This window comes from Pseudoxanthomonas sp. P4_B2, assembly GCF_056402315.1.
Map to the genome: position 1 here is coordinate 1 of NZ_JBFUHQ010000002.1, position 115343 is coordinate 115343.

The 115343-nt window shown below is 62.2% G+C and carries 91 protein-coding genes, 1 tRNA gene and 1 pseudogene (1 of these 93 running past the window's edge); 42 read left to right on the forward strand and 51 right to left on the reverse strand.

The window, feature by feature from the left end; translation table 11 throughout:
- The 11 genes and pseudogenes from AC1DTQ_RS04615 to AC1DTQ_RS04665 form a co-directional block, all read right to left on the reverse strand.
- Positions 1-405, reverse strand: a pseudogene (locus AC1DTQ_RS04615) (xylose isomerase); the annotation flags it as partial.
- A 33-nt stretch (positions 406-438) separates the two neighbouring features.
- The gene (gene xylB / locus AC1DTQ_RS04620; RefSeq protein ID WP_477848365.1) at positions 439-1932 is read right to left on the reverse strand and encodes a xylulokinase; all 1494 of its coding nucleotides are present in this window, start codon (positions 1930-1932) and stop codon (positions 439-441) included.
- Positions 1929-4301: a glycoside hydrolase family 95 protein gene (locus AC1DTQ_RS04625; protein WP_477848366.1), complete on the reverse strand. Its 2373-nt coding sequence runs from the start codon at positions 4299-4301 to the stop codon at positions 1929-1931. The genes xylB and AC1DTQ_RS04625 overlap by 4 nt, the downstream gene beginning before the upstream one ends.
- A gap of 1 nt (position 4302) precedes the next feature.
- Complete coding sequence (locus tag AC1DTQ_RS04630; RefSeq protein ID WP_477848367.1) at positions 4303-7149, reverse strand: TIM-barrel domain-containing protein; 2847 nt, start codon at positions 7147-7149, stop codon at positions 4303-4305.
- A 117-nt stretch (positions 7150-7266) separates the two neighbouring features.
- A complete protein-coding gene (locus tag AC1DTQ_RS04635; protein WP_477848368.1) occupies positions 7267-8985 on the reverse strand; it encodes a GH35 family beta-galactosidase in 1719 nt (572 codons plus the stop codon).
- A gap of 1 nt (position 8986) precedes the next feature.
- Positions 8987-10918, reverse strand: coding sequence for a sialate O-acetylesterase (locus AC1DTQ_RS04640; RefSeq protein ID WP_477848369.1), 1932 nt, complete (start codon positions 10916-10918; stop codon positions 8987-8989).
- Positions 10915-12807, reverse strand: coding sequence for a glycoside hydrolase family 2 protein (locus tag AC1DTQ_RS04645; RefSeq protein WP_477848370.1), 1893 nt, complete (start codon positions 12805-12807; stop codon positions 10915-10917). Before AC1DTQ_RS04645 ends, AC1DTQ_RS04640 begins: the two co-directional genes overlap by 4 nt.
- The gene (locus AC1DTQ_RS04650) at positions 12791-15055 is read right to left on the reverse strand and encodes a cellulase (protein WP_477848371.1); all 2265 of its coding nucleotides are present in this window, start codon (positions 15053-15055) and stop codon (positions 12791-12793) included. Before AC1DTQ_RS04650 ends, AC1DTQ_RS04645 begins: the two co-directional genes overlap by 17 nt.
- Before the next feature lie 374 nt (positions 15056-15429).
- Positions 15430-16671: a glycoside hydrolase family 27 protein gene (locus AC1DTQ_RS04655; protein WP_477848372.1), complete on the reverse strand. Its 1242-nt coding sequence runs from the start codon at positions 16669-16671 to the stop codon at positions 15430-15432.
- Between the two features lie 159 nt (positions 16672-16830).
- A complete protein-coding gene (locus AC1DTQ_RS04660; protein WP_477848373.1) occupies positions 16831-19779 on the reverse strand; it encodes a TonB-dependent receptor in 2949 nt (982 codons plus the stop codon).
- Between the two features lie 398 nt (positions 19780-20177).
- Positions 20178-21128: a LysR substrate-binding domain-containing protein gene (locus AC1DTQ_RS04665; protein WP_477848374.1), complete on the reverse strand. Its 951-nt coding sequence runs from the start codon at positions 21126-21128 to the stop codon at positions 20178-20180.
- A 315-nt stretch (positions 21129-21443) separates the two neighbouring features.
- Here AC1DTQ_RS04665 and AC1DTQ_RS04670 point away from each other — a divergent pair, with 315 nt between their 5' ends.
- The 6 genes from AC1DTQ_RS04670 to AC1DTQ_RS04695 all read left to right on the forward strand — a co-directional run bounded on the left by AC1DTQ_RS04670 (position 21444) and on the right by AC1DTQ_RS04695 (position 26874).
- Positions 21444-21656 (forward strand): SDR family oxidoreductase, encoded by a 213-nt coding sequence (locus AC1DTQ_RS04670; protein WP_477848375.1) that lies wholly within the window; start codon positions 21444-21446, stop codon positions 21654-21656.
- 33 nt (positions 21657-21689) lie between these two features.
- Positions 21690-22319, forward strand: a complete 630-nt coding sequence (locus AC1DTQ_RS04675) for a 2-dehydro-3-deoxy-6-phosphogalactonate aldolase (RefSeq protein WP_477849124.1) — start codon at positions 21690-21692, stop codon at positions 22317-22319.
- Positions 22316-23464, forward strand: a complete 1149-nt coding sequence (gene dgoD / locus AC1DTQ_RS04680) for a galactonate dehydratase (protein WP_477848376.1) — start codon at positions 22316-22318, stop codon at positions 23462-23464. The genes AC1DTQ_RS04675 and dgoD overlap by 4 nt, the downstream gene beginning before the upstream one ends.
- Positions 23465-23468: 4 nt before the next feature.
- A complete protein-coding gene (locus tag AC1DTQ_RS04685) occupies positions 23469-24392 on the forward strand; it encodes an SMP-30/gluconolactonase/LRE family protein (protein ID WP_477848377.1) in 924 nt (307 codons plus the stop codon).
- Positions 24389-25291: a 2-dehydro-3-deoxygalactonokinase gene (locus AC1DTQ_RS04690; protein WP_477848378.1), complete on the forward strand. Its 903-nt coding sequence runs from the start codon at positions 24389-24391 to the stop codon at positions 25289-25291. The genes AC1DTQ_RS04685 and AC1DTQ_RS04690 overlap by 4 nt, the downstream gene beginning before the upstream one ends.
- 452 nt (positions 25292-25743) lie before the next feature.
- Positions 25744-26874, forward strand: coding sequence for a S1 family peptidase (locus AC1DTQ_RS04695; RefSeq protein ID WP_477848379.1), 1131 nt, complete (start codon positions 25744-25746; stop codon positions 26872-26874).
- A gap of 203 nt (positions 26875-27077) precedes the next feature.
- Here AC1DTQ_RS04695 and AC1DTQ_RS04700 read toward each other — a convergent pair whose 3' ends face one another.
- A complete protein-coding gene (locus tag AC1DTQ_RS04700) occupies positions 27078-27482 on the reverse strand; it encodes a hypothetical protein (protein WP_477848380.1) in 405 nt (134 codons plus the stop codon).
- A gap of 63 nt (positions 27483-27545) precedes the next feature.
- On the opposite strand from AC1DTQ_RS04700, the gene AC1DTQ_RS04705 reads away from it, so the two are divergent.
- Positions 27546-28199 (forward strand): TetR/AcrR family transcriptional regulator, encoded by a 654-nt coding sequence (locus tag AC1DTQ_RS04705; RefSeq protein ID WP_477848381.1) that lies wholly within the window; start codon positions 27546-27548, stop codon positions 28197-28199.
- Between the two features lie 54 nt (positions 28200-28253).
- On the opposite strand, the gene AC1DTQ_RS04710 is transcribed toward AC1DTQ_RS04705, so the two are convergent.
- Both AC1DTQ_RS04710 and AC1DTQ_RS04715 read right to left on the reverse strand, forming a co-directional pair.
- The gene (locus tag AC1DTQ_RS04710; protein WP_477848382.1) at positions 28254-29228 is read right to left on the reverse strand and encodes a hypothetical protein; all 975 of its coding nucleotides are present in this window, start codon (positions 29226-29228) and stop codon (positions 28254-28256) included.
- A 205-nt stretch (positions 29229-29433) separates the two neighbouring features.
- Positions 29434-30417: an alpha/beta fold hydrolase gene (locus AC1DTQ_RS04715; RefSeq protein WP_477848383.1), complete on the reverse strand. Its 984-nt coding sequence runs from the start codon at positions 30415-30417 to the stop codon at positions 29434-29436.
- 141 nt (positions 30418-30558) lie between these two features.
- Between AC1DTQ_RS04715 and AC1DTQ_RS04720 the strand changes: the two genes are divergently transcribed.
- The 6 genes from AC1DTQ_RS04720 (at position 30559) to AC1DTQ_RS04745 (ending at position 39473) form a co-directional block, all read left to right on the forward strand.
- On the forward strand, positions 30559-31431 hold the full coding sequence (locus AC1DTQ_RS04720; protein WP_477848384.1) for a helix-turn-helix domain-containing protein: 873 nt from the start codon (positions 30559-30561) through the stop codon (positions 31429-31431).
- A 166-nt stretch (positions 31432-31597) separates the two neighbouring features.
- A complete protein-coding gene (locus AC1DTQ_RS04725) occupies positions 31598-32209 on the forward strand; it encodes an RNA polymerase sigma factor (RefSeq protein WP_477848385.1) in 612 nt (203 codons plus the stop codon).
- A complete protein-coding gene (locus tag AC1DTQ_RS04730; protein ID WP_477848386.1) occupies positions 32172-33164 on the forward strand; it encodes a FecR family protein in 993 nt (330 codons plus the stop codon). The genes AC1DTQ_RS04725 and AC1DTQ_RS04730 overlap by 38 nt, the downstream gene beginning before the upstream one ends.
- An 87-nt stretch (positions 33165-33251) precedes the next feature.
- Positions 33252-36506, forward strand: coding sequence for a carboxypeptidase regulatory-like domain-containing protein (locus tag AC1DTQ_RS04735; protein WP_477848387.1), 3255 nt, complete (start codon positions 33252-33254; stop codon positions 36504-36506).
- Between the two features lie 46 nt (positions 36507-36552).
- Entirely contained in the window at positions 36553-37833 is a 1281-nt protein-coding gene (locus AC1DTQ_RS04740) for a hypothetical protein (RefSeq protein WP_477848388.1), read from the forward strand.
- On the forward strand, positions 37830-39473 hold the full coding sequence (locus AC1DTQ_RS04745; protein ID WP_477848389.1) for an alkaline phosphatase D family protein: 1644 nt from the start codon (positions 37830-37832) through the stop codon (positions 39471-39473). Before AC1DTQ_RS04740 ends, AC1DTQ_RS04745 begins: the two co-directional genes overlap by 4 nt.
- 36 nt (positions 39474-39509) lie before the next feature.
- Here the strand turns inward: AC1DTQ_RS04745 and AC1DTQ_RS04750 are convergent, their stop codons facing one another.
- From AC1DTQ_RS04750 to AC1DTQ_RS04760, 3 genes are all read right to left on the reverse strand, one after another.
- Complete coding sequence (locus AC1DTQ_RS04750) at positions 39510-40184, reverse strand: M23 family metallopeptidase (RefSeq protein WP_477848390.1); 675 nt, start codon at positions 40182-40184, stop codon at positions 39510-39512.
- A 3-nt stretch (positions 40185-40187) separates the two neighbouring features.
- Complete coding sequence (locus AC1DTQ_RS04755) at positions 40188-41150, reverse strand: L,D-transpeptidase family protein (protein ID WP_477848391.1); 963 nt, start codon at positions 41148-41150, stop codon at positions 40188-40190.
- A 92-nt stretch (positions 41151-41242) separates the two neighbouring features.
- A complete protein-coding gene (locus tag AC1DTQ_RS04760) occupies positions 41243-41860 on the reverse strand; it encodes a glutathione S-transferase family protein (RefSeq protein ID WP_477848392.1) in 618 nt (205 codons plus the stop codon).
- A gap of 200 nt (positions 41861-42060) precedes the next feature.
- Between AC1DTQ_RS04760 and AC1DTQ_RS04765 the strand changes: the two genes are divergently transcribed.
- Together AC1DTQ_RS04765 and AC1DTQ_RS04770 are read left to right on the forward strand one after the other, a co-directional pair.
- Positions 42061-42537: an Lrp/AsnC family transcriptional regulator gene (locus tag AC1DTQ_RS04765; protein WP_477848393.1), complete on the forward strand. Its 477-nt coding sequence runs from the start codon at positions 42061-42063 to the stop codon at positions 42535-42537.
- A 130-nt stretch (positions 42538-42667) separates the two neighbouring features.
- Positions 42668-43711, forward strand: a complete 1044-nt coding sequence (locus tag AC1DTQ_RS04770; protein WP_477848394.1) for a pyridoxal-phosphate dependent enzyme — start codon at positions 42668-42670, stop codon at positions 43709-43711.
- A 109-nt stretch (positions 43712-43820) separates the two neighbouring features.
- Here AC1DTQ_RS04770 and AC1DTQ_RS04775 read toward each other — a convergent pair whose 3' ends face one another.
- The 4 genes from AC1DTQ_RS04775 to AC1DTQ_RS04790 form a co-directional block, all read right to left on the reverse strand.
- Positions 43821-46775: a TonB-dependent receptor plug domain-containing protein gene (locus AC1DTQ_RS04775; protein ID WP_477848395.1), complete on the reverse strand. Its 2955-nt coding sequence runs from the start codon at positions 46773-46775 to the stop codon at positions 43821-43823.
- A gap of 520 nt (positions 46776-47295) precedes the next feature.
- Complete coding sequence (locus tag AC1DTQ_RS04780) at positions 47296-48288, reverse strand: glycosylasparaginase (RefSeq protein ID WP_477848396.1); 993 nt, start codon at positions 48286-48288, stop codon at positions 47296-47298.
- Between the two features lie 194 nt (positions 48289-48482).
- Positions 48483-49526, reverse strand: a complete 1044-nt coding sequence (locus AC1DTQ_RS04785) for a LysR family transcriptional regulator (protein ID WP_477848397.1) — start codon at positions 49524-49526, stop codon at positions 48483-48485.
- A 72-nt stretch (positions 49527-49598) separates the two neighbouring features.
- Positions 49599-49997: a hypothetical protein gene (locus AC1DTQ_RS04790; RefSeq protein ID WP_477848398.1), complete on the reverse strand. Its 399-nt coding sequence runs from the start codon at positions 49995-49997 to the stop codon at positions 49599-49601.
- Between the two features lie 114 nt (positions 49998-50111).
- On the opposite strand from AC1DTQ_RS04790, the gene AC1DTQ_RS04795 reads away from it, so the two are divergent.
- Both AC1DTQ_RS04795 and AC1DTQ_RS04800 read left to right on the forward strand, forming a co-directional pair.
- Positions 50112-53189 carry a ligand-binding sensor domain-containing protein gene (locus AC1DTQ_RS04795; protein WP_477848399.1) on the forward strand — a complete coding sequence of 1026 codons (3078 nt, stop codon included), beginning with the start codon at positions 50112-50114 and terminating at the stop codon, positions 53187-53189.
- A complete protein-coding gene (locus tag AC1DTQ_RS04800) occupies positions 53182-53811 on the forward strand; it encodes a response regulator transcription factor (protein WP_477848400.1) in 630 nt (209 codons plus the stop codon). The genes AC1DTQ_RS04795 and AC1DTQ_RS04800 overlap by 8 nt, the downstream gene beginning before the upstream one ends.
- Before the next feature lie 150 nt (positions 53812-53961).
- Here the strand turns inward: AC1DTQ_RS04800 and AC1DTQ_RS04805 are convergent, their stop codons facing one another.
- The 9 genes from AC1DTQ_RS04805 to AC1DTQ_RS04845 form a co-directional block, all read right to left on the reverse strand.
- A complete protein-coding gene (locus AC1DTQ_RS04805) occupies positions 53962-55026 on the reverse strand; it encodes an alpha/beta fold hydrolase (protein ID WP_477848401.1) in 1065 nt (354 codons plus the stop codon).
- 100 nt (positions 55027-55126) lie between these two features.
- On the reverse strand, positions 55127-55906 hold the full coding sequence (locus AC1DTQ_RS04810; RefSeq protein WP_477848402.1) for an alpha/beta fold hydrolase: 780 nt from the start codon (positions 55904-55906) through the stop codon (positions 55127-55129).
- A 91-nt stretch (positions 55907-55997) separates the two neighbouring features.
- Positions 55998-56954 carry an alpha/beta fold hydrolase gene (locus AC1DTQ_RS04815; protein WP_477848403.1) on the reverse strand — a complete coding sequence of 319 codons (957 nt, stop codon included), beginning with the start codon at positions 56952-56954 and terminating at the stop codon, positions 55998-56000.
- Between the two features lie 42 nt (positions 56955-56996).
- Complete coding sequence (locus AC1DTQ_RS04820) at positions 56997-57800, reverse strand: SDR family oxidoreductase (protein WP_477848404.1); 804 nt, start codon at positions 57798-57800, stop codon at positions 56997-56999.
- 20 nt (positions 57801-57820) lie between these two features.
- Entirely contained in the window at positions 57821-58828 is a 1008-nt protein-coding gene (locus tag AC1DTQ_RS04825) for a bestrophin family protein (protein WP_477848405.1), read from the reverse strand.
- A 59-nt stretch (positions 58829-58887) separates the two neighbouring features.
- Positions 58888-60201: a cytochrome b gene (locus AC1DTQ_RS04830; protein WP_477848406.1), complete on the reverse strand. Its 1314-nt coding sequence runs from the start codon at positions 60199-60201 to the stop codon at positions 58888-58890.
- A gap of 68 nt (positions 60202-60269) precedes the next feature.
- Positions 60270-60887, reverse strand: coding sequence for a glutathione S-transferase family protein (locus AC1DTQ_RS04835; protein ID WP_477848407.1), 618 nt, complete (start codon positions 60885-60887; stop codon positions 60270-60272).
- A 213-nt stretch (positions 60888-61100) separates the two neighbouring features.
- Positions 61101-61511, reverse strand: a complete 411-nt coding sequence (locus AC1DTQ_RS04840; protein WP_477848408.1) for a cupin domain-containing protein — start codon at positions 61509-61511, stop codon at positions 61101-61103.
- A gap of 78 nt (positions 61512-61589) precedes the next feature.
- Complete coding sequence (locus tag AC1DTQ_RS04845) at positions 61590-62069, reverse strand: carboxymuconolactone decarboxylase family protein (RefSeq protein ID WP_477848409.1); 480 nt, start codon at positions 62067-62069, stop codon at positions 61590-61592.
- A 454-nt stretch (positions 62070-62523) separates the two neighbouring features.
- On the opposite strand from AC1DTQ_RS04845, the gene AC1DTQ_RS04850 reads away from it, so the two are divergent.
- Together AC1DTQ_RS04850 and AC1DTQ_RS04855 are read left to right on the forward strand one after the other, a co-directional pair.
- A complete protein-coding gene (locus AC1DTQ_RS04850; RefSeq protein WP_477848410.1) occupies positions 62524-63294 on the forward strand; it encodes an SDR family oxidoreductase in 771 nt (256 codons plus the stop codon).
- Between the two features lie 70 nt (positions 63295-63364).
- The gene (locus AC1DTQ_RS04855; RefSeq protein WP_477848411.1) at positions 63365-63859 is read left to right on the forward strand and encodes an Ohr family peroxiredoxin; all 495 of its coding nucleotides are present in this window, start codon (positions 63365-63367) and stop codon (positions 63857-63859) included.
- 329 nt (positions 63860-64188) lie between these two features.
- Here AC1DTQ_RS04855 and AC1DTQ_RS04860 read toward each other — a convergent pair whose 3' ends face one another.
- Positions 64189-64923, reverse strand: a complete 735-nt coding sequence (locus AC1DTQ_RS04860; RefSeq protein ID WP_477848412.1) for a TerC family protein — start codon at positions 64921-64923, stop codon at positions 64189-64191.
- A gap of 532 nt (positions 64924-65455) precedes the next feature.
- The gene (locus AC1DTQ_RS04865) at positions 65456-66226 is read right to left on the reverse strand and encodes an alpha/beta fold hydrolase (RefSeq protein WP_477848413.1); all 771 of its coding nucleotides are present in this window, start codon (positions 66224-66226) and stop codon (positions 65456-65458) included.
- A gap of 118 nt (positions 66227-66344) precedes the next feature.
- Here AC1DTQ_RS04865 and AC1DTQ_RS04870 point away from each other — a divergent pair, with 118 nt between their 5' ends.
- A complete protein-coding gene (locus AC1DTQ_RS04870; protein ID WP_477848414.1) occupies positions 66345-67178 on the forward strand; it encodes an AraC family transcriptional regulator in 834 nt (277 codons plus the stop codon).
- Between the two features lie 121 nt (positions 67179-67299).
- Here the strand turns inward: AC1DTQ_RS04870 and AC1DTQ_RS04875 are convergent, their stop codons facing one another.
- Entirely contained in the window at positions 67300-69210 is a 1911-nt protein-coding gene (locus AC1DTQ_RS04875; RefSeq protein ID WP_477848415.1) for an amidohydrolase, read from the reverse strand.
- A gap of 242 nt (positions 69211-69452) precedes the next feature.
- On the opposite strand from AC1DTQ_RS04875, the gene AC1DTQ_RS04880 reads away from it, so the two are divergent.
- Both AC1DTQ_RS04880 and AC1DTQ_RS04885 read left to right on the forward strand, forming a co-directional pair.
- Positions 69453-70346 carry a LysR family transcriptional regulator gene (locus tag AC1DTQ_RS04880; protein ID WP_477848416.1) on the forward strand — a complete coding sequence of 298 codons (894 nt, stop codon included), beginning with the start codon at positions 69453-69455 and terminating at the stop codon, positions 70344-70346.
- A gap of 106 nt (positions 70347-70452) precedes the next feature.
- The gene (locus tag AC1DTQ_RS04885; protein ID WP_477848417.1) at positions 70453-70806 is read left to right on the forward strand and encodes a nuclear transport factor 2 family protein; all 354 of its coding nucleotides are present in this window, start codon (positions 70453-70455) and stop codon (positions 70804-70806) included.
- A 126-nt stretch (positions 70807-70932) separates the two neighbouring features.
- Here AC1DTQ_RS04885 and AC1DTQ_RS04890 read toward each other — a convergent pair whose 3' ends face one another.
- The 5 genes from AC1DTQ_RS04890 to AC1DTQ_RS04910 all read right to left on the reverse strand — a co-directional run bounded on the left by AC1DTQ_RS04890 (position 70933) and on the right by AC1DTQ_RS04910 (position 79267).
- The gene (locus tag AC1DTQ_RS04890) at positions 70933-71373 is read right to left on the reverse strand and encodes a YybH family protein (RefSeq protein WP_477848418.1); all 441 of its coding nucleotides are present in this window, start codon (positions 71371-71373) and stop codon (positions 70933-70935) included.
- 235 nt (positions 71374-71608) lie between these two features.
- The gene (locus AC1DTQ_RS04895) at positions 71609-72349 is read right to left on the reverse strand and encodes an SDR family NAD(P)-dependent oxidoreductase (RefSeq protein WP_477848419.1); all 741 of its coding nucleotides are present in this window, start codon (positions 72347-72349) and stop codon (positions 71609-71611) included.
- A 232-nt stretch (positions 72350-72581) separates the two neighbouring features.
- A complete protein-coding gene (locus AC1DTQ_RS04900) occupies positions 72582-74027 on the reverse strand; it encodes an alginate export family protein (protein ID WP_477848420.1) in 1446 nt (481 codons plus the stop codon).
- Between the two features lie 428 nt (positions 74028-74455).
- On the reverse strand, positions 74456-76300 hold the full coding sequence (locus tag AC1DTQ_RS04905; RefSeq protein WP_477848421.1) for an NPCBM/NEW2 domain-containing protein: 1845 nt from the start codon (positions 76298-76300) through the stop codon (positions 74456-74458).
- A gap of 93 nt (positions 76301-76393) precedes the next feature.
- Positions 76394-79267 carry a TonB-dependent receptor gene (locus AC1DTQ_RS04910; protein ID WP_477848422.1) on the reverse strand — a complete coding sequence of 958 codons (2874 nt, stop codon included), beginning with the start codon at positions 79265-79267 and terminating at the stop codon, positions 76394-76396.
- Between the two features lie 133 nt (positions 79268-79400).
- Between AC1DTQ_RS04910 and AC1DTQ_RS04915 the strand changes: the two genes are divergently transcribed.
- A complete protein-coding gene (locus AC1DTQ_RS04915) occupies positions 79401-80180 on the forward strand; it encodes a DeoR/GlpR family DNA-binding transcription regulator (RefSeq protein ID WP_477848423.1) in 780 nt (259 codons plus the stop codon).
- 9 nt (positions 80181-80189) lie between these two features.
- On the opposite strand, the gene AC1DTQ_RS04920 is transcribed toward AC1DTQ_RS04915, so the two are convergent.
- Positions 80190-81311 (reverse strand): amidohydrolase family protein, encoded by a 1122-nt coding sequence (locus AC1DTQ_RS04920; RefSeq protein WP_477848424.1) that lies wholly within the window; start codon positions 81309-81311, stop codon positions 80190-80192.
- Positions 81312-81423: 112 nt separating this feature from the next.
- Here AC1DTQ_RS04920 and AC1DTQ_RS04925 point away from each other — a divergent pair, with 112 nt between their 5' ends.
- Genes AC1DTQ_RS04925 through AC1DTQ_RS04945 form a run of 5 tightly spaced genes read left to right on the forward strand, consistent with a single transcriptional unit; the run spans position 81424 to position 87845 of the window.
- Positions 81424-83523: a glycoside hydrolase family 36 protein gene (locus AC1DTQ_RS04925; RefSeq protein ID WP_477848425.1), complete on the forward strand. Its 2100-nt coding sequence runs from the start codon at positions 81424-81426 to the stop codon at positions 83521-83523.
- Entirely contained in the window at positions 83520-84446 is a 927-nt protein-coding gene (locus tag AC1DTQ_RS04930) for an EamA family transporter (RefSeq protein WP_477848426.1), read from the forward strand. The genes AC1DTQ_RS04925 and AC1DTQ_RS04930 overlap by 4 nt, the downstream gene beginning before the upstream one ends.
- Before the next feature lie 15 nt (positions 84447-84461).
- On the forward strand, positions 84462-85751 hold the full coding sequence (locus AC1DTQ_RS04935) for a D-tagatose-bisphosphate aldolase, class II, non-catalytic subunit (protein WP_477848427.1): 1290 nt from the start codon (positions 84462-84464) through the stop codon (positions 85749-85751).
- The gene (locus tag AC1DTQ_RS04940) at positions 85732-86898 is read left to right on the forward strand and encodes an SIS domain-containing protein (RefSeq protein ID WP_477848428.1); all 1167 of its coding nucleotides are present in this window, start codon (positions 85732-85734) and stop codon (positions 86896-86898) included. The genes AC1DTQ_RS04935 and AC1DTQ_RS04940 overlap by 20 nt, the downstream gene beginning before the upstream one ends.
- Positions 86895-87845: an N-acetylglucosamine kinase gene (locus AC1DTQ_RS04945; RefSeq protein ID WP_477848429.1), complete on the forward strand. Its 951-nt coding sequence runs from the start codon at positions 86895-86897 to the stop codon at positions 87843-87845. The genes AC1DTQ_RS04940 and AC1DTQ_RS04945 overlap by 4 nt, the downstream gene beginning before the upstream one ends.
- A 98-nt stretch (positions 87846-87943) precedes the next feature.
- Here AC1DTQ_RS04945 and AC1DTQ_RS04950 read toward each other — a convergent pair whose 3' ends face one another.
- The 6 genes from AC1DTQ_RS04950 to dtd all read right to left on the reverse strand — a co-directional run bounded on the left by AC1DTQ_RS04950 (position 87944) and on the right by dtd (position 94597).
- Positions 87944-88096: a hypothetical protein gene (locus tag AC1DTQ_RS04950; protein WP_477848430.1), complete on the reverse strand. Its 153-nt coding sequence runs from the start codon at positions 88094-88096 to the stop codon at positions 87944-87946.
- A 264-nt stretch (positions 88097-88360) separates the two neighbouring features.
- Positions 88361-88436: transfer RNA gene (locus tag AC1DTQ_RS04955), tRNA-Ile, on the reverse strand.
- Positions 88437-88513: 77 nt separating this feature from the next.
- Positions 88514-90439 (reverse strand): glucans biosynthesis glucosyltransferase MdoH, encoded by a 1926-nt coding sequence (mdoH, locus tag AC1DTQ_RS04960; RefSeq protein WP_477849125.1) that lies wholly within the window; start codon positions 90437-90439, stop codon positions 88514-88516.
- Between the two features lie 5 nt (positions 90440-90444).
- A complete protein-coding gene (locus AC1DTQ_RS04965) occupies positions 90445-91980 on the reverse strand; it encodes an OpgD/OpgG family glucan biosynthesis protein (RefSeq protein WP_477848431.1) in 1536 nt (511 codons plus the stop codon).
- A 195-nt stretch (positions 91981-92175) separates the two neighbouring features.
- Entirely contained in the window at positions 92176-94026 is a 1851-nt protein-coding gene (gene rpoD / locus AC1DTQ_RS04970) for an RNA polymerase sigma factor RpoD (RefSeq protein ID WP_477848432.1), read from the reverse strand.
- A gap of 130 nt (positions 94027-94156) precedes the next feature.
- Entirely contained in the window at positions 94157-94597 is a 441-nt protein-coding gene (gene dtd, locus AC1DTQ_RS04975; protein WP_477848433.1) for a D-aminoacyl-tRNA deacylase, read from the reverse strand.
- Between the two features lie 135 nt (positions 94598-94732).
- On the opposite strand from dtd, the gene AC1DTQ_RS04980 reads away from it, so the two are divergent.
- The 4 genes from AC1DTQ_RS04980 (at position 94733) to AC1DTQ_RS04995 (ending at position 98262) form a co-directional block, all read left to right on the forward strand.
- Positions 94733-95233 (forward strand): hypothetical protein, encoded by a 501-nt coding sequence (locus AC1DTQ_RS04980; RefSeq protein WP_477848434.1) that lies wholly within the window; start codon positions 94733-94735, stop codon positions 95231-95233.
- Positions 95234-95294: 61 nt separating this feature from the next.
- On the forward strand, positions 95295-96209 hold the full coding sequence (locus AC1DTQ_RS04985; RefSeq protein ID WP_477848435.1) for a lauroyl acyltransferase: 915 nt from the start codon (positions 95295-95297) through the stop codon (positions 96207-96209).
- Positions 96206-96754, forward strand: a complete 549-nt coding sequence (locus AC1DTQ_RS04990) for a PH domain-containing protein (RefSeq protein WP_477848436.1) — start codon at positions 96206-96208, stop codon at positions 96752-96754. The genes AC1DTQ_RS04985 and AC1DTQ_RS04990 overlap by 4 nt, the downstream gene beginning before the upstream one ends.
- Positions 96754-98262, forward strand: coding sequence for a PH domain-containing protein (locus tag AC1DTQ_RS04995; protein ID WP_477848437.1), 1509 nt, complete (start codon positions 96754-96756; stop codon positions 98260-98262). Before AC1DTQ_RS04990 ends, AC1DTQ_RS04995 begins: the two co-directional genes overlap by 1 nt.
- Here the strand turns inward: AC1DTQ_RS04995 and AC1DTQ_RS05000 are convergent.
- On the reverse strand, positions 98209-99207 hold the full coding sequence (locus AC1DTQ_RS05000; RefSeq protein ID WP_477848438.1) for a glycosyltransferase: 999 nt from the start codon (positions 99205-99207) through the stop codon (positions 98209-98211). The two genes, AC1DTQ_RS04995 and AC1DTQ_RS05000, sit on opposite strands and share 54 nt — an antisense overlap.
- A gap of 316 nt (positions 99208-99523) precedes the next feature.
- On the opposite strand from AC1DTQ_RS05000, the gene AC1DTQ_RS05005 reads away from it, so the two are divergent.
- Positions 99524-100645 carry a glycosyltransferase family 9 protein gene (locus tag AC1DTQ_RS05005; protein WP_477848439.1) on the forward strand — a complete coding sequence of 374 codons (1122 nt, stop codon included), beginning with the start codon at positions 99524-99526 and terminating at the stop codon, positions 100643-100645.
- Here AC1DTQ_RS05005 and AC1DTQ_RS05010 read toward each other — a convergent pair.
- A complete protein-coding gene (locus AC1DTQ_RS05010; RefSeq protein WP_477848440.1) occupies positions 100608-101663 on the reverse strand; it encodes a CDP-glycerol glycerophosphotransferase family protein in 1056 nt (351 codons plus the stop codon). The two genes, AC1DTQ_RS05005 and AC1DTQ_RS05010, sit on opposite strands and share 38 nt — an antisense overlap.
- On the opposite strand from AC1DTQ_RS05010, the gene AC1DTQ_RS05015 reads away from it, so the two are divergent.
- Positions 101662-102471, forward strand: coding sequence for a glycosyltransferase family 2 protein (locus AC1DTQ_RS05015; protein WP_477849126.1), 810 nt, complete (start codon positions 101662-101664; stop codon positions 102469-102471). The two genes, AC1DTQ_RS05010 and AC1DTQ_RS05015, sit on opposite strands and share 2 nt — an antisense overlap.
- On the opposite strand, the gene AC1DTQ_RS05020 is transcribed toward AC1DTQ_RS05015, so the two are convergent.
- From AC1DTQ_RS05020 to def, 4 genes are all read right to left on the reverse strand, one after another.
- Positions 102472-103746: an O-antigen ligase family protein gene (locus AC1DTQ_RS05020; RefSeq protein ID WP_477848441.1), complete on the reverse strand. Its 1275-nt coding sequence runs from the start codon at positions 103744-103746 to the stop codon at positions 102472-102474. It abuts the gene before it with no gap.
- Between the two features lie 148 nt (positions 103747-103894).
- Entirely contained in the window at positions 103895-105196 is a 1302-nt protein-coding gene (rsmB, locus tag AC1DTQ_RS05025) for a 16S rRNA (cytosine(967)-C(5))-methyltransferase RsmB (RefSeq protein ID WP_477848442.1), read from the reverse strand.
- Complete coding sequence (fmt, locus tag AC1DTQ_RS05030; RefSeq protein ID WP_477848443.1) at positions 105193-106113, reverse strand: methionyl-tRNA formyltransferase; 921 nt, start codon at positions 106111-106113, stop codon at positions 105193-105195. The genes rsmB and fmt overlap by 4 nt, the downstream gene beginning before the upstream one ends.
- 95 nt (positions 106114-106208) lie before the next feature.
- Positions 106209-106730, reverse strand: coding sequence for a peptide deformylase (gene def, locus AC1DTQ_RS05035; protein ID WP_477848444.1), 522 nt, complete (start codon positions 106728-106730; stop codon positions 106209-106211).
- 158 nt (positions 106731-106888) lie between these two features.
- Between def and AC1DTQ_RS05040 the strand changes: the two genes are divergently transcribed.
- From AC1DTQ_RS05040 to AC1DTQ_RS05075, 8 genes are all read left to right on the forward strand, one after another.
- Entirely contained in the window at positions 106889-108073 is a 1185-nt protein-coding gene (locus tag AC1DTQ_RS05040) for a LysM peptidoglycan-binding domain-containing protein (RefSeq protein ID WP_477848445.1), read from the forward strand.
- A gap of 82 nt (positions 108074-108155) precedes the next feature.
- A complete protein-coding gene (gene dprA, locus AC1DTQ_RS05045; protein ID WP_477848446.1) occupies positions 108156-109283 on the forward strand; it encodes a DNA-processing protein DprA in 1128 nt (375 codons plus the stop codon).
- A 41-nt stretch (positions 109284-109324) separates the two neighbouring features.
- Positions 109325-109798 (forward strand): DUF494 family protein, encoded by a 474-nt coding sequence (locus AC1DTQ_RS05050; RefSeq protein ID WP_163839183.1) that lies wholly within the window; start codon positions 109325-109327, stop codon positions 109796-109798.
- 51 nt (positions 109799-109849) lie between these two features.
- A complete protein-coding gene (locus AC1DTQ_RS05055; protein WP_477848447.1) occupies positions 109850-110542 on the forward strand; it encodes a GYF domain-containing protein in 693 nt (230 codons plus the stop codon).
- Between the two features lie 78 nt (positions 110543-110620).
- Entirely contained in the window at positions 110621-111562 is a 942-nt protein-coding gene (locus AC1DTQ_RS05060; protein WP_477848448.1) for an RDD family protein, read from the forward strand.
- A 156-nt stretch (positions 111563-111718) separates the two neighbouring features.
- Positions 111719-114280 (forward strand): DNA topoisomerase I, encoded by a 2562-nt coding sequence (locus AC1DTQ_RS05065; protein WP_477848449.1) that lies wholly within the window; start codon positions 111719-111721, stop codon positions 114278-114280.
- 60 nt (positions 114281-114340) lie between these two features.
- Positions 114341-114904, forward strand: a complete 564-nt coding sequence (gene tsaC / locus AC1DTQ_RS05070) for an L-threonylcarbamoyladenylate synthase type 1 TsaC (RefSeq protein ID WP_477848450.1) — start codon at positions 114341-114343, stop codon at positions 114902-114904.
- Between the two features lie 127 nt (positions 114905-115031).
- On the forward strand, positions 115032-115343 hold the 5' end (the start) of the coding sequence (locus tag AC1DTQ_RS05075; RefSeq protein ID WP_477848451.1) for a DUF4124 domain-containing protein. It continues 348 nt past the right edge of the window; 312 of the gene's 660 nt are visible here — the first part of the coding sequence; the start codon lies at positions 115032-115034; its stop codon lies beyond the right edge, outside the window.

The window sequence follows — 115343 nt, forward strand, 5'->3', positions numbered from 1 at the left end:
CGCCTTGGCCAGGCCGACCATGTGCTTGAGGTTCTTCTCGTACTCGCCGACGTCTTCGGCATCGGGGGCCAGGTCGATATCGTGGAAGCACCAGTACGGCACCCCCAGTTTGCTGAAGAACTCGAACGCCGCATCGACCTTGGCCTCGGCCGTGGCCATTGGCGAACCCGCTTCCCACGGGAAGCGGCGGGTGCCCGGACCGAAGGGATCGTGGCCGGCGTTGCAGAAGGTATGCCAGTAGCACACCGCAAAGCGCAGGTGCTCGGCCATGGTCTTGCCGCCGATCTTCTTGTTGGCCTCGTAGATCTTGAAAGCCAGCGGGTTGTCCGAATCGCGACCTTCGAAGGGAATCCGGCCGATACCGGGGAAATATTCTTTGCTGCCGATGAAGGGGGTGTTGTTCATGATCTGTATTCCGTTCTGTTGTGCGAGTGTGTGCTACGCCGCGTACAGCGTGCGCACGGCATCGAGGTGTTGCAGGAAACGCGCGTAGTGCATCCGGTATTCGCCGACGCGCGTGGGGTCGGGGCGGGTGGAAAGTGTGGGATCGGTGGTCGCGTGTTGCGCTACCAACGTCGGCAAAGAAATGTCGTCCCCGCTTTCGTGCAGATGGGACCAGAATGCCTGCAGCGCCGCACCGAACGCGGCACCTTCGGCCTGATGAGGAACTTCTACCGGCAAATCGAAGACGTCGGCGATCATCTGCCGCCAGGCCGCGCTCTTGCCGCCGCCGCCAGTCAGCACGATGGCGTCGAAACCCAGACCCGCCGCAGCGAATGCATCGTAGCCGTACTTCAAGGTGTAGGTCGCGCCTTCCATCGCCGCACGATAGCAGTTGCCAGGCGTGGCATTGAGCAGGTCCATGCCCAGCATCGCGGCGCGGGCATCGGGCAAATTCGGCGTGCGTTCGCCATTGAAGAAGGGCAGCAAGGTCAGGCCGCCGGCGCCCGGCCGGGTTTCGTCGATCATGGCTTCACCTTGGCCGACGTTGAAGCCGAACAGGCGGGCGATGGTTTCAGTGGCAACCGTGCAGTTCATGGTGCAGATCAACGGCAGCCAACCGCCGGACGAGGAACAGAACGCCGCCCAGGCCCCCTTGGCATCCACCACCGGCTGATCGGCGTACGCGAACAGGGTTCCGGAAGTGCCCAGGCTCATCGACAGACGGCCCGGCACCACGCAGCCGGTACCTATCGCCGCCATCATGTTGTCGCCGCCGCCGACCGCGATACGCACGCCGTGCGCCAGTCCCAGCGCGTCAGCGATCGCAGGCAGGATCGCGAAGGTGGTGCCCAGTTCGACCAACGGCGGCAAGCACGGCGAAAGATCGCGATCGGGATCGATGGCGGCCAGCATCTCTTTCGACCACTGGCGCGTGCGCACATCGAGCCAGCCGGTGCCCGAGGCATCGCCGACCTCGGTGAATTTCTCGCCGGTCAAGTAGAAGTTGAGATAGTCGTGCGGCAGCAAGATGGTCGCCAGATCGCGATAGACCTCAGGACGATGCACGCGCGTCCACGGCAGCTTTGAAGCGGTATAGCCGGGCAGGATGGGATTGCCTGCGATCTCGATGCAGCGCTGTTCTCCACCGAGCGCCTGCATGATCTGTCCGCACTCGCGCGCGCTGCTGGTGTCGCACCACAATTTGACCGGCGCCAGCACCTCGCCATCGCGGCCCAGCGGCACGAAGCCATGCTGTTGTCCGGAGACGCTAATCGCGACGATGGCAGCGCGGACCGATGCTTCCAGTTGCGCGAAGCACGCATGTACACCTTCAGTCCACCATGATGCCAGCTGCTCACGGCTGCCGTCTTCGCCACTGATGAGTTCGAGCGCTGCGCTGGTAGTCGCGACGACTTGTCGGGACTCCGCGTCGTAGACCAGGAGCTTGATGCTCTGGGTTCCCGCATCGATGCCGGCGTACAGGCTCATGCCGCCACCAACTTGCCGTTTTGCAGATGTATACGTCGCGATTGACCCGCTTCGAGTTCGATATCCAGACTCTGTTCTCCCAATACCACGTTGTAATGACCGCCACGCACGCTGGTGAGCGTTGCGGTGTTCAGACGACCCGCTTTCCACGATAGATCGATGCCGGCCGCACCGCGCACTTTAAGGCCACGCACGGAGCCCGCTTTCCACGCTTCCGGCAGCGCCGGCAGCAGGAAGATCGAGCCGCCCCAACTCTGCAACAGCATTTCGGTGATGCCGGCGGTGCCGCCGAAGTTTCCGTCGATCTGGAACGGCGGATGCGCATCGAACAGGTTCGGATAGGTCCGCTGCGGAGCCAGCAGCATGCGCAGGATCTTCAGCGCGTGTTCGCCATCGCCCAACCGTGCCCATAGATTCAAGCGCCAACCGATGCCCCAGCCGGTCGCGTCGTCGCCGCGAATTTCCAGCGAGCGCCTGGCGGCCGCGGCGAGTTTCGGCGTATCGCGCAGGTTGATCTGCGAACTCGGGTGCAATGCGTAAAGATGCGAGACGTGGCGGTGATGGATCTCAGGCGCCTGCATATCCCAATCTTCGCGCCATTCCTGCAGCTGGCCCGCTTCGCCGATGCGATCCGAAGGCAGCTGCTCACGCAATTGCTTCAGCTGTTGTGCGAAACCGGCATCCACGCCCAACAGGCCGGCGGCCTGGATGCATTGTGCGAACAGATCGCGCAGCAGTTGCGAATCCATCGCTGGCCCAGCGCACAGCGAGGCGCCCTTTGGATGGATGTTCTCGGGCGACATCGATGGGTTGGTGACCCTCTCGCCGGTAGCGGGATCGCGCACCAGCGTGGCGGCGAAAAACTCGGCCGCGCCCTTGAACAGCGGATAGATCTTTCGCAGATAGGCCTCGTCACGGCCGTAGTCCCAGCGATCCCACAATTGCTGTAGCAACCAGGCGCCGCCCATCGGCCATAAGCCCCACTGCGCACCGTCGATGGGTCCGGTTTGCCGCCACAGGTCGGTGTTGTGGTGCACCACCCAGCCGGGGGCTCCGTACATTTCTTTGGCCCGGCGCGCGCCCTTCTCCGCCAGGTCGAACAGCATGGCCTCCAACGGTTCCACGCATTCCGGCAATGCATTGGCCTCGCTAGGCCAGTAGTTCATTTCGGTGTTGATGTTGATCGTGTACTTGCTTTCCCACGGCGGGTCCATCAGATCGTTCCAGATGCCCTGCAGGTTGGCTGGCTGCGAACCCGGACGCGAACTGGAGATCAGCAGATAACGGCCGTACTGGTGATAGAGCGCGGCCAATGCGGGATCGCCGCCATTGGCGAAGTGCTCGACGCGTTCGTCGGTAGGCAACTGTGCGGCATCGGTGCGCCCCAGGTCGATGGCGACACGGCGGAACAGGCGTTGGTGCTCGGTTATGTGGGCTGCGCGCAAATCTTCGAAACCGCGCTGTTGCGCGGCGGCAAGTTGCCGCAATGTGATCGCCTCGGGGTCTCCGCCGACATCGTCGTAGCGACGGTAGCTGGTGGCGGCGGTAATCAGCAGCACCGCCTCGTCCGCGGCTTCGATCTCGATGCGGCCGTCGCGCGTATTCATCGAGCCGCCGCGCGGAATGGCGCGGACCCTCGTAGCGAACTTCAACTTGCCTTCGATGCCATGGCGTGCGGCATTGCGGCCGCGCAACAGCAAAGCGCCCTCTTCGGCCGACACTTCGTTCTGCTGATCGCTGTCCAGCGACACCCGCAGGGTGATGCCGCCGGGACGGTCGGTCGACAGGCGCATCACGATGCACTGATCGACCGGCGAAACGAAGGCTTCGCGCGAGTGCGCCGTCTTCCAGGTTTGGAACTGCGTGCGCGTGATCGCAGTATCCAGGTCCAGCTCGCGACGATAGTCGGAGATATCCGGAATATCGCGGAAATCCAGCACTACATCGGCCAGCGGCTGATAGGGCATCTGCTTGAGCGGCCGCGCCATCATCTTGGCGTTGGCCAGCGCTTCGGCCTGCGCGTATTCGCCGGCGAAGATCAGTCTGCGCACTTCCGGCAATGCTTCCAACGCGCCGGAAGTGTCGGCTTCGTACGGGCCGCCCGCATACAACGTGTCTTCGTTGAGTTGCAGGCGTTCGTGTTCGATACCGCCCCACACCATCGCGCCCAGTCGGCCATTGCCTAGCGGCAACGCTTCCACCCAACGCGTCGCCGGCCGGCGATACCACAGCTTCAACGCATCCTCACCGGCGCTATCCCATGCCGGCGAGGGCGTGTCCGCCCTCACCGCCGATGGCGCCAAGCTGGCGAGCGCGAGTCCCGCGCCCACCGCCTTGAACAATTCACGCCGGGTCGGATCGATGCTCACGTTACTTCTTTTCCGCCTGCTTCACGGTGATCGCTTTGCCGTCGTACTGCACGGTGGCATCGGTGGCGGGTTCCAACGCGCCGGCATCGGCGCGCGGACCACTGATCCAGCGCACGCGGACTTCGCGCTTAGCCTGCATGCTGGGGAACGACCCTTCGCGTGCGCCGATGCTCAGTTCGCCGGTCTTTTCATTCCACTTCAGCGGAATACGGCTGAACTCGCCCTTCTCGTAGCCGTAGCCCTTGCCGTCGTCTTCGTACAGCGAGAACTCGCCGTCGGCGCCCGTATAGACCACCAAGCTCAGCGGCGCGTCCTTCTTCTCATCCACGTACTGCTGCACCGGACCGGTCGGCACGATGGAACCTGCTCGCACGAACAGCGGCATGCGCTCCAGCGGCGCGGCCGCTTGTAAGGTCTGACCGCCATCGTGGCGCTGGCCGGTGTAGAAGTCGTACCAGGCGCTGCCGGCCGGCAGATAGACCGGACGCTGCGTTGCCTTGAACGCGGTCACCGGAGCCACCAGGAACGCCGGCCCGAACAGGTACTGATCGTTGATGTCGCGGACCTTGGCGTCGCCCGGGAAATCCATGGCCAGGCTGCGCATCATGCTGCCGTCGTGATGATAGGTATCGCCGGCCAGCGTGTAGATGTAGGGCAGCAGGGTGTAACGCAGGCGGTTGTAGTAGGCCATGCTGGCGTAGTACGGCGTGCCTTCCGGTGCGATGTTCCAGATCTCGCGGTACGGGAACTGGCCGTGCGAACGGAACAGCGGCACGAATGCGCCGAACTGGTACCAGCGGGTGTTGAGTTCGCGCCATTCCGGCAGGTGCGCCGGATCCTGGTTCTCATAGCGCTTCTCCACCGCGAAACCGCCGATATCGAAGGTCCAGTTCGGCAGGCCCGACATCGACAGGTTGACGCCGGCGGAAATCTGATCGCGCATGTCGTCCCAGCGCGAAGCGATATCGCCGCTCCATACCGACACCGCATTGCGCTGGGTACCGGCGTAGCCTTTGCGCGACAGGATGAACACGCGCTTGTCCGGATCGGCCGCACGGTCACCGCGGTACACACCCTGGGTATGCGGCAGCGGATAGGAATTGAAGAACTCGGTCGAGGGACCCACCGCGGTCGGCGTGGTGCGTGCTTTACGCTCGCCGACGTCGAGGTTGGAATGCAGATCCGGCTCGTCCGCGTCCAGCCACCAGGCGTCGAAGCCCTTGCTGTTGAGCTTCTCGTTGATCTGCCGCCAGTAGATGGCCTGCGCCTTCTCCGAATACGGATCGTAGAACGAGTTCAGGTAGCCCTCGCCGATCCAATCCTTCTCGCCCACCTCCACATTGCGCTTGTACATGAAGCCGGCAGCGTCGAGTTCCTTGTAGTTGGCGGTAGTGGGATAGAACTTGGGCCACACCGAAATCATGATCTGCCCGTGCATGTCATGCACCTGCTTGACCATGCCGTCCGGATCGGGGAAGTGCGTCTTGTCGAAATCGTGCGAACCCCAGGCGTCCTGCGGCCAGTACGACCAGTCGAGCACGATGTTGTCGATGGGCAATTGGCGCTTACGGTATTCGGCCATTGCGCCGACCAGTTCGTCCTGCGTCTTGTAGCGCTCGCGGCTTTGCCAGAATCCGTACGCCCACTTCGGCAGCAGCACCGCTTTGCCGGTCAGCTGGCGATAGCCGGCGATGACCTGATCAGCGGAGGCCCCAGCGACGAAGTAGTAATCGACCATCTGGCCGGCTTCGGACCATAGCGACAGGTCCTTGGCTTCGGCGGCAGGCAACGGATCGCGGTGCAGCAGCGCGATGTAGCTGGGATCGATCAACTTCCACTCGATCTTCAGCTTGTGGCGCGCGCCCGGTTGAAGATCCAGTGCGAACTCGTGGTGCCACGGATTCCAGTTCTGGCGCCAGCGGTCGATCACCAGCTTGCCATCGATCCACAGCTTGGCGTATTCACTGGAATACAGAGAGAACGTATGCCGGCCCGGGCTGAGCGCTTCGATCTCGCCCTCCCAGGTCACCTGCATCGGTTGGGTCTTGCTCTTGGCTTCGGCCGGGAAGTTGGCCAGATCCTTGATGTACTGGTAGTTCACCTCGGCTTCGCGGCGCTCCACCTTCTGCGCGCCGCCGACCGAATAGCGCGCGGTCAGCGCGCCTGCTTCGCCCTTGGCGTCGTACAGCTTCAGGCTTTTCGGCAGCGGCTGCAGGCCGCGCGGATCGCCCATGCGGGTGATGGCGTTGTTGTCCCACAGCAACCCGTAGTTGCGGCTGGACACCAGGAACGGCACCGCCATGTCCACGTTGTGCTGCAGCAGTTCGACATCATGGCCCTTCTGGTTCATCCAGCCTTGCTGATGTTGGCCGAAGCCATAGATGGCTTCATCCTCGGGCGATTCGAAACGCTGGCGGACGCTGAGATAAGGCTTGCCTTCCACTTCCAGCGGAGAAAAACTCCTGCCGCCTTCGACCTCGCTCAGGATCGGCTTGCCCTGCTTGTCCAAGAAGCTGACCCGCCCGCTCTGCAGCGAAACCTCGGCGGTCACCTTGTCGGTGGTCAGGCGCAGTTTGCCGTCGGCGCTAGCGACATCGAACGTGGCGACCGGTGTAGTGCCGGCCTCCACCCGCATCAGGCTGGGACTGCGTTTGAAATCGCCATCGGGATCGGCACTGACCCGGATGATGCCGGCATCCACCACCTGCAGGCGCACTGCAGCGGCGCCTTTATCCGAGGGATGTACGATGACGCCGTTGTCGGTCTTCTCATAAGCCTGTCCGGCTTTGCCGCCGCAAGCGGCCAGCAAAGCCAGCAACGGCAGGGTCAGCCCCATTAAATTACGCATCTTCCGCTCCTCTCTTTCGATTCGTGTGGGACGGGCCCAAGCCCGCCGCTACGGATTCGGCAACGATCGTCGAACGCCGTCAGTACCTTTCACCTATTCAATTCAATACGTCTCAATTCAATACGTCGCCAGCTTGACCTTCAACAACTGATCGGCGCTGGAAAAATTCAATCCGTAATCGGTCTGGTCGCCGTTCCAGACGCGCTGGAACTTCCATTGGTCGTTTTCGTAGGTGCCTTCCTCGACACGGTCGTAGATCTGCCGCGCGGCGACCGCAGGATCGACGGCGACGATGTTGACGCGCGCGTGGTAACCGGTGACCAGGAATTCATCGGTGCCTGTTTCCGCGATCAACGCCGCACCCGTCGGCTCCGGATTGCCGGGCGCTTCGCCCTGGAACCAGAATTGCGGCACGCCATAGGTAACCACGGCATTCCAGCGGTCGTTGAGCTTGATCGTCTGTACCGGCTGTCCGGCCTGCTCGGCGGTGCCATGCACTTTGCCTTCGAAGCTCAGCTTGGCCAGCACTCGCGCGGCCGGCCGCACCAGACGATAGTTCAGCGCGAACGGCTCCAGCGATTCGGGCGACATCTTCTTGGCCCCCAACGGCCAGTTGGAATAGCGCGTGTAGTCGATGCCGAACGGCGACCAGCCGATGGCCTGCTGGTCCAATGCCGCGAAGAAATAACGCGCGAACATCGTATCGTTGCCGGTTTCGGCCACCAGCAAGGCGTTGTCGGGGCGCGAGTAACGGTCCAGCACGGTGGTGTACTTGTCGTACTCGCGCATGTAGATGTCTGGCGCCAGCAGGTCGATGTTGGGTGCGGCTGCCTTGTAGACCTCCAGCACGTTGTCGGTGGGACCGCCGCTCTCATACTGTCCGGGCAGGCCGGGCGTGAACGGATCGCGCAACGCCGCATTCACGTACATCGGCAACGGATACTCGGCCTTGCCAGCAGCGGCGACCTGATCGATGTAGTGCGCCACATGCCAAGCGTGGAAGAACTCATCGGCGTCGTTGCCGAATACCTGCTTCCAGCCGCCGGGCTGTTTGCCCGTCTTCTTGATCAGCGCTTCCGGCACCGGCCCATCGAACGCCTTCTGCGCCAGCGGCGAGAAATCGCGCGGCGCGCCATAGGTGCCGGGTTCGTTCTCCGGCTGAATCATGATGACAGTGCGCTGCGGATCGGCCTGCTTCAGATGGCGCATCAGCTGCACAAAGGCCTTTTTATCGGCTTCCAGCGTTTCCGCAGCCAAGGGCGACAGGGAGTTCAGTGTCTTGCCGTCGGCGGTAATGAGGCGCGGAAAACGCTTGTTGTCCAGCTTGACCCAGGCGGGCGCGTAGTTGGGCCCATTGTTCTTCCAGGTGGCGAACCACAACAGCACCAGCCGCACCTCGTGCTCGCGCGCCTGCGCCAGTAACGTGTCGACGAAGGAGAAATCGAATTTGCCTTCCTGCGGCTCGACCTGCTCCCAGGCGACCGGCACCATCACCGTGTTCGGCTTCAACACCTCGATGGCAGGCCACACCTTCTCGAGCGCGGCGGGATAGTTGCTGGAGTTGTTCACCTGCGCGCCCAGCAGCAGGAACGGTTGGCCGTCCACCAGCAATGCGTGACGGCCGTTCTCGCTCACCAGTTTGGGAATAGGCGCTTCGGCGGCGCGCGCCTCTTTCGGCGCGTCTTTCCCACCAGCCGGCGCTGCTGCCTGTGGCGCTTCGGATGCCGGCTTGCATGCAGCCAGCGCCGCCAGCGCCGCCAGCACGGCGATCGATCGCAACAGGCGGAGGGCAGTGGTGCCGTTGGGAGTTCGGCTCGTCATCTTAAGGTTCTCCATGTCACCAGGCATCGCTGCGGAACGGCGATGCCGGTAATCCATCGCGGTTGATCAAATCGGCATGTTCGGGATTGTCGCTCCACGCGTAGCGTACGGCCTGCGGTTGTGCGACCGCGTCGCTGGTCACCACGATGGAGTCGCCCTTGAGGACAGCGCGAGCCGGATGAAAGCGGTGGTCGGCGCCGGCCAGCTCGAAACCCTGCGCTTCATTGCCGCCGCCGCGCGTCGCCAACGCACTGGTGGATGGAGCGAATTCCACCTTCGCCTCGCGTCCCTTGAACTTGACCGTGCGATACACCGGCCCGGAATACACCAGCGATTCGCCGTAACTCGCGTGACGCGCGGCCAGCGCCAGACGGTGGCCGACTTGCTGTTTGTCCGTCGGGTGGATGTCGTCCGGATTGCCGACATCGATGGTCACTGCCTGTGCGGTGGCCGGCAGAGCGAGCGTATGCGACTGCGATTCGCGCAGCAGCGCCCAGGGACTGCCAGCGCCAGCGCTTTGGCCGGGAACATCGCCGCCGGATTTGAAGTTGGCCAGCTGCACCCACAGAAACGGCAACGCCGGCTGCTTCCAGTCGCCGCGCCATTGCTCGATCAGTGCGGCGAACAGATCGCGATAACGGTAAGCATCGGCCGCGGTCGCGTTGGCTTCGCCCTGGTACCAGATCACGCCGCGTACGGGATACGGCTGCAACGGGTAGATCATCTGGTTGTACAGCAGCGCGGGGTACTGGTTCTTGTCGTCGATCATCGCCAGCGACACCTGGGCGGGACGGAATTTCCACGCCCCGTCCAACGGCCGCTTCGCCGCCCCTTGCGGTTGCACGAACACTTCGCTGGCAGCGCCGTGGATGCCGCCGCCGCCGCCGAAATCCTGCACCCTCACCGCGACCTGATTGATTCCGGCACGCAGCGCCTGTGGCGGCACCTGATATTCGCGCGGCAAGTTGTACTGCATGCGGGTTTCGCCCACCTGCCGGCCATTGACCCAGGTGGTGTCGGTATCGTCGATGCGGCCGACACCCAGCACGATGCCCGCCTTGGCTTCGGCATCGCTCAAGGTGAAGCTGGCGCGATACCAGGCCTCGCCATCCATGCCGTTGTAGCCGCCGCCTTCCCATAAACCCGGCACCGCGATGCGATCCCAGTCGCGGTCGTCGAAATCGGCCTGATTCCAGCGTGAGGTATCGACTCCCTTCTGCGGCCAGCGCGCCAGACGCTTACGGGTTTCATTCAACGCGCTTTGGTCGCGCTTCTGCAGTTCCTGCGCCTGCCGCGCGATTGCCTGCGCGTCCAGACCCAGCTTGGCGGCGTCGGCCCAGGCCTCGAGGCGGCTGCCGCCCCAAGTGCTGTCGATGATGCCAATGGGCACGCCCGTCTTGGCTCGCAGTTCGCGCGCGAAGAAATAACCGACCGCCGAGAACGCCCCCACCGTCTGCGGCGAAGCCGCCTGCCATTGGCCGCCGGTCAGGCGCGCTTCCGGTTGGCCCGACCACGACTTGGGCACCTTGAAATGACGGATGCGTAGGTCGCTCGCACTTGCGATTTCCCGCTCCGCGTCCTTGGCCTGTGCGACCGGCCATTCCATATTCGACTGGCCCGAAGCCAACCATACGTCGCCGACCAGGACATCGTGCACGGTCGTGGCGTCGCCGCCGTTCTCACGAATCCTCAACAGGTAAGGCCCACCCGCGGCATGCGCGGGCAGTTCGACCCGCCACGCGCCATCGCCGGAGGCCGTGGCCTTTGCGCTGCGACCGTCGAACGCGACTTCGATCTTCGCGCCCGGCGTCGCCCAACCCCAGACCGGCAGCGGCTGGTCGCGCTGAACCACCGCGCCGTCGGAAAACAGCAGCGGCAGCGTGACCTTCGCCTGTACGGGCTGCGCCGCCAGCAGCAGTCCCAGCCCGATAAAAAGGGTACGTTTCACCGTCCAACCTCCGCGTAATAGTCGTGAATTACCTGCCAGGCCAGCTTGTGCTCACCGCGCTCGGACAATAGGCCCTTGCGGTTGTAGCCGGACTGGAACGGATGCATCCGCACCGGCGAACGGAAGTCCATCATCACCCAGGGCGCCGTGCCGCGCAGGAACGGAATCCACGCCAGCATGCGCAGTTGTTTGCGATAAAACTCGGCTTGGAACTCCTCGTTCCAGGCGCTGGCCACATCGTCCTCGCCGTGATGGCCGTAACGCGCCTCGGCGCCGAATTCGGTGATCAGCAGCGGCTTGCCGAACGGCTTCCACACGGTTTGTTCGGGTTCGACCGGCCACGGCGTGTACCAGCCGAAGTATTCGTTGATGCCGACTATATCCAACGATGCGACCAACGGATCGGCGATGGTCAACGTGTTGCCGTCGAAACCGGGCCCATAAAACGCCGCGCTGACCAGCCGGGTAGGATCCAACCGGCGCGCCTGTTGCGCCAGCGCGGAGAGCGCTGCGTTGCGCGCAGGCCCGGGCGAAGTTTCGTTGGCGATGCCCCAGACGATGACGGCGGCGCGGTTGCGGTCGCGACCGATCATTTCCGCCAGCATCGCGTCGAGCTTGTCCTGCATGCCGGCGGCGGCGAAGTCGATGCCCTGGTAGACGGGAATTTCCTGCCACAGCAGCAGGCCCATGCGATCGGCCAGGCGCAACAGATGTTCGTTATGCGGGTAATGGGCCAGGCGCACGAAATTGGCGCCCAGTTGTTTCGCCTGCTCCAGCATGCGTTGCGCGTCGGCTTCGGAATGCGCACGACGACCATCGATCTCTTCGTGGAAATTGACGCCGCGCAGGAACAGCGGCTCGCCGTTGAGCAGGAGCTCGTCGCCGCGCGCTGCGATGCTGCGGAAACCGATGTCCTCGTTCAGCGACTCTTCCGGCGTGGAGACCTCTACGCGGTACAACTTCGGCTGCGCCGGCGACCACAATGCGAATGGCGCCTCGAAATTCAATAGCGCGCGACCGTCGGCACCCGCCTCAGCGCGCACGTCCACGCCCAGTTCGGGAATGCGCACGCGCACCGGTTGCCGTGGTGCGGTGCCGGCCAGTTGCACCCAGCCATCGACGCGTCGCAACGAATCCGGCGCCAGTTGCAGTGAATAATCCTGGATGTAGGTTCCCGGCGTTTCGACCAGGTCCACATCGCGGGTCAGCCCGCCGTAGTTGAACCAGTCGAAGCCCTGCGCCGGGATGCCGTCCTTGCGGCGCTCGTTGTTGACGTGCACCAGCAGGTGGTTCTCGCCGGCCTTCGCCCGTCCCGTCAATTCGAACTGGAACGGGGTGAATCCGCCTTCGTGGCTGCCGAGTTTCTCGCCATTGAGAAACACATCGGCGCGGTAATTGGCGGCGCCGAAGTGGACGAACAAGCGCCGCCCTTTACGGCGAGCGGCGGCGTCGTATTCGAACGCCTTGCGATACCACACCGAACCTTCCAGCCAGGTCAGTTCCGGCCGCTGCGTATTGAAATCGCCCGGCACGTTCAGGGTGACGCTGTCGTCGAATCCGTATTCGAAGAACTGGCTCTTGCCGGTCGCGGTACGGTCCTTCCAGACCGCCTTCCACTCGCCGATGCCGTCCGCGTAGCCGTCCACCAGCGCCTGCCATTTACCGTTGAGGCTACGCCGCTCGCGACCCGGCAAGTTGGTCAACGGCGCGGACGCGGACGTCGCGACGGGCGCAGGATTCTGCGCTTCCCTCACGCGATCCTGTGGCCGCGGTGCGTAGCCCTGTGCATTTGCTGCCAGCAAGGGTGCGCAGGCCAACGGCAAGCCGGCCAGCAACGCGACCGCGAGCCGGCGTAGAGGCGAGCAGACGGACTCAGCGCGGATCGCCATACACGATTCCCCGGCCGCCGGTAGCGAAATATACCCGGCCGTACAGGCGCGGATCGCCGGTGACGCGATAGATCTTGCCGTAGCGATGCGCGGCGTCGTCGATACGCGCCCAGTGGCCACCCTCGTCGTCGGAACGGAACAGACCGGTCTTGCCGGCGATCTGTCCGAACAAGTACAGCGCCGGCGTGTCGCTGCCTTCCTTCGGTTTGCCCAAGCCCAGCGAATACGCGTTCTCCACGCCGGGCAACCTCTCCAGCTTGCCCGCCGACCAGCGCAGCAGGCCGCGCCAGGAGGCGGTGAGATAGACCACGCCACTGTGCAGCGGATCGGGATGCACTTCGGGACGGAACCTTTCGGTGAATTCGCCTACCGTGCCCTGGGCCTCCTTGAATTCCACGCCGCCGTTGCCGCTGACGTACAGCTTGCCCGTAACGCCGTCGAATCCGTAATAGATGCCTTCGTCCACGCGGTCAGCCTCGATTACGACCGTATCCGGCACGCCCTTGACCTTCTGCCAGCGCTTGCCGAAATCGGCGGTGATCCAGGCGCCGGCATTCTTCGGCTGCCAGATGACGCGCTTGCCATCGGCGGCGAGGGTAATGTGGCCGGCTCCCTCGCCTTCCGGCGGTTCGCTGGCAAACAGTTCCCAACTCTCGCCGCCATCCAGCGAATACGCCGCGCGCACTTCGTTGTTGTTGCGATCGCGCACCGTACCGCTGCGGACCACGGTCAACGGCGACTGGCCGGCGTAGGCGATGCTTTCGCCATTGGTCAAACGAGGACCGGCGAACTGCAAGGGCGGCACGGCCAAATCATCGTGGCGGAAGCCATCGATATCGCCCACCGCACTGAGCAGGTGTGCGCCTTCCGGCGGGCTGATCAAGTCCAGCGGTACGGTTTCTTCCAGATAGGTGTTCTTGAACCACCACTGCACGCGGGACGTGCCGTCGTCGAACGCGGTCAGGTTGCGCGAGGCCCAGATGCCGTAGCCGGTCACGAACATCGCTTCGTCGGAATTGAACGGATCGATTTCGATATCGGCGATCCAGTGCGGACTGGCATGCGCCGTCCACGGCGACACACTGTGGTCGAAATCCGAACGCGGGAACAGCGGCTGCCAGCTGGCGCCGCCATCGGTGCTGCGGAAGATGTCGTCGTGCGGCCCGTAGCGGGTGAAGGTGCTGGCCAGCAGTGTCTTCGGATGCTGCGGGTCCACCGTTATCGCACCCCAACCGAAACCGTCTTTCTCGGTATCTGTGGATTGCGGCACCGGCGTGATGTCGGTCCAGGCGCCGGTGGCCGGAACGTACTTCCACACCGCGCCGTCGCTCATCTTGTCCGGGCCCGGCAAGTCGGCATAGCTCAGGTAGTAGGTACCGTCGCTGCCGCGGGCCATGTGGTTGGGACGCAATCCGACCGGCTGCCCTTCCACCGCTTTCCAGCTGCGGCCGGCGTCGTCGGAGACATAGAGACTGGTCTCCTGCGTGGAGACGCCCGCGTAGAGTCGCGGTGTCGATTGGTTAGCACGGCCGCTGCTGGCATCGAACTCGACGAACACGATGCCTATCTGCTGGACGCGATTCCAGCCCTGCGCGCTGGCTGCGGGCGAGGTGGCGATGGCCGGAAAGCTCTCCACCTTCGACCAGCGCGCGCCACGGTCTTCGCTGCGCCACAAACCATCGCGGCGGGTGCCGAACAGCAGCACGCGGCCATCGTTGGGGTCCACCGCCAACCGCTCGCCGTTGCCACGCGACAATTCGTTGCCGCCCAGCTTGAACGGCAAGTCGGTACGCAGGAACGTGCGGCCGCGATCCTGCGAACGCAGGATCGCGCCATTGCCGACCTTCGGATTGGTGTAGGTACCCGCCGCCAGATAGACGCGCTCGGGGTCGGAGGGATCGATAGCCAGGCTTTCGATGCCGGTCAGGTTGACGTCCTCGGCGCCGATCCAATCGGTCAGCGCCACCCAGCGCTTGCCCGCCGCGTCCCAGCGATAGGCGCCGCCGACATCGGTGCGTGCGTAGGCCAATCCCTTTTCAGTGGGATGAAACGTCAGGCCGGTAACGAAGCCGCCGCCGCCGATGGATACGTTGTTCCAACGGTAGGCGATCTCAGCGGCAGACGAACCCTGCACGATGCCGCAGGCAAACAGGCCCACAAAGAACGGACCGGCAACGAATGAAAGCCATCGCGATACCACGGTCTTCCGCTGCGTCGCCTGCGCAGGCCGATTAGGAATTCCATGCATCGGTGAATATCTCCAGGGACAGGTGACGCACAGGCGTTGTACCAGCGGTAGTGATGGACTCGGCTTGACGCGGCTCCGTGGCCTGGATCTTCGCCATCGCTCTAGGCACCGACCAATCGACAACGGCCCGCCGATCGGTACTTTTGGCGGGCCCCCTCGCCTGACTCCTCCGGACCTCTTCTCGGTTGGAATACGCATCCGCGGGTATCGCCGCGAGCAAAAAACGCGTGCCCCTGAGGCTGCCCGCAGCATAGGTGGCGGTGACATTCCCTGCCAATGAAATATTCGCCGCGACCTATGTCATTACCGAATGATGCAATGCATCATCGTTTCGCTTCGACTTGCAAACGAATACATGCGCTCCGGCATCGCGATTAGGGCTGAACGACGAGCATGACCACCGCATGAGGTTCGACCATGGTCGTATAGCGTCCCACTTGTGGCGCCAGATCTTGTTGCTTCCAGAGATCGCGCAGATGCGTGCTGAGATGGCGCGGGTAACCCAATTGCTCCCATCCCACTGCGATCTCGGCGGCTTGCTCACCGCGATTGAACAGCAGTACCGCGCGCCCGCCATCGGCCAAGGGTTTGACCCAGATTTCCTGGTCGCCATTCTTCGCGACGCGGCGCCCCTGCGTACCTAACGCATCCTGGTTAACGGCGATCACTTCGCGATTGAGCAGAATGCGTTTAGTCGCCTCATCCATCCGCGAAATGTCGTTGCCGGCGATCAACGGCGCAGCCATGATCGCCCACAGACTGAAGTGAGTGCGGTATTCGGTTTCGGTCATGCCGCCATTGCCGACTTCCAGCATGTCGGGATCGTTCCAGTGCCCGGGACCCGCATACGGCCATAAGGACTCATTGATATCCACGATGTCGAGCATGCCCAGCATGTATTTCTGCCTGCCCTGCCACTTATCGTAAATGTCGCCGGTGCTGCGCCAGAGATTGCCGACCGTCTTGCCCCATAACCAGGGCTTTTGGTTACCCCACTCGCACAGGGAGAACACGATGTCGCGCCCGCTGGCGCGCAGCGCGTCGGCCATCAGCGTGTAGGCTTCCTGCGCATTGCGGGTGCCGGTGTTGCACCAGTCGTACTTCAGGTAGTCCACGCCCCAGCGCGCGTACTGCAAGGCATCTTGGAATTCGTAGCCCTGGCTGCCGGGACGGCCGCCGCAGGTCTTGCGGCCCGCATCGGAATAGAGGCCGAACTTGAGGCCCTTGGCATGGATGTAGTCGCCCAGCGCCTTCATGCCGGACGGAAAACGTTTCGGATCCGCCTGGATGAAACCGTCGCGATCGCGTTCGCCGTGCCAGCAATCGTCGATGACGATGTAGCGATAGCCGGCTTCCTGCATGCCCGACGACACCATCGCATCGGCCATGCGCCGGATCAGTTTCTCGTCGACGTTGCAGGCGAACTTGTTCCAGCTGTTCCACCCCATCGGCGGCGTCAATGCCAGGCCATTCATCGTGCGCGGCGGTTCGGCTTGCGCAGGCTGCGCGTCGTCGGCCGGCGCTTCGAGTGCCAGCGCCGGCAAGATTGCTAAAACTAAAGTCAACAGCAGAGCGAACGCTGCCGGGATGAGTTTATTGGTTCGCTTGCCCTGCATGGGAAGGCTCGTCCGAATTAGCCCGCAGCGATGGGCTGCGCAAGAATCGAGCACGCCGCCCGCATCATTACGTGCGAGCGGCGTGTTCCCCGAACAGCGAGGCATTCAGTTGACCGAAGGAAGGGGAGAAAAGTCCTCCCCTTCCCAGCCACATCGCGCTTAAAACGTCACGCGGAGAGTGGCGGCGTAGCGCGTGTCGTTCACGTACCAGGAAGTGACGCGGCGGCCGGCTCCGTTCTGGTCCATGATCGTGCGCTGTTCGGCGTTGTTGAGGTTGTTCATCTCCAGGCCGAGCTTGATGTTGTCGTTGAAGCTGTAAAAGATCGAGGCGTCCAACTGTCCATAGGCGTCGCTGTACACCGGCAGCTTCCAGGCAATGGAATCGCCGTCAAGGTTGTTGTTGGTGCCGTTGTAGCCATTGGCCCCGACCGCCAGCAGGTACTCGCTGCGCCAGTTGTAAGCCACGCGGACCTGCCAGGGACCCTTCTCGTAGAAGAGGGCGACGTTGTAGGAGTTCTTGGACAGGCCGTCGGCCGGCATGTCGCCATACGTTGAGCCATCGGTGTCGACCGGCTGCGCATCCACCTCGTTCGGTATCTTGGTCGAGCTGTCGATGTAGGTGTAGTTCGCCGAGAGTCCCAGGCCGTCGAAAGGCGCCGGCAGGAAGTCGAAGAATTGGTTCCAGCCGATTTCCGCACCTTGGATGCGTGCCGTGCCGGTGTTGATGGTTTGAGTGACCAGGTACTCGTATTGGTTGCCGTCGGCGCCCGGATAGGCCACCAGTCGCGACTGGTTGCGGAAATAGTCCTTGACGTCTTTGTGGAATAAATTGATCCAGGCCATGCCGCCCTTGTCCGGATCGAAGTACCACTCCAGCGACAGGTCGAACTGGTTGGCCTTCATCGGCTCCAGGTAGGGGTTGTCGGTGGAACTGCCGGTGAGATCCAGCCTGTCGATCGGCAGCAAAGTAGTGCCCACCGGCGGTGTGTAGCCCGACTCCACGGCGGCGCTCAGCACCTGATAGGCCTGCATGTCGCTGAAGGCGGGCCGGGCGATAGCCTTGGAGGCGGCAAAGCGCAGGATCAGGTTGTCGATGGGTTCCCAACGCATGTTCAGGCTGGGCAGCACGTCGGTATAGGAATTGCTGGCCGAGATCGGCTCCGATTCCCCGGCACCCAAATACGGCGCAAGGGGTTGGTTGGGATAGACCAGGAACCCGCGGGCGGCATTCTCGGTGCGCACCGCGCGCACGCCGATATTGCCGTCGAGACGGATGTCGTCCATGCCGAATTCCAGCATCACGTAACCACCTGTGGTCTTCTCGCTCTGCAAGTTGGTCCACTGCGGATCCTGTATGTTCCGCGGCGTGATCTGCCCAAAGCAGCAGTTGTAGTACGGGGCGGCGGCTCCATGGAGATCCTGGTAGCTGGTCGGGAAGTTGAGCGCCGTCGCCAGGATCGGTGCGTAGAAAGTACCCGGCGTGTTGGCGTCGCCGCGGTAGAAATTGTCGAATGTGTTCTGATGCACCAGGCTGGAATTGACCGTGCCGTTCAAATCCAACCCCGGTAGGGCACCACCGGGCAAGGCCCAACCCTGCATCCAGGGCTGGAACAGCGCTTGCCAGTCATAGCCGGTGTCCCTGCTGGTGGCGCTACGATCGGTCAGGCGCACGCCGAACTTGACCGCCTTGAAGAAACCGTTGTCGAAGGCGTGCTTGAGGTCGGCGCGCCAAGCGAACTGGTCGGCCTCGTTGTCGTCCCGATGGTCCATGGTGAAGCCCCAGTAGTAATTGGCGGGGTTTCCCGTGAACTGTTCGTCGATGCCGATCGACGGCGTGCCGCCGCCGAGGTTGACGTCGATATAGGGCACGTTGATGCCGAGGGACACCGTGGAATCCAGCCTCCGGGTCGTGGATTTGACGTACTGGAAGTCGGTCGTAAGCTGGGTGCTGTCGCTGAGCGACCACTTCAGGCCGAAGGAGAAGTCGGTGGTCTTGGACTGGCTGTTCGAGGCGCGAATGTCCGTGCCCATGGGGATATTGCCGGGCTGGACGAGCCGGCCCGAGCGGAACACGTTGCCGTCCAGTTCATAAGGCTGGCTGGTGTCCAGCGCGACCGCGGTGGGATCGTTGCCGACGAAAATGGCGTCCTCGTTCCAGAGCTCGTCGTATCGGCTCTGGAAACCGGTGGCGTGCAGCTCGACATCGTCGGTGGGTTGCCACTGCAGGGCGACATACACGCCCTGGCGTTTGCGTTCGAAATCCAGCGTGCGCCAGTCGGCGCCGCGCGGCAGCCAGAGCCGCTCGTTGGTGCCGTCGTCGTCGAGATCGGTGTTGGCGGTCTCGAAGAACGGCCGCACGAACATGCCGTCGGTGCGGGTGGCGAGCTCCGACTGCGCGACATCGACCAAGAAGCCGACTTTGCCGATGCTGGTGTCCCAGTGGTTGCTGTACAGAGCGGAGGCGGAAGGCTTGTACTGCTCGGCGAAGGTGCCGTAGTTCTCGCTGAGGCTGAAGCCGATCCTCTGGCCTTCGAAGTCGAAGGGCTTGAAGGTGCGCAGGTCTACGCTGCCGCCCAGGCCACCCTCGATCATCTCGGCCTTCTGGTTCTTGTAGACGTCGACGCCGGCCATCAGTTCTGAGGGCACGTCCTGGAAGCCGATGGTACGGCCGCCGTTCGCCGAGAAGGTGTCGCGGCCGTTGAGCTCGGAACGCACCTGGGTCATGCCGCGGACCTGTACACCGGAGCCTTCGGCGGAGGGGTGTTCCGGATCGCCCGCCGACAGGAAGCGGTCGATGGTCACACCGGGGATGCGCGACAGCGTTTCGGTCACGCTACGGTCGGGCAGCGCGCCGATATCCTCCGCAGTGACCGAGTCGACGAAAGTGTCGGAGTCACGCTTGATGTCCTGGGCCCTGTAGATGGAGGCACGGATACCCGTGACGACGACGGCATCCAGATTAATGGCCTCTTTTTTCGCCTCTGCATCGTCCTTAGCGGCCTGGGATTCCTGCGCATAGGCATTGGCGCTAAGCAGCGCGGCAATGCTCAAGGCAATGGCCGAATGCTGCAATCGACGGAAATTGGTACGGCCTGCTGCCCGGCTCACGGGGGTACGGTTTTGGCGCGTTGACATGGTTGTTCCCTCCCAGGACACCTTGGCTAACGATTGGCTGGTTTTTCGAACCCGCGCGCCTCTTTGCGCCCCGGGTTCGTGTTCTTGGCTATGTGGCGATTTGTCTCTGGACGATGTTTCCGGGTCGACCCCGGCCTGTGCCGGTTCCCCGTGCCTTGTTGTCCCTTGTCCTCTCGGGCTGTCGCGACACCGTTGCTGCGGTATCCAAGCTCTGCAGCTTTGTTACGTCCGCCTAACGCGGATGTCACATTGCGACTTCCACGGCAGCATAGGCCGCTCTCAACATTCCATACCAATGAAATATTGAACGGAAGCTATGTTGTTTTTGAATACGGAAACGGCCGCTTCCGGCATTCAGCCGGTGGAATCGATTACAGGGCCGGATACAAAAGGCGCGCTGTGGCGCGCAGTGATTCCAGGACGCGCTCGGCTCCGGGAGACAGTTGCTGGTCGCGTCGGCGGATGATGCCGAAGAACTCCATGCGTACGCCCAACTCAATCGGCAGGACCTGCATTTGCGCAGTCTGCAGGTATGGCGCCACCGATTCCGCGGGCAACGCGGTTAGCAAATCGCTGTGTCGCAACAGATGGATGATGACCGGCAGCGACGCGGTCTCGATGATGTTCTGTGGCGGTGCCAAGCCATGTTCCAGGAACATCGAATCCAAGCGCGTGCGCAGTACGCTGGCTGCCGGCGGCATGATCCAGCCGTATTCGATCAGGTCGGCGTGCGTCAGTTCGCTGCGCTGCGTCAACGGATGCCCGGCTCTTACGATTACCGAATGCGGCTCGTCGGCCAATGGCTCGAATTCCAGATCGCCCGCTCCTTCCGGCCCCAGGATGCGGCCGATCACGATGTCCAGCTGCCCGTCCAACAGCTTGGCCACCAACGGCCGGCTGTAGTCCATTTCCACCCGAATCAGAATGTCGGGGAAATCGCGCTTCACCGCGGCGATGGCCTGCGGTACCAGGGTGGTGCCCGGGTTGACCACCGTGCCGATCGCCGCCTGGCCCATGCGGCCGCTGCGCATGGCCGCTATTTCGTCATGAGCGCGGCCGATTTCCGACAAGGCGGCGCGCGCGCGACGGATCAGCACCTGGCCGTACCAGGTAGGCTCCACCCCGCGCGCATGGCGCTCGAACAGCGGCACTCCCAGGATGCCTTCCATTTCCGACAGCAGCTTGGAGGCCGCTGGCTGGGTCATATTGGCCGCCTCGGCCGCCCGCAGGACCGAGCGCTGCTCGTACAGGTGCAGCAGCAGCAATAGATGCCGGGTCTTGAGCCGTGAAGCGTTGAACCAGCTGGTTGAAGGTTGGACCACGGGGCGTCTCCTGAGCGTTCAGCAAGCTATATTCACGGGGAATAGCATATGACGAAAATTTCATTTGTCGTACATAGCTAACGCGAGCAACCCTATGCCACGCTGATTCAGCGTTGCCGCCCCGCCCTGCGGACGTTGCAACGACCAAAAGAAGAACAACCGTTGTGCACGAGTCGCGCGGGGCCACTGTCGGCAATAGGCAAGGGCGCGGACACCGAATCATCGCTGCGAGCCGGGAGGGCCCATGGCGCAAACCTATCCAGGCAAGACGCCAGAACGCCCGTTGCCGCGGCCCCAACCGACGCGGGTGCGGCATTGAGCGCGCGGCCGTTCGCGGCGCACGGTGCGGAAGTGTTTGGAGAAATCCAGACCGAACTGCTGCCGCCCAAGCGCATCGGCACGCCGGAGGAAGTCGCGCATACCGCGCCGTTCCTGGCCAGCGAGTTCCTGGCCAGCGATGAAGCGCGCTTCATCAACGCCACCGACATCCTGATCGATGGCGGCCGTTCGCAGCTCTATCACGAGTGATATCCGCCGATGAAAGCCGTTAGTGACCGCGACATGAGCGCCGAGAGCGCAACCTCCCCTTTCCGTCTTCCGCTGATCGCCATCCTGCGCGGCATCCGCGCCGATGAAGCGCTGGCGCATGTGCAGGCGCTGGTGGAGGAAGGCTACGACGCCATCGAAATTCCGCTCAATTCGCCGGGCTGGGTCAACAGCATCGGCGCGGCAGCCCGCGACTTCGGCGATCGGGTCTGGATCGGCGGAGGCACCGTACTGCGCACGCAGAACGTGGATACGCTGGCGGCGCTGGGCGCGAGCTTCATCGTCACCCCCAACACCGATCCGGTCGTGATCCGTCACGCCGTGGATCGCGGCCTGCAGGTGTGCGCAGGCTTCGCCACCGCCAGCGAAGCCTTCGCCGCGCTCGACGCCGGCGCGCAAATGCTCAAACTGTTTCCCGCTTCCACTTATGGAACGCAGCATGTGCGCGCCTTGCGGGCGGTGCTGCCTCCTGTCCCCTTGTTCGTCGTCGGTGGCGTTACGCCGCTCAATCTTGCCGATTTCCTCTCCGCCGGCAGCGTGGGCGCAGGCATCGGCGGCGAGCTCTACAAACCAGGCCAAGCGGTGGAGCGCACGCGCCAAAACGCGCGTACTTTCAAGCAAGCCTATCTGGAATACACGCCATGAAAATCGTGCGTCTCAGCACCTACCATGCCGCACCGCGCTGGTTGTTCCTGAAGATCGAAACCGACGAGGGCGTCAGCGGCTGGGGCGAACCCGTCATCGAAGGCCGCGCACGGACCGTGGAAGCGGCCGTGCATGAATTGTCCGAGTATCTGATCGGCAAGGATCCTTCGCGCATCAACGATCTTTGGCAAACGCTCTACCGGGGCGGCTTCTACCGCGGTGGTGCGATTCTGATGAGCGCTATCGCCGGTATCGATCAGGCGTTATGGGACATCAAGGGTAAAGTCCTGGGCGTACCGGTGTACGAATTGCTGGGCGGCCGCGTGCGCGACCACATGAAAACCTACCGCTGGGTCGGCGGCGACCGGCCGGCCGACATCATCGAGCAGATAAAGTCTTACCAGGCCTTGGGCTTCGATACGTTCAAGTTCAACGGCACCGAAGAGCTGAAGCTGATCGACAGTCCGCGCAATATCGATGCGGCCGTGGCCAAGGTCGCGGCGATCCGCGAAGCGTTCGGCAATACCATCGATTTCGGCATCGACTTCCACGGCCGCGTCAGTGTGCCGATGGCGCGCGTGCTGCTGCGCGAGCTGGAGCCGTACAACCCGCTGTTCGTCGAGGAACCGGTGCTTCCCGAACATGCCGAATACTATCCGCGCTTGGCCGATGCCACCTCCATCCCGCTGGCCGCCGGCGAACGCATGTATTCGCGCTTCGAATTCAAATCGGTGCTGGCCGGCGGCGGTCTGTCGATCCTGCAACCGGACCTGTCCCATGCCGGCGGCATCACCGAATGCTTCAAGATCGCGGCCATGGCCGAGGCTTACGACGTCGGCTTCGCACCGCATTGTCCGCTGGGGCCTGTGGCCCTCGCCGCCTGTCTGCAGGTTGATTTCGTCGCCCACAACGCAGTGCTGCAAGAACAGAGCATCGGCATCCATTACAACGGAGACGCCGACTTGCTGGACTATGTGCTCAACAAGGAAGACTTCCAGTGCATCGATGGCAACATCGCCGCGCTGCCCAAACCCGGCCTTGGCGTGGAGATCGATGAGCAACGGCTGATCGAGGCCAGCCGCAATCCCCCGGCCTGGCGCAATCCGGTCTGGCGTCATGCCGACGGCAGCGTCGCGGAGTGGTGATGCGGTGAGCGCCTACGTCGACCTGGATCGCGTCATCCCCAGCCTGGTCGTGGATAGCCGCTGTGCGTTGGGGGAAAGCGTGCTCTGGTGCGAACGACGCGCCGCGTTGTTCTGGACCGACATCGATGCTTCGCGTTTATGGATGCATCGGCCGTATCCGGGCACCACCGAAAGCTGGGCCCTGCCCGACCGCCTGGGCTCGCTGGCGCTGTGCCAGACCGGCCAGTTGCTGCTGGGTTTGGCCAAGGGCCTGTACCTGGCCGATCCCGATGCCGCGCAGGAGGGAACTCTGTCGCTGGAAAAATTGATCGATGTGGAAGCCGACAACGCCGAAACCCGTATCAACGACGGCCGCAGCGACCGCAATGGGAACTTCGTCTTCGGCACCAAGAGCGAACGCGCCGACAACGCGCCCATCGGCGCGTTCTACCAGTACTCGAGCCAGCACGGTCTGCGCCGGTTGAATCTGCCTGCCGCCGCCATCCCAAACTCGATTTGTTTCAGCGCCGATGGCCGCAAAATGTACTACTGCGACTCGGTCGTACCGCAGATCCTGTGCTGCGACTATGACGCCGATGCCGCTGAGATATCGGGTTCGCGCGTATTCGCCGAAGTGGACGACGCCAGCGCATCGCCCGATGGTTCCATCATCGATGCCGACGGCTACTTGTGGAACGCGCAATGGGGCGCGGGCCGCATCGTGCGCTATCGCAGCGATGGCAGCGTGGACCGGGTGATGTCGCTGCCGGTGAAGAACCCTTCCTGCTGCACCATCGGCGGCGCCGCCTACGACCGCCTGTATATCAGTAGCGCGCGGGTCGACAACAGCGCCGAAGAGTTGGCGCGCACGCCCGGTGCGGGAGGTATTTGGCAGATTGCCCTGCCGCGTACGCTCGGCCTGCCGGAAAGCAGGATCGAACTCGTATGATCGCCATCGACTGGGGCAGCAGCAGTCTGCGTGCATACCATTTGGATGCCGCCGGCGTGGTGACGGAACAGAAGCGCAGCGATCGCGGCGTGCAGTCGTGCGAGGGGAATTTCGCGGCGACGCTCGCTCCGTTGATCGCAACCTGGAACGACGCGGACATCATGCTGTGCGGAATGATCGGCAGCCGCGACGGTTGGTTCGAGCAGCCCTACCTGGATTGCCCGGCCGGCATCGATGAATTGGCCGCAGCGATGGCACCGGTGGAGGTTCCCGAGTTTCCGAGGCGACGGCTGTGGTTCGTGCCCGGAGTCGCTGACAGGAATTTGACCGAGGTGCCCGATGTCATGCGCGGCGAGGAAACCCAGACCTGCGCGCTGCTCGACCTGTTGCGTCATGGCACCCACTTGCTGTGCCTGCCCGGTACGCACAGCAAGTGGATCACCGTGCGCGACGGGAGGATCGTCTCGATCGCGACCGCGATGACCGGGGAAACCTATGCGGTCATGCGTCGGCATAGCGTGCTCGGCAAACTGATGGGCAAGGACGACTCGCGCTTCGACGCCTACGCCTTCGATGCCGGCCTGCGCCGCAGCGCCGATGCCAGCGGACTGTTGCATCATTTATTCGGCGTGCGGACGCTGGGGTTGTTCGGCCAATTCTCCGAGGCGGCCCTTCCTTCGTATCTGTCGGGCCTGCTGATCGGACACGAAGTACGCGCCTCCGGATTGTTCTCGCGGACTCCGCGCCCTGCGCAGGTTCATCTAATCGGCAACGAGCGTTTGATCGACGCGTACGCCAGAACGTTGGTGGCTTTGGGCGTTGGCGTGCAGCGGCACTCCGAGAACCTGGCGGCCCACGGAATGCATCGCCTGTCGAGATCGCTGATCTTGGCGTCATGAATCCGCAGTCGGGAAATCCGCAGCCTGCGTGTGGTCTCCGACATCCAGCCGAGTTCTCAAGGTCCAGGCATCGTTTTCTCCCTGCACGCGTACTGCCGTCGTCGGAGAAAGCGCGATCATTACACAGGGACCACCCGACACACTCTGGCATCCGTCCTACGCCCTCCGGTGATATGTCCGCTTTCAGCCAATAGCAGACACGCGAATCGCGTTGACGGGCGTGTGAAATCACTTAACAAATCTCCTTCCCGTCCGTGCAAGCATCCGCCAACCGGGCCCCCTTCGCGAGCTGCCACTCCGTCGGCGGGTGACCGGTCCTGCAACTTGACCACCCGATTGGAGATCTGCAGATGCGAAAGTTCGCTTCCTGGGCCAAACGCGGCCTGTTCGTGCTTGCCCCACTTCCGCTTGTTTTCGCCATAACCGCTTCGGCGGTTGGACCCGCCGACAATATGTCCCCTACCCTTCGTGCCGCGATGCAGCGTGACCTCGGCCTGACGTCGGCCCAACTGGCGCAGTATCTGAAGATCGAACGTCTCGCGGAACTGCAATCCAAGCAACTGGCCACGGCGCAGGGCCGCCAGTTCGCCGGCAGTTGGATTGAGCGCCAGACCGATGGCACCTTCAAACTGGTGGTCGCGACCACGTCAGGCTTTCCGCAGAAAGGGCCCGCCGGCGTCGAGTTCCGCACCGCACGCAACCCCATCGCCGACCTCGCCGCTTCCAAGGCCCAGCTCGACACCATGGTCGAGCGCGGTGGCAAGGTGCCGAACGGCGTGTATAGCTGGTACGTCGACCTGCCGAGCAACACCCTGGTGGTTGGCATCGGCAAGGGCAAAGAGAACGCTGGCATCGACTTCATCGCCAACAGCGGCGCCAGTGCCGATCATGTGCGCTTCGTCGTCGAGGAAGAACAGGCCAGCAAGCGCGCCGCGTTGAAGGGCGGCCATGGCTATCTGCGCAATCCGGGTGACGGTTACTTGTATGCGTGCTCGATCGGTTTCAACGCCCTCAAAGGCACCACACCGGTCTACGTGAGCGCGGGGCATTGCGGTGATGCGGGCGAGTCGGTTTATCTAGAGGGCTCTGCCGGAACGGGCCCGCAGTGGACGCTCGGTCCGCAAGTCGGCGCGTTCACCGCATCGAGCTTCCCGCAGCCCGGCCAGTCCGGTCCCGACTACTCCTACGTGACGATTTCCGGCAGCAACACGCAGGTGGCGAGCGTCTACGGCTGGACCACGGCAGATGTCGTCGTCAAGGGCAGCACCGCCGGCGGCGTCGGCACGGCGATCTGCCGCTCCGGCCGCACCTCGGGCTGGAAGTGCGGGACCATTGATCAGGTGGACGTGAGCGTCAACTACAGCACCGGCGAAACCATCACGCACGTCAACCGCACTACGGCCTGCTCCGAAGGCGGCGACTCCGGCGGTTCGTTCATCACCGGTCCCGGCCAGGCGCAGGGCGTGCTTTCGGGCGGAAGCGGCAGCTGCAAGGGCAAGCTTCCGAACAACCGCACCCGCAGCTACTTCCAGCCGCTCAATCCGATCCTGACGGCCTATGGGCTCACGCTGAAGACCGGTTGATTCCATCACGCACTGCAAACGAAAACGCCTCGGGTTTCCCCGGGGCGTTTTTTTATGGCGTCGACTGGAGAAGTGGCGTGGGAAGCTGGTCTATCAGTGGGTTGACGTCCATGTCCGCTTTGGGTTGAAAGCGGACATTGGCTCGACGCCATTACGCAGAAGACGAGCGACCGCCATCTAGGCGTTGAGTACGCAGCCGCGGGTCATGTATAGCGCGCCGCCGCCATACAAATTACGGTGATCGCCAACAAACCGGCGGCCAAGCGCGCGACCACGGCCATGCGCGCCTGCGCGGCGGCTTCCGGCAACGTTCCTCGCGCAAGCTGCCAACGAGTACGCGCACCGACGCCGACCTGCACAATGAAGGCCAGCAGCGCGCAAGCAATACCGACAACGAGAACCTTTTCCGGCCTTCCGAAGGCCGCACCGTGCACGGCGTGCCAGAGATAGCCGCCGGTGAGAATGGTCATGACCGCCGCCCCCAGCATCGGTGCGCGCAAGCGTGGGCCGCCAAGGCCGCCGAGGCGCGCGAGAACGAAGGTGCCGCCGGCCCAGAACACCGCTGCGAGAACGTGCAAGGACAAGGCTATGATCAAGATCGTCTGCATGGACTGCTCCTGACTACGAACAATTAGATATACACACTGTATACTCAACAAAAATGGATTGCAATGCCGGAACGTATTTATTCCAGCCCGGGACGTGACGCGATGGCGGCCGAGACCAGAACGCGGCTGCTCGATGCCGCTAGCTTGCTGTTGCGACAAGCGCCCGACCCCAGCAAGGTGTCGCTGGACGCGGTCGCCAAGGCAGCGGGTGTGACCCGGCTGACCGTCTACAACCAGTTCGGGTCCAGGCGCGGTCTGTTGGAGGCGGTCTTTGATGAAGTCGCGCGCTTGGGGGGACTGCATCGCATCCCGGCCGCAATGGCGTTACCGGAGCCGAGTGCCGCGCTGTATCGACTGCTGGACATCTTCTGCGATTTCTGGGCCTCCGACCACGCCTTGGGCGTGCTGCACGCGGCCGCTGCCGCGGACGCGGAATTCGCCACGGCCATGGCCGAACGTCAGGAGCGCCGGCGCAAAGTCCTCGGTGTGCTGGTGCAGCGGTTGGTCGCAGCGGGAATTGTAAGTAAGGCAAGGGCGGACGAAGTCATCGACATGCTCTTCGCCCTCTCCAGCTACGCCATGTTCGACATGCTGCGCGAGCCCGGCCGTAAGCCCGTCGCGGTGCGAAGGATGCTGAAGTCGGCGTTCACAGCCGCACTCGAAAGCGCGCTCAACGATTCGGAACGGGGATCGCGGCAAGGGTCAAGAAAGAAATAGATGCCCGCCAGCCAAACGACTGTCGCACTAGGTCGGCGTGCCGCGATTGTTCTTCTATTTTTGGCGCACACGCGTCATTAGGCGAGAAAGCGGAACTTGCCAGATGTTGTAATTGCCGTTGTCCCAGGACTGCATACGGGCAACGTCTGCCTGCGCTTGTTCCGACGTGCGTGGAAATTGCACGGGGACCACGCGTTCACTGCTGAAATACAGCGTCTGGCCATCCGCCGACAAACGCGGCTCGGCGTCGGATTTCGGCGTGTTGATGTCGTCGCCGAGAGGGATAGGCTCGCCCCAGTCTTGGCCATCGCGGAACACGATGAACAAGTCGATGCCGCGATTGGCGATGCGCCCTGAACCGAACACCAGAAATGATTCGTCTGGCGCGACGGCGGGATCGACATCGGTGGCGGTTCCGTCACTGAAGGGCAAAGGTTGCGCTGACAGATAAGTGCCGTCATGGGACTGCGCGCGAAACAAACGGAACTTGCCGGACCCTGCATCCGGGGTCATGAAATAGAGGCTGCCATCCGCCGCCACGCTCGGCGCATAGATCGATGCGCTGGTATTCACGCTTGTTGGCAGCAACGTTGGCGTGCTCCATCCGTGGTTCAGCCGGTCGACACGCCACAAACGACCACCGTTTTGCTTGCTGCCGTTGTAAAAGCCTTCCACTTTGTGGCCACCCTCTCGATCGGGACGGTTCGAAATGAAAACGAGGAAGCGACCATCTGGCGACATCGCCGGTTCCATATCGTTCCAGGTGCCCGAGAAAGGTGCGATGTGCGGCTCTGACCAGAGGCTATCGGCTCGGCGCTCCGACACGAGAATCGTCGATTGCTGCGGATTGCTGCGACCGAAGTAAACCACGTCGCCGGAAGGTGTGAAGGCAGGTGCTGAATCGTGCGCTGGTCCAGACAAGATTCCCGGTGCGAAGATCGTCGGCACGATATCGACGGATTCGGCCGAATGCGCGGCTCCCATCGCAGCCAGCGCGATCGCGACGATGGAAATGATCGAATAGTTCATGCGCGGTCCTGGAAGTTATATTGTCGTGCTTGATTGACAGAGTATCCGGTAGACATCCTGGGCGGCCTGTGTTTTCGATCTCAGGATTCCGAGTACAGCATCAGAGGAAAGAATACTATTCGCCTTCTGACGTCATTGGAGAATGGTTCTCCAAACGCTGATCCGGTGAGCTATCTGAAGCATTCACCCCGATCGGCGTTCGGCGTCACACGGGAACTTCCCACAGCCGTTGCGCTTCCTCGGCAAGGACGTCAGGGAGTTCTTCAGGCCAGAACGTCTTGCTGCCGGCCAGCCGCCGCACCCCGCGCGAGTTGCCGAAACTGCGATCTAGGCGGTCGGGACTGTCCGGTGAAAAGATCTTATCGTCCGCCCCCCATACGATCCGCGTCGGGGCCTTGCAGCGCTTCAGCGCCGGACCGATGCCCGCCAGCGGGTTGGGCTCGAATCCGACCAAGGTAGCGTCCACCAACGCCCTTTGTGCGGGAGAGCTAACCAGGGGCGAGAAGTAGTAGTCGATCGCCTCGTCGGTGAGGATAGCGGGATCGGCGTAGACGGCTCCACCGAAGGTAGCGCGGGCAGAGTTCTTGTCCGTCAGCCAGCCAGGAAAGACGTCGGTGGATTTTCCCGCCCGCGCCAGGGCCAGAAGCGGCTTGAGGCTCGGTGGCGGGCTGTCCTGCTCTTCATCGCAATTGGTCAGCAGTAGCGTGCGGACGCGTTGCGGATGCTGGGCAGCGATAAGCTGCGCGACGGCGCCGCCGCTGTCGCTGGCGACCAGATCGACGGTGGGAATGGCGAGTTTGTCCAGCAACGCCAACAGCATCGCGGCCTGCGCAGCGGGTGCCACGCTCTGGCCGCTGGCAACGCGCGTGTAGCCCAACCCCAGGAAATCGGGCGCGATGCAGCGGCGATGTTCCGACAGGCGCTCGAGCGCACCGCGCCATTGGAAACCGTTGAGCGGATGGGCGTGCAGGAATAGCGCCGCCGGACCCATTCCGCGCTCCACATAGGCGATGTCGCCGAACCGGGTGCTCGCCATGCGCCGCAGAGCGCGGAACCGCGCCACCCCCATCGGTTGCGACGGATCCGTACCGGCAGCGCCGCGGCGGAGATTTGCGAGTGGTGCGCACGCGCCGGTGACGCCGGCCGCGAGCGCGGCGGCGGCCAATCCGATGAATTGTCTGCGTTTCATGTGGGTCTCGTGCCTCGGGATGTCGGGTGAACCATCCTGACAACGGCGCCACAAGCACGCGCGCACAAACGGCCGATATCGGATACGCAGGGATGATTTTTGGCACATGCACCCCCTCCGGCTGCGGAGCAGAATCGGGCGATGATCGACAGACCCGAGTGCTACCCAGGCCCTGCGCCCGCGCTGCTATCGAGCGTCGGCAATGGGCGGGCGCCGTTGCTGGATGTCCTGACCTCGCCGGTTCCCTCCGGGGTTTTCGATTCTCCCGTGGACGGTCGCCACGTACTCTGTCTGCACCTGGGCAACGCGGTACCGGTCTCCTACCGCATGCATGGCCGCGATCGACAAGGGGTACGGATCCACGGCCAGTTCTGCGTGGTACCGGCGGGCGCGAGCACGCGCTGGATCATGTCGCGGCCTGCGCGATCCCTGCTGCTCCGGCTGTCGCCGTCCCTCGTGCCGGAAACCGCGGATGCCCTGGGCCTGGGTTCGCGCGTCACCGAGCTGGCGCCTTCGATCCATATTCGCGATCCGCAGATCGAGCGCATCGGCTGGATGATGCAGGCCGAAGATCACGACGCCTATCCGGGCGGCCGCCTGTTCGCGGACGGCCTGGCCTCGGCGCTCGCCGCGCGCCTGCTCGCCTTGCAATCGCGCAGACGGACCAGCGTTGAAAAACCAGGACGCGCGCTGCCGGTCTGGCGGTTACGCCATGTGCTCGAATACATCGATGCGCATCTGGACGAGGATCTATCGCTCGCCGAACTGGCGGCTGTGGCGGGATTTAGCCTTTCGCACTTCAAACCGCTGTTCAAGCAAGCCGTCGGCATGCCAGCTCACCGCTTCGTGCTCGAACGGCGAGTGGAACGCGCGCGCACGCTGTTGCTGGAAGGAAAAAAGAGCATGGGGGAGGTCGCGCTGGAAGCGGGCTTCTCGCATCCAAGCCATATGGCCCGTTGCTTGCGCCGCGTGCTGGGGCTCAGCCCTTCGCAAATCGCCAGCGCATCTCGATAAGAGGCTGACGGTACGCTTTGACCCCAGGCCTAATTCTTTCCGCTGGTGAGCCTCGCATGGCTGAAACATCGCTGTCATAGCTACCGAATAGCATCTTTCCGGCATTTGCCCAGTTGGTGGGTGTTGGGGAACCTGGGTGTCCGATCGAACCGAAGTAGAGGGCGACATGGACGACGCTCTGGATGATGTCGAAAGAACGCGCTGGTTCATGCATCACGTCTTGCCGCATGAGGCGGCACTCAAGGGCTGGTTGTCGCGCCGATGGGCGCCAGCCGCATTCGACATTGATGACATCGTGCAGGAAAGCTACGCGTTGTTGGCCGAACGCGAGCGCATAGACGACATCCTAAATCCGCGCGCCTACCTGTTTCAGGTGGCCCATTCGTTGGTGGTCCGCAACATTCGGAGAGCGCGAATCGTGTCTATCCTCGCGATAGAAGATCTCGGGCTGGTGGATTTCGCCGATGAGGCAGCCACACCGGAACAAAATGCCATCGCCCATGATGACCTGCGTCAACTGGCCAAGGTGATCGCGAGCATGCCCGGGCAGACACGAGAGGCTTTTATTCTGCGTCGCGTCCGTGGATTGTCCCAGAGGGAGATCGCATCCCGGATGGGCCTTTCGGAGAATACGGTTGAAAAGCATATCGTTCGGGGTATCCGCTGGTTAGGAGATTGGTTCGCCAGTGGCGGAAACCCACCCGCCAAAACCTCTAATCAATTGGAGCGGGAAAAAAGGCGTGCCAGTGCAAGAACGCGAAACCAGCCAGGACATTGACCGAATCGCTGCAGAATGGGTGGCGAAGATGGATCGTGCGCCCCTGTCCGCCGACGAGGCCGGAGAGTTGAAGCAGTGGCTGACTGGCGATCGGCGGCGCCGTGGGGCGTTCACCCGCGCCAAAGCGATATGGATGCGCAGCGAGTCCGCGCGTGCGCTAGGTCCGCAATACGATCCCGCGGACTTTCGGCCCGCGGTAGCCGCCCCACCCCGCCTCCGTGTCGGGCGCCGCCGGCGCTTGATGGAATGGGGTGGTGCCGTGGCCGCTTCGTTCGCGCTGGTCGTGGTACTGACGGCAACGTTGCAGATGCCTACGGCCTATGCGACCGCCAAAGGGGAAATGCGTACTGTGCCATTGGGAGATGGAGCCACGGTGACGCTCAATACCGATAGCCGCATCAAGGTGTACGACGATGAAGGGCGGCGACGGATACGCGTCTTGCGAGGCGAAGTGCTGATTGAAGGCGCCGGAACGGTGCCAACGATGGTGGAAGTCGATGGAAAGCGCTTGGAGGCTACGGCGGCCACCTTCGTCGTGCGCAAATTGGAAGGCCGGCCGACACAGATACTGGTGCAGGAGGGGCGCGTCGTTTTGGCCGAAGCGACACGATCCGCGAAAGTTCCCTTGGCGCCGGATACGGGTGCGTCGTTGCCGGAAAGAAAGGGGGAAGGATGGAATTTGACGTCGCTCCCTGCCGGGCAAATGGGGCGCGAGCTGGCGTGGCGGGAAGGAAAGATCGCGCTCCAGGGCGAAACCTTGGCCGAAGCCGCGGCCGTCTATGCGCGTTACAGCGACACGCCCATCGTTATCGCCGACCAAGATCTGGCGAAGATGCAGGTGACGGGACTATTCGCGGCCAACAATCCACTTGGCTTCAGCCGTGCCGTCGCGGAAGTATTCGACGCGGAAGTGCGACAGGAAGATGGCCGCATCATCGTTGCCCGCGCACATTAATTTTTTTTGACAGATAGCGGAAAGCGCTTTCGCCAGGACTCTCTGTTTTCAATGCCGACTACACGCGGCCTGCCGAGAACATAGTCCATGAATCGTTGCAAGAAACTTCTGTTGGCCAGTGCCGTTGCCGCTGCATTGGTTTGCAATTCCCAGGCAATCGCGCAGCAGCGCAAATTCGAAGTCCCGGCGCAGCGGGCGGTCACCGCCATTCCGGAATTGGCCCGGCAGGCCCAGGTGCAGATCATTGCGCCGGCAGGATCGCTGGAAGGCATCAACACACCGGCGATCGTCGGCGAAATGGATGCGCGCGAGGCATTGCGCCTGTTGCTGGAAGGAACAGGCCTGAAGATCAAATCCGATGAAGGCAATGTCATCCTGCTGCAGAAAGAAGGCGCCGCCCCCGGGCGTACGCGATCGGAGCAACCGATAGGCAGCGGCGGCGTACGCGGCCGCGTCTTCAATACCGCAACCGGAGAGTATGTGCGCAATGCCGAGATCCGCATCGAGGGCACGACGATCGTCACCTATTCGGAGGATGGCGGTAGTTTCCGTCTGACCGGCGTGCCGGCCGGCAAAGTGACCGTCGTAGCCAAATACACCGGTCTGCAAGAGTCGAAGACGGTCGCCAACGTGGTCGCAGGCCAGATGGAGACACTGGAATTCGAGCTGAAAGTACCTTCCTACACTGCCCAGGGCGACGACGCGGTCGAAATGGACATGATCCAGGTCACTGCGAAGCGCGAAGGCCAGGCCAGCGCCATCATGGAACGCCGCGCCGCGATGAACGCGAAGAATGTCGTCGCCGCCGACAACTACGGCGCCCTCACCATGGGCGATGTGGGCGAGTTCATGAAATCCATGCCCGGTATTTCCCTCGATTACACGGAAGTGGACGCCACCGCCGTGCGCATCGGTGGCCTCGACCCGAAGTATTCCACCTTTACCGTGGACGGCGCCCGCATGGCCACCGCCACTTCCAACAACAATAGCGGCCGCCAGAATTCCTTCGAGCAGATGTCCATCACCGGCATCGAGTCGATTGAACTCAACAACACGCTTATGGCCAGCATGGACGCCGACTCCCCCGGCGGACAGATCAACCTTCGCAGCAAGTACGCCTTCAATCGCACCGGACGCCAGTTCGTTTTCCAGCTCGGTGGCGTCGGCACCTCCGATTCCACTTTCTCGCGGAAGTATTTCCCCGACGATGAGAAGCATTCGACCGTCTACCCTTCCGGCCAGTTCGGCTTCGGCGACGTCTTCCTGGACGGTCGCTTGGGCGTCGAGTTCAACACCAGCTACAACGCCAACTACGTCCAGCAGGACCGCATCCAGACGGATTGGTCCTATCTCTCCGATGGTCGAGTCATGCCGTATCGCCTCATGTGGCGCCCCGGTCCGAAGATGACGAGCCGCACGGCCGCCAACCTGAGCACGGACTATCAGCTTACGGACGAACTCGTCCTGTCCTTGCGCAGCACCTACTCGTTCTACGACGTCGAGTATTTCAACCAGTACACCTTTCTTTACTTCGGCACTCCTACGGCGTCCTATGCCACGCAGGGGTCCACGCCCACCCACGTCGTCGTGAATCCCAACGGGACCAACACCCGCCTGCGAACCGAGTATTCGCACCGCTACGCCGGAACCCCTACCTATACCATCGCCCCGAAGCTCGAATTCAAGACAGACACCCTGGAAGCCACGCTCCGCGGAAGCTATTCCAGATCCGAATTCAACTTTCGGGACAACAGCAAAGGCTTCTTCCAGCGCACAGACAGTTGGCTGACCGGCATCGGCTTCACCCTTGACCGCCCCTCGGAGGATTCGAACGCCTGGACGCTCGCGCAGACCGCTGGCCGTCCCTGGGGCGACCCCACGAACTTCAATCGTGACGCGGATATCGGCAACAACATCCGCACCGCCGAATCCGATGCCATCAACGATCAGTATGGCGGCTATCTCGACTTCAAGAAGCTAATCACCGTACGAGAGCTGCCGGTCACGCTTATGGGCGGCTTGGGTAGCCGCAAGAACGACTGGAGGACCAACGAGGGTTCCTTCCAGCAATTCCAGTACGTCGGCCCCAACGGCGATCTGACTCAGAGAGACCCTGCGGCTGTTATCCCTTGGACACAGAACTATCAGTTCGAAATAAACGGCTTCAACGCCGGCAACATGAACGACCAGAACTGGCGCGCGGACAGCAACTATGCGACGTACGACATCTACAAAGAGCACCCCGAGTATTTCGTCCCCGACACCGTGGGCAATCTGAAGCGCAAGCTCGACAACGACAAACGCATCCAGGAACAGATCGATGCCGCCTACCTAGAGGCTCAGACGCGCGTCGGCGATGCCCGCTTCGACCTGGGTTTGCGCTACGAGAAGACCAAGACCGCGGCGAGAATCGCCAACGTCCGCCCGGTGAGCGAAGTGACCGAAGCCGGGCTTTCGGTCAACACTGTCGAGGGCCTGCTGTACCAGTACAACAACGGTGCATACTCCACGCGCCAGGGCGAATACGAAGACTGGTTCCTCAGCGGCGGGGTCAAGTACGACTTCACGGAGAAGCTGGTCGGCCAACTCGCCTTCAGTGAATCCATCCTTCGCCCCGACTACGGAAACCTCGGTGGCGTTGTCTCGGTGAACGACGACACCATGATCGTCACGGTGCCGAATCCGGAGCTGAAGCCCGAACACTCCACGAAGTATTTTGCGAGTCTTCAGTACTATCTCGAACCCTCCGGCATCATCGGCCTTTCCTACTACAAGCTCGACATGACGGATATGCAGGTCACCGGCGTCACGGTCGACCCTGAGGATGTCGGCTTCGATCCCGACGAATATGCGGGCTATACCTTCCGCAGCGCGCAGAATCTCCCCGGAACCAGCACCAACCAAGGCCTGACCTTCGAGTACAGCCAGCAGTTGACCTTCCTGCCCGGCGCGCTCAGGGGGCTCAGCCTTTACGGTTCGATCACCTCGATCGATGCTGATGGCGAGCGCCAGAACATGCCCGAGCGGGCGGCCAACTGGGGGCTTCGCTATAACTACGGTCGCTTCGATTTGCAGATCAACGGAAACCGGCAGGGTGAGTACCGCGTCAGCGCCCTGAGCAACACGCCCACCACCGCCAACAACGGCGTTCTCTACCATATCGCGCGCGAGCTGTGGAACATCAGCGCCAGTTACAAGCTCTCGAAGAACGTCGAACTGCAACTTGCGGGGCGCAACATCTTCAACGAACCCGACATCATCTATTCCAACATCCCAAGCCGCGTTCAGCAGTACACCATCTACGGCTCGATGTGGAATTTCGGGATCAAGGCAAGATTCTGAGCGTGCATTGTGCGATCCCTCTCCCGCGGCGGCGCTGCCTCTCGGCATGATCGTCGCGGGATTTCTTTCTTGGGGCGAGGCTTTGAAGGTTTGCCCCTGTACTGACGACACTATGACTACTCGGCTTCATTTCTGGCCCAGCCAGGCGCGTCCCGCCCATCAGGCCCCGCCCATGGTCCGTACCCTCTTCCTCGCCATTACGGCATTGATCCTTTCCCCCAGCGTAGCGACGGCTCACTCTGTCACCACGGCGCCATTAACTCGTCTGCCGCTCAAGCAGAACGGCGGTACTTGGCCCTCTGGCCACGTGCAAGGTATCGCCGTGGACGTAAGGGGCGGCTATATCTATTACTCATTCACCAATCTTCTCGCGAAATACGATTTCAGTGGCAAGCTCATCGGCACGCTGGTCGGCTGGACCGGTCACCTCGGCGACCTCGATTTCAACCCGGCCGACGGGAAGGTTTACGGCTCCCTCGAATACAAAGAGGACAAGGCCTTCTACGTTGCCGTGATCGACGCGAATCGGATCGATAGGGTCGGCATGGAAGCAAACGAAACGGAGATTTTCCGCACTGTCTATCTTCCGGAGGTGGTCAAAGACTATGTCGCCGACCTGGACGGCGATGGAAAACTTGATGGGAACGCAGCCGGCACGCAGGACCACCGCTACGGATGCTCTGGTATCGACGGAGTTGGTTTTGGTCCCGCCTTCGGCCATGTCGATGGCCCGCGCTACCTCACCGTTGCCTGCGGCATCTACGGCGACACCGCGCGCGCCGACAACGACCATCAAGTGCTTCTTCAGTACGACATCGGCGATTGGGCCAGGTACGCCAGGCCGCTGACCGAGGGACGACCGCACCACAGCGGCCCGACTACGCTACAAGGAAGGTATTTCGTCCGTACCGGCAACACCAGCTACGGTGTGCAGAATCTTTCCTACGATGAAACGCTGCAGCGCTGGTTCATGGGTGTCTACCGGGGCAAGAAGAAATCCTTCCCCAACTACCAGTTGTTCGCGGTCGAGGCACGTACGCAACCGATGACGGGCGACCTGGTCGGCGTGGCGAGTGCAGACGGCACTGTCTGGGAGAAAGGCCGGTTGCTCGAACTGGCCGATGACGGATTGAGGGACGCTTCCACCGGCGTACGTGGTTGGAATCAGAAGGCCGACGTGGGTTTCCAGCCGGTCGGCTGGGGATTGTTCTACCTCTCGGCGAACTCGGGCGAAAGGGGCGCGCAAACCTCCGACCTCATCTTGATGCGATGGACAGGGAATGCGCAGCAGCCACTGGTTCCGGTGAAAGCAGAGGAAATGCCATGACGATGAATATCGAACGCCGGCGTCTTGTCATCGGCGGCGCGCTAGGCCTGAGCGCGTTGATGCTTCCCATTGGCCGCAGTCTTTGCGCCGAAGTTTTGGGGGCCAAGGGTTTCACCCACAATGTCGCCAGCGGCGAGCCAGGCTCCGACTCCATGTTGCTGTGGACGCGCTACGTATCGGCCGCGAGCGTCGATGAAGTCCGTCTGGAGGCGGAAGTCGCGCTCGATCGCGATTTTTCCCGCGTGGTTTCAGGCGGTAGTGTCCGCACCGGCGCGTATCGCGACTGGACGGCCAAGCTGATGGTGGACGGCCTGCAACCCGGTACGACCTACTGGTACCGTTTCATTGCGCCGGACGGGAGCAAATCTCCGGTCGGACGCACCAGAACGCTGCCCGTCGGCGACGTCGATCGCTTCAAGCTGGGCTTGTTTTCCTGCTCTAACCTTCCGATGGGCTGGTTCAACGCTTACGCCCACGCAGCGGCGCGCGATGATCTCGACTTGTGGTTGCACGTAGGCGATTACCTGTACGAATACGGCATCGCTTCGTATAAGGACAAGGATCGTGTCGTAGGCCGGGAGGTCATGCCCGCGCACGAACACGAGATGATCAGCTTGATCGACTATCGCCTGCGCTTCGCCTGTTACCGCGCCGATCCGGATCTTCAGAAGCTGCACCAGATGGCCCCGATGATCGCGCTTTGGGACGATCATGAGATCACCAACGACAGTTGGGAAGGCGGTGCAGCGAATCACCAGCCGCAGTCCGAAGGCGATTGGAACACCCGTCGCGCGGCCGCGATGCAGGCCTACCGCGAGTGGCTTCCCGTATCGGAAGAACCCTGGAAGGCCTACGCCATCGGTACGCTCGCCACGCTCTACCGTACCGAATCGCGCCTTCTGGCGCGCACGCGGCCGCCATCCGCGGAGCTGGCCGAGGCGCACCAGGCTAGCAATCCGGAGGTGGCGCTGAGTAATTTCCGTGACGGCGCCTGGCGCGATCCGACGGCGACGATGCTCGGCTCGGAACAGGAATCCTGGCTGGCGCACGAATTGAAGCGCAACGCGCCCACTTCCACCTGGCAAATGGTCGGCATGGGAACGATCATTGGACGCACCTTGATGCCGGAAGAAACGCCGGGTTGGGTTCGCTCCGAAGCGGGTGAGCGTGCCGTCAACAAATTCCAGAAAGATGTGCGTGCTTCTAAACTCGGCTTGCCGATGTGGATGGATCGCTGGGACGGCTATCCCGAGGCCCGTTCGCGTCTGCTGAGGTCCGCTCAACACGCGAATGCGGATTTAGTGATGTTGTCGGGCGATAGCCACAATGCGTGGGCGTATTCATTGATAGAAGACGGACAACCCGCAGGCATAGAATTCGCCGGTCATAGCGTGACGTCGCATGGCATCGAAGGACAGTTGGGAGCGGATCCAAAGAAGGTTGCCGGCGCCTTTGTTGCCGCCAATCCTGAGATGGCCTGGGCCGACACGAGCCAACGCGGCTACATGATGATCGACATCACTCCGCAACGTGTTACCGGCGAATGGTTGTTCATGCGAACGATAAAGTCGCCTAGCACGGCCTTGGCAGGCACTCACCGCATGTCGGTCGAGCGAGGGCGGCGCAAATTCTCCGCCTGATCGATGATTGAATGCTCGCACCTCGCCTGCTCGGTTCTAGCGCGCAGGCGACAGTAGGGGGTAGGGATTGATAGCGGTTCCTTCCCACCAGCGGCGCTCAGGCCCCAACACGAAGATGGCGAAATGCAGGTGCGGAGCGCTGGGGCTGGCGTTGCCCGTGCTGCCTACATATCCAATGACCTGGCCGCGCTTGATGGACTGTTTCTCCGCCAAGCCCGGGGCATAGCGTTCCAAGTGCGCGTAGTAGTAGGCGTATTTTCCGCTCGGTTCGAACTGATAAAGGGTGAGGCCGCCGCGCTCGCTGGTGAACAGTTTTTCTACGTGCCCATCGGCGACCGCCAGCACAGGGGTCCCGGCCTGCGCCATGATGTCGATGGCATCGTGCAAACGCCCCTGGCTGCGTGCGTCGGTAAAAGTATCGACCAGGTCTGCTCGCGCCTTACCCTGCACTGGAATCAGCAAGCCGGATGCACCAAGAGCTGGCGATGTAGAACCAGGCGCGATGTCGAGCGCTCCAACCGGAGTGACGGGAGTTGCAGCAGGTATCGGTGCCCGTGCTGGCTCAGTTGCTACAGGCCTCGCCGGCACCTGCGCCGGTTCGGAAAGCGTCGGGGGCGCCGGGCCAGCTTCAGGCGTTCGACTCACCGAGATTTGGCGGTAGGCCAGCGCCCCGAGGACGAGGCCTAGTAAGAGCACGGCCACGTATTTCAAAGCCTACTCCTGCATCACAACCGGTGTGCCCGCCTTCACCGCCGCCGCCACGCGTTGAGCGTCCCAGTTAGTCATGCGTACACATCCATGGGACTGGCTCTTGCCCACTGTTTCGGGATGGGGCGTGCCATGCAATCCATAGTGCGGTTTGGATAAATCGATCCAGACCGTCCCCACCGGATTGTTCGGTCCGGATGCGAGGACCGTCTTCGCATGGGCTGGATCCGCATCCCAAAACAGTTTGGGGTTGTAGTGAAAAGTCGGATTGAGTGCCGTCGCTACCGTCTTCCATTCGCCGATCGGCAGGGGGTCATGGTCGCTGCCCGACGAAACCGGAACTTGGGCTACTACTTGGCCTGTCGTATCCAGTAGCGTAAGCGTGGAGTCTGACTTGTCCACGACCACCTTGGCTGCTTTTGCGGCGGCGACATCGGCCACGTTCGGAACCTGCAATGAAGTACCAGCCTTATCCAAGTCCGCACCGGGATTTAACTCTTTGAGCAGCGCTGGGCTCGCATGGAAGCGTTCTCCCAGCGCCTCTTCCACAGACTCAAAACCCAATACTTTCAGCTTGGCTTGTGCAACGATGTCCGTTGGCAGCTTGGTGTAGCTCGCTCCAGCGTCGTCCGCAGTAATGGTATAGGAGACCAGCACGGGTGGCGCGTCAGCGTTCAGTGCGGCCCAAGTGGAGGCATCCAATTTGCCCGTAACTTCCAGTCCTTTGGCACGCTGATAGCCTCGAAGCGCGCGCTGTTGGTTAGAGCCTGCCCGCCCATCGATTTCGCCCGGCGAAAACAGGGCTCTATCCAGCAAGACCTGCGCTCGGAGATGTGCGGCCATGCCAGTCTGAGTGGTCGGCTGATTAGCTGCATCCGCCAAGCTGGGCGTCTGTGCCTGGGCGACGGCCACCAAAGCCATGGCAAACACGATTCCTGAACTCGTTCGAAGTTCGCGATGCTTGCTCATCGTTATTGCCTCAGCCTCTTAACGGAGCAGCAGACCTTTTTCTGCGTTCGGGCGCCGTGAAGGACTGCCCCACTCCAGGCTTGGCATCCGGGTCAGTCCTGCGTTTCGCCAGACAACGGTGTGGCGCACATCGATGGCCGCCCCTGGAACTCGTCCAGCCAGGCGGACAGACGCGGCCGCTTCTCGCGGAAGTCCGGCAGTCCCCTGAACTCGATCCAGCTTAGTGCGGTGGCCACGGCAATATGGCCGACATGGACTGCGTCATCGACGTCCAGCTCCCGCTCAAGCCAGTCGTAACTGGCGGTCATCTTTTCGATATAGCCGTCGCGCAGTAGTGAATGGCGTAATGCTTCTGGACGACGTACCGTTTCCCAGCGCACCGCTATGCCGGCGTCGGCAAGTCCCTGCGCGACCGCTTGCACGCGCAGGACGTGCCATCTGGCCTCGCCGTTGACTGGGATCAACTTGCGACCGTCGTGCAACGTGTCCAAGTAGGCACAGATCACGTCCGAATCGAAGATCGGCGCCAAACCAGGTCGCAGCAGTACCGGCACTTTGCCAAGCGGGTTCTCGGCGAAGACCTGCTGGTTCCGCTTGGTGGGGCTGGTCTCGTGGTGCATCACTTCGATCCGCGACGCGAGACCGGCTTCGTGAGCGAATACCAACGCTTTGCGAGCATAGGGGGAGTGGGTTTGGTAGAGGAGTTTCATGGTAGGGAAGGAGATCAAGGAAGACGGGAGGAATGGCATCGTATTGCGGTGCGGCCAAGTCAGCGTGGATGAATCCATTGGCCTTGGCCTCGAAGCTGAGGCTAAGATCTTATAGGCGCCATGTTGTCGAATGGCCGCGACCTACAACCGGCTTATGCGTTTTTTCAGCGCGGTGGCCACCTCTCTGGAGCAAGAAATCCATGGAACTCGATCGATTCGACCGCCAACTGCTGAACCTGGTGCAGGAGGATGCCGGGCAAACGGCGGATCGTCTGGCGGAACAGGTCGCGCTGTCGCCTTCCGCCATCCAGCGCCGCTTGCGCCGCCTGCGCGAGCACGGCGTGATCGCCCGCGATGCGGCGGTAGTCGATCCGAACAAGGTGGGGCGCCCGACTTTCTTCATCGTTTCGTTGCAGGTCGAACGCGAGCGCCCGGAAATGCTGGCGCAGTTGCGCAAATGGCTGGCGGCTCAGGAGCACATCCAGCAGGCGTTCTACGTCACCGGCGAAGCCGACTTCGTGCTGATCATCACCGCGCCCGATACCGAAACCTTCGACGCCTTGATGTCGCGCATGGTCGGCGAGAATCCCAACGTTAGACGATTCACCACCAACGTGGCGCTGAGCGTGGTCAAGCGCGGACTGACCATCCCGATTCCTCTAGATGCCACCGAGTGACATCGTCTTGGACGCGCCGCGGTTCCGAACTGTGCGTTTCCGGGATTGCCAGGAACCCTAGTGCCGCTTTTCCGCAAATGGACAGGCAATCTTGCGGCCGATTCGCGCCGCCGCTCTCCATACTGGCGGCATGAGCAATACAACCTCGCCCGAACTTAACTGGGATCCCGCGCAAATCTGGGCGGATTACCAGCCGACCCCACTGCTGGAGCTTCCTGCCCTGGCCCATCGTGCCAACGTGGCGCGCGTCTTCGTCAAAGTCGAGAGCGAGCGTCCGCTGGGCAACTTCAAAGCACTGGGCGGGATGTTGGCCGGTCTGCGGGCGCTCGCCCGCATTGCAGGTATAACTTCGCTGCCTGATCTTGGCCACACCACGCGCTCGTCGTTGCCTCGATTGATCTGCGCCAGTGACGGCAACCATGGGCTCGCTGTTGCGGCTGCCGCCGCCCGGGCTGGGGCGAACGCCAGTATCTATTTACCGGTAGGCGTAAGTTCGGCGCGGGCGCAGCGTATCGAGGCCTTCGGTGCCGAAGTGGTCTGGATCGACGGAACCTACGATGACGCCGTGTGCGCTGCCGCCGACGCGGCAGGACACGGACAAGGTTTGCTTATCCCCGACACGACCTCCAATCCTCACGACACGATCGTGCAGGATGTGATGGATGGCTACGCGCTGATGGCGCGCGAGCTGGTCGCACAGTTTCGTGAAGTGAACGTACGCCCCAGCCATCTATTCGTACAGGCCGGCGTCGGTGGCCTGGCCGCGGCGATGGCGGACGGACTGGTGAGTGCGATGCAAGACCCACGGGTCCTGGTTGTTGAACCGAAATCCGCCGCGTGTGTTGCGCACGCATTGGCAGTGGGGCATCCGGTGCGCATCCCGGGAGAGTTGCGAACCGCGGCAACGATGCTGTCGTGCGGGCTGGCCTCGGCACCTGCCCTGCAGGTTCTGCTGCGCCATCATGCGCGTGCCATCCTTGTCGACGAGGACGAACTTCTCGCCGCCCCGCTAGCTTTGCGCGAAGCTGCAGGGCCAGAAACGACCGAGTCCGGCGCGGCGGGCCTCGCCGGCTTACTGCAGTTGGCCGCAAACCCTGCGTTGCGTGCCGAGCATCGGCTGGACGCGAACAGCTATGTGCTACTGATCGTGACCGAGGGCATAGTCAGCACCTAGGAAACGCAGAATGGCCGCTCAAGATGTCGCACAGGAGTCCGTCGATACGCACAAAGCAGAGCCCGGCTCGCACCGGGCTCTGCTTTTACGCAAGGTTAGAGCGACTACCTCAGTCGAATCTGTACACGACCTCCGCCGCCATTTCGCGGCCCACTGGATTGGCCACGCAGTAGGCGAAGCCGCCGCACCACTTGTCCTGGAAGTGATCGTCCAGGATGTTGTTGACGTAGAAGTTCAGGCGCAGGGCTTCATTGAACTGATAACCGACGCTGGCGTTCCAATAGATCTTGTCCTGGTTGTAGAAGTCCACCAGTTCGCTCTGCTGGCCGTAACTGATGCTGCGCTCGCCCAACTCATTCACGCGCAGGTCGGTGCAGTCGGTGGCCACATCCGGGCGGAAACCGTTGGGTAGTGCGGCACAGCCGCCATAGCGGTCGCTGCGGGTGCCCGCGGTCCAGTCCACGTACAGCACCGCAGTCCAGGGATCCATCGTCCAGGTGGCGCTGGCGCGGCCGCGATAGCGGATCTGGCGTTCTTGGTCGCGGATGTTTTCGAACAGGTCGCCTTCGAACTGAGCGATTTTGTAGGTCAGCTGCTGTGTGTAGTTCAGCGCGAAATCGAAGGTTCCCCAGTTCGCGGTCTGCAGCTGATAGCGCGAAGCCACGTCTATGCCGCTCACGCTTTGCTTGGCGCGGTTGATCGGGCCGATCTCGACGCGGGTGACCACGCCGTTGGCATCGCGGGTGACGCGGCTGAGCTGCAGGTCGCACAGCGCCTGGCTGGGTGGAGTGCGGCGCGGCTTGTCGGCGGGCGACTGCCCCGTCAGGCAGTAGGCTTCGTCCAACAGCACCTGGTCTGGGCCGACGTCGTCGATCGCATTGTCGATGTTGACCCGCCAATAGTCGGCGCTGAGCGAGAAGCCTTCGAACGCATCCCACACGAAGCCGTAAGTAAACGAATCGCCGGTTTCGTACAGCAGATCTTCGGTGCCTTGCCGTGCGATCAGTGGATTATCGATGTGGTATGGCTCGCCGTCGCCGCCGGGACAATTGCTGGTCTGCCGGTTGGGATCCCGCAGGCAGGTCAGGTAATCGGTTTGGTCGGCCACGCTTTCGCTGGGATCAGCGTAGACGAAATGCATGTCCGGCGCACGGAAGCTGGTGGCATAGCTGCTGCGCAACAACAGGTTGGAGAACGGACGCCATTCCAGGCCCACGTTGTAGGTAGTGGCCGCATCGTCGGCGACCGCGTCGTAGCGGTCATAGCGCCCGGCGGTAGACAGCGTCAGGCTCTTGAGTAAGGGAATCTTGAATTCCACGCCGGCCGCGTAGCGGTTGCGCTCGCCGCCGCCTGTTTCGATGTTGCCGAACGGCGTGAAGTAAACCGGGTTGGTGCCCAGAGTATTCGGGTCGGGGTACAGCTTGTAGCCCTGCTTTGCCGCTTCCAGGACACCGGCGAAACCGATGGGGCCGGCCCAGCCTTCGAACAAGTCGCCGCTGAGGACGAAGCTGCCCTGGGTCAGCCAGGTGCGCGCCTTCTTGTCGCCCACCGCGCGGACGCTGTCGTAGTCGCTGCGTGACACCGGGTTCCAAAGTCGGTTGTAGTCGGGAGCATGGATTTCCAGGCCACTGGCTGCATCGATACCCAGCGACGGGCCCAGGAAGAATTCAGCGGCGTGCGCCTCATGGATGGTCGGGAAGCGTTCCGTCACTTCGTACTCGGCGCGGCCCACCATGACATCCCAGTCGAAGCGGTCGTTGAAGATGCTACCGCGCAGGCCGGCGTTGAAATCCCAGTTCGTTTCCTCCGACAGCGTTAGCGCGCGGTCGACACCGCCGATCTCGCTGGGTACGAAATAGCGCAGCAGACTGCGCTCCTGGCCGCTGTCGCGATCGATGTAGTTGGCGCTGCCCCAGGCCGGCATGAAGGTGTTGCTCTCGCCGGTGGATTTCCAGTAGCCGGCAGTCGCCCAGGCTTCGACGTTGCCGAACTGCTTGGTGCCGTACAGATAGGCCGAAAGATCCTCGCTGCCGTTGCGCAAAGTCCAGTGCTCGAACACGGCGGTGTGGGCGCATTGCCAGCCGGTATCGGTCTGCGCGCCATTGAAATCGTTGTACAGGATGCGGTTGTGCAGGAAGAAGTCGCCGCCGAACTGCTCGCAGGCGCCCTGCGGCGGCATCAGCCGTTGACCGTTGGTCGCGTCGAACAAACGGATACCGACGCTGGGGGTATTGGTCGCGACGCCCTGCTGCACGCCGCCGTAGTTCCAGTTGCGGCGCGGCGAATCGAATTCCGAGTCCATCCACGGCCGGTCGTGCGCCCACAACGGCTCGCGGTTGAAATACTGCAAGGTGTAGGCAACGCTCCAGTCTTCGCCGTGCCGGCCGCCGGACCAGGAGACATCGCTGACCGTGCGTCCGCCCTCGGTGGTGGTGCCGTAGCGCGCACGCAGGGTGTCGCCGTCGATATCCTTCTTCAGGATGACATTGACCACGCCAGCCACGGCATCGGAGCCGTAGATCGCCGAAGCGCCGCTGGAGAGCACCTCGATGCGATCGACGATGCCGGTGGGGATGTTGTTGTAGTTGGCGAAATTGCTCTTGCCCGTATAAGGCATGGGGTAGTCGGCCACGCGGTGGCCGTTGATCAGCAGCAGGCTGCGGCCGGGGCCGAGGTTGCGCAGGTTGAGCGGACTGGCATTGACCGAGCTCTGGCCCCAGTCGTAGTCGTTCTGCACGGTGCCGGTGACTTCGGTCAGCGAGCTGAGCGCTTCATAGACCGTGGTGAAGCCTTCTTTCCTGATCTGATCGCCAGTGATGATGGTTACCGGCGCCGGACCCTCGACCTCAGCGCGCTTGATGCGCGAGCCGGTGACGGTAACCGCATCGAGCGTCTTCGCACTTTTGTCGGTCTCGGTTTGGGCGGGTTCGTCCGCCTGTTCCGTCTGTTCTGTGGGTAATGGCTGCTGCGCGTCCTGCGCCTGGGCCAGTGCCGCGAGCGGCGCCAACAGTGCCAGAGCGAGCGCACTCGCCAAGGCGTTGCGGTGGAAATCTGATTGCTGCATGGAAAGCCCCCTTCTACGTTGAATGTGCCTAATGGGCCAACTGCGATGGACAGACTCCAATCCGGAACCAACGCGTTCGCTTGATTTGCAGAGGGCGTGACGCCGTGCGACATCGCCCCCTTTTTTGACCATACGCGACAAAATCGGTCCAAGTATGCGGTTTGCATCACTCTTTTAGAACGATCTAAAAAATGTGAGCGTAAGACGAATTTCGCTTGGCCGAGGCTGTTTTCCTGCTCACGCGCCGTAGACAGACAGGGTAGGCAATCTACGCCGTTGCGCCGCATTCGACGCCGGCTCTTTTGCACCGCACCAGCGCGATTACGCACACGCGGGCGCCGCCGACGTCATCCCAGCTTGACCGGCGTCGCTGTGAAAACCACCGCTACGACCAAGAAACGCACCGTCGATTCGAGACAGATCCTACGGACTCAAGCGTTCGTCATTCCGAACGAAATGATGAACCCGATCATTCGAATGCAAGCCGCTGCGTAACGGGATAGAGAATCACGCCTTACCTCTACGCATAGACCGAACGCGCCTCCAGCAGCGCGTCTTGTTTCCCCGCATCGCACACCGCGTAGACGAAGCCGGGGTGCAACGCGAACGCCCCGACCTCGCCCGCCTTGTTCATCGCCAGGAAGCACACCTGCAAGGTTTTGCTCGCTTCCGGGCGCTTGCGCACCACGCGTTCGATCGCCTCGCGGCACGCATCCATCGGCGAGCGACCCTGGCGCATCAGCTCGACTACCAGGAAGCTGGCCGCATTGCGGATCATTTCCTCGCCCACGCCGGAGGCGGTGGCGGCGCCGACCTCGTTGTCGACGTACAGCCCGGCGCCGACGATCGGGCTGTCGCCGACCCGGCCATGCAGCTTCCACGCCATGCCGCTGGTGGTGCAGGCGCCGGCAAGACGGCCATCGGCGTCGAGCGCGAGGATGCCGAGAGTGTCGTGGTTGTCTCGATTGCCGGGTTGCTTCGCGCGCTCGGCGTTGATCTGCGGCTGATATTTTGCGGCCTTCGACCATTCGCGCCAGGCTTGCTTCGCTTCGGGCGTCAGCAGTGCTTGTTTCTCGAGCCCTTGCTCGACCGCGAACTGCTGCGCGCCGTCGCCGACCAGCAGCACATGCGGCGTCTTCTCCATCACCGCGCGCGCGACCGAAACCGGGTGCGCAATATCCTCGAGCGCCGCCACCGCGCCGCAACGGCCGTCGCCGTCCATGATGCTGGCGTCGAGCGTTAGCGTGCCGTCGCGGTCGGGATAGCCGCAGCGGCCAACGGTGCTGTTGCAAAGCGTGCCTTCGGCCCAGCGCGCGCCGGCTTCCACGGCATCCAACGCGCCGTCACCGCGAGCCAGCACCGGCCACGCCGCCTGGTTGGCGCCAACGCCGAAATCCCAGGTCGACACCACGCGCGTGCGCGAGGATGGGGTCGCGGCGTCTGCACCCCGCGGCAAGGCCAGCGCGCTGCCGGCCAACAGGGTCGAATGCAGAAAACGACGGCGTGTGGTCATGCGGATCTCCGTGGCTAAGCGAACTGGCGAGCGCGCCCATTCGCGAACGATGAGCGCTGTCGATTCATCTTACGATACCGCTCATTCCCACGAAGGCGGACAGTGGGCCATGCGGAAAATGGATGGTCCACTACGACGACAGCAGTCCCGCGCCAGCTGGCGCGGTATTGTCCGCCGTATATCAATTCTTCGGTTCAAGCCGCAACGTCAGTCTCGGTGGCGGGCATCGGGATTGCGGCGGATTGGCGCCGTGCGCTCTGTTCGATGGTGGTGTAATCGAGATCCAGGGCGCGGATCCGGGTGGTCATGAAGTCGATGAACACCCGGATACGCTTGGGTAACTGCTGGCGACTCAGGTAGCACAGGTAGTGTCCGCGATCGTCGGGTACGACGTGGGCGAGGCATGCCACCAGTGTTCCGACTCGCAACGCGTCGCAGACCTGGTACGCCGGCAACTGTGCTAGTCCTTGGTCGTCGCGAACCGCCCGCATCGCCAAAGAAGAATCGTTGACGACGATGTCCGCATTCGGCGTAATGCTGCGTGCATGGCCATCGATCTTGAAATCCCAGGACTGCAAACGGCCATTCGCCAGACGTTGGTTGATGCAGGCGTGCGCGGCCAGATCGTCGACGGACTGCGGCAGCCCGTGCCGAAGGGCATATTCGGGCGACGCGCAAACGTGCATCCGCATAGGGATCAACTGCTTGGCGATGACCTGGCTGTCTTCCAAACGGCCGTCGCGAAAGGCGACGTCGACTCCGTCGGTCGCCAGATCGACCGTGCGCTCCTCCAGTTGTAGCTCCAGCGCCACCGCCGGGAAATTCGTCCGGAATTCCGCCAGCAGTGGCGCGACGACCTTGCGGCCGAATCCATGAGGAGCACTGATCTTCAACTGTCCTTGAGGCGGACCTTCGCGCAGGTCGCGCATTTCTTCCATGGCCTGCAGGATCCGCTCGACTCCGGGACGGCAATTCTCGTAGAACAGCTCGCCCTCGCGGGTGATCGTGGTGTTGCGTGTCGTACGCAAAAAAAGGCGCGTCTCGAGTTGGCCCTCCAGCTTCTGCACGCTCCGGCTGACCGCGGAGCGACCAATCCCCAGCCGATCGGCGGCTCTGGAAAAGCTGCCTTCGTTGGCCACGGCTATGAAGGCGACCACGCCCGCATAGCTGGCCGACAAGCTGGACGTCAACGGATCGCGGTGATCAAACGACTCTCTAGGTAGTGAGATGATTGACATGGTGCCCTCGTGTCGTCGGCGCGGTCCACCAAAACTGCCAGCAATACCGCTTGCATGGCATCCCAGGACAGGTCAGTCGTTGGCCCCTCGATCCGGGGTGTTGGTTTGGAGTCGAATGACGCGGCGTCCGTGGCGTCGAGCATCGATTGAGAAAGCGCCGGCCCCCATCAGCGCGATGGCCGTGCAGCCGCCAACATGGCCGGCAAGAAGCAGCTGCTGGACCGAAATGGAGGACATGACCAGGGCAACGACGACCGCCATGCCGAGAAGCAGGGCGATCACGCGAGTCGCAAACCCGATCACCAATAACAAGGCAGCCAGCCCCGCAGCCAGAGGAAAAAAGCCGGCGCCTACGAAAATTTTCGATAGCGCTGCTGCGACGCCAAAGGCGACGAACGCATAGCACATGCGAACCAACAGCAAGGCAATTCCTACGACACCATCGGGGTAGCGGTACGCGTATTTGGTCATCCACCGACGATATCGTTCCATCGCCCTTCCACTAAGCCCCGATCGGGGGATGCCACAACGCACCTGTCGAGGGTAGGATGTTTGCGGTTCAGGCGGCAAAACCACAAAGTGGGCTTGTGGGTCGAAGCCGAGAAACGGGCGAAAGCGACAGTGTGGTCACTCAGAATCTTCCTGTTTTACGTGTTGGCGGGTCTGCCTTGGGCGACGCGTGCGGAAGAACCCCGTCGTCTTGTGCACTATTCGCACCAGCGCTGGATTGAGGGAAGCGAAGCGCCGGCGCCGGTGCTGGCCATTGCGCAAGGGCAGGACGGCTTTCTCTGGCTTGCGACGGGAGAGGGGCTATTCCGATTTGATGGCGTCCGATTCGAGCTGATCAAGCCCGAAGGCGGTGACCAGAAACACGATCAGCCGAGCGCGTTGCTGGTGACCCGCAGCGGCGATGTCTGGACCAATTTCGAGACCTCACGCCACTTCGCGGTCTATCGGCGAGGCGCATTGCGCATTCTGGACGCACCGGCTGCGCCGAGCCGCATCGTTGCAATGGCGGAAGGTGCGGACGGCGCGATTTGGGCGCTGACTGAGAACTACGATGCGGAAGTGCTTCGCTTCCACAACGGACGCTGGCGAACGTTCAACGCGGCCGATGGTCTTCCGAAAATAAATTCCGCGAACATGCTCGTGGCGGCCGATGGCGCGGTCTGGATCGCATGTAGCACGGGGGTCGCACGTTTACCGCCAGGCGCAACGCGCTTCGAAATCTATCGGAAGGGGCTCAACACCAGGGTATCTCAGGACGCGGCGGGCCGAATATGGCTCTCCGAGAAACGTGGAAGCTATCCCATCACAGGACCTGGCGGGCGCGGATCGCCGGCCTCGCTGAGCGCGCCTTATAGCACCGGCGACGCGCAAATTCGGGGCGCGCCGCTACTTGATCACGAGGGAAATCTCTGGATCGCGACGCGCTACGACGGCGTGCAGCGTCTGGCGGGGCCGCGTGTCCCTTCCGGGACCGACGGCGCCGAGACAGAATCCTTCACCAGCCGCGATGGGCTGTCTTCGGACGTGACTAACCAGGTATTGGAAGACCGGGAAGGGAACATCTGGATTGGCACTGAGCGAGGGTTGGACAAGTTCCGGCCCGCGACGCTGATCGCCGAATCTGCGCTTGCTTCCCCCGCTGTTTATGGCGACAAACTTTTGATCGCGTCCGACGGTAGCGTCTATATTGGTCAAGCGCGGACGATCTATCGCGTCAGGCCCGGCAGGACGCCGGAGCCGTTCATACGCGATGTCGTGGAACCGCAGAGCCTGTGCGAAGCGCCTGATGGCGCTATCTGGATTGGCTTGCCAACGCAGATCGTCGTCTGGGCAAACGGCGGCATCCGCCAGACGATCGAACGTCCCGACAAGGACGCCAATCACAACATAATCTATGACTGCGCCTTCGATGCGCACGGCGATTACTGGATATCCGCTGCCGGAGGCGGCGTGCACCGGTACAGACAGGGGCGATGGGAACTGGTTCTGGAGCCTGACAATCGAACCGACTTCTATCCGACAACCATGGTCCGAACGCCGCAAGGCGGTGTGGTCGTCCAAGTGGGAGACAGGTTGGTCTGGATCGAGGATGGCGGGCGAACGGTCACGCGTCTGGACTTTGGAACAAGCGACCTCAAAGTGCTCACGCTCTACTCGGCCAGAGACTATGTTTTCGCCGTTGGCGCTTTCGGGTTATCCCGATTCCGCGCAGGACGTGTGGATACCGTGCGGGCCGCTGAAGCGTCCCCGCGTAGTCGCATCAACGGGATGGTGCAGACTCCGGAAGGCGATACCTGGCTGGCCTATCCAAAATCGCTGGTTCGGATTCAACCGCGAGCGCTTGAACGCGCTTTTCTCGACAAGGTATTTCCAGTGCCCATGCTATCGCTCGGCCTCGGCGACGGACTGACGAGTCGCCCGCACTCGCACTCGCAACGGTCCATGGTGCGTGGCGGCGATGGGCGATTGTGGATTGCGACCGAAACCGGGACGCTATGGATGGATCCTGCACGCATAGTTCGCAATGCGCTTCCTCCGAGTCTTACGATCAAGTCGATGAACGGCGATGGCCGTGTGTACCGCGATCCAACGACGCTGAAACTGTCGGCGGCGACGGCCAATATCGAAATCGATTTCGCGGTGCTTAGTTTTGCCGACCCCAGCCGCGTGCGCGCCAGATACAAGCTCGAAGGCTTCGACCGGGATTGGGTCGATCCGGGAACGCGACGACAGGCGTTCTATACGAATCTTCCGCCGGGCAAGTACAAATTTCGCGTCATCGCCGCCAACAACGATGGCGTGTGGAACCGAACCGGCGCAACGCTCGACTTCGAGATTCCGCCTACCTTCGTTCAATCGGTCTGGTTCCTTTTGCTCTGCTCCGGGCTGGCGATTGCTTCGTTATGGTTCCTGTATCGGTTGCGCGTGGCACAGATCGCGCATCGCATCCGCAGCCGGTTGGAGGAGCGCATTGGAGAGCGCGAACGCATCGCGCGCGAGCTCCACGATACGCTGTTGCAAGGCGTCCAGGGCTTGATCCTTCGTTTTCAAGCGGTGGCAGACCGAATTCCAGTTGAGGAGAAGTCGCGAGAACAGCTCGAGGCGGCGCTGGCGACGGCCGAAGATGTAGTAGTGGACGCCCGCAACCGCGTGCGCGATCTGCGCGGCTCCGAAGGCACAGACGACCTTTGCGCAATCATCGAGAAGCTGGTGGCAGCCGCGCCGTTCGAACCGCCGATCCCGGTTCGCATCGTCGTTGAGGGAAAGCCGCGGCCTTTGCATCCGCTTGTCGCCGCGGAAATCACCAGGATCGTCCGCGAGGCTTTGTTCAACATCGTTCACCACGCAAACGCGTTGTCCGCCGAGATCGCGATCGACTTCGAGGCGCACCATTTGACCATCCGCATTAGGGATGACGGCATCGGAATTCCTGAGCATGTGCTGACGCATGGCCACAAGGACGGCCATTTCGGCATGATCGGTATGCGCGAACGCGCCGAGAGGATTGGCGGCAGCATCAACATCAGCAGTAGCTCCGGCGAGGGTACAGAAGTTACGCTGACCTTGCCGGCCGAGCTGGCGTTTGCCAAGCGTAGGCCACGCCGACAGGTTTGGCTGCCGCGTTTTCTGCAGAGGAATCCGGCCCATGAGTGACGATTCGAAAATCCGCGTTCTGGTCGTCGACGACCATCCCGTACTCCGCGATGGCGTTGCCGCGATTCTGGAGAATCAGACCGACATGACAATGGTTGGCGAAGCGCGCGACGGGGGCGAAGCCGTCGAGCGTTTTTGCGCACTGCGCCCCGATGTGACGCTCATGGACCTGCAGATGCCGGGCATGAACGGCGTTGATGCGATCATCGCGATCCGCTCGGAGCATCCCGGCGCCAGGATCATCGTGCTCACCACCTATGCCGGCGATGTGCAGGCGGTTCGCGCGTTGAAGGCCGGCGCGACCGGGTATCTGCTGAAGAGCAGTCTGCGAACCGAGTTGATCGATGCGATTCGCAACGTTCATCGCGGTCAGCGCCACGTTCACCGCGATGTCGCCGACGAGATCGCGCTCCATGTGGTCGATGAGGCTTTGACCGAACGCGAAATCGCTGTGCTTCGGCTCGTATCGGTCGGGAAAGCGAATAAGCAGGTGGCCTCGGAGCTTGGCTTGTCCGAAGAGACGGTCAAAGGACACCTGAAGAGCATATTCTCCAAGCTGGACGTCGCCGACCGAACCCACGCCGTTACTGTGGCGGCGCGACGGGGCATCATCGAACTTTGATTCATCCTGCTTGCCCGGCATGGCGGTTTTCCGCTAGTTCGAATCCCAGCGCAGAAAGAGCCGCGATCCGTTTTCGGATCCGCGCAATAAAAGTGGTTCATCCAGGTACGAGGCGGAGGGGGAATCTGGATGACCAGCTACTGTCGGCTGCTAGGCTCCAACGAGCTCGGCTACGGCAGCGGCGAAAGCTTGGGGCGCCTCCTGAGGCAAGTTATGGCCGACATCCGGGACAATTCGGTGCAGACGACTCGCGGTGAACCGAAACGCGGTCGCTTTGCCGTCGTTCGCCGCGACGACTCCGTCCCCGCTACCGTCCAGAGTGATGGCCGGCACCGCTATAGAAGGTAGCTGGCTCAGCCGTTCCTGAAGCTGTGAGTACCGTCCGTCTCCGGGCACAAGTCCAAAACGATGCCGATAAGAATGAATGACGACATCGACGAAATCCGGGCTGTCGAAGGCCGCTGCGGCGCGTTCGAACGTAGCGTCGCTGAATCTCCAGTTGGGCGACCATTGCGTCCACAGCGTGCGCGCGATCTCTCGCCGGTACTGCTGCAATCCGGCCCTCCCCCGCTCCTGATGGAAGTAGTACTGGTACCACAAGGGAACTTCCCCCTTCGGCGGTACCGGCCGCTGCGATGCGGCGATATCCTGGATCAGATAACTGTTGACGCAGACCAAACCCGTGCAGCGTTCCGGAAAGAGCGCGGCGGCGACGCACGCTGCCCTGCCGCCCCAGTCATAACCTGCGACCACCGCCCGCTCCACTGCAAGTGCATCCATGAGCGCGATAAGGTCGGCACCGAGGGCAGCCTGTTCACCCGATTTCATCGTGCCGGCTTCCAGAAATCTCGTAGGCGCATAGCCGCGGAGATAGGGCACGATGACCCGCATGCCGCGGGATGCCAGCATCGGCGCCACATCCACATAGCTGTGGATATCGTAAGGAAAGCCGTGCAGAAGCATTGCGACGGGCCCATCCGTCGGCCCCGTTTCGTAGTAGGCGATATTGAGCACGCCGGCATCGACGTACTTCAATGGTTGCAGGCGCATCAATGGCAAGCCGTCACCCGCGTGGGCCGGCGGGCTACCGGCAATGGTCGCACCCATCGCGTGACTGAGCGTCGGCGTGGCTAGCGCGGCAAGTGGGGAGAGTGCCGCTGTGGCAACTGCGTTCTCCAGGAAACGGCGACGATTCGGATCGGGTTCAATTGTCATGGGAATTCCTATTCATGGCGGAATATTCGTCCCGCACGCCGGGGACCCGCAGCTCGTCGACTGGAATGAATCGCAAGCTGCGGGTCCTCGCACGAAAGGGCTACTTGGATCGCGCGGCCATCAGGATCAGGTCTGCGACGGCTTGAGGATGCGACACCATCACGACATGGGAAGCGCCGGGCACCACGACCGTCTTCTTCGAGCCCGCGCGTTGGGCCATGAAACCAAGCGCGGCCGCTGGAATGTTCTTGTCCTGGTCGCCGTAAACGAACCACGAAGGGATCCGCTTCCAGGCCATCGCACCAGCGGCGGGTTCATTGAGCGCCGCTTCGGTCACCGGGCGTTGCGACGCCGCCATGAGCTTCGCATCTGACTCGGACACGTCTGCGGCGAATTGGCCGTGGAACTTGTCCTGACGGATGTACAGGTCATTTCCGCCGCCCGAGAGCACAACCGGCGGAGCGAGTGCCGAGCCGAGGCTACTGCCGGGAAATTTTCCCGAAAGTCCCGCCGCGGTCTCCCCCGCTTCGGCTGCGAATGCGGCAACGAAGACCAGTCCCTTGATGTTCCGGTTGGAATCGGTGGCCTCGCCTATCACCAGCCCACCGTACGAGTGGCCCACCAGTACGACCGGCGTCTTGATGGAGCCGACGATACCGTCCAGATATTGGGCATCGCCCTTGACGCTTCGCAACGGATTGGCGACAGCAACTACGGCGTAGCCCTGCTTCTGCAGGATCGCGACCACGCCGTTCCACGAGGAGGATTCGGCGAATGCGCCATGCACCAGGACGATAGTTGGCTTGTCCGACTGCGCGGCGGCAACCGGGCTAAGGACTACTGAGACGATCAGGATCAGGCTTGCAATTAACTTGTTCATGCTGTTTTCCTTGTGGGGGATTGGTAGCGCCTGTGAATCGTTATAAGCGGAGTCCGCTGGATCTATCTGCATTCCATGGACGTGGCCGGCGTCATTGCCCTATGAAGTCCAGCAGATCCTTGTTCAAGCGCTCCTTGTGCGTTTCCGCAATACCGTGCGGTGCGCCCGCGTATTCGATCAGTTTTGCGCCCTTGATCAACTTCGCCGAGGCACGGCCCGCCGCATCGATAGGGACGATCTGATCGTCATCTCCGTGGATCACCAGAGTGGGTACATCGATCCGCTTGAGATCCTCGGTGAAATCCGTCGCCGAGAAGGCCGCGATCGAATCGTAGGTGTTCTTGTGCCCGCCCATCAGGGCTTGCATCAAGAACGAATTGATCAGTCCTTGCGACGGCTTTGCGCCTGGACGATTGAATCCATAGAACGGCCCGGAGACGAATTCCAAATAGAACTGCGAACGATTCTCCAGCGAAGCCTTGCGCGAACCGTCGAAGACCTCGACAGGCAGGCCGCCCGGATTGGACGGCGTCTTCAACATAAGGGGCGGCACTGCGCTAACCAGCACCACCTTGCTTACGCGGCCGGTGCCGTGGCGTCCGACGTAGCGCGCGACCTCCCCGCCACCGGTCGAGAATCCGACCAGCACGGCATTCTTGAGATCCAGCGTTTCGATCACGGTCGCCAGATCGTCGGCGTAATGATCCATGTCGTTGCCGTCCCACGGCTGGCTGGAACGGCCGTGGCCACGGCGGTCGTGCGCAACGACGCGATAACCCTTGGAGGCCAGGAACATCATCTGAGATTCCCAACTATCGGAACTGAGGGGCCATCCGTGACTGAAGACCACAGGCTGACCGCTGCCCCAATCCTTGTAGTAGATCTGGGTACCGTCCTTCATGGTCATGTAGTTGGAGGTGTGCGATACGGCGCTCGCGGCGTGCGGCCGGGAGGCCGGTGCAGGCGCCGAACCATCGCTCGCGGCCTGAGCGGCATTGGTTGCCATGGCAAGGACGGCGGTGGAGATGAAGCTGGTCAGACTTTTCATTTTTGGATGCCTCGCGTGGGGGGTGGTTGAACTTGTAAGGGACTATCGTGTGTGAGCCATGGGATCGGGATGGTGGACATGCGGAATCTGGATCGAGCCGGACAGGTAGCCATCGAGCCAATCCTTGAAGTTGGCTCTGGCAATCAATGCGTTCGCTCCTGGCGTGAGCGTGCGGTCGTCCAGGATCGCGTTGTAGTAGCTCGCAGCCTGGTCTGCGATGACTGCTCTGTTGTCCTGATAGCTGTACATCATCCATTGAACGAGATCGCATAACCGGTAGGATTCCGGTCCGGCAATCTCGAGGGTTGCGCGCGATGGCGGCGCGGCCACCAGGTCGGTCAGAAGATCGGCGACGTCATCCGCGGCCACCGGTTGCACCAGGGCAGGCGATAGGTGGACGTTCTCCTCACCACTGCCGGGTGGAATGATGTTGGCCATGAATTCGAAGAACTGCGTCGATTGCACGATGGTGTGAGGGACATTCGAGTTCCTGACGAGGCTTTCTTGAACTTCCTTCGCACGGAAGTACCCGCTGGCCTGCAGACGCTGAGTGCCGACAACCGAAAGCGCCAGGTGATGGGAAACGCCAGCGTTTTCCCCCGCAGCAAGCAGCTGTCGACTCGACTCCCTGAAGAACTCGGTAACTTCCGGCTCCTCGAACGACGGCGCATTGGTCACGTCGACCACGGTGTGCGCACCGCTCAGCGCTTCCTTCAATCCTTCGCCGGAGACGGTATCGACGCCGGACCTTCTCGAAGCCGCTATCGCCTCATACCCACGGGACCTGAGCCTGGCCACGAGCCTGGCGCCGACAAGACCATTTCCGCCAGCCACTACGACTTTCATGTTTCGGACTCCTCTCGAAATCACATCACGATGGGGTTGGAGGGAAGGACATTGGCCGGTAGTCCGATTTCACCAAGCAGTTCTCTCAGATCGATTTCGATGGAGGCGCATATTTGCGAGATCGGTACGTCGTTCGCTCCGCCCTCGAACGGGTTGGAGCTGCTTTCCCCCACCTGATCGAGCGCGGCGTACATCCAGCAAATGAGCACGCTCAAGGGGATGGCCAGCCAGACCATGTGGCCTGCCATCGCGCCGCCGACGACCTGGTTCATGCGCTCCAGCTCGCCGATCATTCCCAGCGGCAGCAGGACGCACAGAATCCTGACGAATATCGCACCGACTATCGCGTACTGCCGCGGGTACGGATAGTTCTTGATCCGCTCGCTTTTCGCTTGCTGGTCGTGGAATTCCTTGAGGACTTTCTGCAACTCGATGAAGACATTTGCCGGGATCGTTCCCGCACTCAGCATGTCCCTGAGCGCCTCGCTTTGCAGGCCGAGTACCTGCGTCGCCTTTCCGGTGGCGATGAGAATCCGCCTTGTCTCTTCTGCGGACACGTACTTCGCTATTTCCGTTTCCAGGGCATTCTCTTTCTCAGGAACTCCATAGTGCTTCCTGTACTCGGCATTGGGCGCCTTCTTGAGCGTTTCCCAGGCCTTGCTGTCGCGCATCTGGTAACGCAGCGCCGTCAACCACGCCAGATGGCGATAGACCAAATGTCTTGAATCCTTGGCGTCGGTCAGGAAATCCCTGCTCATCGAGCCCCAGAGACGGCTCATCGCCGCAATCGAAGCCCAGATCTGTTGCGCCTCCCAGATCCTGTTGTAGGTTTGCGCATTCTTGAACCCGGCCATCAGGGCGACAGTCGTGCCCAGGAGGAATACGATCCCCCAGGGTATGGATAACCACTTGAAGCCAAAGGCCTGGTAGAGCGCGACGAGTACAACGTTGAGGACTATCAACGCATACAACGGGCGCCTGGTCCAGACGATGAATTCCGCAAATTTGTAGGATCTACCGGCGTACATGGTTCTGGGTTTCCTGATGGGGGTCGCGACTGATGCCGCAGATTCCGAGCGATGCTTGTCTATCGAAGGACTTCACCCGCAACTCCTGCGTCGATTCGATCGGGCGGCGTACGGGGTTTTTCGATTTCAAAATGGGTGTAGACCCAGAGGAATCCGAAGTAGCCGAAATAGACGCACACCAGGAAGCGGCCGAACCAGTTCTCGATGGTGTTGGCCGGCACGTCCGGACCAAGCCATGCAGGGATCAGTTCGGCCATGACGCCGGCGCCGACTGCACCCAGCAGCACAAACGAAAGGGCAAAGACGATGAGGGCGATCCTGAATCCCCTACCGCGGTAGCGGATTGATCGGATCTTTCCGCGATCGATCCAGGGCAGCAGAAACAGCACTGCGATGGCCCCAAACATAGTGACCACGCCGCTGAGCTTGTGCGGAACGACCCGCAGCATTGCGTAGTAGGGCGTGTAGTACCAAACCGGCTTGATGTGTGCCGGGGTCACCAATGGATTGGCTTCGGTGAAATTGTCGTGCTCCAGGAACCAGCCACCCAGCGCGGGTGCGTAGAAGACGATAAAGGCCGCCACCAGCAGGAATAGGAACACGCTGAGCGTGTCCTCAACGGTGTAGTACGGGTGGAAGGGAATGGCGTCCAGCGGAACTCCGTCCGGCCGGATCTTTTCGCTTATTTCGATGCCTTCCGGATTGTTCGAGCCCACTTCGTGCAGCGCAAGGATGTGCAGCGTCACCAGCAGCAACAGGGTCAGCGGCAGCGCGATCACATGCAGCGCGAAGAAGCGGTTGAGGGTGGCGTCGCCGGGCAGGTAGTCGCCCATGATCCATTCGGTCAGGCCGTCGCCGATCACCGGGATCGCGCCGAACAGCGAAATGATGACCTTGGCGCCCCAGAACGACATCTGTCCCCAAGGCAGCACATAGCCCATGAAGGCCTCGGCCATGAGCACCAGGAACACCAGCATGCCCAGGATCCATACCAGTTCGCGCGGCTTCTGGTACGAGCCATACATCAGGCCACGGAACATGTGGATATACACCACGACGAAGAACAGAGAAGCGCCGGTGCTGTGCATGTAGCGGATCAGCCAGCCCCACTCCACATCACGCATGATGTACTCGACCGATTCGAATGCCTCGGCCGCATTGGGCTTGTAGAACATGGTCAGGAAGATGCCGGTGGCGACCTGATTGACCAGAACCAGCAACGCGAACACACCGAAGTAGTACCAGATGTTTAGATTCTTCGGCGTGTAGTAGCCCGTCGTATGCGAGGCCAGGAACGACAGCACCGGCAACCGCTCTTCGGTCCACGCCAGGAAGCGGTTCTTCGGATAGATGCGGACAAACTTGACTGCCATATCGCAATCTCCTCTCGATGAATTCGCGAGACGGGACGTCCCGGTTCCAATGCCTATTCGAGCGTGGCCTATTCGAGCGCGTCTTCTTCATTGGCGATCGCCGCGAACACGCCTGCATCGGCGTACATCCGTTCCAGGAAGCGCGAAAGGTTCTTGAACGATTCCAGCGATATGTTCTTCCCGACCGCCCAGCGCAACATGACGAACAGGTAGGGATCGGCGACCGATCGGGTTCCCACCAGCCAATCTTTTCCTTCGAGTTGGCCATCCAGGCGCTGTAGGTGGGTGGCGATCTGCAATCGCGCCTGGTCGCCCAATGCTTCCGCCAACGATTCGTCGGGCAGGAAACGTGCCGGGGAGAAGAGTGGCTTGAACGCCCCGTGCACGTCGGAGTTGAGGTAGGCCAGCCAACGCACTACTTCTGCACGGCCGCGGGTACTGCCGTCGCCTAGCAAGGCCGCCTCTGGGCGCTGTTCGGCGATGTATCCGAGAATCGCGGCGTTCTCCGTCAACATGAAATCGTCGTGCGCAAGCAACGGCACGTTTCCGTTCGGATTCATCGCCAGATACTCGTCCGACTTGATCGACTCTCGACTCATGCGCAAGGCTTCATGAGCGATACCTGTCCACTTCAGAACGATGTGGTCTGCCAAGGAACAGGCGCCTGGGAAGTAATAGAGCTTCATGGGTTTTCCGATAGTGGGGTGGAACTTCGCTAACTGGGGCTTCTTGTCCGCCGTCTCGCCGTGTCGCTGATCGGAATTACGCGGGGACACCGCGCCGACGTGGGTTGTCCCGTGCACGAACGGATGGAAAGTGCACGCCCGTTACAGCCTCCTCGACGAACTGACATCCGTCTTCTTCGTTACGGCGGACAAGAAGCATTGACGCTTTGCAATTCAGTCCACGGGTATGAAGACAGGCGCGCCCTGGTCCTTCAACAGGAAGACCAGAAATTTGGCCGGTTGGCTGGCACTGGCGTTACGGCCCACCGTATGAACGTCCTCAGGACCCTCATAAAAGGTTTGCCCCGGCAGCAGCGTGGTTTCCTTGCCGCCCTTCACCGCCATCACGATGGAACCTTCGAGCACGTAGATGAAGCCATGGGCATCGTGCCGGTGGACGGGATCGGCGCCACCGGGGGGATATTCAACGGTGATCATCAGCACCTCCTTGCCTGGATGATCCTTCAATGCCTGCGTCATCAACGGAGTGACCTTCGGCTCCAGCGTCTTGGTCGCTTGTCCGGCGGCGGCCATCCCGGACATCAGAAGCAGCAGCGAACCGAAGATTAGTGCGGGTGCTTGCATAACCGTTTCCTCTTTTCTCTAGTGGCGTGGCGTCATTTGGATACGGATGCCCGCCTGAACAACTCGGGTCGGCCGCGATCAGGCCAGATTGGCCTTGTCCAGTCCAAATGCCTTGTCGTAAGCACCGGGCACGGTCTTGAAACCGACGTTCACGCGGTTCCAGGCGTTGATCGCCATCACCAGGAAAGTCAGATCGGAAATTTCTTTCTCCGACAGCTGGCTGCGAACGCGGTCGTAGAGTTCGTCCGGCACACCTTGCGCGGGCAGTTGCGTCAGCACTTCGGTCCAGGCCAGGGCTGCGCGTTCGCGCGGAATGAACAGCGTGGAATCGCGCCAGGCGGCGACGTGATACAGGCGCAGGGGACGTTCACCGTGCAGGGTCGCCTGCTTGACGTGCATGTCCAGGCAGAAAGAGCAGCCATTGATCTGCGAAGCGCGGATCACGACCAGGTCACGAATAGATTCTTCGATGGCCGAATCCTTCATGGCCGTATTGAACTCGACGAACTTCTTGAAGAGTTCCGGGGATTGCTTCTGATAGTCGATGCGCTGGGTCATGGCAAGTTCTCTGTCGGGGAGGAGTTGGGATGGGGCAACGTGGAAATCGTCGTTCCTCGTTGCAAGCAGGTTAGGTCCGCGTTCCGGACGACGGTAGACCTGGCTGCGGACGCATCATGTTGTCCACCACGCAACAATTCGCGCGCGTTTTCATTGATTGCGTGGCCTCTCTAATCCTTGCGCTTGAGCTAAGCCCTGTCTCCGACTTTTTTAGGCCGTAGCAATCAGGGGTATCTCCTTCGGCAGAACGATTGCAAGGGCCGGAGAGATCGAAGCCGGGTCTCGATTGGTGCATAGCGGGCAACACTGTGAATCCAACGGGGTACCTATCGGCACATCCCGGAGGAGACATACGATTCCAACCACGTCCGGAGCAGATTCGTCTTTCCGCCGTTCTGTCCCGTTGCTTTGTTGGCAAACGCAGGGACGACCCATCCTTCTAAAGAGGTGAAACATGAAGATCGTCGTGATCGGTGGTACCGGCCTTATCGGCAGCAAGGTCGTCGCGCGCCTGACCCAGCAGGGCCACGAAGTGCTGGCCGCCGCACCTTCCTCAGGCGTCAATACGCTGACCGGCGAAGGCTTGGACGAGGCCATTGCCGGCGCCCGTGTGGTGATCGACCTGGCCAACTCACCCTCGTTCGAGGACCAGGCGGTTCTGGATTTTTTCCAGACTGCAGGGCGCAACCTCGCGGCCGCCGAGGCCAAGGCAGGCGTTGCGCACCATATCGCTCTGTCGGTGGTCGGCACCGACAGGCTGTCGGCCAGCGGTTACTTCCGCGGCAAGATCGCCCAGGAACGGCTAATCAAGGAATCCGGGATTCCCTACACCATCATCCATTCCACCCAGTTCTATGAGTTCCTGCCCAGCATCATCAAAGGGGGCACCGAGGGCGACACAGTTCGACTCTCCCCTGCCTTCGTGCAGCCCATCGTGTCCGACGACGTGGCCGACGCGGTAGCCCGCGTTGCACTCGGGGCGCCGGCCAATGGCGTCGTCGAGATCGCCGGCCCGGAGCGCGAGCATCTGTCGAAACTTGCACAGCGATTTATGACCCTTACCCAGGATCCGAAGACGCTGGTTTCCGATGTCCACGCCCCCTACTTCGGCGCTGAGCTTGAACCGGATACGTTGGTTCCCGCCGATGGCGCATGGCTGGGAAAGGTTGGTTTCGTGGGTTGGCTGCGCAGTTCTGAATTCGCGCGTTTCGCCCCTGGGCAGTAAGTACACGGCGGGCTTGACCACGCAACCTTTAGATTTTCGATGTCCGCGCCGGTAGATCCAGGGAATTCCAATGAGACGATTGCGCCGACCACCCACCAGTCTCCTGGATAAATTCCATGGCGATGAGGTGCAAGCGCTCTACACCGGCACGGTCGTGGTCACCGGCGGCGAAGCGGTGCATGGACGCGCTTCAGGCATCGCACGGTCGCAGGACGGAGAGCTGGAACTGCACCTGCGTCTGCCCAAGGAGCTGGGAGGCGACGGCGGCGGAACCAATCCGGAGCAGTTGCTTGCCGCTGGATACGCCGCCTGTTTCCATGGCGCGCTCAGCCTGCTGGCGGCGCGCCGCGGGTTAGATATCCCGGACGTCACAGTGACCGCCGCCGTCACCTTCGGCAGGGATCCGATCGACGGCCTGTTCCTGCTTACCTCGGAAATTCGCGTTGCGATGCCTGGCGTCGATCGCGCACTGGCGGAAGAGCTGCTGCGCAATACCGAGCGGAATTGCCCGTACACGAAGATGTTCCGCCAAGGCATCGAGAGTGTGGTGATCCTGGAAACGTAACGTGTCGGCGTTCTGGGGCACTCCAGAAAATGCACGTCGGAATGCGTATGTGGGAGTAACCATAAGTTGGACGCCCATAGAAAGCATAAGTTGACCGGCCCGCTGGCGACCATTTGAATCGACCCAGTGTCCGCTTCCGGCCAGGACCGGGCATTGAGGCTCGACAGAACGGGACCCGCTCTACAGCTCGGCTAGGACGGTGAGCATGAGCATTAGATCCTGCGCGTTTCTCTGATCGCCCCCGCCGACAAGATCAGGCCCGCTATTTCATAAGCTTTGAATTTCTGGGTCTGCTGTTCGCGAATGGCTGCTTTGCCCCCGCAGGCTCGTCAAGGCAGCGCTTGCGACTGCCTTTTATTTTCCTCCTTGCGACGAATCCACAAGTTGATCAACTCTACGAAGACCGAGAACGCCATCGCCGTGTACACATATCCTTTGGAAATGTGCTGACCAAACCCATCGGCGATCAGTACCAGACCGATCATGATGAGGAAGCTGAGCGCAAGTACCTTCACCGTTGGATGCCGTTCGACGAAGTCCCCAATGGGGCGTGCAAACATCAGCATGAAGGCAATCGAGATCAGGATCGCGGTCACCATGATCCATCGCTCGTCGACCATTCCCACCGCGGTGATGATCGAATCAAGCGAGAACACGATGTCCAAGAGCATGATCTGCGCAATCACTCCGCCAAACGTGGCCGCCGCAGAAACTACGACGTGCTCCGATGCACCTTCGAGCTTCTGGTGGATCTCGTGAGTTGCCTTGCCGATAAGGAAGAGGCCGCCGCCGATCAGAATCAGATCGCGCCAGGAGAACGCTTGGTCGAAGAGCGTGAATAGCGGGGCAGTGAGCCCGATGATCCAGGCGACGACTAACAGCAGTGCGAGCCGCGTTATCGCAGCGAGTGCAATGCCGATCTTGCGTGCGCGATCTCGCTGCTCGGGCGGCAACCGCCCGGCCAAGATTGAAATGAAGATGATGTTGTCGATCCCCAGCACCAGCTCGAGCGCAGTGAGGGTGGCAAGTGCGATCCATACTTCTGGGTTGGCTAAAGCTTCCATGGGGCTCTCTTCGCGATAAGGACTCCACCCGCTACTACGGGCAGACCAAGACAAGCACACCGTGTGAATTCGGCATGCCTGAACGCGAAGGTCTTGCTCGCGCCTCATGTTTGAGGCGCTACTGCACCGGAGCAAAAACGCTCGTATTGACGGCGACAGCGATTGGGAGCTACTCCCCTTCCGCAAAAAGTCTACCACACGGGTTGTGGCGAGCTCGCTCACGTGGCCACTAACGCTGAGCGTGGCTCGCACCCTCCGGGACCACTCAATTCAATGGGCCGATAAGCTAAGTCTGCCCGTTAATTTTCGCGAATATCCGCTCCGGGCCGAAAGGAGACATCATTGAATGGCTGTCGTATTGCCAAGTGTCGTCTAGTAATACGAGTTGGATTATTGATCACCTCACGGGGAGATCTCCATCACTTACTACTAGTTTTTATTTTCACTTTATAAAGGACTTAGGCGGCATATCCGTATGCTTCGACAAGCTGTCGGGGGTCGTTGCAACCCCCGGCAGCGATCCTCGCCCGGATTACTTCGCCGCCGCTCGCGCTGCTTCGACGATCACCTTGGCCACCGATTCAGGGTCGGACACCATCGGCACGTGGCTGGTTTGCAGCTCCACGGTGGTCGCGCGAATCTTCTTGGCTAGCGCACGCTGCGCACCCGGGTCGATCATGCGGTCCTGGGCGGCGACGATGTACCACGACGGCTTGCTGGTCCACGCGGCCACGGTGACGGGCTGTTCGAAGTTGGCGCCACGCACTGCGCCCTGGGTGGCATGGATCAGGTTTGCCTCCTCGGCGCTGACATCCTGCGCGAAGTCGCGGGCGATCGCGTCGGCGGGCAGGGTCAGGTAACCATCGGCGTCGGCGATGAAGTGCGCGAAGCCCGGCGGCGTCGGGAAGTCCTTCGTGTCGACCACCGGAGCGGCATTGAGCGACGGTGCGAATGCGGCGACATAGACCAAGGCCTTCACTTTGTCATGGCCGCCTGCCTGCGTGATCACCGAACCACCCCAGGAATGGCCGACCAGCACGACCGGACCCGTCTGCGCATTGATGACCCGGTTGGCGGCGACTACGTCGTCCTCAAGCGAAGTTAAAGGGTTCTGCACCACGACAGCATTCAAGCCCTCGGCCTGAAGCAACGGGATGACCTTGTTCCATGACGAGCCGTCGGCGAAGGCGCCGTGGACCAGCACCACGGTCGGGCGGGTATCGGCGATTGGAGTGGGGGTGGCGGCAGACGCGGTGCCCAGGCTGAGGGCGGTAGCGAGGACCAGGGGGGCGAGGATGTTCACGGGTGGCTCCTTGGTAGTGGGTTGGGTGGGCCGGGTCGTTCCCGGTAAGGACACTATCCTCGTTTCATTTGGCTTTTATGTGCTGTAAAGTCCACATAACTTGTCAATGAGTCCAAAAATGACCGACCGACTTGAGGCTCTGCTGGGTCACTTCCCGGTGCGGGCGGCCATCCTGCATGCCGGCGCCCTGTGCGGCACCCACGAAATACCGATGCGCCCAACCTTGGGCCAGTTGCATCTGGTCCGGCGCGGCACCTTGGTCGTACACCACGCCGCCGGCAAGCCGATCACCCTCACCGAGCCGAGCCTGCTGCTGTATCCGCGGCCCTGCGCCCATCGCTTCGTGATCGACGACCCCGAGGGCGCGGAATTGGCCTGCGCCGACCTCGGCTTCGACGGCGCGGCCGAACATCCGCTGGTGGCCGCGCTCCCGGACTTCGTCTGTCTGCCGCTGGACCAGCTGGGCAGTGCGCGCCCGTTGCTGGATCTGCTGTTTGAGGAGGCGTTTGACCAGCGCTGCGGCCGTGGCGAAGTGTTGGCGCGCCTTTTCGAGTTGGTGCTAATCCAGGTGCTGCGGTATCAGATGGAAGAACAGCGGGGGCACGCAGGATTGATGTCGGGGCTAGCGCATCCGCGCCTGCGCCGCGCGATCACCACGATGCACGAGCGGCCCGGTGAAAACTGGACGCTGGAGACACTGGCCGCGACTGCCGGCATGTCGCGCAGCTCCTTCGCGCAGACGTTTCGCAGCACCGTGGGCAGCACACCCGGCGAGTACCTGCAGCGGTGGCGGATCTTGCTGGTGCAGAAGGGGCTGCGCAGTGGCAAACCCTTGAAGCTGCTGGTGGATGAAGTGGGCTACGCGAGCGAGTCGGCCTTGTCACGGGCGTTCAAGGCGCAGGCGGGAGTTTCGCCCAGAGAGTGGAGGGGGCGAGGGCTGGGGGCACTCTAAGACCGGCTTGGACCGGCTCGGACAAGTTGTACAACCGGGACTCTGCGATCCGGTTGCACTACCGAACGCGCCCTCTAAAGGGCGCGCTAAATTCGTCAGTAAGGCATATCGCGAGTTGATATCACTTGGACTGGTAGTAGCCGCCGAAATACTTCACGGGCGACCACTCAGGCAGCGTAGGCGGCAACTTGGGAGCAAGATCGGCGTAGGTTTGCGCGCCGAATACGACCCGACCATCGACGACGGTCAGGACGGAGGAGATGGTCTTGATCTGGTCTTCGGGCACCGTGAAGTAGTCCTTGTCCAGTAGGGCAAAGTCAGCGAGGTTGCCAGGAGATATTTTGCCCATCTCGTTCTCTTGTTGGACAAACCAGGCCGGCCCGACCGTGAACAATGCGAGCGCTTCGGCGCGTGTGAGTCGGTTGTCTTTTGCCAGGATTACAGAGCCCGACACCGACTTACCGGTGGTCATCCAGCTAATGCCTACCCACGGATTGAAGGTGGACGCGCGGAAAGCGTCTGTGGTCATGGCCAGAGGAACTCCGCTATCCACCAGCTCACGCAATCTTGGCGTATACCATGCTTTCTCCACGCCATAGGTCCTGATGAAGCCGTCTCCGTGGGAGGCCATCTTCGTATCCAGGGCAATGCCACCGCCTAGCTTCTTGACGCGGGCGATGTTCTCTGGGGAAATGGTTTCGGCGTGCTCGATGCTCCAGCGTAGACCATCAAGAGGCCTCTTGCGATTAACGCTTTCCAGTGCATCGAGAAAGGGCGAGATATTTTCGTTGTAGCTAACGTGCATGCGGAAGGGAATGCCATGCTGCACTAGCTTGGTGATGTCTTCCTCCATTTTTGTGCGCATAAGGTCCGGATCGATGATGACTGCCGGCCTGTCGAAGTTCTCGTGATCGTGCAACTCCATCCTGAGCAACTCGCCGGCACCTTCATACTCATAGCCATGCGCCATTGTGGGATGCAAGTTCTGGCCCGCACTGATGGGCGCTTTCTTGGTGACCGCATTGATCTCTGCATCTACCAGGCTGGCGCTGCTCTCGTCGCCGAACTGGAGGTCAATGAACGGAAAGCGGACGTTGAGCCGCCTTTCTTTGATCAACGTATCTATTGGTGTGTGCCCAACGGGATAGCCGATCAGGGGTGCTGCATCGACGATGGAGGTAATGCCGAAGCGATTGAGGTCGTTGATGGCGTTCGTGATGGAACTCACCTGCTCTTCAAAGGACGCCTGAGGAACCATGAACTCCAGCGGGATGAACGTAAAGGTGTAGCCATGGACAACGCCGGTGAAGTTGCCGTTGGCATTTTTCTCGAACTCGGTGCCAGGCGGCGTTGGGAACTTGTCGGTTCCAACACCGAATGCTTTCATGGCCAGATCATTCATGAAGGCGCGGTTATAGGCGTATTGCACGATCAAAGGCCTGTCAGGCACCGCCTTGCGTAACTCATCCAATGTGGGAAACCGGTTCTCCTTGAACTGATAGGGCGACCAGCCGCCAATGACCTTTACCCATTGGCCCTCGGGGGTGCGCTTTGCTTGCTCGCTTAGCATGGCCAACGCGCGCTTGAGGGTTGGAACTCCATCCCACCTTACGACGTAGTTGTAGCCGCGCTCGTTGAGGACATGGGTATGGGCGTCGTTGATTCCGGGAATCAGGCGCCTCTGGCCCGCATCGATAAGCTGTGTCTTATTGCCCTTCAGGCTCAGGATGTCCGCATCTCGACCGACGGAGTAAATGCGGCCCGCTTTTACCGCCAACGCGGAAGCTTCAGGCTGCGATTTGGTGCCGGTGAATATCTTTGCGTTGTAAACGATTAGGTCTGCGCCGGGATTATCCTGCGCCGCCTGTGCCTGAAACGCGGACAACGATAGAATTGCCACAAACGCGATGAATATTTTCCTGATCATTTTTCTCTCGTTTCCGCTGATTTTGAGTGCAATGAAGAGCTGGCTATCTGCTAGCCCTTGTTCGACGACGGCGTTTTCGGTCGCGCGGGCCGATGTAATAGACATCGAACCCCCTGAGGCGTGTCGAGTCCAATCACTGAGTGGCGTAGACGCCCAAACCGCTTTGGTGGGACAGTGCCATCTCACCCGGTGCCACGGTAGTCCCGAGTGGCGCGAAACAGTGTCGCTACATCAGGAACGTGCTTATAAATTTCAAAGAACTTGGTAGAGTGCAGGACAAACAATGCTAGGCAGCGCGTTGCTTGCGTTGATTGTTGTAAAACTGTGTCGCCGATCAGGAGCGCCAAGTGGACATTGAGGATTTGAGGACCTTTGTCGAAGTTGCTGATGCCGGAGGCGTGTCGACGGCCGCGCGACGTCTTGGTATCTCGAAATCCATCGTAAGCCGGCGCCTGGTTCGCCTTGAAGAGGCGATTGGCGCCCAGCTCCTGTCTCGGACCACCCGGGGCGCTGCACTCACCGAGGCTGGCCGCATACTTCGGCCGCACGCCGAGAAAGCGTGTGCAGAGATCGACCTGGCAAAAGAAACAATGTTTCCCACCGGTGAATTGCGCGGGCTTTTGCGAATCGCAGCACCGCTCACTTTTGGACCGACACATTTCGCGCCGGTGCTTGCCATCATGGCTCGCCGCCACCCCGAACTGCAGATACACGCAGCGTATAGCGATCGGTTCTCCGATCTTGTGGGGGAAGGTTTCGACTGCGCAATTAGAGTGGGCACATTGGCTGATTCAAGCATGATTGCGCGCCGAGTCGCTCCGTTGTTCGGTAGCTATGTGGCGAGCCCCGAATACATTAAGAGATTCGGTGCACCTCAGACTGGCGAAGAGCTTCTCGCTCACCAGGCGCTTATGCAAGGCACCGAATCGTGGCAGCTGGTGGACGGCGACCAGGTCGTCACAATCCACCCGAGTGGCCGCTTCAAGGCCGATAATGGTGCGGCACTGTTGGCGGCCGCCCTTGCGGGAGTTGGCATCGCTGCACTGCCTGATCCCATTGTGGAAGAGTATGTCGCTTCCGGCGAGCTAGTCCGTGTCATGACGCGCCATCCACCGCCGCCGGCAGGTATTTATGTAGTTCGCCCGCCTGGGCCGCTTGTGCCGCGCAAAGTGCAAGTCCTCATCGATCTGCTGATCGAATGTTCTGACCAAGAACCCCCCATTATTGGCAGGACCCGCTGAGCGCGTGCGTTCGAGGGGAGGCATTCCTGAGTATGAAATCGCGCCTATTGGAGATCCTTATCCTCTCCATTCAACTTAGGGGCATGTCCTCCTAGGAGACACTTCGATGTCAGATCAGAACAAGGCGACTTTAGAACAGGCCAATGCCGCCATTAGGGCAGGCGATCACGAAGGCTTCCTATCCCACTGCCAGGAAGACCTGGTTTGGACAACCGTGGGCCAGCACGGCCTGAGAGGCAAATCGGCGGTGCGCGAATGGATGCTCCGGAACTACATCGACCCGCCCCAGTTTACCGTTGCAGAATTAATCGCCGAGGGAGACTTAGTAGCTGCACTGGGCACCATCCAGGTAGAAATCGACGGGGTCAGCGCGACCCACTCTTACTGCGACATGTGGCGATTCCGTCAGGGCAAGATGGCAGAGCTACGTGCTTTCGTCGTTCCCGAAGGCAAGAATTGAACACGCGATGTCTCTCGAAGCAGAGTCGTGCCGCCTAGGTATGCGGTGCTAAGGCGTGAGGGTGCCATGGTTCCACTCTGCGCGACACCAATCATCTCGTCATGCTGGTCAAGTTACGCCAGCAGTTCACTGAGGGAGCGGGTTCGTAGTCGCGAAGGAGTAGCGCGCGATCTTCCACGCGTCGTCATCGCCTTTTTGGAAGATGAATAGTTCGTGGTTGGCGTCGGGGACGCGCTGTTTGATCGCATTCACGGTCACATGCCCGTTCGAGCTCGTCCGGACGAACGCCCAGTTCGGAGCGACCTGCACGATCTCCTCGACTGTTAACTCGGTATCGAAAGTAATCGCCTGAAAAATGCCGGTGTAGGCAGCCCGAATTTCATCGGCTCCGACGGTGGAAGGGTTGTTCGGGGCCATGAAAACACCGTCCTGTGCGAACACGGCCAGCACGTTGTCGACATTCGACGCATTTAGCGCCGTCTCGTAGGTCTGCAATACTTCTTGGATGTCAGACTGAACCGCAGTGGCGTCCGCGACATTGCCTACGGATTTCACGAGCTTTTTCATGACTTGCATCCCCTCATTCGTTCAAATGGTAGACGTTGAAAGCTATCTCACTTCCGATAACGGGAGTAGTGAGAGGCTCTGCGCAACTGTGTCGCGGATTGCGCAACGCTGCCGTCGCGGAGAGAGGGACTTGCACTGACGCTCGCGGCCTTTCCGCGGGCTATGTCAGCGAAAGGACAGGTCACGGCGGCGTGGCGAATTACGCCGAACTGCGAGACTGTCGCCTCTTGTGTAATCAGGCAATTGCGCCGGCGTCGGCGGTTAGGATGGCGCCCGTTATCACGCTTGCAGCGGGACTGGCCAGAAACACCACTGCATTGGCGACCTCCCGCGGCTCGGCGAAGCGGCCCAATGAAGTCATGTTGCGCTGAAAGTCAGCACCTTCGCCATCGGCTGGATTTGAATCCGTATCGGTCGACCCGGGTTGCACGAGATTGACAGTGATCCCCTTTGGACCGAGTTCGCGCGAAAGGCCGCGGGTGAAGGATGTTAGCGCTGCCTTGGACATCGCATAGGCAGTGACGCCTGGAAACGGCACCCGCTCGCCCAAGCCCGAACCTATCGAGATGATTCGTCCGCCTTCGGTGAGATGCGGAATAACTGCCTTCGCAAACAGCACTGGGCCCCGCACATTGATGTCCATCATCTTCTGATAAGCATCCAGGTCAATATCGGCGATCATGCCGCTAAGGCCCACCGCGCTGTTATTGACTAGAATATCCAAGCCTCCCAGGGCTGAGACGGCCTCGCTCACCGAGCGTGCGATGGCTCCTGGATCCGCGCTGTCGGCTTGAATCGCAAAGGCGCGACGCCCCTTGCTCTCGATGGCCTTGGCGATCTGCCCAGCTTTATCGACGGAGTGCTGATAGGTGAAAGCAACGTCTGCGCCATTTTCAGCAAGCGCTAAGACGATTGCGGACCCGATCCCCCGAGATCCTCCCGTGACCAGCGCACGCTTGCCGTTTAGGTCAATCATGGTTTGCTCCTTACTCCTGTGTTTGTGGGCGGCGCGCCATGCCAGTAATGAAGCTGCGACACCCGATGCCAATAGCATGGTGATGCGAGCCGGCCTTTTGTAGTCAGGAATACGGCTAATCTGTGTCGCAGAGAACGGAACGCCGCTCAGACCATCGTAAGATCCCGAGGCGAACGCTCTGGGGTTAGGACCACGTTTTGGGACGATCTCCAGCGTCCGCGGCCGGTCGCCGTCAGAAGCGGAAAGTCGCCATCAGTCCCGCGACATTCGCCGTTCGCGACGGACCAGTCTCGCGAATGAAGCGTCCAGGCTCGAAGGTGCTGAGCGAGGCAGCAAGGGTTAGCTCCGGCGTCGCCTGCCAAGAGGCGGCAAGCTCGATCTGCGTGCCGACAAATCGAGCATCGCTATTCTGGCCACTGCGCACCAGGAAGCCGGGAATGGAATAGATGCCGTCGCCTGTGCTCTCACGCCAATATCCAACCCCGGTCAGTGACACGGCCAGACTCCGGTGCGGATGAACTGTAATCGAGGGGTGGAAATGGATGATATTGCGAGCACCCACCGGTGACTGCGAAGCAAAGTATTTACCGCGCGGGAAAAGGGGATTGAAGGTTCCCAGCTCTCCGTCATCGTGATCATCATCGCCAGAGACTACGTCGGCTGTAAGGGCAAGTTCGGGGCGGAGTGGTGCGTTGGGGAAACGGTATCTGATCTCGCCGCCGATACCCCAAGCCTCCACACGCTTATCCGCGAAGGTGCCGCGCTGAACAGCACCTTCGATATTCCAGTACCAAGTTTCGCTGTTGGCGAAGAATCTGGTCCCGACGGTGTGGACTACTTCGCGCCCAGCGCCCTGATCGAAGATGGCATTGCGGTCCCGAAAGCCGAGATAGTAAATGTCGAATCCAGTCGCCTTGTCTTTGCTAAGCCATTGCGTCGCATAAAGACCCCAAACTTCTTTTTGCCGCGACGTGCGATCGTCGAAATCACCCAGCCGGTTTTCGACTGGCTCCATATAAAGCGCGGTTAGCTGGCGCGTCGGGCTGGTTAGGACCGCTTGAACGCCGTCGAATGCGAGCGGGACGTTCACCCCGTAGCGGGTGTCGATTAAGCGGCCCGCCCCCAGTGATACCAGCTTGCGCCCGGCTGAAACCCGCAGCGAAGTGTTGTTGGCAACTGCGACATCCAATTCCCCGAACGCTTGGACCATATCGGTCCCGTTCGTATCGGCCGCAACCGGCACGCGCTCGGTGCCAGCGATTGCAGAATAGATGGGCTGCGTGAAGAACCGTACCGACCCAGCATGTAAATCGACATAGGGCATTACCCGGTTCCACACGTAATCGTCATCCGGCGCAGCCCCCCAATTCGGATTTGAATAGCCTTCATAGCGCGACCGCACTTCGATGCCGGTCGTGAGATAGGCCCAGCCGTCCTCCGTGAGGGGGATGTATTTGAAGGGCTCGGTCCAACGACCTGTGCGCGCAGCGGGGTCGCGGAGCTTGGACCAATCCTCCGAATATCGCTCGTTCGTCAGCGTCGGTGCGCGGCTAATGTCGGTTGCAACCTGCGCGTGCGCGACGGTTGAGGGGACCGCCAACGTGAGTGTCCATCCCACCAGCCGCCATGCCAATGTTTCGCTCAATCGGATGCTGTTTACGACGAGGTTTTTGGCCATGGTACCCAACTGATTTGTGTGAGAAATAGTAGGGTTTTGCAGCGTCTCCTCGGTAGCCCCGAACGAAGCTAAGCACTGTCGCAGAAAGTGGAACGCCCATGAAACCGCCTGCGCTCGTTAGCTCGCTCTCGTTCCACGCGGGGGATAGCGTGCTTGTTTTCAGCGATGCCTTCTTCCTGCACTCCGCGCCTTCATCGACTGCCTGCTTGATCATGACCTTTGATGATGCGTGGCCGAGTAATTCAGCTACTCACCACGTTGGCTAAGCGGAGACCGAGACTGGCGGTGTCCGCTTTGGGTCGAAAGCAGACATTCCACCGGGCAACAAGCGTGGCATCGAGCAAGCGCGCGATGCGCCATGGGCCCGCCATCTACGCATCGCAAGTGTTGAGTTCGGCTAGCTTTCGTTGATAGCGCATGCTCGCCAATCAATGCAGTCTTGCCTCCCCCCAAGCAATCAATAAGGGACCGCTTGTCGCTGCGGTGCCTTGGGCAATCAGTTCGAGAATCTCGACGCCCGAGACCTTTAAGTCGACCTTGGCGGGCACAGCACCGTGGCTCAGCGGGCTGCTCTCAAACAGCAACTTGCGGTCACCATAGACTTTGAAAACCACCCGGTCATCGGTATCCGGGGAGCTGTCATCCACGCCAACCATGGCAGTGAAACGGCTGAATTGCCCTTTCGCCAGAATTTCCAGTCGCGAGTTCGCCTGAATTCCAATGCCATAGTCTTGGCGACGACCGGTCAAACTGATCTGACCACCTTGCGGAGTGAAGTCGGCCCGCGGGCCGCCCGATGCTGTAGTTACGTCCGGGTTGACAATAGTTACCCCGTCGGCGGCAACATTGATCCGTCCGAGCATTTCGGTCAGGAAATAGCCGTCGCCCGCCAGGGCGTCCCCGACGACTTTGAACATGCGGGTCTCGCGCGGGGCGACAGAAACCAGAAGCTTGTCGAGCCCGGGAGGAAGATCCCTATGCATCCATAGGTCACGCACGCTCGCCTCGGTGCCGGGTTTCAGCTTCAGTTGTTTCCAGGTCACGACTACGTCCGCGTTATCTGCCCCTCGATTGAAAACGGCCACGGCCCGCTCTCCGCTTCCGGCCAGGGTTTTCACCAGCACCTGCACTTTGCCGTCGTCGTGCACGATCGCGCCCTGGTTGCCTGCACGATCCTGATTGACCGCGATCACTTCCTGGTTGAGCAGTATCTCGAGGATCGGTTGCGGCGCCTTGTTCAGATCGAAGCCTATCAACAGCGGCGCCGACAGGATCGACCACAGCGAGAAATGCGTCTTCGCTTCGGTCAGGTGATTGCCGTCGAACTCGCCCAGACCGATGGCCAACATATCGGGATCGTTCCAGCGTCCGGGGCCCGCGTACATTTCGCGTTTGGCGGCGCTGTCGAAGTTGTGCAGCAGGCTTTCCCACGTCGGTTCGATATCGGCGCTGGTACGCCAGAGATTGCCGTGCATGCCGCCCCAGCGACGCGAATCGGCCTCGCCCCATACGCAGATGGCCAGCACCGCGTCGGCATCGGGATTGAGTTCCTTCAATAGCCGGCCGATCCTGGCATAGCGCGTTTCCACGCCGTCCAGGTCGGAACTGTCGGGTTGCTCGCGGGTGAACTGCGGCTTGAATTCCTCGTACTGCCCAGCGACGACGGGTGCGTTGTCGCGCCCATAGTCGGCAAGTCCGCAGGCATCCACTTTCACATAGTCGAAGCCCCACTCCTGGAAGTACAGGCGCAGGTCCTGGTATTCGTAGCCGTCAAGTCCGACCTCGCGTTCCAGCACCGTTCCCTCGGGCAGGTTGGGGCTCTGCGGATCCCAGCGCTGCGAGCAGCTGTTCTTGCCCGAATCGGTATAAATGCCCGCCTTGAAACCCATCGCATGCAGCCGATCGGTCAGCGGCCGGAAGCTGGTCTGGCCGTCGGGCCCGGTGGCGGCGCTGGGAAAGATCGAAGTGCGGATGATCATCCGTCCGTCGGCGCCGCGCTTCAGCCACCAGCCATCGTCGAGGTTGATGTAGCGGTAACCGGCGGCGGCCAGACCGGAATGTTTGATCTTGTCGGCATTGGCCATAATCTTGCCCTCGTCCACTTCGGTACGGAAGGCATTCCAGGGATTCCATCCCATCGGCGGAGTGGCCGCGGCCTCACCACCGTACACGGAGAACTTTCCGCTGGGTCGGAGTTCGGCGGTTTGCGCGTGGGCGGAGAACGACGCGGAGATCGCAACCACCATCGCTGCGGACAATATCTTTCGGAACATTTTCTGGCCTCCATAGCAATCGGGGGAGAATGAAGGCTCCCTTCGCAGGGAGCCTTCGTCTTGCTGCGCCGGGCGGCCAACTTCGACTGCGGCCTAGAACCGGTAGCTGACCCCCAGATTGACCGAGCGTCCATAGCGGTAATAACCCTGCGACAGCAGCGGATTGCCGTTGATGCTGTAGGTCTGTTCGTCGTCCAGCAGGTTCTGGCCTTCCAGGCTGACGCTGAACCTGTCGTTGAATTTGTACGACACATGCGCGGTGAGCCAGGTGATGGCATCGGCCTGTTCGTTGTAGCCGGCGCCCAGCACGTTGATGGCGGTGACGAAACCGTCGGTATGGTCGGCATTGGCGCCCAGCGACCACTTGCCTTTTTCGTACATCAGGCCTAGCGAGTAAGTGGCCGGCGCGATGCCTTCCAGCGGCCGCTTCTCATCGCCCACCCAGCTGTTGGACCAGTTGCGGGTGTACTGCGCGCGCACGCCGAAGCCGTTATCCCAGAAGTGCTGCAGGCCGAATTCCAGTCCATGCACCTTGGCGTAGTCGCCGTTGATGGGGCGCATCACGTTGAACAGGGTCGGGCCGGTGGTGATCGGAACGCCGTTGGCGTCGACGATGGGGCCCACGCCGATATCCTGGCCCGGCTCCCAGCTGGTGGTGATCTGGTTCTCGATGCGCTTGTAGAACGCGGCGATGTTGATGATGGACTGCTCGGAGAAATACCACTCCAGCGAAACGTCGCCCTGCTTGGCGCTGTACGGTTTCAGATTGGCGTTGCCGCCGTAGATCTGGGTGAACTCGCCCCACGACACGCTGGCGGTAGTGTTGGTCGGCGCCAGCTTGTCCACCGGCGGGCGCGCCATGGTCTTGGCCGCGCCCACGCGCAGTTGCAGGTCGTCGGTAAAGCGCCAGATGAAGTTGGCCGACGGCAGCGCGAAGGTGTAGTCCGAGTCCTGCACGATGGGCGTGGGCTCTGCGTAGTCGGCGGTGTAGTTGAACGCGCCGTTCTCGGTGATGCTCAGGATTTCGGCATCCCAGGCCTGCGCGTGAGTACGGGTCTTGACCAGCCGCACGCCGACATCGCCGCTCCAACGGTCGCCCGAGAAATCCGCCTGAACGTAGAAGGCGTTGGTGTCTTCGCTGACGCGATAGCTTTCCAGTGGGTTCCACGCCGGCGCGGCATTCGCGAAGTCGTAGGCGCTGCCGTCAGGACGCAAGTGGCCGTTGTAGGCCTCCAGCTGGGCCAGATAGTTGGGCACGTCGAAACCCAGGAAGCTGCGCGGAAAGCTGCTGCCCACGCCATCCATGAAGTGCGGGAAGTGCAGGGTGCTGGAGATCACTCCGTTGCCCAGTTCGCCCACATTGATGGCGTTGTCGCCGGAATAATAATCGGCGCCGCCATTGAGGGTGTTGTTGATCAGGTCGCGCGATTTGCTGCGCTCGGTGCGGGTGACGCCGAAGTGGAGGTCGTCCAGGTTCCATTTACCCACGAACAGCTTGCCGGCCACGCTGCCGCCGGTGATCTTGTCGGTGATGTTGTCGCCGCGCAGTTCCATGTAGTGCGTGTTGAAGTCCGAACCACCGAACTCTCCATTGGCCAGACCGGTAATCAGGTCGCGGCCATCGTCGAAGGTCACCGCCACGTTGGGCACCGCGTTTGGGCCGAGGGTGATGCGCGCGGTGTTGGGCTGGTTCATGCGCAGGACGACATAAGTGTCCTGGCCGCCGGAATAGCGCTTGGAAGTGGAACGGTAGAAATCGCCGGTGAGGGTCAGATTGTCGGTGGCTTTCCACTCGCCGTTGACGCCGTACAGATCGGTGTCGACCACGCGGTGCTCGGTCTGGTTGAGCAATTCCGGGTTGAGCCGCAGCTCGGGATCCGTGTTGTCCATAGTGAAGCCGGTGACGATGCCGTTCTGCACTTCGATGTCGGACCAGCGCCCCGGCGCGAACAGCGGATAGTAGGACTGCTGATAGGACACCTGCGGCGAATCCAGACGCGTCTTCAATCCGTCAACCACGATGCGCACGTTGTCGTTGGGGCGCCACTCGAGCTTGGCCGAGAACGCCTTGCGCTTCTTCTCTTCCAAGATAGAACCGACCCGGAACTGGCCCGGCGCGATCAAGCCCTCTTCGTCCGGATCCAGCACGCCGTCGTCATCCAGATCGATATTGCCGCCCCAGGCGTTGCCCCACCACGAGGCATCGCTGGGGTCGGGATTGCGGGTCCAGCCGCCGTCGTTGCCGGCAATGTCGGTGCGATCCTTGCGTTTGGCGTAGACCACGCCCAGCAGCAGGCCGAAGGTGTTGTCGGCGAAGGTGTTGCTGTAGGCGGCGGAAAATTTTTGTCCGTCCAGTTCAGACATCTGATTGCGGTCGCCTTCCAGGCGCACGATCGCATGTTGGCCGGGATCGTCGAAAGGACTGGCCGAACGCAGGTTGATCAGGCCGCCGACGCCGCCTTCGGTCAGCGCAGCCTGCGCGCCCTTGATCACGTCGGCGCCGCTTATCACGTCGGCCGGCAACACGTCGTAGGCGAAATCGCGGCCGGCGCCGTCGGTGGCCAGGATGCGGCCATTGAAGGTGGTGAGCGTGTACTCCGGGCCCAGACCGCGCACGCTGACCTTCTGTCCTTCGCCGCCCGCGGTGCGGGAAATGGCCACGCCGGTGATGTGGCTGAGAGAATCGGCCACGTTGTCGTCTGGGAACTTGCCCAGTTCCAGCGCGGTGATCGAATCCTGCACGGTGCCGGATTCGCGCTTGAGTTCGACCGAGCGCGCCAGGCTGCCGCGTACGCCGGTGACGACTACGGTTTCCAGCGTGTCGACTTCTTCGGCGCTGGCCGCCGCGTTTTGTTGCGCATCGGTGGCGCTGGCCGCACTGTCCTGCGCCAGGCCTACCTGGGGCATCAGCAAGGCCAGCGCGATGCCACAAAAGAGCGTGTTCCGATGCGGTTGAATAAGCTTCACTGGGTTCTCCTCAGGAGTGGGACGGCCGGCATGCGCAACAAAACGAAACCGAGCCTAGCGCATATTTCGTTTCGCATCAATAGCGAAATGTAACGAAATGTCAGATAATTCCACGCACCCCAAGGAGCTCCCCATGATCGTCACCCGCGACACCAGCCAGAGACGTCTGCAAATCAGCGAGCTGGTGCGCCAGCATGGCAGCGTGCAGGTCGCGGCGCTGGCCCAGCGCTTCGGGGTGAGCATGCAAACCGTGCGCAAGGACCTGCGCTACCTGACTGACCGCGGGGTCATGGCCCGCGCCTATGGCGGGGCGATCGACAGCGGCGTGGTCGGCGGCACGCCAACCGAGCCGCCCTACGAAGCTAAACGCACTGTGTTTCTGGACGAGAAGCGCCGCATCGGCCAGCGCGCCGCGGCCCTGGTCAAGGCCGGCGACACCATCGCCATCGATTCGGGAACTACCGCCATCCAGCTGGCCGAAGCGATGCCCAACATCGAGGTGACGGTGGTCACCAACGATTTCGGCGTGCTGACCGCACTGACTTCCAAGAGCAATATCAACATCGTCATGCTGGGCGGCGAACTGCGCCGCAAGAACATGGCCTTCTATGGCGGACTGACCGTGGAAGCACTGGGCGCGCTGCACGTGGACATGCTGTTCCTGGGCGTGGACGGCTTCGACCTGGAGCGCGGCATTACCACCCACTACGAACCCGAAGCCATGCTCAACCGCAAGATGGTCGAGGCCGCGCGCATGGTGGTCGCCATTTCCGACAGTTCCAAGTTCGGCAAGATCTGCCTGCACCGGATCATCCCGGTCAGCGACCTCAACGCGCTGATCACCGACACCAATGCGCCGGAAGAGATCCGTCAGGCCAGCCATCAGCTCGGCTTCGAGTTGATGCTGGCCTGAACTGGCGGGCTACTTGGCCGGCACGAATTCGCGCACCGAATTGGCGTAATAGATCTTGTCGATCACCGTGCGTGGCAACGCCAGACCCGACACTTCCGCGTGCAGGACTTCCACTCGCTGGGTTTCGTCCGTGGCCAGGTAGCGCCAATCCGCGGTCCACACTGCATGCGCTTCGCGCTTGAATTCCGCAGGATCCGCGTCCGGGCCGAAGGTCAGGTCGGTGCCGTACAGCAGACGGTCCTGATAGCGGATGAAGAAGTCGCGCACCTTTTTGCGATCGCGCATCGACTGGTACTGCACCTGGCTCATGCGCGCGGCTAGATCCACGCTGGCGTTAGGGTAGCGATCCAGGAACGCGGCCAGCCGGTCTACGTCGTATTCCAGACTACCCATGTGTGCGCCGACGAAACGCAACTGCGGATGCGCGGCGACGAAGCGGTCGCGCGCGGCGATCTGGTCCTCATAGCCGGGCTGATCCGGATGCAGGTACATGTGGTATTCGGGATGGTTGCGGAAGTACTCGCGGTCGTTGTCGGTGGTCATCTGCTCCAAGGGCAGCCAGCAGTTGTGGGGCTCGCCCTGGTGGCCGATCAGGGTCAAGCCGAGCGCGCTGATCTTGTCGGCCACCGGCGACAGGCCTGGTGTGTCGAGCATGATCAGCTTGCCGTCGGCATCCTTCTCTACCATGCCGACGTTCTTCCAGATCTTGACCGCGCGGGCGCCGAGTTTGGCGTCGCGGGCGAGACCTGCGTCCACCTCTTGGGTCCAGCCGGGCGTGCCGAAACCGCGCATGGAAAACGTGGTGGCCCAGTGAAAGCGTTGCGGATCCGCCCTGAGCAGCGCCAACGCGGCGTCGCGCTGCAGGGCCACACTGGGGAACGCCGGGTAATCGACATTAATCGACATCAGCTCGAAGCCGTCGGCGCGGGCCTGCTCGAGGAAGGCCGCACTCTTCGAATTGGAGTGCACATGCGCGTCGTACTTGCGCACTTTTGCGAAGTCGGCCATCGAATAGGCGTCGTCGGCAGTGGCCTGGTTCGCCACAGCCGGTGTGGGGGCGGCCGCGGCAGCAGAGAAGGAGACGAGACAGGCAATCAGGAACCAGGCCAGGTTGCGCGGAGGTGCGGTCATTGCATCGCCTCAAGTAAGATAACGAAACTTATTACCACCATATCGCAACAAAACGCTTGCATCAACCCGAAGCCATGGCGGACAATCGCCGCACCTCAACCGGAATGCCGCCATGCCCCCGATGGGACGACGCACCGTGTTAAAGCTCGTGGCCGGCGGCGTGGCTGGCGGAGTCGCCTGGGCCACCCTGCCCTGGGCGCAGTCTGCGGCCATCAGTGGCGGCAACCGCGCCGCGGCGACCGTGCAGGATCGGGCGCTGACGCTTTCCTTCGATGCGCGCCTGCATACGGCGCTCGCATCGGGCGGCGAATCCCTCACACCTTTCCAGGCCAGCGAGAGCCTGTTGTTGGCCGACGGCGCGGTGGAAGACTTCACGCTGACCGGTCAGCACGAACTTGCTCTGGACGACCCGCGCCACGGCGCTGGCCATCAGCTCATCGTCACCGGCCATTCCCCGCGCGGCATCGAGAAGCAGGTCGCGGTAACTTTCTTCAACCGCCTGCCCGGCATGGCCGTGTTGCAGACCCGCTACCGCAACGACGGCGCCGACAAGCTTGAGATCGCCGGCTGGCGCAACGGCGCCCATGAACTGGCCGAAGCGCCGGGCGGCTTCTGGAGTTTTTCCGGCGCCACCCACACCGACCGCCGTGGCTGGGTGCAGCCGCTGAAGACCGACTTCGACCAGCGCAACACCTTGTCCATGGATTCCTCCGACTACGGCGGCGGCACCCCGGTAGCCAATCTGTGGCGCCGCGATGTCGGCCTGGCCGTCGGCCATGTGGAGCCGGTGGCGCGGATACTGGACCTGCCGGTGCGCAAGACCGCATGCGGCGGAAGTATCGCGGTCGAATCGACGCAGACTTCGGTGCTGGAACCGGGACAGACACTGGTGACCGAACGCACGCTGCTGGCCGTGCATACCGGCGACCATTTCGCGCCGCTGCAGCAGTACCGGCAGTTCATGCAGGCCGAGGGTCTGCAAGGTCCGAAGCCGCCGGAGTCTGCGTTCGCGCCGATCTGGTGTGCGTGGGGCTACGAGCGCGACTTCAATGTCGAACAGATCCTGGCCACGCTGCCCAAGGCGCGCGAGCTGGGTTTCGAATGGGCGGTGCTGGACGACGGCTGGCAAACCAACGAGGGCGATTGGCGCATCGACAAGCGCAAGTTTCCGCGCGGCGAGGCGGACATGCGCGATTTCGTGAAGAAAATCCGCACACAAGGCATGCGTCCGCGACTGTGGCTGGCGCCGCTGGCCGCCGATCCGGGCAGCGATGTGCTGCACAAGCATGCGGACATGCTGCTGCTGGACCAGAACGGCGCCTTCCAGACCGTGACCTGGTGGAACGCGCTGACCCAGTGTCCTGCGTACCAGCCGACCATCGATTTCTACGTGGCTCTGGTGAAGAAGATCATCGGCGAGTGGGGCTTCGAAGGGCTCAAGCTGGACGGCCAGCATTTGAATGCGGTGGCGCCCTGCTACAACCCCGCGCACAAGCACGTGCATCCCACCGACTCGGTCGAAGGTCTGGCCACGTTCTGGAATGCCATCTACAAAGCCGCGCACGAAAGCAACCCGGAAGCAGTGGTGGAGCTGTGCCCCTGCGGCACCGCATTCGCCTTCCACAACCTGCCCGCGACCGATCAATATCCATCTTCCGATCCTTTATCTTCCTGGCAGGTGCGCAGCAAGGGAAAGTCGGTCAAGGCATTGATGGGCGACCGCAGCAGCTATGCGGGCGATCACGTGGAACTGTCGGACGGACGCGACGACTTCGCTTCCAGCGTCGGCATCGGCGCGGTGATCTCTTCCAAGTTCACCTGGCCCAAGGACACCGATCATCCCACCGCGCCGCTGCCTCCTGGCGGCTATGTGCTGACGCCTGAGCGAGAAGCGCTGTGGCGCAAGTGGGTGGGGTTGTACAAGCAGCACATGCTGCCCAAGGGCGAGTACCTGGGCACGCTTTACGACATCGGTTTCGACAAGCCCGAAGCGCATGCCATCGCCAAGGACGGAGCGATGTACTACACCTTCTATGCCGACGATTGGAACGGCAGCGTGCAATTACGCGGTCTGGGTGCGGGCCGCTACCGGGTGCGCGACCTGTTCAACGAACAGGATCTGGGCGAAGTGGAAGCGGACTCCAATCGCTTGAAGCTGGCATTCAAGCGCTTCGCGATGCTGCAGGCCACGCCGTCGGGAAGCAACGCATGAGTGCATCGTCGATCGGCGACAAGGCGCGCGCGCGCCGTCGTCCCTGGCTGGCCTTCGCACTGGCCACGGTGGCGTTGTGGGGCGTATGGGGTGCGTTGGCCGGACTGTCCGCCCAGCACGGATTTCCCGACACGTTGGTGTACTGCGTGTGGGCGCTGACCATGATCCCGCCGGCGGCATACATACTGTGGCGAAACGGCTGGAAACTGGAGCGTTCGCCGCGTGCGGTCGCCTACGGCATGACCATCGGCCTGCTGGGCGCGGGCGGGCAAATGCTGCTGTTCCACACGCTGACTATCGGGCCGGCGTACTTTGTGTTCCCCATCATCTCGCTGTCGCCGGTGGTGACCATTGCCCTGTCCTTTCTGTTGCTGCGCGAACGTACCGGCTGGCTGGGCACCCTGGGCATAGCGCTGGCGCTGGTGGCGTTGCCGCTGCTGGATCTGTCTTTCGGCCGCGGCGCGACCGAAGGCCTGGGCTGGTTCCTGCAGTCGCTGCTGATCATGCTGGCTTGGGGCGTGCAGGCCTATTTCATGCGCTTGGCCAACCACACGGTCAGCGCCGAAAGCATCTTCTTCTACATGACCGTGGGCGCGCTGCTGCTGGCGCCGGTGGCGTGGGCAATGACCGACTTCACTCAACCGATCAACCTGGGCCTGGACGGGCCGTGGATGACCGCAGGAATACAGCTGCTCAACGCCATCGGCGCGCTGACCTTGGTCTACGCCTTCCGCCATGGCAAGGCGATCGTGGTCGCGCCGTTGACCAATGCAGGCGCGCCGCTGGTGACCGCCGTGCTCTCGCTGATCTTCGCCAGCGTCGTCCCCGGGCCGTTGAAGATCGTCGGCCTGGTCCTGGCCCTCATCGCTTCACTGCTGCTGGTGCTCGAACCCGAGCGCGACGCGGCTGCACCTCTTACCTGACCGGATCTCCCTCGCATGCACGTCCTGCTCGACCTCATCGCCAGCCACAAACAGGGGTGCGCCATCGGCGTGACTTCGCTGTGCTCGGCGCATCCCATCGTCATCGAGGCCAGCTTGTTCCACGCGCAGCGCACCGGTCAGGAATTTTTACTGTTCGAAGCCACCTGCAACCAGGTCAACCAGGAGGGCGGCTACACCGGCATGACTCCGGCGGATTTCGTGCGCTTCGTGCATGGCATCGCCGACCGCGTCGGCTACGACCGCGCGCGCATCGCGCTGGGCGGCGATCATCTGGGTCCCAATCCCTGGACTTCGCTGGATGCCGCTGCGGCCATGGAGAAGGCCGAGACGATGGTCGCCGCGTATGTGGCGGCCGGCTTCCGCAAGATTCACCTGGATTGTTCGATGGCCTGCAGCGGCGATCCGGAACCGCTGCCGGAAGCGGAGATCGTGCGTCGCGCAGTGCGCCTGTGCCAGGCTGCGGAAACCACGCATGCGCAGGTGGGCGGCGAAGCGCCGGTGTACGTGATCGGTACCGAGGTGCCCGTGCCGGGCGGTGCGACCGAATCGATAGAAGGCCTGGCGGTCACCACGCCGAAGGACGCGCTCACCACCATCGATGCGCATCGTAATGCTTTCGTCGCCGCCGGGCTGGAATCGGCATGGCAGCGCGTCATCGCTTCGGTAGTGCAGCCCGGCGTGGAATTCGACCATCACAGCGTGATCGATTATCAGCCCGACGCCGCATACGCATTGAGCCAGGCGATAGAAGACGTGCCGAACATGGTGTTCGAAGCGCATTCGACCGACTACCAGACCCGCGACGCGCTCGCAGCGCTAGTGCGCGACCACTTCGCCATTCTGAAAGTCGGCCCGGGACTGACCTTCGCCTTGCGCGAAGCGCTGTGGGCATTGGATGCGATCGAACGCGAATGGATCGATGCGCCGCAGCGCTCCAACCTGCGTCAGGTCGCCATCGAGCGCATGCGTGAGCAACCCTGGCACTGGCGCCGCTACTACCACAGCGAGGGTCACGCGTTAGCCGTCGATCTGCAGTACAGCTTGAGCGACCGCATCCGCTACTACTGGCCCGACCCGGTCATCGAACAGGCGCGCCAGCGACTGTTCGACAACCTGCGCGCCAATCCGCCGCCGATCTCGCTGATCAGCCAGTTCCTTCCCCACGCACTGCACGCGCTACGTACCGGGACCGCCAGCAACGACCCGCTGTCCCTGGCCATGGCGCATATCGGTGCCGTACTCGACGACTATTACCATGCATGCCATGACCAACAAGACCACTGAACACCTGGGCGTAGCGGAGGCGGATCTGCTCGCTTCGGGTGCGATCTGGACCGCGCGCGAGATCGAACAGCAGCCGCGCATGCTGCAGCAGACGCATGAGCTGCTCTCGGCCCTGCGCGAGCGGATCCAATCCTTCGTCGCGCCCATCGCCGGCAACCCCAGTGCCCGCATCATCCTCACCGGCGCCGGCACTTCGTCCTACATCGGCCAATGCCTGGCGCCGCTACTCGACCGTCAACTAGCCGCGCGCGTGGATGCGGTGCCCACCACCGACCTGGTCAGCACTCCCTATCTCTATCTCGATCCCGCGCAGCCCTTGCTGCTGGTGTCGTTCGGCCGCTCGGGCAATAGCCCCGAAAGCCTGGCGGCAGTGGCGCTGGTCGAGTCGCTGGTCCGCGACGTGCGCCACCTGGTGGTGACGTGCAATGCGGAAGGCGCGCTCAACACTGTTCCGGCACGCGAATCGATGACCCTGCTGCTGCCGGAAGAGACCCACGACACCAGTTTCGCCATGACTTCCAGTTTCAGCTGCATGTTGTACGCCACGCTGCTCGCCTTCAGCGGTGCGCAGGCGCTTGACGACAGAATCGGACCGATCACGCTGGCGACCGAACGGGTGATCAGCGAATCGCGACTGTTGCTGCAGGAGCTTGCTTTGCACGGCTTCGACCGCGTGGTCTATCTGGGCAGCGGCCTGTTCCAGGGCCTGGCCCGCGAAGCGGCGCTGAAACTCGGCGAACTGACCAATGGTGCCGTCGCCACCTGTTTCGATTCTCCGCTGGGCTTCCGGCACGGGCCCAAGACCTTCATCACCGACAGGACCTTGGTGATGGTGTTCGTTTCCAACGACCCGCTCACCCGCCAGTATGACCACGATTTGTTAGACGAATTGCGTCAGGACGGTTGTGCGGCACGGATCATCGAAGTCGCTGCGCAGCGACGCGAGCCGCAAACGCCGGACACGCTGCTGGTTCCCGGTATGTCCGCAGCGAGCGACATCGACCTGCTGTGGCCGTATGTGGCCGTCGCGCAGATCTACGCCTTCAACGCCTCGCGGGCGCTGGGTCTGTCGCCCGACAGTCCCAACAAGCAGGGCACGGTGAATCGTGTCGTGCAGGGCGTCAGGATCCATTCGATCACGCCATGAGCGCACCCGATTGCTTCCTTGGAGTGGACGGTGGCGGCACCAAGACGCGCTTCGCGTTGATCGATGCGGAAGGCCGTTTACTCGCCGAAGCGCAGCACGGGACTACCTATCATCCGCAGGTGGGACTGGACGGTGTTCGCGAAATCCTCCGCGCCGGCATCGACCAGATATTGCTGGAAGCCGGCGTGCAAATCGACGCCGTCCGCCATGCGTTCTTCGGCCTGCCCGCCTATGGCGAAGACAGCGACGCGACGGCGAAACTGCAGGCTATTCCGCGCGAGCTCCTAGGCCACGACCGCTACGCCTGCGACAACGACATGGTCTGCGGCTGGGCAGGATCGCTGGCCTGTGCGGACGGCATCAACATCGTCGCTGGCACCGGCTCCATCGGCTACGGGCAGCGCCAGGGCGATGCAGCGCGCGCGGGCGGATGGGGTGAGGCGTTCTCGGACGAGGGCTCGGCGTACTGGATCGCCGCACAGGGTCTCAATGTCTATTCGCGCATGAGCGATGGTCGTCTGCCGAAAGGACCGTTGCATGCGGTGTTCAACGAAGCACTTGGTCTGGGCAACGATCTGGATATCTGCGCCCGCGTATACGGCGAGCAGGCTCTGAGCCGCGGCGACTTCGCCAAGCTTTCCCTGCTGGTGGCCAAGGCAGCGCACCTCGGCGACACGAACGCGGCGAACATCTACACGCAGGCCGGAGACGAGCTGGCCCAGATCGCCGATTCCCTGCGCCGCGCGCTCGACTTCGGCGCCGGCGAAACGATTCCGCTTTCCTACTCGGGCGGCGCGTTCAGCGCCGGCGAACTGCTGCTGACCCCATTCAAGGAAGCGTTGCATCGTGCCTGCCCGGCATTCGAACTGCGATCTCCGATACACGAGCCGCACTATGGCGCGGCGCTGTACGCGGCCAAGCTTTCCCGGCGCTTGCGGCAAACGTGATCGATTGCCGCGCTGATCTCCGCTGCCCGGCACAGCTCGCTACCTCGACGCATAGCCAAAGAAATATCTGGGAACCGGTCCCGGCACGATGTTCACAGCTAAGGCGCACCAGCCCGCCTGTCGTCCGAGGGAGTGAACATCAGGTCCTGATAGTCGTAGCTGAAATCGGCCAGCGGTGAAACCGGCTTCAGGCTTATGCGTGCGACCTTGCCTTCGGCATCCAGCGCGAAAGTAACATAACCTCGATGCACAGACCATTCGTATCAGCGATTCGTATCAGCGATGCGATAGGCACTATCGCGGGGCTTCAAAGAGCGCAACCTGGTATCAGTCAGCATGTGAGTCAACCATTTGTGAGTCAGAGCGACTGGAGACCAGTCCGTAACTCACAGCCTGACTCACTTTTTTGCTGGATTCAAGTGGACTTGATTGGACTAGTACGGACAAAAAACCCCGCAATCTGCGGGGTTTTTATGTGTTTCCTGGACTTTACTAGACATCCTTGGACTTCATTTTGGTGGGCCCACCAGGACTCGAACCTGGAACCAAAGGATTATGAGTCCTCTGCTCTAACCATTGAGCTATGGGCCCGTCGCAGACGGCAATTGTAACTGGCCGATTCGCAGCCACGCACTTTTCGTCGGCTGGCTGCGATTGATCGGCGGGCCCTACGCCGCCGGCGCGCTGTCCCGTGCAGGCAATGTCGGCCGCCGGCGCAGCACGGTGGCGCGCTTGAGGATAGGAGGCGGGTCCGTCTCTTCCGGGATGCTGAGCAGTTTCGCCCTACGCAGCCACTGCCCGGGCGCGCGTGCAGAGGTCAGGGCAACGAGGGGGACGGCCAGCACCAAGCCCAGGGTCACTGGCGCCATCCAGGCCGCCAGCGAAGGCGAAGCGAACAGCGCCAACATACCGATGAGCAACCCGAAGAAACTCAGCCCGCCATAGCTCTTCAACAATCCCGACAAGGGCAGACTGCCATCGTCGCGACGCTGCGATTCCCATCCCGAATCCTTGCCCGCGAGCACTTCGGCCACGCCGCGCGACTGCACGTACATCACGATCGGAGCCATCAGCGCCGCGAGTACGCTTTCGATCAGCACGCTCAGCAGCGCGCGCAGCGCGCCACCGCAGCCGCGGCGTTCCGCAGGATTCACAAGCATGGCCAGATAGCCCAGCACCTTGGGCGCGAACAATGCGGCCATACTGGCCGCGAACAACCAAAGGATCCGCTCAGGATCGAGCGACCTCCAATACGCAGCAGGGGAGAGCGCCGCACGCAGACCGCCCTCGGAGGCCAAGCCGATATGCTCGAAGGGAATCGCGATGCCGACCAGTATCAGCATCGCCCACATGGGCGCAGTGAAGTAATGGCCGATGCCGATCATGAAATGCCAGCGGCTCACCCAATGCAGACCGCGCGCGCGCAACACGGCTGCGTGTTGCAGGTTGCCCTGACACCAGCGGCGGTCGCGGACCAGCAGGTCCGTCAGCGAAGGCGGTCCTTCCTCATAGCTGCCATGCAACGCAGGCGCCATGTGCAAGGCCCAGCCGCCGCGCCGGATCAGCGCCGCTTCGACGAAATCATGGCTCAGCACGTGACCGCCGAAAGGCTTGTTGCCGGGCAGTTCCGGCAACCCCGCCTGTTCGGCGAATGCCCGGGTGCGGATGATGGCGTTGTGTCCCCAATAATTGCTCTCGGCGCCATGCCACCAAGCCACGCCATTAGCGATGATCGGACCGTAGACGCGGCCGGAGAACTGCTGCATGCGCGCGAACAAGCTGGTGCCGTTAACGATCGCTGGCAGCGACTGGATCAGGCCGACATCCGCATGCTGATCGATGGCCGCGGCCAACCTGACGATAGTGTCTCCGGTCATAAGACTGTCGGCGTCCAGGATCAGCATGTACGGATAGGCGCCGCCAAAACGCCTCAGCCATTCGGCGATGTTCCCTGCCTTGCGTTCGATGTTGTCGGTGCGGCGGCGGTAGTAAAGATTCGTCGGCCCACCGAGGTGCGCATGCAGAGCGTGGAATTCGGCGACTTCGGCTTCGGCGGTTTCCGTACGGTTGGTATCGCTGAGCACGAAGAAATCGAAGCGGTCCAGCTGGCCGGTATCGCGTAACGACTCGTAGATGGCCTGCAAGCCCGCCATCAACCGGTGCGGATCTTCGTTGTACGCCGGCATCAGCAAGGCCGTGCGTGCCGAGGGCGGCAACGACGGCAATGGCGCGGCGGGATCTATTCCCAGCCGCTGGCCTCCGTTGCGCGATAGCACCAGTACGAAGCCGGCGAGCGCGCCCAGAAACGATTGCGCGATCCAGGCGAACAAGGCCATGAACAATACGAGCAGCACACCTTCCAACACGGTCAGGCCTTCGACGCGCAGCACTCGCCACATCTGGTAGGTCGCCAGTGCGGTCAGCGCAGCGGTGCCGCCTAGAATGTACGCGCGCCGCCAGAACATCCCGCGCGGCGCGCTGGGCAGCGCGCGTGGATCCAGTGCTCCGGCGCGCAGCGATTGCACCGGCATCTGCATCGGCGATGGCGTCGGCAACGATTCGTGGGCAGCGGAAGGGAGCGGCTGCACCTGCATCACGTCTACGCCGTCCAACGGTAAAGCCACGTTTCCGAGACCGGTTGCGTGCCCTGGACCAGGCGCGCATGCAGTTCCGCCGCTTGCGCGCCTGCCGGATCCAGTTCGAATCCGATGCGCCAGCCGCCCGTCGCTTCCACCGGGTGGGCGACGGCATTGAGGACTTTGCCCGCACCGGACCACACGTCCGGCTTGATGTCCGCTTCCTTGTCCAAGCCTTTGAGCGCATCGCCCTTGAAATCGATGATCACCCGTCGCCGGCCTTGTTGCGGCGCCGCGCCGATCATGGTGTCGGCGACGGTGGCCAATTCGCGCTTCCAACTGTGTTCGTTGCACCAGTGCAGGCGATAGTCGAAGCGATGCTCGCGCCCTGCGGCCAACGGCGCGGTCGGGCGCCAGAACGCGACGATGTTGTCGTGGTATTCGTCTCCGGTGGGAATTTCGATCAAGTGCACGGCGCCCTTGCCCCAGTCGCCGACCGGTTCCACCCATAGGCTCGGACGCTTTTCGTAATGCGTTTCGCTGTCGGCGTAATCGGAGAACTCGCGCTGGCGTTGCATCAGGCCGAAACCGCGCGGCGTCGTATCCTGAAAGCCGCTGTCCTGCACGGTGGCCGGATTACTCAGGGGCCGCCAGATCTGTTCGTCCGCGCCGGTCCACAACGCCAGGCCGTCGGAGTCGTGCACCGCAGGACGGTAATCGTCCACGCCCACGCGATCGCTGGCGCCGAACTCGTACATGCTGGTCAACGGCGCAATGCCCGCGTAGCTCAGTTCCACGCGCGGATAAAGCCGCGCCTGCACATCGAAGACGGTTTCGACCCCAGGCTTGATCATGAAACGGAACGCGCCGGAAACGCTGGGGCTATCCATCAACGCATGCACGACGATCGCGCTGGCATCGGGCGCCGGAGTTTCTATCCAGAATGCCCGGAACACCGGGAATTCTTCGCCTTCGGGTCGGACCGTGTTCAATGCCAGGCCACGCGCGGACAGACCATAGGCTTGACCCTTGGCCAGCGCGCGGAAATAGCTGGCACCCAGGAAGGCGCCGATTTCATCGAAGTAATCGGGACGATTGATCTTCCCGTGCAGGCGCATGCCCGCGAATCCCAAGTCGGCTCCGGCGCGACCGCGCACTGCGGAAGCGCGGAAGGTGAAAAGGTCGGGGGAATAATCCACCTGCCTGGCGCGCCCGGCGGCGACGGTGAAGACTTGTACCCGGTCCTTGAACAGAAAACCGCGATGGAAGAACTCCGCCTGGAACGGCAAACCTTGCTTGCGCCACAGCGCATGGGCCGGATTGAAGCGGATATCCCGATATTCGTCGTAGCCCATGTCCTGCAGCCACTGCGGCAGGTCGGCGGGCGGTTTGCGGAAAGGGACGGCGGCCAACTGCCGCGCCATGGCCGGCACGCTGTCGTCGTTGAATGCGGTGCCGCTGTCTGCGGCCAATGCCGTCAGCGGCGACAGCAAGCCGCTGCCGGCTATCGTCGCCAGCGGCAACGACAGGCCGCCCAGGATCAGTTCTCGTCTGCGCACCGTTATTCCTCACGAATCAGGGCTGGGGGGAGCCGCCGCATTGTAGGCATGGCCGCGTTAGCGCCAAGACATGATCCTGGGCTGAGGCCGGACCTGTCCTGCGGACCCTATAACGAAGAAGCCCCGCACTGGCGGGGCCTCTGGTTTTCGTGTCAATGCCCGCGTCGACGCCCGGAAGGCGTCGACAGTTGCCGCTTACTCGATATCGAGGAAGCTACGCAGCTGTTCCGAACGGCTGGGATGACGCAGCTTGCGCAACGCCTTTGCCTCTATCTGGCGGATGCGCTCGCGGGTGACGTCGAACTGCTTGCCGACTTCCTCGAGGGTGTGGTCGGTATTCATGTCGATGCCGAAGCGCATGCGCAGCACCTTGGCTTCCCGCGGGGTCAGGCCGGCGAGCACGTCGCGGACCGTTTCCGACAGGTTGATGTTGACCGTATTCTCGATCGGGGACTCCACATTGGTGTCTTCGATGAAGTCGCCCAGGTGAGAATCCTCGTCGTCGCCGATCGGGGTTTCCATGGAGATCGGTTCCTTCGCGATCTTCATCACCTTGCGGATCTTGTCCTCGGGCATGTCCATTTCCTTGGCCAGTTCTTCCGGCGTGGCCTCGCGGCCGTACTGCTGGAGCATCTGGCGGGAAATGCGGTTCAATTTGTTGATCGTCTCGATCATGTGCACCGGAATACGGATGGTGCGCGCCTGGTCGGCGATCGAACGGGTGATGGCCTGGCGAATCCACCAGGTGGCGTAGGTGGAGAACTTGTAGCCGCGACGGTATTCGAACTTGTCCACCGCCTTCATCAGGCCGATGTTGCCTTCCTGGATCAGGTCGAGGAACTGCAGGCCGCGGTTGGTGTACTTCTTGGCGATGGAGATGACCAGGCGCAGGTTCGCCTCGACCATTTCCTTCTTGGCCTTGCGCGCCTTGGCTTCGCCGTAGGCCATCGCGCGGCTGATTTCCTTGATGTCGATCAGGTTCAGGTGCATCGCGTGTTCGATGGCGATGGTGGCTTCCTGCTCGGCGATGATCTGCTCGCGCACATCACGCAGCGCGGAAGACCACTTCTGCTTGCGCTTCAGCACTTCGTCCACCCAGCCCAGGTTGGTCTGGTTGCCTTCCCAGGCGCGGATGAAATCCTTGCGCGGCATCTTGGCCGAATTGGTCGACAAGTGCAGCACGCGACGTTCGTGGTCCTTGATCTGCTGCACCACTTCGCGCAGCTTGCGCACCAGCGTGTCGGTCAGCGCCAGCGGCAGCTTGAGGGTGACGAAGACTTCCGCCATCTCGGCGCGCAGTTTGACCGCGGCCTTGTTGTCGGCGCCGCTCTTGGCGTAGGACTTCTTGAACTTGGCGTAGCTGTCGGCCAGGGCCTGCATGCGGCGCGCGACTTCTTCCGGATCCGGGCCGGTCGGGCCGGCTTCCTCGGCTTCTTCCTCGACGGCGGGCTCTTCTTCGTCGTCTTCGGTTTCGGCATCGTCGGCGGCCACGACCACCACGGGCTCGGGCACTTCTTCGATCAGGTCGTTGAAGCCAACCACGATCTCGGCCAGACGTTTCTTACCGGCCTTGTGGGTTTCGTAATCTTCCAGCAGCAGTTCGATCGACCACGGGAAGCTACCCAGCGAAGCCTGCACCTGGCCGAGACCTTCTTCGATGCGCTTGGCAATGGCGATTTCGCCTTCGCGGGTCAGCAGCTCGACCGTACCCATCTCACGCATGTACATGCGCACGGGGTCGGTGGTGCGGCCGCCTTCGGTATCGAGGGTCAGCGCAGCGGCGGCTTCTTCGGCGGCGGTGTCGTCGACTTCACGGTTGCCCGTGCTATTGCCGGCGAGCAGCAGCGTTTCGGCATCGGGTGCGACTTCGTGCACCTCGATACCCATGCCATTGATCATGCCGATGATGTCTTCGATCTGCTCGGCATCGACGATGTCGTCGGGCAGGTGGTCGTTGACTTCGGCAAAGGTCAGGTAGCCCTGTTCCAGGCCCTTGCTAATCAGCAGCTTGATATCGGATTGTTGGGCAGGACGTTCGTTGGCCATCAGTGCTTGCGCCACCGGCAATAGGAGAATGGGGAACCCAGCATTATACCGCGCTGCCGGGGATTTGGCCTTACCTCGGTGATGAACGTGCTGGGGCACAGTCACCGGCCCGGCCCTCCACCGCCCATTTTCATGGCCGAAGCAGGAAGGTCACGGGGCCGTCGTTAGTGAGACTGACAACCATATGGGCACCGAAACGGCCGGTTTCCACCCCTGGCGGGTGTTTTTGTCGACATATTTCGACCAGACGGTTGTAACCGCGTTCAGCCTCGTCGGGAGGTGCAGCCGCAGTGAAGCTGGGCCGCATGCCCGAGCGGGTGTCGGCCGCCAGGGTGAACTGGCTGACCAGCAGCAGGCTGCCCCCGGTATCGGCCAGGGACCGGTTCATCTTTCCCTCCGCGTCGGCGAAAATCCGATAGCCAAGCAGGCGCTCGGCCATGCGCAAGAACTGGGCTTCGCCGTCCCCGGGTTCCACCGCCACCAGGGCCAGCAGGCCGGGACCGATGGTGCCGACCGTCTGGTCTTCGACACTGACGCTGGCCTGGGTAACGCGCTGTATGAGTGAAAGCATAAGAGACGTCGTGCTTGAGGAGGGGGCCGCGCAGGTGGCAGCGTACGGGCTTGAGCCCGAACCCGGAATGGGTTGTGTGAGCATACGGGGACGCTTACCCTCACTCGCCGGGTGCAGCATCAAGGAAGATCGAGAATGAAATGGGACATCTTCACCGCTATAGAACAACTGATCATCCTGCTGACCATCGCCGGACAAATCTGGATCGCTTGTAAGGTGATCCTGAATTCCGACGGCCCCGAGCAGTACGTCAGGATCATGTCCTACGCCACCGGCATCCTGATGTTCCTGATCACCAAAGCATTGGGGCTGACTTTCGCCAACCTGCTGCTTTCCTCGCTGCAGCAGCAGGATATCTTCATGCTGATCCTGATCGGCGCCATCGTCCCGTTTCTGGTGGGGGCGCTGGTGTCCGAGGTGACTATCATCGCCATCGGGATCGGTAGGCCGGTGTTGACCCGCTTCGTGCTGATGTTGGGCGCGTTCACGGCCGCGCAGGCCGCCTATACCAACTTCATTGCCGTCACCACCCATCTGACGACCTTGGACAAGGCCTTCATCCCCAATCTTTGCTATGCCGTTTCCGTGGGCCTGTGGCTAACCTTTCGCTACCGTGAGCGGGGAACGGGATCCTAGTCGCCTTCGAGCTGCTGCTTGGGCATGCCGGACGGCCACACCAACCCGATAGACTTGGCGGATGAAGCCCGAAACCCTAGCGGGTCTGCTCTACCGCGCCACCGCCCTGCTGACTTCCCTGCCCTGGCCCTGGTTGCGGGCGCTGGCCGACGCACTGGCCTGGGTCTGGCGACGCCTGGACGCGCGCGAAAGCAAGGTCGCCCGCCGCAATCTGCAGCTCACCTACCCCGAACTGCTGCCCTCCCAGCGCGACGAGCTGCATCGCCGCATCCTGCGCACGACCGCGCGCCAGGCCTTCGAAACCCTGCGCTTCTGGACCCGGTCGCCCGCCGACAACCTGGCGCGGCTGCGCGAACGTCACGGCGAAGCCCTGTACGACGCGGCGTTGGCCTCGAGGAAAGGAGTCATTGTGGTCGCCCCGCACTTCGGCAACTGGGAGTTGTTGAACCAGTGGCTGTCCTCGCGCGGGCCCATCGCCATCGTCTACAACCCACCGGATTCCAAGGTGGGCGATGCCTTCCTGCTGCGTGTGCGTGGCGCCGACAACATCCGCCAGGTCCGCGCCGAAGGGCCGGCGGTACGGCAGTTGTGGAAAACGCTGAAGAACGGGGGGGCGGTCGGCATTCTGCCGGACCAGCAACCTAAGCTGGGCGACGGCGAATTCGCCCCGTTCTTCGGCGTGCAGGCCCTGACCATGACCCTGGTGTCGCGGCTGGCCGAACGCACTGGCGCCACCGTGCTGTTCGCCTGGTGCGAACGTACCGGCGCCGATCTGGAGTTCGCATTGCGGGTGGAACCGGCGCCGGACGGCATTGCGGATTCCGATCCGGTAGCGGCGGCGACCACGCTCAATGCCATGATCGAGCGCATCGCGCGTCGCGATCCGGCACAGTACCAATGGACCTATAAGCGTTATGGCGCGCGTCCGCCGGGTAGCGGCGAACCCAATCCTTACAAGGAACAAACCCCGGCATGAGCGACCTTCCCAGCACTCCTGCGCCACCGCCTGCGCCACAGAACCCGTCAGCGGAAACCATCGCGCCCGCCCCTCTGGCGGTCGATTGGCAACATCTGCCGGCGCGTGGCGCCAAGCTGGCCGCCTTCGGCGGGGCAGTCGGGTTCGCGATTCCCTTCGCGGTGGCGTCGGCTTTCCTGTCGCGGCTCGCCGACTTCGGTGCTCCGTGGCTGGTCGCCCCTGCCGTCGGGCTGCTCGGCGCGGCATTCGGTGCGTGGCTGGCGGTCAAACGCCACCGGCGCACGTTATGGAAACTCGATGAGCAGGGTTTCGCCTTGCAGCGCGGACGCTGGTGGCAGACCGAGAGCCGCGTGCCGATCTCGCGGGTGCAGCACCTGGACCTCAAACGCGGCCCGCTGGAGCGGGCCTTCAGGTTGGCCACCCTGGTAATCCACACCGCAGGCACGAGGATGGCGGCGGTGTCGGTCTCCGGACTGGACGGCGAGGACGCCGAGCGCCTGCGCGACCGACTGGCCCGCCAGTTGGACCACGACGACGCGCTGTGATGCAGACGGAAGCCATCGGCGAGGACAAGCCTGAGCGCCGACTGCACCCGTGGTCGTGGCTGTTCGTACTGGTGCAGCAGCTCAAACAATTCATCGTGCCGCTGATCGCCTTGCTAGTGTTCGGCGGGAGCGGCGGGCCCGGCGGCATCTGGGCCGGCATTGGCCCGTTGATCGCAGTGGGCGTACTGGTGGTGATCTCGGTACTGCAGTATTTCACTTATCGCTACCGCATCGGCCGCGATGGATTGAGCATCCGCGAAGGCTGGCTGCACCGCAGCCTGCGCGAGATCCCGTATTCGCGCATCCACAACGTGGTCCTGCACCAGACCGTGCTGCATCGCCTATTCGGCGTGGCAGAAGTCAGGCTGGAATCGGCCGGCGGGCAGAAACCCGAGGCCCAGATGCGCGTGCTGCGGCTGGACGAAGCGCTGGCCCTGGAAAGCCTGATCAAGCATCGCGGCCAGACGCCGGACGCCGACGCTCCCGTGGTGCGAGCCGACAGCTTATTGTCGCTGCCGACCGCCGAGGTGATCCGGCTGGGTTTGGTCTCCAATCGCGGCATGATCGTGATGGCGGCGGCGTTCGGCGCGGCGTGGCAGGCGTTTCCCGACAGGATGGTCGCCGACTATTTCGAGCGCTTCGCACGCCAGCTGTTCGGATACGCCAGCCACCTGCAATACGGTTGGATCACCACCGCCGCCGCTGCGATAGCCTTGCTGTTGCTGGCATCGCTATTACTGCGCCTGCTCTCGGTGCTGCTGGCATTGGTGCAATACCACGGCTTTCGTCTCAGCGAGGAACAACTCCGCCTCACCGTGGAGCGGGGCCTGCTGTCGAAACTGCGCACTAGCGTGGCCCGTCGGCGCATCCAGGCGTGGACCTTGCACGAAGGATTCCTGCATCGGTTGCTGAAGCGCCGCAGCCTGCGCATCGACACCGCCGTGGCCGAACAACAGGGCAAGAACGACCAGCGCGCGCTGAAGGAGTTGGCGCCCATCGCCACACCCGACGTCTGCGATGCATTGATCCAGCATTTGTTGCCGCAGGCGCAATGGCCGCGATCGGAGTGGACGGTATTGTCGGCGGGCGTCTGGTGGCGGATCTTCCTGCCCACCCTGATTTTCATCGTGATTCTGGCGCTGGCGTTGGCTTCTTACTTCCAGAACGCCTGGGCACTGGTGCCGCTGCTATGGCTGCCATGGAGCGCCTTTGCGGCGATTCAACAGGCGCGACGCGCCGGCTACGCGGTGGACGACCGGCTGGTGGCCATTCGCGGCGGCTGGTGGTCGCGATACTGGCGTTTCGCAGAAATCGACAAGCTGCAGGCGCTGCGCTTGGTGCGATCGCCGATGGACAGACGCATGGGCACCGCTAGCCTGTGGCTGGACACCGCTGGCGCCAGCGGCCTTGCGCCGCCTTTGCGAATCCGTTTCCTGCCTGAAGCCGACGCGCGGTTACTGTACTTGCAGCTCAGCCAAGCGCTGGCCCGGCGCAGGCTGCGCTGGTAAGTCATGGACGCCTTCTAGCCAAGTGTTCAATACGGCTACTAGGCGATCACGGAACATGCGGTCGTTTTCCAGGAAAAATTCCCGGGCTGCCTTGCTCAACTTTTCGCATTGCTGCGCATCCAATACCAACGCGCGCTCGACCGCTTCGGCGATTCCGGCCGCATCGACAAGCCAGGTAGTCGCCGCGGCCTGGCGGCCGGTACGTGCCGCTGGGATCAAGATACCGCGCTCCGCGGTAACCAGTTCATTCATGGGCGCTCCATCCGTGGTGAGAGTCACCGCTCCTACCCCGAGCGCTTCCATTAGGTAGTGCCCGAATCCCTCGGTGCGTGATGGGCACAGATGAAAACGATGCGAATTCTGCAGTTGCTTGAGCGCGTCATCGGCCACGTATTCTGTCAGCCGGACAACGTTAGCGGAATCAGCATCGCCCACTGGCGGGTTTCTTGAACGCTGAACCAAGGTCAACCGCGGCCAGTGCGGATGTTGCCTCCATGCCTCCAGAACGGCGTGGGTTCCCTTGTTGCCACTCTTGCCGGGCACATGGATGAAGGCGTGCGTGCGCGGTACCCGATCATCCATGCGGTCTTTGCTGGTGAACCCGATGTACTCGGTGCGACTTCCCAACCGGGCCATGATTTCCTCGGCATGTCGGGTCTTTACGAACACACAGTCGATCCGCGGTAGAAGCGCGATGTCGATCTGCAGCAAGTATTCCGGATGGGGCACCAGCACGTTGATCTCTGCCCACGACAGGTATTCAGCACGGATATGTTCTTGCATGAGGTTCAGGCGAAACGGCGGCCTTCTTCCTGATAAGCGACGCAACACGTTGCCAGCACGTACGAACCAGGGACGGAGCCACTTGCGCAACTTTCCCCGTCTCAGCGCGGTGACCGTGATGTCCACGCCTGCCTCGGCCAGCACCCCCGCAAGCAAGTGCATGTCATGGGTCAGGCCCGCACCATTGTCGGATATAACGAGATTTACACGCACATCTGCGGGCCTTAGATAGGGGGCCGCAGCATAACCAAGCAGTCGCGCAGCAACTGTGCAAACGATCACCGCAATAGGCCACAATCGCGCATCTGTTCACTTGCGGTCAATTTAAGTCGATGCGAATACTATTTCTGCCTTCCGGCGTGACCGCCATCAAAAACGAACCTAAGTACGTGCTCTACCCGGCATGTAAAGACAGCGGCCCAAGATCGCATCTCGTGGGTAAGGATGAAATGGGTGGTTGTGCCATGAGGATAGCGGCATGAGCGCGCGGCCATTGATCGTGCGCACGGGCGCCTTTGGCGACGTGGTGCTGCTCACCACACTGATCCATCTGCTGAGCGCCCGCTACGGGTCGCCGGTGGATGTGATCGGCGCCGATGCATGGACCGAAGCGTTATTGGCCGATGATCCGGCAGTGGCCGAGGTCCGCCTGCTCACGAGCCGAAACACGCCGTATGCGCTAAACCCCAGTCAATGGAGAATCGCGCGCTGGCTGAGGCAGCGCGGTCGCGGGCCCGTCTACATGTGCGACAACCATCCGCGCTTACTGGCACTGTTGCGACGGGGTGGCGTACGCGAAGAGGACATGGTGCGGCGGCCGATCGAGGATGAAGCGCCAGGCGCCCCGATCCGCCTATGGCCGGACCGATGGCTGGACATGGGCCAACGCGACCCGGCCTCGTCCTATCCGACGCTTGCCGTCGATGCGCAGGCGTACCGGCTGCCCTCACTGGTGCTGGGCGACGCCGCGCGCAACGAATATCGTCAATGGAAGCGAGCCAAGGGTCTGCGCGGGCCGCTGATCCTATTGCAGCCTGGCAACAAACGAACGCACAAGCGCGGCACGGTCGCGACACGTCAGCACCCGAAATTCTGGCCGCCCGAATCCTGGGCCGCACTGGCAGGCGCCATCTGGCAAGACCTGCCGGACGCGCAGGTGCTGTTATGCGGATCGCCCCAGGAGCAGTCGGTGCTGGAGGAAATACGCGTGGCTGCTCGCAACGATCCGCGCATGCGCAACCTTGGCGGCGAACTGCCGATTCCGCGCCTGCTTGCACTGATCGAAGACGCGCACAGCATGGTTTCGGTGGATACCGGCCCGGCGCACGCCGCCGCCGCGTTGGCTTGCCCGCTGGTGGTGATGTTCGGCCCCGCTTCGCCGCTCAAATGGCGTCCGCTGGGACCGGGCAAGGTGATGGTGTTGCGCGGTGAGCGTGGAGACCAGAGCGAAGTGCGCGACCTGTCGGCGGCGCAGGTCATCTCAGCGTGGCGTTCGGCGGTCGCAATGGATGCCGGTGATCCGCATTCGAATGTCCCTGACCGCTTATCGGAGTCCGATGCCGTCAGCGCCCAGGACCCCAATAACCCAGGCGATGCCTGATCTGCAGATTGCGCAGACGCGCGGCCAAAGGTTTGGCGCGCAACGAGCCCATCTCGCCATCGATGAAGTCCTCGGTGGCGGCAATCACACGCTCGGCGGAACGTCCGTCGCGATAGGGATGGATGGCATCGGCGTAGCGCAGGATTTCCGCGCTCAGTTCGGCCGTGGGCGCGAATGCCTGCTCCAGCATTGCCGGTAGCAGCGCGCTATCGGTGAAATCGAGCATATGCGGTTTCGGCGCGCGATTGCGAAAGGTGACCACCGGCTTGTGTTGCACGACGAATTCGGAAACGATGGAAGAAGTATCCGAAACCAGAACGTCGGCGACCCTTTGTGCCGCCATCAATTGCTCTGTTTCCACGAAACTGGCATTGGGGCCTGTCAGGGAGCGGTAGCGGTCGAACCATTCCGGTGGGCATTTGGGATGCAAGGTCAACAGCCAGTAGCGGTCGCCGCGGGCGACCTCGGCGGCGATGCCCTCGAACAGCAGCGGCGCCGCGCTCAGCCGCTCGGTGAAGGTGGATCCGAACAAGACGATGCGGCGACCGGCGGCAGGCAGTTTCAGCGCATCGTCTTCATGTACATCGTGACGGAACAGGGGGTCGAGCTTGGGCCAGCCCGTTTCAGCCACGGCGAAATGCCCTTCGCGTTCGGCGATCGCACGAAACGGCGTGGTGGTCGCAGGTCCCTGAGTGCAGTACAGGTCGAACATGCCCCGGACCCGGAAGTGCCCGCGCGTATCGCCGCGTTTTTCCACGTTGAAACCATGGAACACCTGCACCTTGGCTCCGGAAACGAAGGACGGCACCCAGTTGGCTGCGCTGAACACCGCACGCGGACGCAACGCCAGCGCCTCGCGCAGGCCGACGGCATTCACCGGCGTCTCCCAGCGCCCACCCGACGCCGCACCCTCCAGCCAGGCCGAAACGGACTGGCCCGACTCATGCAATGCGCGCGCCAAAGGTTGCAGAATAGGCAGCGCATACCGCTCGGTAGCAAACAACAGGTACTCGGCCATCGATACATCCCCAACTACCGCTCACGACGAGCGGCCTCGGCTTTCGGCCTGCATTATCACGTTCAACGAGGCCGACCGCATCGTCGATTGTCTGGCGTCGGTGTCGTTCTGCGACGAAGTGGTGGTGGTCGACTCTGGCTCTACCGATGGCACGGCGGCGATGGCCGAACAATTTGGCGCTAAAGTGACCACGCGTCCTTTCGACGGTTATCGCAGCCAGAAGGCATTCGCCGTCGCGCAAGCGAGCCATGACTGGATCCTAACTCTCGATGCAGACGAACGCGTGAGCGACCGCTTGCGCGTCTCGATCCAGGACGCCCAGGCAGGCGCCTTCTCCGGCGCCGCGGGTTATCGGTTCGCCAGGCTGTCGTGGTATTTCGGCAAATTCCTGCGCCACGGGAATGCGTACCCCGACCGCGGGTTGCGCCTGTTCGACCGACGCCGTGGAGGTTGGCGCGGCGATCGCGAGATCCATGAAGCGGCCAGCGTGGATGGCCCGATCCTGCCGCTGGAAGGCGACGTCATTCACTACCCTTACCGCTCGCTTGAGCAGCAGTTGGCGAAGACCCAGACCTATGCGCGGATGATGGCCGAGCACGAACATGCGCGCGGCAAGCGTCCTTCGCTGTTCAAACTCGTGCTGTCTCCTGCATGGCGGTTTTGGCGAGGATATGTCTTCCGCCTAGGCTTCCTGGACGGTTGGCAGGGGCTCGTATACGCCTACGTGCGGGCCAATTACGTGCGGCAGAAATCAATCATGCTGCTGATGCTGCAGCACGGGCAGCCGGTATCGGGCAAGCGCAAATAATCATTCGGGCGGTGCTTTCCCAGGCGAGGCCGGATTTTCGCGCAGAGCCAAGCCGAGCAACAAACCCACCAGGACCGCATAAAGCGTTGTAGTCAGAGCATGCGCGAACATGGATTGCGTGATGCCGGAAAGTACGTAGACCGCGACCAGGATCAAACCAGCCCAGGCAGAACCCTTGGGTATGGTCAGACGATTGGCCCTGATGATTCTCAAGAAATGGGTTGCGGGAAGCAGATAGAGGGCGACGATCAGGACCAGCCCGGGAATGCCCAGAGTGGCCGACCATTGCGCCAGATCGTTATGGGCGTGGTGAAGCTTGCATACGGTCAATTCTTGCGCGCGGCATTCGGGCAGCTGGTCCACCACGGTGCCGAATCGATCTATTCCCAGCCCCATCCAGGGATGATCCAAGAATGCGTGCCAGGCTAGGGACAGGAACTTCAATCTCGCCCCCAGCGCCGAATCCACCTGACCGGCCGAATATTTCTGCAGGTCCGTCTGGATGTTTTCCAGCCGCATGTGCGCGGTCAGCCACGGCACCAGGCACATCAGCGCAAGCAACAACAGCAGGGCGGCCAAGGAAATGCCGATCCGGATCCGGGCCTTGCGCCCGCCGCTGCCGATCGCGGCGACCAGCACCAGCAAACCCAGGCCCGGCAGCACGCCACGGCTTCCGGACAACACGATGGCGACGGTCCCCAAAACCAGCATGCCTGTGAGCAGCAACAGCATCCACGGCTGTCTGCCCTGTGGACGGCAATAGACCACTAGAACCAACAACGCCAGCACGGCGTTGGCGAATACGATGGGATTGTCGCCTCCACCGGCGCGCTCGACTCCGGAAATCATTTCTACAATTGCCAAGGCGCAGGCGAGCACGATCCCGGACATCGCTCCGATCCATAACCAGAAGCGCGACGGAGCCAGCGCGAACGCCAGCAATCCGCACCATGGCACCAGCAGGAACCTCGCGTAATTGTCGATGGTCCGCCAACCCTGGCCGGAAAACTGCATGGACAGAATCGCCAACCCAAGCACCAGAATCGCGAGCAGCGCGAACGAGCCCAACACCTGCCCAGTCTTCGCCCACGCTTCGGTTAGTACGCCGGGCACCAGCAGGGTCGTCCCTGCGAGCAGCACGCCGAAAGGAGCGAAACCCTTGGGCAGGAATATCAAGGCGGTAGCACAGACCAACGACAATGCAGCGGCACTGGCTGCTAAACGCTGCCGCTCCAGATAACTTTGCGAGTAAAGCTTTTTTCCCGAAACAGCCATATTCCGCCTGATGGAGCTTTTTAAGTCAGGCGTCCGATAGTAATAGCAGCAGCGGAAAATATCGGGAAATCCCGTCTCACAAATGCAAGCGCAATATCTTCAGGGTATGTTCACTTGCATGACTTATTTCTTACAGCTTCCGATACTTCTAGTCCGAATTACGCTTGCGTAACAGCGCATAGAAAAATCCGTCCATACCCTGCTCGCCTGGCAGTCGCTGCCGACCATGGCCGGCCGCATGGCCGTAACGCGCATCCAACGCCTCCGCTTGCGCGTCGGAGGTGCGCGCGACGAAACGGGAGAGCTGTTGCTCGTTCTCGTCCTTCAGGATCGAACACGTCGCATACAGCAGCACTCCACCCGGTTTGACCGTCTTCCACAACCCATCCAGCAGGCGCGCTTGCAAGGCGACGAGCGAAGACAAGTCTTCTGGGCGGCGATGCAGCAGCACATCCGGCTGCCGCCGCACGATGCCGGTCGCCGAACACGGCGCGTCAAGCAGCACAGCGTCGAACGGCTCACCGTTCCACCAGGCTTGCGTATCGCCTGCGTCGGCAACGCGGAACTCGGCCTGCGCACCGATGCGCGTCAATGTTTCCCGCACCCTGTTCAAACGGCGTTGATCGACGTCCATTGCCAGCAAGCGCAGAGAAGGATCGCGTTCCAGCAGATGGGCCGCCTTGCCACCCGGCGCGGCGCAGGCGTCCAGTACATGCGCGCCGGGGCCGAGCGGCAATGCATCGGCCACCTGCTGCGCAGACCCGTCCTGCACCGAGGCATCTCCCTCGGCGAAGCCCGGCAGCGCCGACACGGCAACAGGCAGATCGATGCGCAGCGCATCGGACAGATTCGGGTCGATGCTGGAAACGATACCCGCCTCCCGCAGACGCGAGGCATATTCGTCGCGCGTGCCCTTGTTGCGGTTCGCCCGTAACCACAATGGCGCGGCATGCGCGCTGGCCCGGAAAATCGCGTTCGCGTGTTCGCCCCACTCCAGATTGATCTTCTTGCGCAGCCACGCCGGCCATGCCGCGGCCGGATCGGATTCGGGAAAGCCTTCGCGCTGCGCCCGCCGCAACAATGCGTTGACCATACCGGCCTGGTGCGGGCGGCCTAGCGTGCGCGTGGCTTCCACCGTGGCCGACAGCGCCGCGTGCGCAGGTAGCCCCATCGCATCGATCTGGGCGAAACCCACCAGCAATAGCGAACGCAGGTCGCCGTCTTTTTCTCCCAGCGGTTTCTGCAGCCAGAGCTGCAAGGCCGCGTCGTAACGCGCGCGCTGGCGCAGCGCCGAGAAACAGATCGCTTCCAGTAGCGCGCGATCGCGTGGATCGGGCAGTTGAGCGAGCGCGGTGATCAGCTCGCCCTTCAGCGAGCGGCCACGATGGATCACCGCCTCCAACACCTTGGCGGCGAGCACGCGCGTGGCGACGCCCGGACTTGCACTCATGACGTGGCCAGATCGCGGCGCGCGTTCAGATAATCGGCGGCGGTGATCGCCTTGCCGCCTTCGCGCTGGATCACGCGCAGTCGCAACGCGCCTTCTCCACAGGCAATGTCCAGCCCCTGCTTGCTGGCAGCAAGCAACGTGCCCGGCGCGAATGCGTGGGGAAGATCCAGAGCCGCCGCGCCGTGGATGCGCAGACGCTCGCCCGCCACCACCGCTTCGGCCACCGGCCAAGGTTCGAAGGCACGCACTTTGCGCGCCAGAACCGTGGCCGGCTGGTTCCAGTCCAGACGCGCTTCGTGCTTGTCCAGCTTGTGCGCGTAGGTCACACCTGCCTCGGGTTGCACCCAGGGCACCGGCCGCACATCCGCGCGCCGCAGTGCCAGACCATCGGCAAGTACACCTGCGCCCAGTTCGGCAAGGCGGTCATGCAGTTGCCCGCCGGTTTCTTCCGGGCCGATGGGCGTGGTCTGGGCCAGTAGCACCGGGCCTGTATCCAAGCCGGCTTCCATCTGCATCAGGCAAACGCCGGTTTCGGTATCACCCGCCTCGATGGCGCGCTGGATCGGCGCAGCGCCGCGCCAGCGCGGCAACAAAGAAGCGTGCACGTTCCAGCAGCCGAAGCGCGGGATCTCCAATACGGTACGCGGCAGGATCAGGCCGTAGGCGACTACCACCAGCAGATCGGGCTCCATCGCCCGCAACGCGTCCTGCGACTCTCTGCGCTTCAGGGTTTCCGGCTGCAGTACGGGAATGCCGCGCTGGATCGCTTCCAGCTTCACTGGCGGCGGCGTCAACCCGCGTCCTCGCCCCGCGGGCCGGTCCGGCTGCGTGTAGACCGCTATCACCTCGTTGTACGCGTGCGCGGCGCGAAGACTGGGGACGGCAAAGACCGGCGTGCCGGCGAAGACGATTCTCATGTTTGGAGGGGAATGGGAAATGGGGAATAGAGAATGGTAACGGCGAAGCGACGGCGCACCGCCTTTTCGATTCCCTATTCCCTATTCCCGCGGCCTCAAGCCGCGTCGCCGGCCAGCTTGCGTTGCTTGGCCAGCTTCTTGCGCACCATCTCGCGTTTGAGCGGCGACAGGTAATCGACGAACAGCTTGCCTTCCAGGTGGTCCATCTCATGCTGGATGCACACCGCCAGCAAGCCGTCGACCTGCAGTTGCTGCGGCTGGCCGTCGCGATCGAGGAAACGCACATCGATGGAATCGGCGCGGGTCACATCGGCAAAGATGCCGGGCACCGACAGACAGCCTTCCTGGTAGACCTGCTCGCCGGTCCTGGAAAGGATTTCCGGGTTGATGAACACCTGCGGCCCGGACTTGTCCTCGCTGATGTCGATGACCATGAAGCGCTTGTGCACATCGACCTGGCTGGCGGCCAGACCGATACCTGGGGCTTCGTACATGGTTTCGAACATGTCATCGAGCAGGCGCTGGAACGCGGGATCGGAAATCTGCGCCGGATCCACCGACGCTGCCTTGGTGCGCAGCCGGGGATCGGGGAATTCGAGGATGGGGAGTAGTGCCATGGCGGTGGTGTAATGGGGATGCGGTAATGGGGATGCCGTCGGAATTCGGCAAGGCCTCACGAATTCTAACTCCCGAGCTTGCTTAGTGCCCGGGTTTCTGGACTATAGTGCGGACAACCTGTGGGGAACAGGTGAGAGAATCAAGGGTGGGGATCAGCATGTTCAGAAAATTTCGTACGGTTCTTGCCGCCGCCGCATTCATCGTGGCCACCTACGCTGCGGCCGCCGAAATGTCCGGCGCCCATCCCGACACCTACGTGGTGAAACGGGGCGATACCCTCTGGGATATCTCCGGAAAATTCCTGAAGAAACCCTGGCTGTGGCCGGAAATCTGGCAGGCCAACCCGCAAATCAAGAACCCGCATCTCATTTATCCCGGCGACGTGATCAGCCTGGCCTACCTGGACCGCGTGGCCCTGCAGCCGGGTCCGCGCCAGGAAGCGCCGATCGGGGCGATCCCGCTGTCGGACATCGAGCCTTTCCTGAAGAACCTGCGCGTGACCGACAGCTTCGAACAGCTGCCGCGCGTGGTGGGCCTGGAAGAGGACCGTCTGCGCAGCTCGGGCGGTCAGCTGATCTATAGCGTGGGCCTGGAAGGCGCCCAGGTCGGCCAGCGTTTCGCGGTCGTGCGCCCCACCCTGCGCTACACCCACACCCGTTTCGTTTCCAACGGGCGTTACGCGACCTATAAGGAAGATCTCGACTTCCGCGGCAAGCGCCTGGGTTCGCAGACCATCGACTGGGACCGCAGCTGGAACAGCGCCGCCCTGGATACCGGGCCGCAGCTCGAACTGCTGGGCTATGAACTGGCCCAGATCAGCGTCGGCACCCTGACCCGCGGCGTGGTACCCGGTTCGGACGCCAGCACACTGGCGCTGGAAGGCAATGGCCACGAAGTCCGCGTCGGCGACCGCCTGATTCCGGTCGAAGCCCAGCCCTATGACCTGCAGTTCTTCCCGCACGTGCCCAAGGTCTTGCAGCCCGAAGGCAAGCTTCAGATCGCCGCGGTAGCCAATGCCCTGACCTCGGGCGGCCCACGCGATGTGGTGGCCATTTCCGGTGGCACCCGCGAGGGAATCGACAACGGTACCGTGTTCTCCATCTGGCGCCAGGGCAGCCACGTTATCGATCGTCTGCATGATCCGGAAGACTCCCGCATGACCGAAACGCGCCCGAATTCGCGGACCAAGGCGGGCAGCAGCGACCACGTGCTCCCCGACGAATACGCCGGCCACGTGATGGTGTTCCGCACCTTCGAAAAGGTCAGCTATGGCCTGGTCATGGAAGGCACCAAGCCGGCGCGCGTGGGCTATGCGCTCAAGCATCCGGACGCGACCTACTGATTGCACTCGGTAGGAAACTTCCTAGGCAACAACACGACGGCGCCTGAAGGCGCCGTCGTCGTCTCCGGCCTAGTCTGGAGGGATGCACGAAGACACCCTCGCCCTGCTGAAACTGGTCCTTGCCGGCGGCGCCGTCGCGCCCAGACGCGGCCTGCTGGATGCGCATGCCACTCCCGCCCGCAGCCTTGCTGCCGGCGCATCCGCCTGGAGGGCGGCGGGCCTGACCGAAGCGCAGATCCAGCCGCTCCGCCAGCCCGATAACGAATTACTGCAACGCACGTGCCAGTGGCTGGGGCACGCACGTCATCACCTGCTGGGCTGGCACGATCCCGACTACCCGCCCCTGTTGCGGCGGATCAGCAGCCCGCCGCTGGCGTTGTTCGTGGATGGCGATCCGTCGCTGCTCTGGCGCGCGGGCGTGGCCGTGGTCGGCAGCCGCTCACCCACCGCCGGTGGACGCGACAATGCGTACTCCTTCGCCAAGACGTTCGCGGCATCCGGTACCTCGGTGATCAGCGGAATGGCGGCGGGTATCGATGCCGCCGCCCACGAAGCGGCGCTGGCAGCTCCGCAAGGAGTCACTGTCGCGGTTCTCGGCACCGGGCCCGACCTAGCCTATCCGCCGCGTCATGCTGGCCTGCGCGAGCGAATCGCGGCGCAAGGGGCCGTGGTCAGCGAGCACCCGCCCGGCACCCAGGCCAAGCCAGCGCATTTCCCCAGCCGTAACCGGATCCTGGCAGGGCTGGCCCTGGGCACCCTGGTGGTGGAAGCCACCGAGCGCTCCGGCGCCCTAATCACTGCGCGCCAGGCCGGCGACAACGGGCGTGAAGTATTCGCCGTGCCCGGCTCCATCCACAACCCGCTGGCGCGCGGCTGCCACCGGCTGATCCGGGAAGGCGCCGGCCTAGTCGAGAACGCGCAGGAGGTGCTCGACGCTCTGGTTCCGATGGCCAGCGAACTGGCCGATTTCCTGCGCGGGCGGCTTGCGGGCAGCCTCGTCCGTCCCCATATCGGTGCCAACGCCACACTTGCGCCGCTGAACCCCGACTACCAGCCCTTGTGGCTGGCGCTGGGCCACGACCCAACCGGTATGGATTTATTGGTCGAGCGGACCGGATTGACGGCCGCCGAACTGTCCTCCATGCTGCTGGTCATGGAACTGGATGGACGAGTAGCGGTCGAACATGGGCGCTACTCGCGCAAGACCTAGTTTCTTTCCTCCACAGCGTCAGGGACGCAGGCCGAGGGGCAATGAAAGAGAGCATCCTGGATGTACTGCTTTACCTGTTCGAACACTACTTCACTGAAGACGCGGACCCCGTTCGCGACCGCGACTCGCTCCAGAACGGCCTGATCCAGGCCGGCTTCAGCCCAACCGAGATCAGCAAGGCATTCGACTGGCTCGATGCCCTGGCCGAGCAGCGCCCGGCCGCCAGCGAGCCGCGCATCGGCGGTCCCACCCGTGTCTATCACGGTCCCGAGCTGGAAAAGCTCGACGTGGAATGCCGTGGCTTCCTGCTGTTCCTGGAACAGCATGGGGTACTCGATGCCGACCAGCGCGAGCTGGTGCTGGACCGCGCCATGGCCCTGGACCAGGACGAACTGGACCTGGACGACCTGAAATGGGTGGTGCTGATGGTGCTGTTCAACCAGCCCGGCTCGGAAGCCGCGTACGCATGGATGGAAACTCAGATGTTCGACGACGAACCTGAACCGGTACACTGAGTAGCAGTGACCTTCCCCGCCTCGGGAAAGGACGAACCTTGCAGGGAACGCATGAGCGACTGGTATTACTCCACCGGTGGCGATCAACGCCAGGGACCGCTGACCACGGACGATCTGGTCGCGCAATTCCGTTACGGCCGCATTGGCCTGGACACGCTGGTCTGGCGGGAAGGTCAGGGGCAATGGCAGCCGCTTGGCGATTTCGCCGCCGAGTTGGGCCTTGCTGGAGGTAATGGCGAACCGCTTCCGCCACCCCTGCCCCCACCTCGCCCGGCATTCAATCCGCAACCCTTATCCGCCCCACCGAAATCCGGCATGTCTGGCTGCATGATCGCGGTCATCGTGGCCGCGGCGCTGGCTATCCCGGTGATCGGCATCCTGGCCGCAATCGCCTTGCCCGCTTACAACGATTACACCTTGCGCGCGAAAGTCGCGATGGCGCTTCCAGTCGCCGAACCGATGAAGCCAGCGTTGATTTCCCACTTGGAGCGCGAACAGACCTGTCCCAGCAACGAGGACGCCGATTTCGCCGCGCCCGAGCGCTACGCCAGCGGCAACGTCGCCTCGATCACGTTCGGCCAATTCGAAAGCGATTTGTGCGGCATGGAATTGAGGCTCACCGTGCCCGGCAAGGCAGCGCTGGACGGCAAGGCGGTGTGGCTGGAGTACGACCCGTCTGATTCGTCCTGGCATTGCAGTTCTGAAATCGACGACAAGTACTTGCCGGCGCAATGCCGCGGATAGCGGCTGCCTGTTCCATGCGTTAACGTCTGCTCTGATCCAGCCGCTCTAATCCAGCATTTTTGATCGAAGGGAAAATCGATGTCCAATTGGTACTACGCCGATGCCGAACGCCAGCGGCAAGGCCCGCTGACGGCGGATGAGCTAGCCCAACGCTTTCACCAGGGTCGTCTGCGACTGGACACTCTCGTGTGGCGCGACGGTTTGGCCGATTGGCAGCCGCTGCGCGACTTCAGCGACGAACTGGCGCTGCACCAGGCGCCGGCGGAAACTTTCTACACCCCCGTCGAACCCGCGGTAGCAATCCCCGCCAGCGAGACGAAGCCTGTCTTCGAGGAATCCAGCGCACGCACAGATTCGCCCTACGCGCCACCTAGCGCGACCCTGACTTCCGATGAGGCGTTTTACGGTGGCGGCGAAGTGGTCTATGCCGGCTTCTGGAAGCGCGTGGCGGCTTATCTGATCGACGCTTTCGTGATCGGCATCGCCACTCAGGTCGTGCAGCTGGTGGTGATGGGCGTGTTCTTCGGCATCGGCGCCTCCAGCATGAGCAACCCGGAAACCATGTTCGCCAGCGGTACCGGCATCCTGTTCGTGGCGGCGCTCTACCTGGTGCCGTTGGCCATGAACGCCGCCTACTACGCGGCTTTCCACGCCTCTTCCAAGCAGGCCACGCTGGGCAAAATGGCGGTGGGGATCAAAGTGGTGCGCACCGACGGAACCCGCATCAGCCTGGCGCGCGGCGTCGGCCGATTCTTTGCCACCATCCTGAGCAGCCTGATCATCGGTATCGGTTTCCTGATGGCCGCCTTCACCGAGCGTAAGCAAGCCCTGCACGACATGGTCTGCGACACTCTGGTGGTCGACAAGTGGGCCTACACCGCCCATCCGGAGTGGCAGAAGCGCGAACTCGGTACTGTGACCGTGGTCATTCTGGCGATTTTCGGCGTATTGATGCTGGCTGCTTTGGCGGTGTTCGCATTGGCCATCGGCATGGCGGCTTCCGCCGGCAACTGGAACTGAACCCGATCGGCCCTGCTTGACAGGCAGGGGTCCGGCGTGATTCCACTATAAATAGAAGAAACCTGAACGCCCGGGGCACACACCCCGGGCGTTGGCTTCTACGCCAACCCCATCTGAAGGACACTCGCCGGCCCTGCTGGCGCTCGAACCCAACCAATGCCCAAGCACCTGCTCATCGTCGAATCGCCCGCGAAAGCCAAGACGATCAACAAATACCTCGGCAAGGACTTCACCGTCCTGGCCTCTTATGGCCACGTCCGCGATCTGATCCCGAAGGAAGGGGCGGTCGACCCCGACCAGAACTTCGCCATGAGCTATGCGCTCATCGACAAGAACGAGAAGCATGTGGAAGCCATCGCCAAGGCCGCCAAGGGCGCCGACGACATCTTCCTGGCCACCGACCCGGACCGCGAAGGCGAGGCCATCAGCTGGCACATCGCCGAGATACTGAAGGAACGCGGGCTGCTCAAGGACAAGCCGCTGCACCGGGTGGTGTTTACCGAGATCACCCCGCGTGCGATCAAGGAAGCGATGACCAAGCCGCGCCAGATCGCCGGCGACCTGGTCGATGCGCAGCAAGCCCGTCGCGCACTTGATTATCTGGTGGGCTTCAACCTGTCGCCGGTGCTGTGGCGCAAGGTGCAGCGCGGCCTGTCCGCCGGCCGCGTGCAGTCGCCGGCGTTGCGCATGATCGTGGAACGCGAGGAGGAGATCGAAGCCTTCGTCGCCCGCGAGTACTGGAGCATCCAGGCCGAGTGCGCGCATCCGTCGCAGGCTTTCACCGCCAAGCTGACCAAGCTGGACGGACAGAAGTTCGAACAGTTCACCATCACCGAAGGCGACACCGCCGAAGCGGGCCGCCTGCGCATCCAGCAGGCCGCGCAGGGCGCGCTGCATGTCACCGATGTGGTCAGCAAGGAACGCAAGCGCCGTCCGTCGCCGCCCTTCACCACTTCCACCCTGCAGCAGGAAGCCTCGCGCAAGCTTGGCTTCACCACCAGCCGCACCATGCGCGTGGCGCAGAAGCTCTATGAAGGCATGGCGATCGGCGACGAAGGCACGGTCGGCTTGATCAGCTACATGCGTACCGACTCGGTCAGCCTGTCGGCCGAAGCGGTCGGCGAGATCCGCGACGTGATCGCGCGTGATTTCGGCACCCAGGCGGTGCCGGACAAGCCGAACGTCTACGTGACCAAATCCAAGAACGCGCAAGAAGCGCACGAGGCGATCCGCCCGACCTCCGCGTTGCGCACACCGGCACAGGTGGCGCAGTATCTGGACGACGACGGCCGCCGTCTGTACGAGCTGATCTGGAAACGCGCCGTCGCCTGCCAGATGGTGCCGGCCACCATGAATACGGTGAGCGTGGATCTGGCCGCGGGTAGCGAGCACGTGTTCCGCGCCAGCGGCACCACCATCATCGATCCCGGCTTCCTGGCCGTGTACGAGGAAGGCAAGGACAACAAGACGTCCGAAGACGAGGACGAAGGCCGCAAGTTGCCGGCGATGAAGCCGGGCGACCGCGTTCCGCTGGACCGCATCCACACCGACCAGCATTTCACCGAGCCGCCGCCGCGTTTCTCCGAAGCCTCGCTGGTGAAGACGCTCGAGGAATACGGCATCGGCCGGCCGTCGACCTATTCGTCGATCATCCAGACCCTGCTGTTCCGCAAATACGTGGAACTGGACAGCCGTCGCTTCAAACCCAGCGACGTAGGCCGCGCGGTCAGCAATTTCCTCAGCGGACATTTCACCCAGTACGTCGACTACGACTTCACCGCCAAGCTCGAGGATGAGCTGGATGCGGTGTCGCGTGGCGAAGAGGACTGGATCCCACTGATGGAACGATTCTGGACGCCGTTCAAGAAATTGGTGGAAGAAAAGAAGGAATCGGTCGACCGCAGCGAAGCCACCGGCGCGCGCGAACTTGGCTCCGACCCCAAGACCGGCAAGCCGGTCAGCGTGCGCCTGGGCCGTTACGGGCCATATGCGGCGATCGGCAGTACCGCCGAAGACGCGGAAGACAAGCCCACCTTCGCCTCGCTGCGTCCCGGCCAGAGCATGCACACCATTTCCCTGGAGGACGCGCTGGAGCTGTTCAAGCTGCCGCGCAAGCTGGGCCAGGACAAGGACGAGGAAGTCAGCGTGGGCATCGGCCGCTTCGGTGCATTCGCCAAGCGCGGCAGCGTGTATGCGTCGCTTAAAAAGGAAGACGACCCGTACACCATCGACCTGGCGCGCGCGGTATTCCTGATCGAGGAGAAGGAAGAAATCGCGCGTAACCGCATCATCAAGGAATTCGACGGCAGCGAGATCCAGGTGCTCAACGGCCGCTACGGTCCTTACATCAGCGACGGCAAGCTCAACGGCCGCATTCCCAAGGATCGCGAACCCGCTTCGCTGACCCTGGAGGAAGTGGTGAAGCTGATGGAGGAGACCGGCAAGCCGATGCGCAAGGGCTTCGGCAAGAAGACGGCGGCGAAAAAAACGGCGGTGAAGAAGGAAGCGGCGCCGAAGAAGGCGGCATCCAAAAAAGTCACGAAGAAAACCGCGGCGAAGAAGACGGCGACCAAGAAGACCGCTGCGAAAAAAACCGCCGCCAAGAAAACCACCGTGCGCAAACCCGTCGCCGCCGCAGTGGAGCCGGCCAAATCCCTGCTGACGCCTTCGGCCAACAGCGAAGTAGGCAAGAAACGGATCGTGAAGGCGGCCAAGTAGCCGGGGCGATAAACTTCGTCTGTGAGCGGGCATCACGATCCGCAAATACATGCATCGCCCATGACCGCGCCGCTTCTCTCCATTCCCGAAGCCGCCACCGCCCTGCAAACCGGTGGCGTCATCGCCTACCCGACCGAAGCGGTCTGGGGCCTGGGCTGCGATCCGCGCGACGAGGTGGCGGTGTTGCGGCTGCTGGCGATCAAACAGCGCACGGTCGACAAGGGGCTAATCCTGATCGCCTCGCAATACGAACAATTGCGCCCCTTCCTAGACATCACCGCGGTGCCTACCGGGCGCCTGGCTGAAGTGCTGGCCAGTTGGCCCGGCCCGCATACCTGGGTCATGCCGGCCGCAAGCTCCGCGCCGCGCTGGGTAACCGGTGCTCATGCCGGCATCGCTGTACGCATCAGCGCGCATCCGCTGGTGATCGAACTCTGCAACGCTTACGGCGGCGCCCTAGTCTCCACCAGCGCCAATCGGGCAGGACAACCAGCGGCGCTGGTTCGCGAGACGCTCGACCCGCTAGTGCTGGAGGGCGTGGATGGACTGGTGGCCGGGGAAACCGGCGGGTTGGGCGAGCCCACCGCCATCCGGGATGCGCTGACAGGGGCGGTGATCAGGTAGGTCGGGCTATGCCCCCGACAGGCGCGGTGTCGGGTCCCGTATGTCGGGGACGTAGCCCCGACCTACCAGCTGAACCATCCAACCGGCTTCCCTTTTCCGCCTCCCCCGATGCGCGCAAGATGCGTGCATGCCGCAACTCCTACGCCCTTCGCTGCTACTCCTGTTCCTGGCCTGGACGGCCTCGCCAGCGCGTCTGCACGCGCAGGAGGTCACGATCTATCGCTGCATCGGTGCAGCCGGCAAGCTGACTCTGCGCGACTCGCCTTGCGCGAAGGGCGAAACCCAGGAAGTACGTTCCATGCAGCGGCCCAAAGATCCTGCGCCCGTTGCGCCGCCGGTGACGAAAGCCGCTCCGCCACCAGCCCCGCCGCCGCAGCGTCAAGTGCAGGTCATCTACCGCACGCCACCACGCCCGATGTACGAATGCGTCACCGCCGAC

What these genes read in the sequence shown, in the direction of transcription:
- AC1DTQ_RS04725 (WP_477848385.1), top strand. Translation starts at nt 31,598, where the DNA reads ATGGACGACGCTCTGGATGATGTCGAAAGAACGCGCTGGTTCATGCAT.
- AC1DTQ_RS04850 (WP_477848410.1), top strand. Translation starts at nt 62,524, where the DNA reads ATGAAGATCGTCGTGATCGGTGGTACCGGCCTTATCGGCAGCAAGGTC.
- AC1DTQ_RS04920 (WP_477848424.1), bottom strand. Translation starts at nt 81,311, where the DNA reads ATGACCGCACCTCCGCGCAACCTGGCCTGGTTCCTGATTGCCTGTCTC.
- AC1DTQ_RS04745 (WP_477848389.1), top strand. Translation starts at nt 37,830, where the DNA reads ATGACGATGAATATCGAACGCCGGCGTCTTGTCATCGGCGGCGCGCTA.
- AC1DTQ_RS05005 (WP_477848439.1), top strand. Translation starts at nt 99,524, where the DNA reads ATGAGCGCGCGGCCATTGATCGTGCGCACGGGCGCCTTTGGCGACGTG.
- dgoD (WP_477848376.1), top strand. Translation starts at nt 22,316, where the DNA reads ATGAAAATCGTGCGTCTCAGCACCTACCATGCCGCACCGCGCTGGTTG.
- AC1DTQ_RS04690 (WP_477848378.1), top strand. Translation starts at nt 24,389, where the DNA reads ATGATCGCCATCGACTGGGGCAGCAGCAGTCTGCGTGCATACCATTTG.
- AC1DTQ_RS04650 (WP_477848371.1), bottom strand. Translation starts at nt 15,055, where the DNA reads ATGCATGGAATTCCTAATCGGCCTGCGCAGGCGACGCAGCGGAAGACC.
- AC1DTQ_RS04655 (WP_477848372.1), bottom strand. Translation starts at nt 16,671, where the DNA reads ATGCAGGGCAAGCGAACCAATAAACTCATCCCGGCAGCGTTCGCTCTG.
- AC1DTQ_RS05060 (WP_477848448.1), top strand. Translation starts at nt 110,621, where the DNA reads ATGTCCAATTGGTACTACGCCGATGCCGAACGCCAGCGGCAAGGCCCG.
- AC1DTQ_RS05050 (WP_163839183.1), top strand. Translation starts at nt 109,325, where the DNA reads ATGAAAGAGAGCATCCTGGATGTACTGCTTTACCTGTTCGAACACTAC.
- AC1DTQ_RS04815 (WP_477848403.1), bottom strand. Translation starts at nt 56,954, where the DNA reads ATGAAAAGTCTGACCAGCTTCATCTCCACCGCCGTCCTTGCCATGGCA.
- AC1DTQ_RS05020 (WP_477848441.1), bottom strand. Translation starts at nt 103,746, where the DNA reads ATGGCTGTTTCGGGAAAAAAGCTTTACTCGCAAAGTTATCTGGAGCGG.
- AC1DTQ_RS04700 (WP_477848380.1), bottom strand. Translation starts at nt 27,482, where the DNA reads ATGCAGACGATCTTGATCATAGCCTTGTCCTTGCACGTTCTCGCAGCG.
- AC1DTQ_RS04740 (WP_477848388.1), top strand. Translation starts at nt 36,553, where the DNA reads ATGATCGTCGCGGGATTTCTTTCTTGGGGCGAGGCTTTGAAGGTTTGC.
- rpoD (WP_477848432.1), bottom strand. Translation starts at nt 94,026, where the DNA reads ATGGCCAACGAACGTCCTGCCCAACAATCCGATATCAAGCTGCTGATT.
- AC1DTQ_RS04835 (WP_477848407.1), bottom strand. Translation starts at nt 60,887, where the DNA reads ATGAAGCTCTATTACTTCCCAGGCGCCTGTTCCTTGGCAGACCACATC.
- AC1DTQ_RS04945 (WP_477848429.1), top strand. Translation starts at nt 86,895, where the DNA reads ATGAGCGCACCCGATTGCTTCCTTGGAGTGGACGGTGGCGGCACCAAG.
- AC1DTQ_RS05055 (WP_477848447.1), top strand. Translation starts at nt 109,850, where the DNA reads ATGAGCGACTGGTATTACTCCACCGGTGGCGATCAACGCCAGGGACCG.
- def (WP_477848444.1), bottom strand. Translation starts at nt 106,730, where the DNA reads ATGGCACTACTCCCCATCCTCGAATTCCCCGATCCCCGGCTGCGCACC.
- AC1DTQ_RS04890 (WP_477848418.1), bottom strand. Translation starts at nt 71,373, where the DNA reads ATGAAAAAGCTCGTGAAATCCGTAGGCAATGTCGCGGACGCCACTGCG.
- AC1DTQ_RS04860 (WP_477848412.1), bottom strand. Translation starts at nt 64,923, where the DNA reads ATGGAAGCTTTAGCCAACCCAGAAGTATGGATCGCACTTGCCACCCTC.
- AC1DTQ_RS04805 (WP_477848401.1), bottom strand. Translation starts at nt 55,026, where the DNA reads ATGACAATTGAACCCGATCCGAATCGTCGCCGTTTCCTGGAGAACGCA.
- AC1DTQ_RS04705 (WP_477848381.1), top strand. Translation starts at nt 27,546, where the DNA reads ATGCCGGAACGTATTTATTCCAGCCCGGGACGTGACGCGATGGCGGCC.
- AC1DTQ_RS04770 (WP_477848394.1), top strand. Translation starts at nt 42,668, where the DNA reads ATGAGCAATACAACCTCGCCCGAACTTAACTGGGATCCCGCGCAAATC.
- AC1DTQ_RS05065 (WP_477848449.1), top strand. Translation starts at nt 111,719, where the DNA reads ATGCCCAAGCACCTGCTCATCGTCGAATCGCCCGCGAAAGCCAAGACG.
- AC1DTQ_RS04905 (WP_477848421.1), bottom strand. Translation starts at nt 76,300, where the DNA reads ATGTTCCGAAAGATATTGTCCGCAGCGATGGTGGTTGCGATCTCCGCG.
- AC1DTQ_RS04900 (WP_477848420.1), bottom strand. Translation starts at nt 74,027, where the DNA reads ATGGCCAAAAACCTCGTCGTAAACAGCATCCGATTGAGCGAAACATTG.
- AC1DTQ_RS04995 (WP_477848437.1), top strand. Translation starts at nt 96,754, where the DNA reads ATGCAGACGGAAGCCATCGGCGAGGACAAGCCTGAGCGCCGACTGCAC.
- tsaC (WP_477848450.1), top strand. Translation starts at nt 114,341, where the DNA reads ATGACCGCGCCGCTTCTCTCCATTCCCGAAGCCGCCACCGCCCTGCAA.
- AC1DTQ_RS04675 (WP_477849124.1), top strand. Translation starts at nt 21,690, where the DNA reads ATGAGCGCCGAGAGCGCAACCTCCCCTTTCCGTCTTCCGCTGATCGCC.
- dtd (WP_477848433.1), bottom strand. Translation starts at nt 94,597, where the DNA reads ATGCTTTCACTCATACAGCGCGTTACCCAGGCCAGCGTCAGTGTCGAA.
- AC1DTQ_RS04775 (WP_477848395.1), bottom strand. Translation starts at nt 46,775, where the DNA reads ATGCAGCAATCAGATTTCCACCGCAACGCCTTGGCGAGTGCGCTCGCT.
- AC1DTQ_RS04715 (WP_477848383.1), bottom strand. Translation starts at nt 30,417, where the DNA reads ATGAAACGCAGACAATTCATCGGATTGGCCGCCGCCGCGCTCGCGGCC.
- AC1DTQ_RS04875 (WP_477848415.1), bottom strand. Translation starts at nt 69,210, where the DNA reads ATGTCTATTACATCGGCCCGCGCGACCGAAAACGCCGTCGTCGAACAA.
- AC1DTQ_RS04845 (WP_477848409.1), bottom strand. Translation starts at nt 62,069, where the DNA reads ATGACCCAGCGCATCGACTATCAGAAGCAATCCCCGGAACTCTTCAAG.
- AC1DTQ_RS04630 (WP_477848367.1), bottom strand. Translation starts at nt 7,149, where the DNA reads ATGCGTAATTTAATGGGGCTGACCCTGCCGTTGCTGGCTTTGCTGGCC.
- AC1DTQ_RS05010 (WP_477848440.1), bottom strand. Translation starts at nt 101,663, where the DNA reads ATGGCCGAGTACCTGTTGTTTGCTACCGAGCGGTATGCGCTGCCTATT.
- AC1DTQ_RS04785 (WP_477848397.1), bottom strand. Translation starts at nt 49,526, where the DNA reads ATGTCAATCATCTCACTACCTAGAGAGTCGTTTGATCACCGCGATCCG.
- AC1DTQ_RS04800 (WP_477848400.1), top strand. Translation starts at nt 53,182, where the DNA reads ATGAGTGACGATTCGAAAATCCGCGTTCTGGTCGTCGACGACCATCCC.
- AC1DTQ_RS05000 (WP_477848438.1), bottom strand. Translation starts at nt 99,207, where the DNA reads ATGCACTTGCTTGCGGGGGTGCTGGCCGAGGCAGGCGTGGACATCACG.
- AC1DTQ_RS04840 (WP_477848408.1), bottom strand. Translation starts at nt 61,511, where the DNA reads ATGCAAGCACCCGCACTAATCTTCGGTTCGCTGCTGCTTCTGATGTCC.
- AC1DTQ_RS05040 (WP_477848445.1), top strand. Translation starts at nt 106,889, where the DNA reads ATGTTCAGAAAATTTCGTACGGTTCTTGCCGCCGCCGCATTCATCGTG.
- AC1DTQ_RS04810 (WP_477848402.1), bottom strand. Translation starts at nt 55,906, where the DNA reads ATGAACAAGTTAATTGCAAGCCTGATCCTGATCGTCTCAGTAGTCCTT.
- AC1DTQ_RS04925 (WP_477848425.1), top strand. Translation starts at nt 81,424, where the DNA reads ATGCCCCCGATGGGACGACGCACCGTGTTAAAGCTCGTGGCCGGCGGC.
- AC1DTQ_RS04645 (WP_477848370.1), bottom strand. Translation starts at nt 12,807, where the DNA reads ATGGCGATCCGCGCTGAGTCCGTCTGCTCGCCTCTACGCCGGCTCGCG.
- AC1DTQ_RS04635 (WP_477848368.1), bottom strand. Translation starts at nt 8,985, where the DNA reads ATGGAGAACCTTAAGATGACGAGCCGAACTCCCAACGGCACCACTGCC.
- AC1DTQ_RS04825 (WP_477848405.1), bottom strand. Translation starts at nt 58,828, where the DNA reads ATGTACGCCGGTAGATCCTACAAATTTGCGGAATTCATCGTCTGGACC.
- AC1DTQ_RS04985 (WP_477848435.1), top strand. Translation starts at nt 95,295, where the DNA reads ATGAAGCCCGAAACCCTAGCGGGTCTGCTCTACCGCGCCACCGCCCTG.
- AC1DTQ_RS04855 (WP_477848411.1), top strand. Translation starts at nt 63,365, where the DNA reads ATGAGACGATTGCGCCGACCACCCACCAGTCTCCTGGATAAATTCCAT.
- xylB (WP_477848365.1), bottom strand. Translation starts at nt 1,932, where the DNA reads ATGAGCCTGTACGCCGGCATCGATGCGGGAACCCAGAGCATCAAGCTC.
- AC1DTQ_RS04930 (WP_477848426.1), top strand. Translation starts at nt 83,520, where the DNA reads ATGAGTGCATCGTCGATCGGCGACAAGGCGCGCGCGCGCCGTCGTCCC.
- fmt (WP_477848443.1), bottom strand. Translation starts at nt 106,113, where the DNA reads ATGAGAATCGTCTTCGCCGGCACGCCGGTCTTTGCCGTCCCCAGTCTT.
- rsmB (WP_477848442.1), bottom strand. Translation starts at nt 105,196, where the DNA reads ATGAGTGCAAGTCCGGGCGTCGCCACGCGCGTGCTCGCCGCCAAGGTG.
- AC1DTQ_RS04820 (WP_477848404.1), bottom strand. Translation starts at nt 57,800, where the DNA reads ATGAAAGTCGTAGTGGCTGGCGGAAATGGTCTTGTCGGCGCCAGGCTC.
- AC1DTQ_RS04830 (WP_477848406.1), bottom strand. Translation starts at nt 60,201, where the DNA reads ATGGCAGTCAAGTTTGTCCGCATCTATCCGAAGAACCGCTTCCTGGCG.
- AC1DTQ_RS04790 (WP_477848398.1), bottom strand. Translation starts at nt 49,997, where the DNA reads ATGACCAAATACGCGTACCGCTACCCCGATGGTGTCGTAGGAATTGCC.
- AC1DTQ_RS04885 (WP_477848417.1), top strand. Translation starts at nt 70,453, where the DNA reads ATGTCAGATCAGAACAAGGCGACTTTAGAACAGGCCAATGCCGCCATT.
- AC1DTQ_RS04710 (WP_477848382.1), bottom strand. Translation starts at nt 29,228, where the DNA reads ATGAACTATTCGATCATTTCCATCGTCGCGATCGCGCTGGCTGCGATG.
- AC1DTQ_RS04760 (WP_477848392.1), bottom strand. Translation starts at nt 41,860, where the DNA reads ATGAAACTCCTCTACCAAACCCACTCCCCCTATGCTCGCAAAGCGTTG.
- AC1DTQ_RS04990 (WP_477848436.1), top strand. Translation starts at nt 96,206, where the DNA reads ATGAGCGACCTTCCCAGCACTCCTGCGCCACCGCCTGCGCCACAGAAC.
- AC1DTQ_RS04765 (WP_477848393.1), top strand. Translation starts at nt 42,061, where the DNA reads ATGGAACTCGATCGATTCGACCGCCAACTGCTGAACCTGGTGCAGGAG.
- AC1DTQ_RS04940 (WP_477848428.1), top strand. Translation starts at nt 85,732, where the DNA reads ATGACCAACAAGACCACTGAACACCTGGGCGTAGCGGAGGCGGATCTG.
- AC1DTQ_RS04870 (WP_477848414.1), top strand. Translation starts at nt 66,345, where the DNA reads ATGACCGACCGACTTGAGGCTCTGCTGGGTCACTTCCCGGTGCGGGCG.
- AC1DTQ_RS04695 (WP_477848379.1), top strand. Translation starts at nt 25,744, where the DNA reads ATGTCCCCTACCCTTCGTGCCGCGATGCAGCGTGACCTCGGCCTGACG.
- AC1DTQ_RS04780 (WP_477848396.1), bottom strand. Translation starts at nt 48,288, where the DNA reads ATGACCACACGCCGTCGTTTTCTGCATTCGACCCTGTTGGCCGGCAGC.
- AC1DTQ_RS04755 (WP_477848391.1), bottom strand. Translation starts at nt 41,150, where the DNA reads ATGAGCAAGCATCGCGAACTTCGAACGAGTTCAGGAATCGTGTTTGCC.
- AC1DTQ_RS04735 (WP_477848387.1), top strand. Translation starts at nt 33,252, where the DNA reads ATGAATCGTTGCAAGAAACTTCTGTTGGCCAGTGCCGTTGCCGCTGCA.
- AC1DTQ_RS04935 (WP_477848427.1), top strand. Translation starts at nt 84,462, where the DNA reads ATGCACGTCCTGCTCGACCTCATCGCCAGCCACAAACAGGGGTGCGCC.
- dprA (WP_477848446.1), top strand. Translation starts at nt 108,156, where the DNA reads ATGCACGAAGACACCCTCGCCCTGCTGAAACTGGTCCTTGCCGGCGGC.
- AC1DTQ_RS04980 (WP_477848434.1), top strand. Translation starts at nt 94,733, where the DNA reads ATGAAATGGGACATCTTCACCGCTATAGAACAACTGATCATCCTGCTG.
- AC1DTQ_RS04915 (WP_477848423.1), top strand. Translation starts at nt 79,401, where the DNA reads ATGATCGTCACCCGCGACACCAGCCAGAGACGTCTGCAAATCAGCGAG.
- AC1DTQ_RS04720 (WP_477848384.1), top strand. Translation starts at nt 30,559, where the DNA reads ATGATCGACAGACCCGAGTGCTACCCAGGCCCTGCGCCCGCGCTGCTA.
- mdoH (WP_477849125.1), bottom strand. Translation starts at nt 90,439, where the DNA reads ATGCAGGTGCAGCCGCTCCCTTCCGCTGCCCACGAATCGTTGCCGACG.
- AC1DTQ_RS04895 (WP_477848419.1), bottom strand. Translation starts at nt 72,349, where the DNA reads ATGATTGACCTAAACGGCAAGCGTGCGCTGGTCACGGGAGGATCTCGG.